General features: G+C 72.9%; 80 protein-coding genes, 4 tRNA genes and 2 riboswitches. Of the genes, 42 read left to right on the top strand and 42 right to left on the bottom strand.

Annotated features, from left to right (window positions below):
* The 5 genes from EUA98_RS08605 to purQ all read left to right on the top strand — a co-directional run.
* Positions 1–399: zinc-binding dehydrogenase (locus EUA98_RS08605; RefSeq protein ID WP_165372763.1), on the top strand; the 399-nt coding region annotated here is incomplete at its 5' end.
* Positions 400–737: 338 nt separating this feature from the next.
* Positions 738–1,103 carry a PadR family transcriptional regulator gene (locus tag EUA98_RS08600; RefSeq protein WP_130102261.1) on the top strand — a complete coding sequence of 122 codons (366 nt, stop codon included), beginning with the start codon at positions 738–740 and terminating at the stop codon, positions 1,101–1,103.
* Complete coding sequence (locus EUA98_RS08595) at positions 1,103–2,251, top strand: hypothetical protein (RefSeq protein WP_130102260.1); 1,149 nt, start codon at positions 1,103–1,105, stop codon at positions 2,249–2,251. Before EUA98_RS08600 ends, EUA98_RS08595 begins: the two co-directional genes overlap by 1 nt.
* 110 nt (positions 2,252–2,361) lie before the next feature.
* Entirely contained in the window at positions 2,362–2,640 is a 279-nt protein-coding gene (purS, locus tag EUA98_RS08590) for a phosphoribosylformylglycinamidine synthase subunit PurS (protein WP_130102259.1), read from the top strand.
* Positions 2,640–3,332 carry a phosphoribosylformylglycinamidine synthase subunit PurQ gene (gene purQ / locus EUA98_RS08585; RefSeq protein ID WP_207219016.1) on the top strand — a complete coding sequence of 231 codons (693 nt, stop codon included), beginning with the start codon at positions 2,640–2,642 and terminating at the stop codon, positions 3,330–3,332. The genes purS and purQ overlap by 1 nt, the downstream gene beginning before the upstream one ends.
* A 27-nt stretch (positions 3,333–3,359) precedes the next feature.
* Here the strand turns inward: purQ and EUA98_RS08580 are convergent, their stop codons facing one another.
* Positions 3,360–3,668, bottom strand: a complete 309-nt coding sequence (locus EUA98_RS08580; protein ID WP_130102257.1) for a hypothetical protein — start codon at positions 3,666–3,668, stop codon at positions 3,360–3,362.
* A gap of 95 nt (positions 3,669–3,763) precedes the next feature.
* On the opposite strand from EUA98_RS08580, the gene EUA98_RS08575 reads away from it, so the two are divergent.
* Positions 3,764–4,999, top strand: a complete 1,236-nt coding sequence (locus tag EUA98_RS08575; protein WP_130102256.1) for a hypothetical protein — start codon at positions 3,764–3,766, stop codon at positions 4,997–4,999.
* A gap of 51 nt (positions 5,000–5,050) precedes the next feature.
* Here EUA98_RS08575 and EUA98_RS08570 read toward each other — a convergent pair whose 3' ends face one another.
* The 3 genes from EUA98_RS08570 to EUA98_RS20645 are packed head-to-tail and all read right to left on the bottom strand — an operon-like array spanning position 5,051 to position 7,085.
* Entirely contained in the window at positions 5,051–6,349 is a 1,299-nt protein-coding gene (locus EUA98_RS08570; protein WP_130102255.1) for an O-succinylhomoserine sulfhydrylase, read from the bottom strand.
* Positions 6,346–6,768 (bottom strand): rhodanese-like domain-containing protein, encoded by a 423-nt coding sequence (locus EUA98_RS08565; protein WP_130102254.1) that lies wholly within the window; start codon positions 6,766–6,768, stop codon positions 6,346–6,348. Before EUA98_RS08565 ends, EUA98_RS08570 begins: the two co-directional genes overlap by 4 nt.
* Complete coding sequence (locus EUA98_RS20645; protein ID WP_130102253.1) at positions 6,765–7,085, bottom strand: DUF1737 domain-containing protein; 321 nt, start codon at positions 7,083–7,085, stop codon at positions 6,765–6,767. The genes EUA98_RS08565 and EUA98_RS20645 overlap by 4 nt, the downstream gene beginning before the upstream one ends.
* Before the next feature lie 4 nt (positions 7,086–7,089).
* A riboswitch (SAM riboswitch) is annotated at positions 7,090–7,189 on the bottom strand.
* 118 nt (positions 7,190–7,307) lie between these two features.
* Positions 7,308–7,421, top strand: a riboswitch (SAM riboswitch).
* Positions 7,422–7,459: 38 nt separating this feature from the next.
* On the opposite strand from EUA98_RS20645, the gene EUA98_RS08555 reads away from it, so the two are divergent.
* Positions 7,460–8,866 (top strand): aminotransferase class V-fold PLP-dependent enzyme, encoded by a 1,407-nt coding sequence (locus tag EUA98_RS08555; protein WP_130102252.1) that lies wholly within the window; start codon positions 7,460–7,462, stop codon positions 8,864–8,866.
* 33 nt (positions 8,867–8,899) lie between these two features.
* Here EUA98_RS08555 and EUA98_RS08550 read toward each other — a convergent pair whose 3' ends face one another.
* From EUA98_RS08550 to EUA98_RS08535, 4 genes are all read right to left on the bottom strand, one after another.
* Positions 8,900–9,517, bottom strand: coding sequence for a pentapeptide repeat-containing protein (locus tag EUA98_RS08550; protein ID WP_242511354.1), 618 nt, complete (start codon positions 9,515–9,517; stop codon positions 8,900–8,902).
* 128 nt (positions 9,518–9,645) lie between these two features.
* Positions 9,646–10,701 (bottom strand): MaoC/PaaZ C-terminal domain-containing protein, encoded by a 1,056-nt coding sequence (locus EUA98_RS08545; protein ID WP_130102250.1) that lies wholly within the window; start codon positions 10,699–10,701, stop codon positions 9,646–9,648.
* Complete coding sequence (locus EUA98_RS08540) at positions 10,698–12,047, bottom strand: 3-oxoacyl-ACP reductase (protein ID WP_130102249.1); 1,350 nt, start codon at positions 12,045–12,047, stop codon at positions 10,698–10,700. The genes EUA98_RS08545 and EUA98_RS08540 overlap by 4 nt, the downstream gene beginning before the upstream one ends.
* Positions 12,044–13,408: an acetyl-CoA C-acetyltransferase gene (locus EUA98_RS08535; protein WP_130102248.1), complete on the bottom strand. Its 1,365-nt coding sequence runs from the start codon at positions 13,406–13,408 to the stop codon at positions 12,044–12,046. Before EUA98_RS08535 ends, EUA98_RS08540 begins: the two co-directional genes overlap by 4 nt.
* Positions 13,409–13,555: 147 nt before the next feature.
* Between EUA98_RS08535 and EUA98_RS08530 the strand changes: the two genes are divergently transcribed.
* A complete protein-coding gene (locus EUA98_RS08530; protein ID WP_242511353.1) occupies positions 13,556–14,410 on the top strand; it encodes a TetR/AcrR family transcriptional regulator in 855 nt (284 codons plus the stop codon).
* Complete coding sequence (locus EUA98_RS08525) at positions 14,407–16,488, top strand: acyl-CoA dehydrogenase family protein (RefSeq protein ID WP_130102247.1); 2,082 nt, start codon at positions 14,407–14,409, stop codon at positions 16,486–16,488. The genes EUA98_RS08530 and EUA98_RS08525 overlap by 4 nt, the downstream gene beginning before the upstream one ends.
* A 36-nt stretch (positions 16,489–16,524) precedes the next feature.
* On the opposite strand, the gene EUA98_RS19715 is transcribed toward EUA98_RS08525, so the two are convergent.
* The 8 genes from EUA98_RS19715 to EUA98_RS08490 all read right to left on the bottom strand — a co-directional run bounded on the left by EUA98_RS19715 (position 16,525) and on the right by EUA98_RS08490 (position 25,376).
* Positions 16,525–16,698, bottom strand: coding sequence for a hypothetical protein (locus EUA98_RS19715; protein ID WP_165372762.1), 174 nt, complete (start codon positions 16,696–16,698; stop codon positions 16,525–16,527).
* 175 nt (positions 16,699–16,873) lie between these two features.
* The gene (locus EUA98_RS08520) at positions 16,874–17,644 is read right to left on the bottom strand and encodes a dihydrofolate reductase family protein (protein WP_130102246.1); all 771 of its coding nucleotides are present in this window, start codon (positions 17,642–17,644) and stop codon (positions 16,874–16,876) included.
* Between the two features lie 72 nt (positions 17,645–17,716).
* Positions 17,717–19,387, bottom strand: a complete 1,671-nt coding sequence (locus tag EUA98_RS08515) for an alpha-amylase family glycosyl hydrolase (RefSeq protein ID WP_130102245.1) — start codon at positions 19,385–19,387, stop codon at positions 17,717–17,719.
* 29 nt (positions 19,388–19,416) lie between these two features.
* Positions 19,417–21,018, bottom strand: a complete 1,602-nt coding sequence (locus tag EUA98_RS08510; RefSeq protein WP_130102244.1) for a glucoamylase family protein — start codon at positions 21,016–21,018, stop codon at positions 19,417–19,419.
* A 59-nt stretch (positions 21,019–21,077) separates the two neighbouring features.
* Positions 21,078–21,974: a carbohydrate ABC transporter permease gene (locus EUA98_RS08505; protein ID WP_130102243.1), complete on the bottom strand. Its 897-nt coding sequence runs from the start codon at positions 21,972–21,974 to the stop codon at positions 21,078–21,080.
* Complete coding sequence (locus EUA98_RS08500; RefSeq protein WP_130102242.1) at positions 21,971–22,996, bottom strand: carbohydrate ABC transporter permease; 1,026 nt, start codon at positions 22,994–22,996, stop codon at positions 21,971–21,973. The genes EUA98_RS08505 and EUA98_RS08500 overlap by 4 nt, the downstream gene beginning before the upstream one ends.
* Positions 22,997–23,034: 38 nt before the next feature.
* Positions 23,035–24,297 carry a sugar ABC transporter substrate-binding protein gene (locus tag EUA98_RS08495; protein ID WP_130102241.1) on the bottom strand — a complete coding sequence of 421 codons (1,263 nt, stop codon included), beginning with the start codon at positions 24,295–24,297 and terminating at the stop codon, positions 23,035–23,037.
* Positions 24,294–25,376 (bottom strand): LacI family DNA-binding transcriptional regulator, encoded by a 1,083-nt coding sequence (locus tag EUA98_RS08490; protein ID WP_130102240.1) that lies wholly within the window; start codon positions 25,374–25,376, stop codon positions 24,294–24,296. The genes EUA98_RS08495 and EUA98_RS08490 overlap by 4 nt, the downstream gene beginning before the upstream one ends.
* A gap of 167 nt (positions 25,377–25,543) precedes the next feature.
* Between EUA98_RS08490 and purL the strand changes: the two genes are divergently transcribed.
* The 7 genes from purL (at position 25,544) to purM (ending at position 34,092) form a co-directional block, all read left to right on the top strand.
* Positions 25,544–27,904, top strand: a complete 2,361-nt coding sequence (purL, locus tag EUA98_RS08485; RefSeq protein ID WP_130102239.1) for a phosphoribosylformylglycinamidine synthase subunit PurL — start codon at positions 25,544–25,546, stop codon at positions 27,902–27,904.
* Positions 27,905–27,964: 60 nt separating this feature from the next.
* Positions 27,965–28,765: a copper homeostasis protein CutC gene (locus tag EUA98_RS08480; RefSeq protein ID WP_350339491.1), complete on the top strand. Its 801-nt coding sequence runs from the start codon at positions 27,965–27,967 to the stop codon at positions 28,763–28,765.
* A 109-nt stretch (positions 28,766–28,874) separates the two neighbouring features.
* Positions 28,875–30,008, top strand: a complete 1,134-nt coding sequence (gene rsgA, locus EUA98_RS08475; protein ID WP_130102238.1) for a ribosome small subunit-dependent GTPase A — start codon at positions 28,875–28,877, stop codon at positions 30,006–30,008.
* A 406-nt stretch (positions 30,009–30,414) separates the two neighbouring features.
* Positions 30,415–30,798, top strand: coding sequence for a sterol carrier family protein (locus tag EUA98_RS08470; protein WP_130102237.1), 384 nt, complete (start codon positions 30,415–30,417; stop codon positions 30,796–30,798).
* A 187-nt stretch (positions 30,799–30,985) separates the two neighbouring features.
* Positions 30,986–31,339, top strand: coding sequence for a hypothetical protein (locus tag EUA98_RS08465; protein WP_130102236.1), 354 nt, complete (start codon positions 30,986–30,988; stop codon positions 31,337–31,339).
* A 66-nt stretch (positions 31,340–31,405) separates the two neighbouring features.
* Entirely contained in the window at positions 31,406–32,953 is a 1,548-nt protein-coding gene (gene purF / locus EUA98_RS08460) for an amidophosphoribosyltransferase (protein WP_130102235.1), read from the top strand.
* Between the two features lie 8 nt (positions 32,954–32,961).
* Positions 32,962–34,092, top strand: coding sequence for a phosphoribosylformylglycinamidine cyclo-ligase (gene purM, locus EUA98_RS08455; protein WP_130102269.1), 1,131 nt, complete (start codon positions 32,962–32,964; stop codon positions 34,090–34,092).
* A gap of 73 nt (positions 34,093–34,165) precedes the next feature.
* Here purM and EUA98_RS08450 read toward each other — a convergent pair whose 3' ends face one another.
* Positions 34,166–34,375 carry a DUF3073 domain-containing protein gene (locus tag EUA98_RS08450; RefSeq protein ID WP_130102234.1) on the bottom strand — a complete coding sequence of 70 codons (210 nt, stop codon included), beginning with the start codon at positions 34,373–34,375 and terminating at the stop codon, positions 34,166–34,168.
* Between the two features lie 595 nt (positions 34,376–34,970).
* Between EUA98_RS08450 and EUA98_RS08445 the strand changes: the two genes are divergently transcribed.
* From EUA98_RS08445 to EUA98_RS08430, 4 genes are all read left to right on the top strand, one after another.
* The gene (locus tag EUA98_RS08445; protein ID WP_130102233.1) at positions 34,971–35,180 is read left to right on the top strand and encodes a BldC family transcriptional regulator; all 210 of its coding nucleotides are present in this window, start codon (positions 34,971–34,973) and stop codon (positions 35,178–35,180) included.
* 174 nt (positions 35,181–35,354) lie between these two features.
* A complete protein-coding gene (locus EUA98_RS08440; protein WP_130102232.1) occupies positions 35,355–36,923 on the top strand; it encodes a DNA-3-methyladenine glycosylase 2 family protein in 1,569 nt (522 codons plus the stop codon).
* A gap of 102 nt (positions 36,924–37,025) precedes the next feature.
* Positions 37,026–37,694, top strand: coding sequence for a methylated-DNA--[protein]-cysteine S-methyltransferase (locus EUA98_RS08435; protein ID WP_130102231.1), 669 nt, complete (start codon positions 37,026–37,028; stop codon positions 37,692–37,694).
* A complete protein-coding gene (locus EUA98_RS08430; RefSeq protein WP_165372761.1) occupies positions 37,691–38,623 on the top strand; it encodes a DMT family transporter in 933 nt (310 codons plus the stop codon). The genes EUA98_RS08435 and EUA98_RS08430 overlap by 4 nt, the downstream gene beginning before the upstream one ends.
* A 32-nt stretch (positions 38,624–38,655) precedes the next feature.
* Here EUA98_RS08430 and EUA98_RS08425 read toward each other — a convergent pair whose 3' ends face one another.
* The 5 genes from EUA98_RS08425 to EUA98_RS08405 form a co-directional block, all read right to left on the bottom strand.
* A complete protein-coding gene (locus EUA98_RS08425) occupies positions 38,656–38,967 on the bottom strand; it encodes a DUF3618 domain-containing protein (protein ID WP_130102229.1) in 312 nt (103 codons plus the stop codon).
* A complete protein-coding gene (locus EUA98_RS08420; protein ID WP_130102228.1) occupies positions 38,964–39,380 on the bottom strand; it encodes a phage holin family protein in 417 nt (138 codons plus the stop codon). The genes EUA98_RS08425 and EUA98_RS08420 overlap by 4 nt, the downstream gene beginning before the upstream one ends.
* 144 nt (positions 39,381–39,524) lie before the next feature.
* Positions 39,525–39,600: transfer RNA gene (locus EUA98_RS08415), tRNA-Phe, on the bottom strand.
* Positions 39,601–39,642: 42 nt separating this feature from the next.
* A tRNA-Asp gene (locus tag EUA98_RS08410) sits at positions 39,643–39,716 on the bottom strand.
* 64 nt (positions 39,717–39,780) lie between these two features.
* Positions 39,781–39,853, bottom strand: a tRNA-Glu gene (locus EUA98_RS08405).
* 111 nt (positions 39,854–39,964) lie between these two features.
* On the opposite strand from EUA98_RS08405, the gene EUA98_RS08400 reads away from it, so the two are divergent.
* Positions 39,965–40,309 (top strand): metallopeptidase family protein, encoded by a 345-nt coding sequence (locus tag EUA98_RS08400; RefSeq protein WP_130102268.1) that lies wholly within the window; start codon positions 39,965–39,967, stop codon positions 40,307–40,309.
* 37 nt (positions 40,310–40,346) lie between these two features.
* Positions 40,347–41,315 (top strand): LLM class flavin-dependent oxidoreductase, encoded by a 969-nt coding sequence (locus tag EUA98_RS08395; RefSeq protein ID WP_130102227.1) that lies wholly within the window; start codon positions 40,347–40,349, stop codon positions 41,313–41,315.
* A gap of 36 nt (positions 41,316–41,351) precedes the next feature.
* On the opposite strand, the gene galE is transcribed toward EUA98_RS08395, so the two are convergent.
* Complete coding sequence (gene galE / locus EUA98_RS08390) at positions 41,352–42,326, bottom strand: UDP-glucose 4-epimerase GalE (protein ID WP_130102226.1); 975 nt, start codon at positions 42,324–42,326, stop codon at positions 41,352–41,354.
* An 89-nt stretch (positions 42,327–42,415) separates the two neighbouring features.
* On the opposite strand from galE, the gene EUA98_RS08385 reads away from it, so the two are divergent.
* From EUA98_RS08385 to EUA98_RS08360, 6 genes are read left to right on the top strand one after another with little or no spacing between them, the layout of a single operon-like run.
* On the top strand, positions 42,416–43,615 hold the full coding sequence (locus EUA98_RS08385) for a polyprenyl synthetase family protein (RefSeq protein WP_130102225.1): 1,200 nt from the start codon (positions 42,416–42,418) through the stop codon (positions 43,613–43,615).
* Positions 43,615–44,535, top strand: a complete 921-nt coding sequence (locus EUA98_RS08380; RefSeq protein ID WP_130102224.1) for a phytoene/squalene synthase family protein — start codon at positions 43,615–43,617, stop codon at positions 44,533–44,535. The genes EUA98_RS08385 and EUA98_RS08380 overlap by 1 nt, the downstream gene beginning before the upstream one ends.
* Positions 44,532–46,268 (top strand): phytoene desaturase family protein, encoded by a 1,737-nt coding sequence (gene crtI, locus EUA98_RS08375; protein WP_130102223.1) that lies wholly within the window; start codon positions 44,532–44,534, stop codon positions 46,266–46,268. The genes EUA98_RS08380 and crtI overlap by 4 nt, the downstream gene beginning before the upstream one ends.
* Positions 46,265–46,603 (top strand): lycopene cyclase domain-containing protein, encoded by a 339-nt coding sequence (locus EUA98_RS08370; RefSeq protein WP_130102222.1) that lies wholly within the window; start codon positions 46,265–46,267, stop codon positions 46,601–46,603. Before crtI ends, EUA98_RS08370 begins: the two co-directional genes overlap by 4 nt.
* On the top strand, positions 46,600–46,929 hold the full coding sequence (locus EUA98_RS08365) for a lycopene cyclase domain-containing protein (RefSeq protein ID WP_130102221.1): 330 nt from the start codon (positions 46,600–46,602) through the stop codon (positions 46,927–46,929). The genes EUA98_RS08370 and EUA98_RS08365 overlap by 4 nt, the downstream gene beginning before the upstream one ends.
* Positions 46,926–47,798 carry a prenyltransferase gene (locus EUA98_RS08360; RefSeq protein ID WP_130102220.1) on the top strand — a complete coding sequence of 291 codons (873 nt, stop codon included), beginning with the start codon at positions 46,926–46,928 and terminating at the stop codon, positions 47,796–47,798. The genes EUA98_RS08365 and EUA98_RS08360 overlap by 4 nt, the downstream gene beginning before the upstream one ends.
* Before the next feature lie 83 nt (positions 47,799–47,881).
* Here the strand turns inward: EUA98_RS08360 and EUA98_RS08355 are convergent, their stop codons facing one another.
* The gene (locus EUA98_RS08355; protein WP_130102219.1) at positions 47,882–48,148 is read right to left on the bottom strand and encodes a GlsB/YeaQ/YmgE family stress response membrane protein; all 267 of its coding nucleotides are present in this window, start codon (positions 48,146–48,148) and stop codon (positions 47,882–47,884) included.
* 236 nt (positions 48,149–48,384) lie between these two features.
* On the opposite strand from EUA98_RS08355, the gene EUA98_RS08350 reads away from it, so the two are divergent.
* Positions 48,385–49,929, top strand: a complete 1,545-nt coding sequence (locus EUA98_RS08350) for a mechanosensitive ion channel family protein (protein ID WP_130102218.1) — start codon at positions 48,385–48,387, stop codon at positions 49,927–49,929.
* 187 nt (positions 49,930–50,116) lie between these two features.
* Complete coding sequence (locus EUA98_RS08345) at positions 50,117–50,398, top strand: iron-sulfur cluster assembly accessory protein (protein WP_130102217.1); 282 nt, start codon at positions 50,117–50,119, stop codon at positions 50,396–50,398.
* Between the two features lie 162 nt (positions 50,399–50,560).
* On the opposite strand, the gene EUA98_RS08340 is transcribed toward EUA98_RS08345, so the two are convergent.
* The 3 genes from EUA98_RS08340 to EUA98_RS08330 form a co-directional block, all read right to left on the bottom strand.
* A tRNA-Lys gene (locus EUA98_RS08340) sits at positions 50,561–50,633 on the bottom strand.
* A gap of 181 nt (positions 50,634–50,814) precedes the next feature.
* Complete coding sequence (locus tag EUA98_RS08335; protein ID WP_130102216.1) at positions 50,815–51,621, bottom strand: hypothetical protein; 807 nt, start codon at positions 51,619–51,621, stop codon at positions 50,815–50,817.
* Entirely contained in the window at positions 51,614–52,231 is a 618-nt protein-coding gene (locus EUA98_RS08330) for a sigma-70 family RNA polymerase sigma factor (protein WP_130102215.1), read from the bottom strand. The genes EUA98_RS08335 and EUA98_RS08330 overlap by 8 nt, the downstream gene beginning before the upstream one ends.
* A gap of 197 nt (positions 52,232–52,428) precedes the next feature.
* Here EUA98_RS08330 and EUA98_RS08325 point away from each other — a divergent pair, with 197 nt between their 5' ends.
* A complete protein-coding gene (locus tag EUA98_RS08325) occupies positions 52,429–52,632 on the top strand; it encodes a hypothetical protein (protein ID WP_165372760.1) in 204 nt (67 codons plus the stop codon).
* A gap of 106 nt (positions 52,633–52,738) precedes the next feature.
* Positions 52,739–53,338 (top strand): dihydrofolate reductase family protein, encoded by a 600-nt coding sequence (locus EUA98_RS08320; RefSeq protein ID WP_130102213.1) that lies wholly within the window; start codon positions 52,739–52,741, stop codon positions 53,336–53,338.
* Positions 53,339–53,357: 19 nt separating this feature from the next.
* Here the strand turns inward: EUA98_RS08320 and EUA98_RS08315 are convergent, their stop codons facing one another.
* Positions 53,358–53,672: a DUF4287 domain-containing protein gene (locus EUA98_RS08315; RefSeq protein ID WP_350339490.1), complete on the bottom strand. Its 315-nt coding sequence runs from the start codon at positions 53,670–53,672 to the stop codon at positions 53,358–53,360.
* A gap of 140 nt (positions 53,673–53,812) precedes the next feature.
* Between EUA98_RS08315 and EUA98_RS08310 the strand changes: the two genes are divergently transcribed.
* Positions 53,813–54,235, top strand: a complete 423-nt coding sequence (locus tag EUA98_RS08310; RefSeq protein ID WP_130102212.1) for a type II toxin-antitoxin system PemK/MazF family toxin — start codon at positions 53,813–53,815, stop codon at positions 54,233–54,235.
* A 54-nt stretch (positions 54,236–54,289) separates the two neighbouring features.
* The gene (locus tag EUA98_RS08305; protein ID WP_130102211.1) at positions 54,290–55,621 is read left to right on the top strand and encodes a hypothetical protein; all 1,332 of its coding nucleotides are present in this window, start codon (positions 54,290–54,292) and stop codon (positions 55,619–55,621) included.
* 3 nt (positions 55,622–55,624) lie between these two features.
* On the opposite strand, the gene trpB is transcribed toward EUA98_RS08305, so the two are convergent.
* The 5 genes from trpB to kaiC all read right to left on the bottom strand — a co-directional run bounded on the left by trpB (position 55,625) and on the right by kaiC (position 62,289).
* Positions 55,625–56,854 (bottom strand): tryptophan synthase subunit beta, encoded by a 1,230-nt coding sequence (gene trpB / locus EUA98_RS08300; RefSeq protein WP_130102210.1) that lies wholly within the window; start codon positions 56,852–56,854, stop codon positions 55,625–55,627.
* Positions 56,855–56,943: 89 nt separating this feature from the next.
* Complete coding sequence (locus tag EUA98_RS08295; protein ID WP_130102209.1) at positions 56,944–59,844, bottom strand: PAS domain S-box protein; 2,901 nt, start codon at positions 59,842–59,844, stop codon at positions 56,944–56,946.
* Positions 59,841–60,161 (bottom strand): circadian clock KaiB family protein, encoded by a 321-nt coding sequence (locus EUA98_RS08290; RefSeq protein WP_130102208.1) that lies wholly within the window; start codon positions 60,159–60,161, stop codon positions 59,841–59,843. The genes EUA98_RS08295 and EUA98_RS08290 overlap by 4 nt, the downstream gene beginning before the upstream one ends.
* On the bottom strand, positions 60,158–60,520 hold the full coding sequence (locus EUA98_RS08285; RefSeq protein ID WP_130102207.1) for a circadian clock KaiB family protein: 363 nt from the start codon (positions 60,518–60,520) through the stop codon (positions 60,158–60,160). Before EUA98_RS08285 ends, EUA98_RS08290 begins: the two co-directional genes overlap by 4 nt.
* Before the next feature lie 2 nt (positions 60,521–60,522).
* Entirely contained in the window at positions 60,523–62,289 is a 1,767-nt protein-coding gene (kaiC, locus tag EUA98_RS08280) for a circadian clock protein KaiC (protein WP_130102206.1), read from the bottom strand.
* Positions 62,290–62,451: 162 nt separating this feature from the next.
* On the opposite strand from kaiC, the gene EUA98_RS08275 reads away from it, so the two are divergent.
* The gene (locus EUA98_RS08275) at positions 62,452–63,858 is read left to right on the top strand and encodes a bifunctional diguanylate cyclase/phosphodiesterase (protein ID WP_130102205.1); all 1,407 of its coding nucleotides are present in this window, start codon (positions 62,452–62,454) and stop codon (positions 63,856–63,858) included.
* Positions 63,859–63,890: 32 nt separating this feature from the next.
* On the opposite strand, the gene EUA98_RS08270 is transcribed toward EUA98_RS08275, so the two are convergent.
* On the bottom strand, positions 63,891–65,000 hold the full coding sequence (locus EUA98_RS08270) for a GGDEF domain-containing protein (protein ID WP_130102204.1): 1,110 nt from the start codon (positions 64,998–65,000) through the stop codon (positions 63,891–63,893).
* A 239-nt stretch (positions 65,001–65,239) separates the two neighbouring features.
* On the opposite strand from EUA98_RS08270, the gene EUA98_RS08265 reads away from it, so the two are divergent.
* The 4 genes from EUA98_RS08265 (at position 65,240) to EUA98_RS08250 (ending at position 70,301) form a co-directional block, all read left to right on the top strand.
* A complete protein-coding gene (locus EUA98_RS08265) occupies positions 65,240–67,072 on the top strand; it encodes a putative bifunctional diguanylate cyclase/phosphodiesterase (protein WP_165372759.1) in 1,833 nt (610 codons plus the stop codon).
* Positions 67,073–67,093: 21 nt separating this feature from the next.
* Positions 67,094–68,257, top strand: a complete 1,164-nt coding sequence (locus EUA98_RS08260) for a cation:proton antiporter (protein WP_130102202.1) — start codon at positions 67,094–67,096, stop codon at positions 68,255–68,257.
* A gap of 106 nt (positions 68,258–68,363) precedes the next feature.
* Positions 68,364–69,404 (top strand): energy-coupling factor ABC transporter permease, encoded by a 1,041-nt coding sequence (locus EUA98_RS08255; RefSeq protein ID WP_130102201.1) that lies wholly within the window; start codon positions 68,364–68,366, stop codon positions 69,402–69,404.
* A 57-nt stretch (positions 69,405–69,461) separates the two neighbouring features.
* Positions 69,462–70,301 carry an MIP/aquaporin family protein gene (locus EUA98_RS08250; RefSeq protein ID WP_130102200.1) on the top strand — a complete coding sequence of 280 codons (840 nt, stop codon included), beginning with the start codon at positions 69,462–69,464 and terminating at the stop codon, positions 70,299–70,301.
* Here the strand turns inward: EUA98_RS08250 and EUA98_RS08245 are convergent.
* Positions 70,270–70,725, bottom strand: coding sequence for a DoxX family protein (locus EUA98_RS08245; protein WP_242511352.1), 456 nt, complete (start codon positions 70,723–70,725; stop codon positions 70,270–70,272). The two genes, EUA98_RS08250 and EUA98_RS08245, sit on opposite strands and share 32 nt — an antisense overlap.
* Before the next feature lie 75 nt (positions 70,726–70,800).
* Positions 70,801–71,604: an arsenite methyltransferase gene (arsM, locus tag EUA98_RS08240; protein ID WP_130102199.1), complete on the bottom strand. Its 804-nt coding sequence runs from the start codon at positions 71,602–71,604 to the stop codon at positions 70,801–70,803.
* A gap of 98 nt (positions 71,605–71,702) precedes the next feature.
* Here arsM and EUA98_RS08235 point away from each other — a divergent pair, with 98 nt between their 5' ends.
* Complete coding sequence (locus EUA98_RS08235) at positions 71,703–72,080, top strand: ArsR/SmtB family transcription factor (RefSeq protein WP_130102265.1); 378 nt, start codon at positions 71,703–71,705, stop codon at positions 72,078–72,080.
* Between the two features lie 5 nt (positions 72,081–72,085).
* Entirely contained in the window at positions 72,086–72,571 is a 486-nt protein-coding gene (locus tag EUA98_RS08230; protein WP_434063487.1) for a GNAT family N-acetyltransferase, read from the top strand.
* Between the two features lie 30 nt (positions 72,572–72,601).
* On the opposite strand, the gene EUA98_RS08225 is transcribed toward EUA98_RS08230, so the two are convergent.
* The 6 genes from EUA98_RS08225 to EUA98_RS08200 form a co-directional block, all read right to left on the bottom strand.
* Complete coding sequence (locus EUA98_RS08225; protein WP_130102198.1) at positions 72,602–73,804, bottom strand: LamG-like jellyroll fold domain-containing protein; 1,203 nt, start codon at positions 73,802–73,804, stop codon at positions 72,602–72,604.
* On the bottom strand, positions 73,785–74,504 hold the full coding sequence (locus EUA98_RS08220; RefSeq protein ID WP_130102197.1) for a signal peptidase I: 720 nt from the start codon (positions 74,502–74,504) through the stop codon (positions 73,785–73,787). Before EUA98_RS08220 ends, EUA98_RS08225 begins: the two co-directional genes overlap by 20 nt.
* A gap of 34 nt (positions 74,505–74,538) precedes the next feature.
* Positions 74,539–75,183, bottom strand: coding sequence for a TasA family protein (locus tag EUA98_RS08215; protein ID WP_165372758.1), 645 nt, complete (start codon positions 75,181–75,183; stop codon positions 74,539–74,541).
* Between the two features lie 20 nt (positions 75,184–75,203).
* Positions 75,204–77,273, bottom strand: coding sequence for a putative bifunctional diguanylate cyclase/phosphodiesterase (locus tag EUA98_RS08210; RefSeq protein WP_242511350.1), 2,070 nt, complete (start codon positions 77,271–77,273; stop codon positions 75,204–75,206).
* Positions 77,274–77,383: 110 nt separating this feature from the next.
* Entirely contained in the window at positions 77,384–78,106 is a 723-nt protein-coding gene (locus EUA98_RS08205) for a M50 family metallopeptidase (RefSeq protein ID WP_242511349.1), read from the bottom strand.
* Positions 78,107–78,111: 5 nt separating this feature from the next.
* Entirely contained in the window at positions 78,112–81,531 is a 3,420-nt protein-coding gene (locus EUA98_RS08200) for an EAL domain-containing protein (protein ID WP_165372757.1), read from the bottom strand.
* A gap of 313 nt (positions 81,532–81,844) precedes the next feature.
* Between EUA98_RS08200 and EUA98_RS08195 the strand changes: the two genes are divergently transcribed.
* On the top strand, positions 81,845–83,139 hold a 1,295-nt coding region (locus EUA98_RS08195; RefSeq protein WP_130102194.1), incomplete at its 3' end, for a DEAD/DEAH box helicase.

Below are 83,139 nucleotides of genomic sequence, written 5' to 3'. Positions count from 1 at the left end.
GGATCGGGATCGCCCGCCGACATCGCCGCCGCCGTGCACGCGGCGACCGGCGGCGGCGCGCACGCCTCGCTCGACGCGCTCGGCAGCCCGGCGACCGCCGTCGCGTCGGTGCTCTCCCTGCGGCGCCGCGGCCGGCACGTGCAGATCGGGCTGCTGCTCGGGGCGCATGCGCGTCCGGCCCTGCCGATGGACCGGGTCGTCGGGTGGGAGCTCGAGCTGTACGGCAGCCACGGGATGGCCGCGCACGAGTACCCCGCGATGCTCGCCCGGATCGCAGCCGGGGACCTGCGCCCGGACCAGCTGGTCGGAGCGGTGATCAGCCTCGACGCCGCTCCCGGCGCGCTGGCCGCGATGGGCGCGGCCCCGACGACGTCCGGCATGACGGTCATCGCGCCCTGACGGGCGAGGCCTCCCGGCGGGCGCGGCCTCGGCGAACCTGACTGGGCGGTGCTGACAGCCGCACGTGGGGCGCCTGTCAGCTCCGGATGCCGGTGGGGCGCACCACGCGCACCGGAGGCCACTCCAGCCCCACGCGCGGCTGTGAGCATCGGGGGACCGGCCCCGGACGGCCCGCAGGGTGGGCGGCCGGACCGGGCGGGGCGCACGCGCGTCCGGCCCTGACGATGGACCGGGTCATCGGGTGGGCGCTCGACACTCAGGCACCGCCAGCCATGCTCCGCGCGGACGGACTGACCGGATGGATGCGCCGATAGGTCGTTGAGTGATATATATCGGTGATGGCATTCCGGATGACCGAGCAGTCGTATCTGGTGCTCCTCGCGCTCGCGCAGCAGCCGCGGCACGGATACGGCGTCGCCCAGGCGGTCAAGGACCTGACCGACGGGGCGGTCCGCCTCGGCGCGGGCACGCTCTACGGGATCCTCGACCGGATCGTGGCCGAGGGGTACGCCGAGGCGTCCGGAGAGCAGGTCGTCGACGGCCGCCTGCGCCGCTACTACCGACTCACCGACGCCGGCGGCGACGCGCTCGCCGCCGAGACCACGCGGCTGCAGGCGCTCGCGCGCCGCGCGCACCAGGTGCTGCGGGCCCGGCCGGCCGGTCAGCTCGGATTCACGGGGCGCACGGTCGCGAGCGCGGTCTGATGCCCGACGACGCATCGACCCCGGCCAACCCCAGGTTCACGCGGTCCGCGGCGCTCTGGCTCCGTGCGTACCCGCGCCGCTGGCGGGCCGCTCGCGCCGCCGAGATGACCGAGGTCCTCGCCGACCTCGCCGAACCCGGCGCCTCCCGGTTGGGCCTGCGCGACGCCGTCGACGTCATCCGCAACGGGTGGGCGACCCGGTGGCGCGAGCACCCGCCGGCCCGGCCCTGGCTCGCGTTCCGGCTCACCGATCGCCGACTGCCCGCCCAGTACGACGCGTGGCTCTGGGATGACCTGACTGGGGGGCTCTACCCCTTTCGGAAGACCTGGCCGGTGCTGTTCTTCGCCGCGGTCGTGGGGATCGACAACGGACCGTACCCGGGCGTGGTGGCGCTGATGGTCTGGGTCCTGCTCGGGTTCGCGGTGCGGGGCGCGACCCGCCGCGCGGCCCTGGCCCGGTACTTCCCGCGCAACCCGGACCCGTCGCTGGCGGCAGTCCTTGGACCGTCGGGCTTCCGGCGCGTCCCCCGGGCACGGATCGCCGCGCGCCCGGTGCTCAGGGCGACCGCGCTGGTCGGCCTGACCGCGGCGGGCGCGATGCTCTCGGCGGGCAGATTCGCCGCCCCTGGCGACCACGGTTCGGCCTACGACGTGCTTGGCCGGACGCTGACGCTGCCGCTCTCTCAGTACGGGTTCCCGACGGCGCTCATGGTGACCCTCAGCGTTGCCGCGCTCATGCTCACCGTCCCCGTCGCCGCCGTCCTCCTGGTCGGGCTTTCCCGCCGAGCGGCCGGGCGGCCGGCCCAGCCGCACCGCACCCTCCTCGGCGGGGGACGCACCGCGCACCAAGTGACCGCAGGGCTCGTCGCCTGGAACCTGCTGGTGGCGCTGCTCATCGCCACGAACACGGCGTTCGACTTCACCGTCGGTGTGCCCGCCGTAGCCCTCGGCGCGCTGCTCGGGCCGGCTGCGTTGGTGGGCTGGCTGGTCGTACGCCGGACCGAGCACGACGGCGGCGCGCCGCTCGCCCTGAGCGACGTCGCGCACCTGGTGGGCCGACGACGCCGTCGGCCGCTCGAGGTCGACCAGCTGGTGGCGGTCTGGACCTGGCCGGACCCGTACGCCCTACCCGCCGCTGGCGCTGACTGAGTCGCCCCGACGCCCGACCAGGGCCGGTGGGTGGCGGGCGGAGCAGCCGGGTCGATCCACTCGGTATCCTGGGCGCGCAACCACCCGCGCACCTTTGGAGTGATCCCCGCATGGGACGTGTCGTCGTCGATGTCATGCCGAAGCCCGAGATCCTCGACCCGCAGGGCAAGGCCGTCGCCGGCGCGCTCCCGCGGCTCGGGTTCGCGCAGTTCACGAGCGTGCGCCAGGGCAAGCGGTTCGAGCTCGAGGTCGACGGCGAGGTGACGCCCGAGGTGCTCGCGGCCGCGCTGGCCGCCGCCGAGACGGTGCTGTCGAACCCGGTGATCGAGGACGTCGTGCGGGTCGCCGTCGCGCCCGAGGTCGTCGGCTCGACCGAACCCACCGCCTGATGCGCATCGGCGTCGTCACCTTCCCCGGCACGCTCGACGACCGGGACGCCGCCCGTGCCGTGCGCCTGGCCGGCGGCGAGCCCATCCCGTTGTGGCACGCGGACGCGGACCTGCGCGCGGTCGACGCCGTCGTCCTGCCGGGCGGGTTCTCCTACGGCGACTACCTGCGCGCCGGGGCCATCTCGCGGTTCGCGCCCGTGATGGGCTCGATCATCGCGGCCGCGAACGGCGGCCTGCCGGTGCTCGGCATCTGCAACGGCTTCCAGATCCTGTGCGAGGCGCACCTGCTGCCCGGCTCGATGATCAAGAACGACCAGCTCACCTTCGTCTGCCGGGAGCAGGTGCTCTCGGTCGAGAACGCCGACACCGCGTGGACCCGCGACTACACCGCCGGCCAGAAGATCACCGTGCCGCTCAAGAACCAGGACGGCCAGTTCGTCGCCGACGAGCACACGCTCGACGAGCTCGAGGGCGAGGGGCGCGTCGTCGTGCGCTACCAGGGCTGGAACCCGAACGGCTCGCGCCGCGACATCGCCGGCATCACCAACGCGGCCGGCAACGTCGTCGGCCTCATGCCGCACCCGGAGCACGCGGTCGAGGTCGGCTACGGCCCCGACGGCGTCCAGGGCCCGCGCACCGGGACCGACGGGCTGAAGTTCTTCACCTCGGTGCTGCACAGCCTCGTCGGCTGAGTCCTCGGCCGAGCTCTCGCCAGATCCTCAGACCGCGACGAGCGGTCGACCGAGCGCGATCTCGCACGCCTCGACCAGACCGCCCGCGAGGTGGTACTTGCCGCGGAAGATCGCGTCGAGCACCTCGAGGTCGAGCCGCACCTGGGGTCGGACCATGCCGCAGCCGAGCAGCGCGCCGAGGGCGGCCCGCTGGTGGCGGGTCATGCCGGTGAGCGGGTGGGTCCCGGTCGGTTGCAGACCGTTGCGTTCGAGCGCGTCGGCGGCGGTCTGCAGGGCCAGGCCGAGCTCGCCGCCCGGGTTCCAGCTCGGGTACGCAAGCGGTTCGGTGGCAGCCATGAGGGGTTGGACGCTAGCACCGCCCGCGGCAGCGCGGCGAGGGGTCGCCGGCGTTGACTTGTGCCTGGTCCGGGGAACGGTGACACTCGACGGTCGTGAGCCCCGTCAGCCGTAAGCGCCAGAAGAAGCACCGCCCGAACCCCTCCTCGAACCGGCCGCAGCCCGCGTCCCGGGCCGAGCCTGCCGGTCGGACCGCCCTCGATGCGGTCTATGGCGACCTCGAGGATGCGTTGCAGGAGACGCTGCGCAGCGAAGACCCGTTCGTGGCCGAGATCCTGCTCACGGATGTCCTCGGCTCGATGCGGGGCATCGAGGCCGACGAGCCCGGCGCGCCGACCGGGACGGTCGACGCCTTCATCGACGGTCTCGCGGTTCGGGCGAATCCGGCGGCGACCGCCGCGCTGGTCGCGCTCGCCCGCCTCGCGCCCGCCGAGTCGTCGCGGATGCGTGCCCGACACCGCCTGCGGGAGCTGCCGGGGATCTTCCGGCCGGCCTGGACAGGCGCGATCGACACCTGGGCCCCCGACCGCGCGATGGTGCTCGCGGACGCGTTCGGCGACACCGCGACGGTGGCGGTGGAGTTCACCGGGACGGGTCGCACGCACGCGCTGCTGGCCCACGTCGACTTCTCCCACCTGGGCGGCTGGTGCCCGGAGGTCTTCGTCATCGAGGACACCGCGGCCGTGCGGGCGGCCATGGGCAGGGACGGCGCGGCCGACCCGGTCCATCACTACGTCGAGCTGGACCTGGCCGCGGCGCGGTTCCTGCTCGAGCGCGCGCTCGCGGCGACCGAGCGGACCGAAGCGCCCGCGACGGCCGAGGCGTTCGACGAGATGCACGCCCTGGCGCTCGCCCGGCTGCGCCTGCTCCCGGCGACGTCGGACCCGACCGCCGCGGCGAGCGTCGAGGTACGCGCGGCGCTCGTCGCGGCGGGCCTGCACGCGCCGTCGGCGCTCGACGATCGCGTGATCGCCGAACCGTCGGCTCGGGAGGCCCTGGTGCGGCAGTTCACGGAGTCCGAGCCCGCCTCGGCGCCGGTCGGGCTGGCACCGGACTCGGTCGCGCTCCTCGCGCGCGAGCTCGTGGACTACGGCTTCGACTACGACGACGGCCGCCCGCTGCGGCTCAGCCCGCTCAAGCTCGCGACCTTCCTCGCTCGCTGGCTGCCGAGCCGGGTCACGCTGACCGCGGCCGACCGAACCACCTTGCCGGCCGTGGTCACCGCGTGGGTCGACTTCGCGCTCGCCGGGTCGCCGTTGCCCGCGGCCGCGGACGCCGACCTGCGCGCCGCGCTCCCCGGTCTCCTCGCCGCAGTCACGGCCGCCGACTGACGGCTGACGACTAAGCCGTCAGCCGCCAGAGGTCATCCGCCAACCGCCAGCTCAGACGGTCGGGACCCCGAGCGCCCGCGCCAGGTCGTCGATCAGGTCGAGCGGGTCCTCGAGCCCGACGGACAGCCGCACGGTCGTCTCCGCGATGCCGACCGCGGCGCGACCGGCCGTACCGAGCTTGCGGTGCGTCGTCGTCGCGGGGTGCGTGACGATCGACTTCGCGTCGCCGAGGTTGTTCGAGATGTCGATGACCTCGAGCGCGTCGAGGAACTCGAACGTCGCCTTCTTGGCGACGTCGGGGACCGTGCCGTCCGGAACGGCGAGGTCGAACGTGACCACTGTCCCGCCGCCCGACATCTGCGCCCGGGCGAGATCGTGCTGCGGGTGCGAGGCGAGGAACGGGTAGCGCACGCGGGCGATCTGCGGCTGCGCCTCGAGCCAGGTCGCGAGCTGGAGCGCGGCCGCCGTCTGCGCCCGCACGCGCAGCGACATCGTCTCGAGCCCCTTGAGCAGCACCCACGCGTTGAACGGGCTCAGCGACGGGCCGGTGTTGCGCAGGAACAGCTGGACCGGGCCGGAGATGAACTCGCGCGACCCGAGGATCGCCCCGCCCAGCACCCGCCCCTGCCCGTCGATGTGCTTGGTGGCCGAGTAGACGACGACGTCGGCCCCTTGCGTGAGGGGCTTCTGCAGCACGGGCGTCGCGAACACGTTGTCCAGGACGACGACGGCGCCGGCCGCGTGCGCGAGGGCGCTCACCGCGGCGACGTCGACGATGTCCTGCATCGGGTTCGACGGCGTCTCGAAGAACACGACGGTCGCGGGGGTCGACAGGGCCTCGACCCACTGCTCGGGCACGTGCGCGTCGACGTAGTCGGTCCGCACGCCCCACTTGGCGAAGATCTCGTCGAAGATCACCAGGCTCGAGCCGAACAGCGCGCGCGCGGCGACGATCCGGTCACCGGCCTTGACCAGCGCGGCCAGCGCCGTGAAGACCGCCGACATGCCGGTGGCCGTCGCGTAGCAGGCCTCGGCGCCCTCGATCAGGCGCAGGCGCTCCTCGAACGTGGACACGGTCGGGTTGCCGTACCGCGAGTACAGGAACCGGTCGGTCGAGCCCGCGAACGCCGCCTCGGCGTCGGCCGCATGGGCGTAGACGTACCCCTGGGTGAGGAACAGGGCCTCGGACGTCTCGGCGAACGGGGTGCGGACGTGCCCGCCGCGCACGGCCAGCGTGTCGGGGCGCAGCCGCTCGAGCGGCAGCGAGCCGTCGTCCCAGGCGCCCGGCCCGGGGACGTGCGCTGCGCCGGGCCCGGCGCCGTGACCGGCGGTCTCGCCGACGTCGCTCACGACTGCCGCCAGGGGAGGCCGGCGGCTCGCCAGCCGGACCGGCCGCGGTGCGCGGCCGGGTCCAGGTCGCCCTCGAAGCCCTCGAGGATGTTGTACGCCGGGCCGAACCCCGCCGCCGTGGCGGCCTTCGCCGCGGCCACCGAGCGCACGCCCGAGCGGCACAGGAACAGGACCGGTCGCCCGTCGCCCACGGCCAGGCCTGCGCCGGTCAGCTGCGGGAGGAAGGTCGGGTTCACCGCCCCGCTGGGGTAGCCGACCCACTCGACCAGCGCGGCCGCCCGGCCCAGCGTGCCGACGTCGGGCACCCCGACGTAGCGCCACTCGGCCTCGGTGCGCACGTCCACGAGGACCGCGCGCTCGTCGCCGGCGAGCAGGTCCCAGGCCTGCGCCGGGGTCAGGTCGCCCGCGTAGCCGCTCACGACTGCGCCTCGGTCACGGCGGACCACGACGGCACGGTGGATTCCGGCGACGAGTCGAGCACGACCGCCTGCGCCGCGATCACCCGCACGCCGTTGAACGTGACGGTCGGGTTCCCGTGCAGCCGGTAGCCGTCCGCGAGGGCGGCGCTGACGCGCTCGCAGAAGGCGCGGTCATCGGGGCCGGTCAGCAGCCGGTACCGCAGCCGCTCCTCGGGGGCGGGGACCGTCTCGTCGGCGAGGACGTCGGCCGCCGCGGGTGCGCCGGTCCCCGTCGGGTCGCCGCTGCCCGACGTCGCGGGGGTGGTCAGGGTGCTCATGTCGCCTCCATCGGTCCTGGCGGTAGCACCCTCGACCACAGGCGAGCTGCGGGGGGTTGCTGCGGCGTCGTCGAGCCAGATCTCTCGGCCGCTCTGGATGGTGTCGGCGAGCGTACGTGCCGGGGGTGGGTCTCACCAAGCCGTGGGACCAATTCGTCCGATTGCTGAGACATTCCGTCTCGGCGTTGACAGCCCGGCGGGTGGGGGCCGATCCTCGATGCAGGTCACGAGTGCCAGCAGATAGCCCCGGCTTGCTGGCCGGCAACCCTCCAACCGCGGTGGGGTGCCCCGGGTGACGACCTGGCCCCGACCACTCGGTCGAGGCAAGCGCGGACTGCCGCCTGGTGGTCCGATGGATCCGCCGGAGGACTCTCATGACCGTCACCACCGAACTCGGGACCGCAACCTGCGGGCCGACGACGCCGACCCCTCGCTCACCCGGTGCAGCGCTGCTGCCCGTGGTCGGAGCATCGACCCAGGTGCCGCTGTTCGACGGCACGACCCGCACCTACGCCAATCTCGACTACGCGGCCAGCGCGCCCGCGCTCGAGTCCGTCGCCGCGCGGGTGACCGAGGTGCTGCCGCTGTACGCGAGCGTGCACCGCGGCGCGGGCTACCTCTCGCAGGTCTCGACGGCGCTGTACGAGGCGTCCCGGCAGACGATCGCGCGGTTCGTGGGGGCGCGCCCGGACGACGTCGCGATCATCACGCGCAACACGACCGATGCGCTCAACCTGCTCACCGGCTGCGTCCCGGCCGGCGGACGGGTGCTCGTGCTCGACGTCGAGCACCACGCCAACCTCCTCCCGTGGCAGCGGCTGGACGCGACGGTGCTCCCGATCGAGGACACCGTCGTCGCGACCCTCGCCGCGCTCGAGCGCGAGCTGGCGGCGTCGTCGTACGCGCTCGTCGCGGTCACGGGTGCCTCCAACGTGACGGGGGAGGCGCTGCCGATTGCGGACGTCGTCCGCCTCGCGCACGACGCCGGCGCGCGGATCGTGGTCGACGGCGCCCAGCTGGTGCCGCACCGGGGGTTCTCGCTCGAGGCGAGCGGGGCGGACTACGTGGCCTTCTCCGGGCACAAGACCTACGCCCCGTTCGGTGCGGGGGCGCTCGTGGGTCGCCGCGACTGGCTCGACGCCGGGGAGGCCTACCTCGCCGGCGGCGGTGCGGTGCGCGAGGTCCGCGCCGGCAAGACGGTCTGGACGACGTCGCCGGCACGCCACGAGGCCGGCTCGCCGAACGTGATCGGCGCGATCGCGCTGGCGCAGGCGTGCGAGGCCCTCGCCGCGCTGCCCGCCGGTGCGCTCGCTGCGCACGAGGGCCGGTTGCGCGCCCGGCTCGTGGCGGGCCTGGAGGCGATCGACGGGGTGCGAGTCTTCCGGGTCTGGGCGGACTCCGCGGATCCGGTCGGCGTGGTGGCGTTCAGCCTCACCGGGCACGACCCGGGCCTGGTCGCGGCCTATCTCGCCGCCGAGCACGGGATCGGCGTGCGCGACGGCCGGTTCTGCGCGCATCCGCTGCTCGCCCGGCTCGGCGCGCCCGAGGGTGCGATCCGCGCGAGCGTCGGGGTCGGCAGCGAGGTCGAGGCGGTGGATCGGCTGGTCGCGGCGGTGCGGACCTACGTCACCGCCGGTCCGGCGGCCCGGTACACGATCGTCGACGGCTGCTGGACGGTGGCCGACGACCCACGTCCCCTGATCCAGATCCACGGCCTGAGCGGGCTGGCCGCCACGGCGGCCGCATGCACCCCCGCCCCGCTCCAGCCGTCAGCCCCCTGACGGTTCCCGCACCCTCCGCCAGAGGAGTAGGCCTCAGTCCTCGACCGTGAGGCCGAGGTGAGCCGCCAGGTGGGGAGCGAGGTCGGTGAGCTGGTCGGGGCTGATCGTGGCGCCGCGCAGGTGCGCCATGCCGCGCAGCGCGCTGAGCTCGGCGCCGCGAAGATCGACGCGGTCGAGCGCGGCGCGGGTCACGTCGAGCTGGCCGACGCGGCAGCCGACGAAGGACACCCGGATGAGCTTGGCGCCGATGAGGTCGAGCTCGCCGATCACGCAGTCCTCGAACACGACGTCGGTGAGCACCCCGTCGCGCAGGTTGAGGTAGTCGAGCTTGCCGCCCGCGATCCGGACCCGCGTCAGGTGGGCGCCGTAGGCCGTCACCGCGCCGAGGCGGCAGCCGGTGAGCGCGACGTCGCGCCACGCCGAGTCGACCGCGCCGAGCGTGTGGGCGCGCACCTCCGTCAGCTCGGTGTCCGCGATCTGCGCGCGGGTGAGGCTGGCATCGTCCAGGGCGCACCCGGCGATCCGGCAGCCGAGGAAGCGGGCGTTCTCGGCGTCCTGACCGCTCAGGTCCAGGTCGCGCAGCTCGAGACCGTCGTAGTCGCCGTCGGGCTCGAGCTCCCCCGTGAACGGGGCCAGGTCATGCAGCTTCACGTCTCCGATGCGCCGTTTCACGCCCCGACCCTGCCATGCCGGACGCCCCGTTGCCCCGGTCCGACGCGCCGGGCGGTCCCGCGCCGGGGCGCCGGTCGTCCCGCCAGCAGCAGACTCGGCCGCCTCGGTCAGGAGCGGGGTACGACGGCGCCCGAGAAGTGCACCCGGCCCGAGCCGGCGTTCCAGCCGGTGTACCCGAAGCCGCCCGTTGCGCCGTCGGTCGCGATCCGGACGGTGACCGTTCCGGGCAGCAGGACGGGACCGGCGAACTCGACCGTCCAGGTGAACGCCTCGGTCCGCGCGGCGCCGACCTCGGCCAGGGCACGGGACGCCGTGTACATCCCGTGCGCGATGGCCCGTGGGAACCCGAGGGCGCGCGCGGTCAGGGCCGACAGGTGAATCGGGTTCCGGTCGCCCGACACCGTCGCGTACCGACGGCCGATGTCTCCGGCGAGCCGCCACTGCGCGGTGGCTGTCGGCGCCACCCAGGGGTCGGACCCCGCGCGACCCGGGGCGCGCCCGGGGTCCGCCGCGTCGCGGGGCAGGAGGTGGGTGCCCTTGGCGAGGTAGGTCGAGGTGCCGCGCCACGCGAGCTCGCTGCCGTGCGGGCCGGTCGCCACGCGCACCTCGGTGACCAGCTCGACCTGGGTCCCCGAGCGGTGCGCCCGCAGGTCGCGCGCGTAGGCCCGCACGTCGAGCACGTCACCGAGGGACACCGGGCGCAGCTGCTCGACCCGGTTGGCGAGGTGCACCATCCCGGCGAGCGGCAGCGGGAAGTCCGGCCGGACCATCAGCGCCGTGGCCACCGGGAACGCGAGCACGTGCACGAACCCGGCGGGCAGCACGTCCGAGGCGCTCTCGCCGAGCAGGTGCTGGTACGCCGTCAGGTGGTCGGCTCCGGCCCGCAGGCCGTGCGCGACGTAGACGACGTCGGGCAGCGTGCTGCTCGCCCGGCCGAGCCGGGATGCGACCGCGTGCCGGGCCGAGGTCCCGACGCCGCGCGCGTAGAGCCCGCCGAGCCCGGGGACGGCCGCGAGCACCACCTCGGTCCGTCCCCGCAGCGTCGGCTGCTCGGGCGTGACCGGCCGGTCCTGCGCCGCGCCGGCAACCAACCCGGCCCCAGCCCCAGGACCGGCCCCAGCCCCAGCCCCGGCCCCCGGGGCCCGGACCGCCGGGGCTCTCATGCGCCGACCAGGTTCTGGCCGCACACCCGCAGCACCCGCCCGACGACGCCGCCGGCCTGCGGCGAGGCGAGGAACGCGACCGCCTCGGCGACGTCGACCGGCTGCCCGCCCTGCTGCAGCGAGCTCGCGCGCCGGGCGATCTCGCGGGACGCGAACGGGATCTTCGCGGTCATGTCGGTCTCGATGAACCCCGGTGCGACCGCGTTCGCCGTGCCGCCGAACGCGGTGAGCAGCGGCGCCGTGGCGCGCACCATGCCGATGACGCCGCTCTTGGACGCCCCGTAGTTCGTCTGGCCGCGGTTGCCCGCGATGCCGCTGGTCGAGGCGAGCGAGACGATCCGCGGGGCGCGGGTGAACTCGCCGGACACCAGCAGCTGCTCGTTGATCCGCAGCTGGGCGGCGATGTTGACCGCGATCACGGCAGCCCACTTCTCGGGCGTCATGTTCACCAGCAGCTTGTCGCGCAGGATGCCGGCGTTGTGCACCACGATGTCGAGGCTGCCGTACCGGCGCAGGGCCAGCTCGAGCAGCCGGTCGCCCGCGTCGGGCGCGGTGACGTCGAGCTGGAGGGCGGTCCCGCGGATCTTGTTGGCGACCTTGGCCAGGGCCTCGCCGGCGGCCGGCACGTCGACCGCGATGACGGTCGCGCCGTCGCGTGCGAGCGTCTCGGCGATGGCCGCCCCGATCCCGCGGGCGGCCCCGGTGACCACCGCGACCCGGCCGGCGAGCGGCCGGTCCCAGTCCTCGGGGAGCGTCCCGGCGGTCGTGTCCACGGTCAGCAGCTGCCCGTCGACGTAGGCGGAGCGGGCCGACAGGAAGAACCGCAGCGCGCCGAGCGCCGAGGGCGCGTCGACGCCCACCCCGTCGGCGAGCTGGACCCCGTTGCCGGTGGCCCCGCCGCGCAGCTCCTTCGCGAGCGAGCGCAGCAGGCCGTCGACCCCGTGGCGCGCGGCCGCGACGGCGGGGGCGTCGTCGGCCGTGGCGACCCGGGAGAGCGTGACGACCCGTGCGCCCCGAGCGAGCGAGCGCAGGGTGGCCCCGGTGGCGAGCACGGGTTCGGCCAGCTCGTCCGGGTGCGCGATCGCGGTGAGCACCAGCACGACGGCGCCGAACGTGTCGCCCGCCGACGCGTGCCGGCGCACGTCCAGGCCCCAGCCGAGCAGCTGCTTGCCGACGGCGTCCGCGTCGGTGCCGCTGCTCGCGGCGGCCAGGACGAGCACCGGGCCGCGCACCAGCGGCTGCCCGGCCTGGAACCGCACGAGCGGCGCGGGTCGCGGCAGCCCGAGCTGCTTGGCCATCTTCTTCGTGAACCCCGAGTTGACGAGGTTCAGGTAGGTGTCGGTCACGCCGCCTCCAGGATCGCGGTGACGCCCAGGCCGCCGGCGGCGCAGACGGAGATCAGGACGCGGACCGGACGGTCGGCGTCGGTGCCGGCGAGCTCAGCCTTGCGCTCGGCCACGAGCTTGGCCGCGGTGGCCACCAGGCGTCCCCCGGTGGCCGCGAACGGGTGCCCGGCCGCCAGCGACGAGCCGGTCACGTTGAGCCGGTCGCGATCGATCGACCCGAGCGCGCCCGGGAGCCCGAGCCGGGTCTTGCAGAACTCGTCGTCCTCCCACGCGGCCAGCGCGCACAGGACCGTGGAGGCGAACGCCTCGTGGATCTCGACGAAGTCGAAGTCGTCGAGCGTGAGGCCGTTCCGGGCGAGCAGCCGCGGCACCGCGAAGACCGGTGCCATCAGCAGACCGTCCTGGCCGTGCGCGAAGTCCACCGCGGCGGTCTCGGCATCGACGACGACGGCGAGCACCGGCAGGTCGTGCGCGGCGGCCCACTCGTCCGAGGCGAGCAGCACGGCCGAGGCGCCGTCGGACAGCGGGGTGGAGTTGCCGGCCGTCATCGTGGCCGGCGTCGGGAGCTTCACGCCGAACGTCGGCGCGAGCGTGCCCAGCTTCTCCAGCGAGCTGTCCGCGCGCAGGTTCTGGTCCCGGGTCTGGCCGCGGAACGGGGTGACGAGGTCGTCGAAGAAGCCGGCGTCGTAGGCCGCGGCCAGCCGGGTGTGGCTGGCGAGCGCGAGGGTGTCCTGCGCCTCGCGGGTGATCCCCCACTGCGCGGTCGTCAGCGCCTGGTGCTCGCCCATCGTCAAGCCGGTGCGCGGCTCGACGATCCGGGGCGGCACCGGGGCGAGGTCCTTCGGCCGGATCGCGGCGACGGCCTTGAGCTTCTGGCCCACGGACCGGGCGCGGGACAGCTTCAGCAGGGCATGACGCAGGTTGTCGCTCACCGCGATCGGCGCGTCGGACGTCGTGTCGACCCCGGCGGCGATGGCCGAGTCGAGCTGGCCGAGGCGGATCTTGTTCGCGAGCCCGACGACGGTCTCGAGCCCGGTGGCGCACGCCTGCTGGACGTCGTACGCCGGGGTCTGCGGCGACAGTGCCGAGCCCAGCACCGACTCGCGGGTGAGGTTGAAGTCCTGCGAGTGCTTGAGCACTGCGCCGGCGGCGACCGAGCCGATCACCTCGCCCTGCAGCCCGAACCGGGCGACCAGCCCGTCCAGCACCGCGGTGAGCATGTCCTGGTTGCTCGCGGCCGCGTAGGGGCCACCCGCGCGGGCGAACGGGAGCCGGTTGCCGCCGACGACGACGGCGCGTCGCTGCGCCGGGCTGGTCGGGGAGCCGGAGGGGTCGGGGGAGTTCGGGGGAGATGCCGCCATGGCAGTTCCTCTCGCGTGGTCACGGATCGGGCCGGGTCGTGGAGGGGGGACTTCCGACCCAGGTCGATCGGAAGTCCCGTGATATGTCCAGAACCGACAGTACCTGATACTGTCCGTTTCGTGAGCCAAATCACACCGAGGCCGTCGATGAGGACGGGCCCCCCGCTGCCGCCGCCAGGTGAGTCCGCCGACGGTCGTTCCACCCGGTGGGTCGACCACCGGGAGGCGCGCCGAGCCGAGCTCGTGCGTATCGCCCGCAAGGTGGTGCACCAGCGCGGCCCGGACGCGTCGATGGATGAGATCGCGGCGGCCGCCAACACCTCCAAGTCGATCGTGTACCGGTACTTCAGCGACAAGCTCGGGCTGCAGATCGCGGTCGCCGAGTCGGTGGTCCTGCAGATCCAGGGCGCGCTCGAGGGTGCCCTGCGGGCGTCGGCCACGCCGCGCGAGGGGTTGCGGGCCATGGTCGGGGTGTACCTCGAGATGATCGAGTCGTCGCCCAACGTGTACTTCTTCGTGACCCGGGAGGGATCGCTCGAGTCGGGGTCCCCGCTAGGCCGGTTCCTCGACGCGGTCACCGATCTCGTCGCGGCCCCGTTCGCTCGCGCGCTGACGGAGGCCGGCTCACCGGCCGGGCCCGCGAGCCAGATCATGGCCGAGACGTGGGCATCGGGTGCGGTCGGGTTCGTACGCGGCGCCGGCGAGCGCTGGCTGCGCCACGGGGCCGACCCGGACGTGCTCACCCGCGAGGAGCTCACCGCCCAGGTGGCTGCCTGGCTGTGGGCGGGACCGGTGGGCTTCCTCGCCCGGGGCCGGTCCGCCGCCGCCCCCGACGACGCCCACGACGACGCCCCCGGCGCGGGCCCGCCCGCGACCGGTCCTTCGACCACCAGCCCGACGGCGCCTCGCCCGACGGCACCTCGCCCGACGGCACCTCGTCCCACCGAACCTCGTCCCACCGCACCCCATCCGACGACCGCACCCGCACAGGAGACCCGATGACCATCTCGAGCGATCACCCCGCCAGGTACCCGGCCAACGGGCCGGCCGTCGTCGTCGACGTCGACCGGCTCGAGCACGTGCTGCTCGGGCGGTTCGGTGCGGTGCGGCGCGAGGCGCGTGCGTTCGCGGCCGATCCGCGATTCGCGCGGATCGAGGGGTTGTCGATGGCGGAGCACCGGGCGCGCGTGCTGACGCAGGTGCAGACCCTCGCCGCGGAGGGTGACGTGCTGCGGGCGTTCCCGGCCGAGTTCGGTGGCGCCGACGACCACGGTGGCAGCATCGCGCGGTTCGAGGAGCTCGTCGTCGCCGACCCGTCGCTGCAGATCAAGGCGGGGGTCCAGTGGGGCCTGTTCGCCTCGGCGATCCTGCACCTGGGCACGGCCGGCCACCACCGCAAGTACCTTCCGGGCGCCATGTCGGTCACCGTGCCGGGTGCCTTCGCCATGACCGAGACGGGGCACGGGTCCGACGTCGCGAGCATCTCCACCACGGCGCACTACGACGTCGCGACCCAGGAGTTCGTGATCCACACCCCGTTCCGTGCGGCGTGGAAGGACTACCTCGGCAACGCGGGGCTGCACGGCACTGCCTCGGTGCTGTTCGCGCAGCTGATCACGGGCGGGGTCAACCACGGGGTGCACGCGTTCTACGTGCCGCTGCGCGACCCAGAGACGATGGAGTTCTTGCCCGGCATCGGCGGCGAGGACGACGGGCTCAAGGGTGGACTGAACGGGATCGACAACGGTCGCCTGCACTTCGACCACGTGCGCGTCCCGCGGGCCAACCTGCTCAACCGGTACGGCGACGTGGCCCCGGACGGCACCTACAGCTCGCCGATCGCGAGCCCCGGGCGGCGGTTCTTCACCATGCTCGGCACGCTCGTGCAGGGTCGCGTCTCGCTCGACGGCGCGGCCGTCAACACGAGCAAGCTCGCGCTCATCATCGCGATCACCTACGGCAACGAGCGCCGGCAGTTCTCCGGCGGGTCGGACACCGAGGAGGTCGTGCTGCTGGACTACGCCGAGCACCAGCGTCGGCTGCTGCCGCTGCTCGCCGAGACCTACGCCGCGCACTTCGCGCACGACACGCTGCTCGACATGTTCGACGCCGTCTTCTCGGGGGCCGCGGACACCGACGAGGACCGCGAGGACCTCGAGACGCTGGCCGCCGCGCTCAAGCCGATGTCGACCTGGCACGCGCTGAACACCCTCCAGACCGCCCGCGAGGCCTGCGGCGGCGCGGGGTTCCTCGCCGAGAACCGCCTCACGTCGCTGCGGGCGGACCTCGACGTGTTCGTCACGTTCGAGGGCGACAACACCGTGCTGCTGCAGCTCGTCGCCAAGCGACTGCTCGCCGACTACGCGCGCGAGTTCAAGGACGTCGACGCCGGCGGGGTCGCCCGCTACGTCGCGAACCGGGCCGCGGACGCCGCCCTGCACCGCACCCCGCTGCTGCGCGCGGTGCAGACCCTGTCCGACGGCGGAAACGTGCGCCGGTCCGCCGGGCAGCTGCGCGACGCCGACACGCAGCGCGAGCTGCTCACGGACCGGGTCGAGACGATGGTCGCCGAGGTGGCGAACGCGCTGCGGCCCGCGACCCGGTCGTCCCGCGAGGACGCCGCCGCACTGTTCAACGCCCATCAGCACGAGCTCATCGAGGCGGCGCGCGCGCACGCCGAGCTGGTGCAGTGGCAGGCGTTCACCGCCGCGCTCGGGCGCATCGAGGACCCGGGCACCCGCCAGGTGCTGACCTGGGTGCGTGACCTGTTCGGGCTGAGCATCATCGAACGGAACCTCGCCTGGTACCTGATCAACGGCCGGCTCTCGGCGGGCCGGGCGCGGACGGTGACGTCGTACATCGCCCGGCTGCTCACGCGGTTGCGGCCGTACGCGCAGGACCTCGTCGACGCGTTCGGCTACGGGCCCGAGCACGTGCGGGCGTCCATCGCGAGCGGGGTCGAGCGCGAACGCCAGGACGAGGCGCGGGCGTACTACCGGGCGGAGCGGGCTTCGGGCGATGCGCCGGTGCCCGAGAAGTCCGTGGCGCGCGCGAAGAAGAGCAAGGCCGCGGTCGCCTGACCCGCGAGGGGTGGTCCGCCGCGTCGCTCGCGACCTCTAGGTCGCTTCCTCGGTCCCCGGGGAGAGGCCGACCTCGAGGTCGCGGGCGTCCCGGATCCCGTCGCGGACCGCGCGCCGGATCACCCAGTACACGATCACGACGACCACTGTGACCGCGACGCCCACGAGCAGCAGCGGGATGAACAGGCTCGCAATCGTCAGCGGCTCCATGAGCCGATGCTAGGCGCGTCCACTGGACAAAGCGGGGCAAACCCCCCCATCGCCCCCCCCACGGTGCCCAGGTCGCCGAGACGAACGCCGAGATAGTCCTTCTGTGCCGAGGTAGTCCATCGAAGCTGACGATCTCGGCACAGAAGGACTACCTCGACGCGCGCGCGGGCGGTAGTCACCGGTCGGGGCGGCGGACCGCGTACCGCAGCCGGAGCCAGCCGCCGGGTTGTTCGCGTGCGGACAGGAGCTCCAGCGCGACGGGCACCTCGTCCGGGCCGAGCGGCGGCGCGTCGAACAGGGCCGGTGTGCCGCGGCCGCCGATCACGGCAGGCAGCAGGTCGACGTCGATCTCGTCGACGAGCCCGGCGCGCAGCAGGGCGCCACCGAGCCGCCCGCCGCCGGTGCAGACGACCGTGCGCACCCCGAGCACGCTCGCGAGCAGCTCCATCGCGGCCACCAGGTCGACCCGGCCGTCGCCGACGACCAGGTAGGGGATTCCGCGCTCGCGCAGCCGGGCGAGATGGGCAGGCGGGGCGGCGTGACTCGTCAGGACGAGCGCGTGCCAGTTGGCCCAGGCGGGGTCGGGCCACTGGGTGAACTGCAGGTCGACCCGACCGCGACCGTCCACGACCGCGAACCAGCGCCGACCGGGCACCGAGGTGACGGCCGCGGGCAGGAAGTGCGGGATCGGTGCACCGGGAGCGGCGTGCGTCGCGCCGACGAGCGGCCCGTCCTCGGCGGGCGCGTCCTCCTCGGCGAGGAACGACCCGCTGCCCTCGAGCAGCACCTCGGGGTCGTGCTGCGCCCGGACCCACTCGTACGGGTCGCCGACCGGGGCGCTGAGCGCGGTCCAGCGCGCGTCACCGGTCAGCAGGCTCACCCCGGGCGCGAGGGTCAGCCGCCCGTCGAGCGAGGCCAGGTTGTAGGTCACGAGGCGAGGTCGCACCCCGCCATCGTTTCACCGCTCGGGCCGCACCGCTCAGGGGGTCACCGCAGATCGGGCGGGGGTCGCGGGGGCTCAGCCCGACGGGACGAGCCAGACGGCGGTGGCGGGTGGGACGAGCGCCGAGACGACCGGCGGGTCCGCCGATCCGAGCGGTCCGGGCAGGGGGCCGGAGGCGGCGATCACCGTCAGCTGCGCGGCGCCGGTGCGCACCAGGCGCGCCAGCGGCCACGTCCGTCGGGACGCGTTGAGCACGACGACGGCGTTCCCGCGGCGGGCGACGAGGGTCCCGGGCGGTGACGGCAGCCACTCGAGCGGGCCGGCGGCGTCGGCGCCGCCCCACACGTCGTGGCGGACCGTCAGCGCGCGGTGCAGCACGCCCCAGGGGGAGTGGGGATCGCGCTCCTGGCGGTCGCGGGCGTGCGTCCCCCACCCGGGCGGGGTCGGCAGCCACGGGGTGCCGGTGGTGAACCCGAACCCCGGCGGGTCGGCGGTCCACGGCAGCGGGATGCGCGCGCCGTCCCGGCTCGGCAGCCGGCCACCGGTGCGCACGGCCTGGGGGTCCTTCCAGGCGGCGCGCGGCACGTCGACCTCGGGCAGGCCGAGCTCGTCCCCCGCGTACAGGTAGAACGCGCCCGGCATCGCGAGCAGGAACAGGTGCAGCGCGAGGGCGGCCGCCGGTCCGCGGCGGGTGGCGACCCGGGCGGAGTCATGGTTGCTCAGCACCCACGCCGGGAGGGCCCCGACGGCGCCGTGCGCGCCGAGCTGAGCGGTGACCTCGCGGCGGATCGCGGTCGCCGACCACGGCACGCCCAGCAGCCCGAACGCGAACGCCTGGCCGAGCTCGTCCGGGCGGGCGAACGCCGCGGTCCGCTCCGGCGGGCCCCAGGCCTCGGCGACGGCGAACAGGTCCGGGCCGGCGTCGTCCAGCACGCTGCGCCACTCCCGGTAGATCTCGTGCACCTCGGGCCGGTCCCAGTGCGGGTGCACGGCGGGCGGGTGCACCGCCGGCGGGTCGCGGCGGGCCGGCACCTCGCCGTAGGCGGGGTCCTTGGCGAGCCCGCCGGCGACGTCGACCCGGAAGCCGTCGACGCCGCGTGCGGCCCAGAACGCGAGGGTCGCGGCGAAGTCGGCCCGGACGGCGTCGTGGGTCCAGTTCAGGTCGGGCTGCTCCGGGGCGAACAGGTGCAGGTACCACTCGCCGTCGGGCAGGCGGGTCCAGGCCGGGCCGCCGAACATCGACGTCCACCCGGTCGGGGGCAGCGCGCCGCCCGGCCCGCGGCCGGGGCGCACGTGGAACCGCCGTCGGGCAGGGGCGCCCGGCGGCGAGGTGACCGCCTCGCGGAACCAGGCGTGCTGGTCGGAGACGTGGTTGGGCACGAGGTCGACGACGACGCCGAGGTCCAGCGCGTGCGCCCGCGCGACCAGGGCGTCGAACGCCGCGAGGTCGCCGAAGAGCGGGTCGACGCCGCGATGGTCGGCGACGTCGTAGCCGTGGTCGGCCTGCGGCGACGGGTAGAACGGCGTGAGCCAGACGGCGTCGGCCCCGAGCCAGGCGACCGCGTCGAGGTGCGCGGTGACGCCCGCGAGGTCGCCGACCCCGTCGCCGGTCGAGTCCGCGAACGAGCGGACGTAGATCTGGTAGACCACCGCGGTGCGCCACCAGCCGGGCGCTCGCGCGAGCCGGGAGGCGCCGACCGCGGGGACGAGAACGGGCGGACTCGCGCCGTGATCACCATTGACCACGTCGCGGGTCCGCCCGGGGTGGGACTCGGTCAGGGGTTCACCTCGCGGCCGTCGGCGTAGCCGGAGCCGAACTCCTCCATCGCGATCAGCGGGCGGACGGTGGCTTCGACCGCGCCCGTGCTGAACGCGGTCTTGAGCATGTCCTTGCCGAGCACGTTGCCGAGCACGCCCATGACGATGCCCTGGTCGAGGGACAGGTACCGCTGCGCCTGCGTGTTGCTGCGGACCGCGACGGAGTCGTAGAACCCGCCGGGGCCGTAGGCCTGCAGCGTGTTCTTGATGCCGGCGAGGTTGTCCATCGCCTCGCGCGGCGCGTACGGCAGCGCGAGGAACCCGGCGTGCGCGGTGACGACCCCGTCGCCGAACGTCGGCTCCGGTGCTCCCGGCAGCGGGTTGGTCGCCTCGCGGCAGCCGTCGTAGCCCTTGTCGACGTTCGTCTTCTCGTTGTCGGAGTAGTAGCCCTCCGGGTTCATGCCGATCTCGTCGACCCCGTACTCGCGGTAGTTGGCGAACGGGTCGCTCGCGGGCGAGAAGCCCCAGTAGCCGTAGCCGGCCTGGTCCATCCCGTGCTCGATCTGCGCGCGGACCGCGAGCGGGTGGTTGACGCCCCAGCTCTTCGGGCCCCAGGTCGCCTCGGGGACGAACAGGTCGGGCATGAGCTCCTCGAACATGGTGCCGCCCCAGGTCGGGACGATGTTCATGCCGCGGTACGGGAAGGCGCCCTCGAACACGTCGATGCCCAGGTAGTTCTGCATCTCCCCGACCGGGCGGGTCTCGAGCCAGGACCAGTCGCAGCTGGCCGGGAACGTCCGGCTGGTGGCGAAGTAGGCCTCGGCCGGGATCTGGCCCCGGGCGATGCCGATGTACGTCACGATGCGCGGCTCGGAGTTGAGGATGTCGTAGTGGTGGCAGGTGAACTGCACCTCGGTGCCGTCCGCCAGGGTCCCCGGGCAGGCGGTGCCGGCCGGCGGGTCGGCCCAGAAGCCGCCGAAGACCATGCCGGGGCGCTCCCCGCCGAACTGGTCGAGGTCGTAGAACGCCCCGAAGTCCATGCCCGCGAGGATCGCCTCGGCATGCGGGGCCAGGGACGGCTCGGAGGCCTTGACCACCATGAGCGCCGCCGCGAACCAGCCGTTGTCGACGCTCGAGAGGAACGGGTCGACGGGGTCGCCGCCGGGGAAGGTGGTGAGCTTCGCGCCGGTCGCCTCGTCGTACCAGTTGTAGTACATGCCGCTCGCCTCGTGCCGCTCCATGCCGGCGACCGTGGTGAGTGTCTGCTTGAGCCGCGTCTTGGCCTCGCGGGAGCTGATCAGGTCGAGCTCCTCGGCGACGACCGTGCTCCACAGGTACGCGCCGATGTTGGTCGGCGAGGTGTACCCGGACCGCGAGGCGGTGTCGAGGTCGCCCTCGATGTTGTCGGCCGGGAGCCCGGTCGTCTTGTCGGTCATCGCGTCGAACGACTTCCAGGTGTCCTTGGCGTACCGCTGCAGCTGGGCGCGATCGGCCCGGGTGAGGCCGGTGCCGCCCGGGCGTGGATCCTCGCCCCGCCCGCCCCCCGCGACGGCGGGCGCGGCAAAGGCGGTCAGCAGGCAGGCGGCGCTCGCGGCCGCGAGCAGGCTTCGGAGTCTCATCGTTGAGTCCTTCGGTTGGTTCTGCGGGCGTGACGGTTCGGGTCGGGTGCCGGCACGGATCACTTGATCCCGGAGGTGGCGATGCCCTGGATGATGTGCTTCTGCAGGATGAGGAAGACGATCAGCACGGGCACGACGACGACGACTGCGCCGGCGAGCATGAGGCCGTACTGGTTCTCGTTCTGGCCCACGCTGTACAGCGCGAGGGCGACCGGGAGCGTGTACTTGTCCTCGCTGCTCGCGACGACCAAGGGCCACAGGAAGTTGTTCCAGGACCCGAGGAACGTGAGGATGCCGAGCGTCGCCAGGGCGGGCTTGCACAGCGGCAGGATGATGCGGGCGAAGATACGGAACTCGCCCGCCCCGTCGATCCGGCCGGCGTCGATGAGCTCGTCGGGCAGCGCACCGATGAACTGCCGCATGAGGAAGACCCCGAACGGACCCGCCAGGAACGGCAGGATCAGGCCGGCGTAGGTGTTGACCAGGCCCATCTTGCTCACCAGGACGAACAGCGGCACGAGCATGACCACGCCGGGGATCATCATGGTGGCGAGGACGATCCGGAACAGCCAGTCGCGGCCCCAGAAGTCGATCTTGGCGAACGCGTAGCCGAGCATCGAGCAGAACACCAGGTTGCCGAGCGTGACGAACACGGCCACGACGGCCGAGTTGGTGAAGAACTGCGGGAAGTCCAGCCGCGTGAACAGCTCGGTGAAGTTCTCGAGCGTGAGGGTCTGCGGCCACCAGGTCGGCGGGCTCTGCCGGATCTCCGCCTCGGGCTTGAGCGAGCTCAGCACCATCCAGAGGAACGGTGTGACCACGACGATGAGGCCGAGGCCGAGGGTCACGTAGAGCCACCACTGGGGTCGGGCCTCGCCGATCGCGATGGCTCGTGTCTTGTTCTGCTTGACGGCCGGCGTCGAGGTCGACTCCGGCGATGTCGTCCTGGTGCTCATCGGGTGCTCCCCTCGGGCGCGGTGGTGGTGCTCGCCTTGCGGGCCTTCTTGCGCGGCCGCGGGTCTCGCTCGCTGAGCAGGCGGAACTGCAGCAGGGTCAGCAGCACGATCGCGAAGAACAGCAGGTAGCTCATCGCGGAGGCGATGCCGTAGTTGCCGAAGCCGAACTGGCGGTAGATGTAGAACGAGACCGACAGCGTGCTGTTCAGCGGACCACCGTTGGTCATCACGAACGGCTCCTCGAAGAACTGCAGGTACCCGATCCCGGTGAGCACGGCGCCGAACAGCAGCGTCGGCCGCATGATCGGGACCGTGATGAGGCGCAGGCGCTGGGCGGCGTTCGCGCCGTCGAGCGCGGCTGCCTCGTGCAGGGACGCGGGAACGCCCTGCAGGCCGGCGAGGAAGATGACGATCAGCGTGCCCATGCTGCGCCACACGGCCATCATGATCATCGCGGGCATGGACCAGTTCGGGTCCCCGAGCCAGTTGGGTCCGTCGATCCCGAACCAGCCGAGCGCGAGGTTGATGATGCCGTTGTCCTCCTTGAGGAGGAACCGCCAGACGACCGCGACCGCGACGATCGACGTCACCACCGGCATGAAGTACCCGACCCGGAAGAAGCCGGACAGGCGCGTGATGCCGGTGTTCAGGGCCATCGCGATCATGAGCGAGACGAACATGACGAGCGGGACCCCGACGACCACGAAGTAGCCGGTGTTGCGTGCGGCCTGCCAGAACAGCGGGTCCGACAGCACGGCGGAGAAGTTGTCGATCCCGACGAAGTTCACGTTGAACGGATCCCGCAGGTCCCGGCTCTTGATGTCGGTCACGCTCATCAGCAGCGACGAGATGACCGGCCACGCCGTGAAGACGAGGAACAGCAGGACGAACGGGGCGGCGAAGCCCCAGGCGGCGAGGCTGCGGCGGCGGCGCAGCGGCGTCGAGCGTCGAATGGCGGGGGTCGCCCCCCGCGCCGGCTGCTGCGCCGGCGCGGGGGACTTCGGGAGGATCGTCGTGGACATGAGCTACACGACCGTCGTCTCGTCTCGGGTGCCGGGGTTCACAGCCCGGTCCCGATGGCCTCCGCCTGCTGCTGGATGGACGTGGCGGCCTCCTGCGGGTCGAGCCCGCTCTTGGTGACCTTTTCGAGCTCGGTGTCGATCACGGTCGCGATCTGCTCCCAGTTCGGGACCGACGGCGGTGCGACGGCGGTCTCGAGCTGCGTGCCGAAGACGGCGAGCTGCGGGTCGGTGGCCAGCGCGCCGGACTCCCAGGCGGCCGGGACGGACGGCAGGTCGCTCGTGGCCTCGTACCAGGCGGCCTGCGTGTCCGGCTGGCTCAACCACTCGATGAACTTCCAGGCACCGTCGCGGTTCTCGGCGTTCTTGAACACCGCGAGGTTGCTCCCGCCGATGAAGGACGCGAGCTGCTTGCCCTTGGGCAGCGGGGACAGGGTGAAGTCCTCGTAGCCGGCCTCGTTGAGGATGCCGACGTGCCACGGGCCGGAGACGAACGACGCGATGTTGCCGGCGACGAAGTCGGACTCCAGCGTGCCGACGGGGACGTCCTTCGGCGCGACGCCGTCGGTGAAGAAGGACTGGTAGTACGCCAGCGCCTCGACGAACTCGGGGGTGTCGAGGGTGAGGTTGCCGTCAGCGTCGAGGATCTCGCCGCCGGCCTGCCAGACGAACGGCATCAGCGTCTGCCACGCGCCCTGCTGCCCGGCCTGCAGGGTGATGCCCGACGCCGCGCCGCCCGTCGCCTGCATGGCGGCGGAGGTGGCCGTCAGCTCCTCCCACGTGGTCGGAGAGGGGGACACTCCGGCCTTCTCGGCCACCGCGGTGTTGACGTACATGACCCGGGTCTCGACGTACCACGGCATGCCGTAGGCGACGTCGTTGACCACGGTCGTGCCCCAGGCGCCGGGGAAGAACGAGTCGGCGGCGATGGTGTCGGGCGTCGGGTCGAGCGCGCCGGTCGACGCGAACTCGCCCATCCAGGTCGTCCCGACCATGGAGACGTCGGGGGTCTGGTCGGCGGCGATCGCCGTCGCGATCTTGTCGTGCGCGGCGTCCCACGGGATCGCGGTCTCCTTGACGGTGGCGTCCGGGTTCTCCTCGCTGAACGCCTCGGCGAAGTCGGAGAGCTTCTCCCCCTCGGTGCCCATCGCCCAGACGGTGATCGTTCCGGTGGCCGCGCCCTCGGCGACCGCGGCGGCCGAGGTGTCCCCTTCGGGTGCGGCGTCGCTGCGTCCGCATCCGGTCAGTGCCAGCATCGAGGTCACCGCGAGCGCGGCGACGCTGACGCGCAGGATCTTGCTCATCGTCTGTCTCCTTGGGGGTGTGAACCACAGCTGGACCGGACCACCAGTTCGGCGGGCAGGATCTCGTGCCGGGGTGTCGTGCGGGTTCGGCTGATGCGCTCGTCGAGCACCTCGGCCGCGTGGGCTCCGAGCAGCCGCATGGGCTGGCGGACGGTGGTGAGGCCGGGGCGGGCATGGCGGGCGGCCATGATGTCGTCCCAGCCGGTGATCGCGATGTCGACGCCGACCGTGAGGCCGGCCTCCTCCGCCGCGACGATGGCGCCGAGCGCGATCTCGTCGTTCGCACACACGAGCGCGTCCGGTCGGTCGGGCCCAGCGAGCACGGCCCGGGCGACCCGGGTGCCCGACTCCTCGTCGAGGTTGCAGGGCGTCAGGTCGAGGCGGGTCGCGGACCGCGCCAGGCCCTGGAAGATCCCGGCCCAGCGCTCGGCGACGTCGTGCGACGAGTCGGGGGACCCGAGGAACCGGACCTGGGCGAAGTGGTGGGTGCCGAGGTGCTCGCCGAGGGCGCGGGCCGCGGTGAGGTTGTCCACCCGCAGGCTGTCCGCGTTGCCGACGGACGGCCGGGCGAGCAGCACGACGGGCACGCCCTGCGCCAGGATCTCCTCGACCAGGGCGTCGGGGACCGTGCGGCCCAGGACGACGAGCCCGTCGACCCTTCCCGCGAGGTCGCGCGCCGCGGCGATCGGGTCGGTCCGGCCGTTCGTCCCCTGGATCAGCACGCTGCGCCCGAGGCGGGAGGCCGCCTCTTCGTGGCCCATCACGACCTCGGCGTAGTAGGGCCCCGACAGGTCCGGGAAGACGATGCCGGCGGCGGCGTGCCGCTTCTCGGCGAGGGATGTGCCGAGGTGGCTCGGTCGGAAGCCCAGCTCGTCGACGACGCGCAGGATCTTGGCGCGCGTCGCGTCGGCGACCGGGGCCGAACCCCGCAGGGCCCGGGAGACGGTGGCGATCCCGACGCCGGCGGCCCGGGCGACGTCGTAGATCGTGACGGTGTGGGGTTCGGCGGCCGCTTCTGCACCCGACGTCGACGACGACGTCGACCCCGGGTCACCCTCATTGGTGGGAAGCGCTTCCATATGATCAGGGTCACACGGAGGACCCGGAATGTCCAAATCGTGGTCGCGCAAGGACCAACAGAGGTTCTGGCAACCATCAAGCCGGTGCATGCCGGACGCCCGATCCGCCCCGCGGTCGGCGCCGGTAACCTGAAGCGGTCTCCGGCAGACCACACGGCAGGGAATCGATGACCACCGCACCCGATCGCCCGTTCCTCGACACAGTCGCGCACGCGACCGCGACCCCCGAGGCGCCACAGCCCTGGGCTGATCTCGGCCTCAAGCCCGACGAGTACCAGCGCATCCGCGACATCCTCGACCGCCGGCCCACCGCAGCCGAGCTCGCGATGTACTCCGTGATGTGGTCCGAGCACTGCTCGTACAAGTCCTCCAAGATCCACCTGGCGCAGTTCGGCGAGAAGACCACCGACGCGATGCGCGAGCACCTGCTCGTCGGCATCGGCGAGAACGCGGGCGTGGTCGACATCGGCGACGGCTGGGCCGTGACGTTCAAGGTCGAGAGCCACAACCACCCAAGCTTCGTCGAGCCGTACCAGGGCGCCGCGACCGGCGTCGGCGGCATCGTGCGCGACATCATGGCGATGGGCGCGCGCCCGATCGCGGTCATGGACCAGCTGCGCTTCGGCGCGATCGACCACCCGGACACCCCGCGCGTGGTGCACGGGATCGTCTCCGGCGTCGGCGGGTACGGCAACAGCCTGGGCCTGCCCAACATCGGCGGGGAGCTCGTGTTCGACCCGTCCTACCAGGGCAACCCGCTGGTCAACGCGCTGTGCGTCGGGTCGATGCGGCACGAGGACATCCACCTCGCCAACGCGTCCGGCGTCGGCAACAAGATCGTCCTGTTCGGTGCACGCACCGGTGGCGACGGCATCGGCGGCGTCTCGGTGCTCGCGTCGGAGACCTTCGACGAGCACGGCAAGTCGGCCGCGAAGCGCCCGAGCGTCCAGGTCGGGGACCCCTTCCAGGAGAAGGTGCTCATCGAGTGCTGCCTGGAGCTGTTCGCGGCCAAGGTCGTCGAGGGGATCCAGGACCTCGGCGGTGCCGGGCTGTCGTGCGCGACGTCGGAGCTGGCCAGCGCGGGCGACGGCGGCATGCACGTCGACCTCGACCTCGTCCCGCTGCGCGATCCCTCGCTGCGCGCCGAGGAGATCCTCATGTCGGAGTCGCAGGAACGCATGATGGCGGTGGTCCGCCCCGACCTGCTGGACGCGTTCCTCGCGATCACCGAGAAGTGGGACGTCGAGACCGCGGTGCTGGGCGAGGTCACCGAGACCGGCCGCCTGGTCATCGACTTCAAGGGTGAGACCGTCGTCGACGTCCCGCCGCGCACGGTCGCGCACGACGGGCCGGTCTACCACCGCCCGTTCGCGCGTCCGGCCTGGCAGGACGCCCTCGTGGCCGACACCGTCGTGGCCGCGGGCCTCGCCCGGCCCGGCACCCCCGCCGAGCTGCGCGCCACCCTGCTCGCGCTGCTCGCCTCGCCGAACCTCGCGTCCAAGGCGTGGGTCACCGACCAGTACGACCGCTACGTGCAGGGCAACACCAAGCTCGCCCAGCCCGACGACGGCGGCGTCGTGCGCGTCGACGAGGTCACCGGCCTGGGGGTCGCGCTGTCGACCGACGCCAACGGCCGCTACACGAAGCTCGACCCGTACACCGGTGCCCAGCTCGCGCTCGCGGAGTCCTACCGCAACGTCGCCACGACGGGTGCGCGGCCGCTCGCGGTCACGGACTGCCTCAACTTCGGCTCGCCCGAGGACCCCGACGCCATGTGGCAGCTCGTCGAGGCCGTGCGCGGCCTCGCGGACGGCTGCCAGGTGCTCGGCATCCCGGTGACCGGCGGCAACGTCTCGCTCTACAACGGCACCGGGGAGGCCGGCAAGATCGACTCGTCGATCCACCCGACGCCCGTCGTCGGCGTCCTCGGCGTGCTGGACGACGTCGCGCGGGCCACGAACTCCGGGTGGACGGCACCCGGGCTGTCGGTCTACCTGCTCGGCGTCACCCGTGCCGAGCTCGACGGGTCGGCCTGGGCCGACGTCGCGCACGCGCACCTCGGCGGGGTGCCGCCGCGCGTCGACCTGGCCGCCGAGCGCACGCTCGCCGAGATTCTCATCAACGCCTCGCGGGACCACCTGATCGACGCCGCGCACGACCTCTCGGAGGGCGGCCTCGCGCAGGCGCTCGTCGAGTCCTCGCTGCGGTACGGCACGGGGGTGCGCGTGAGCGTCGACGCGCTGTGCGCCCGGGACGGCATCACGCCGTTCGAGGCCTTGTTCTCCGAGTCGACGGCGCGCGCGATCGTGGCCGTGCCGCGCTCGGAGGAGGTCCGGTTCGCCGACCTGTGCGGTGCGCGCGGCTTCCCGCTGCTCAAGCTCGGGGTCACCGCCGACGCCCCGCTGTCCGGCGCCGACCACCACGGCGACGCCCCGGCGCCCGCCGTCGAGGTCGCCGACCTGTTCACCGTGCCGCTCGCGGAGGCGCGGGCGGCCTCGGACGCGACCCTGCCGAGGTACTTCGGATGACGCGTCCGGCGCTGGACGCGTGGTCCGGCGCCCGCACCGAGAAGACGGGAGACGCCACCTGTGACCAGTGACGCTGCTTCGACGCCGGACGAGACCGGCGCTGCGGCGCCGCGGCCCGGGGTGACCTGGGTCCTGGTGCCCCAGCCCGCGGTCGAGATCGCCGTGCAGGACGTCGCCGGGGTGTGCATCGCGCAGGCCGCCGGCGCCGACCGGGTCGAGCTGTGCGTGGCGCTCGGGGAGACCGGCGGGCTCACCCCGCCGATCGGCCTGGTCGAGGCGGCCGCGGCGATCGGGATCCCCGTGCACGCACTCATCCGCACGCGCCCCGGGGGATTCACCTACGACGCCGCGGAGCTCGACGTGCTGGTCCGGGACGTGCGAGCGGTCGTGCGCACCGGGGCTGCGGGTGTGGTCGTCGGTGCGCTGACCACCTGCGGCGACGTCGACGTCGACGCCATCGCGGCGTTGGTCGCCGCCGCGGACGGGGCGACCGTGACGTTCCACCGCGCGTTCGACGTGGTGGCAAACCCCCTGGTCGCGCTCGACCAGCTCGCCGAGCTCGGGGTGACCCGGGTGCTGACCTCGGGTGGTGCAGCGCGCGCGATCGACGGCCGCGTCGGCCTCAAGGCGGCCGCCGCGCACGCCGCGGCGACGAGGGGCCGCGTGCAGATCATGGCCGGCGGACGGATCCGGACGCAGCACGTCGGCGCGCTGCTCGTCACGGGGGTCGACGCCGTGCACCTATCCGCCCGGCGCGCGGCCGTCGACCCCGGCCCGGCCGGTCCGGGCGGCGGGACGGGCAACTACGACGTCACCGACGCCGCGATGGTCCGGGCCGCGGTCAAGGCGGCTCGCGCCTGAGCCTGGCGCGCCGCCCTCGCCGCACGTCCGGGTGCCGCGCGGTAGCGGGTGGTCGGCCGGGGCCGAATATTCGATGGCGACCCGCGGCGACCCGACCTAGCGTCGGAGCATGGCTGATTCCTCAGCGTGCGTCGCGCGGGTCGTTCGGGTCGACCGAGGTGCTGTGCTCCTCCTGCCTGCTGGGGCAGACGCGGCGACCGCCGGCGATCCGTCCGGCTCTCCGGCTCCGGCGGCCGGCGGGGCGCCCCTGGCCGGCGCGGTCGCGCGTGCGGCCCCGCTGCCGCCCGACCTCGACTCGACCTCGTCCCCGTCGCCGGTCCGGGTCGCGCTCGACCGGGACGGGCTCGTCCCCGACGCCGACGGCGCGCGCCACGTCCCCACCGTGGGCGACTACGTCCTGACCGGAACGAGGGCGGACGGTGGCACCACCCTCCTGGAGCTCCTGCCGCGCCGCACCGTGCTCGTGCGGGACTCGGCCGGCGGCACGGCGCGCACTCAGGCGCTCGCGGCCAACGTCGACGTCGTCCTCGTCGCCGAGCATCTCGCCCCGGAGCCCGAGCCCGGCCGGATCGAGCGGCTGCTCATGCTCGCCTGGCGGTCGGGCGCCCGGCCCGTGGTCGTCCTGACGAAGGCGGACCTCGTGGCCGACGGCGCGCGATCTGCGGCGCAGGTGGCCGCAGTCGCGCCCGGCGTCGATGTGCATGTGGTCAGTGCGACGGCGGGGACCGGACTCGAGCCCCTGCGCGCGCTGCTGTCGCCCGGGATCACCGTGGTGATCGTCGGCACCTCCGGGGCGGGGAAGTCGACCCTCCTCAACGCCCTCGTGGGCCGCGAGCTGATGGCCACCGGTGCCCTGCGCGCGGATGGGAAGGGGCGCCACACGACCACGCACCGCGAGCTTGTCGTGCTCGACTCCGGCGCGGTGCTGATCGACACCCCGGGGCTGCGTGCGGTCGGGGTCGTCGGTGGCGAGGACGCCGTCGGGGCCGCGTTCGCGGACATCACGGCACTCGCCGAGCGCTGCCGGTTCAACGACTGCGCGCACGACCGAGAGCCGGGGTGTGCGGTGCAGGCCGCGCTCGAGTCCGGCGAGCTCTCCGCGCGCCGGTTCGACAGCTGGCGGCGGGTCGCCCGCGAGGCGGCGTGGCAGGCACGACGAGCGGACCATCGGCTGGCTGCGGCGGAGACCGCGCTCTGGAAGCAGCGGGCCGCGTCGCACCGTCGCCAGATGCGTGCCCGGTGAGCCCCGAGCTCGAGCCCCGATCCCCGACCCCCCGACCCGCGAACTCCGAGCCCTGACCCCCGATCCCCGAGCCCTGACCTCCGAGCTCCGAGCCCAACCCGAGCTCCGACCCCAGACCCGACTTCGACCCCAGACCCGAGCTCCGAGCCCCAACCCCTTGCCCCCCGATCCCCGAGCCCAGACCCCGAGCCCAGACCCCGAGCCCCGTCGCCCGAGCCCAGACCCCCGAGCTCCGAGCCCAACCCGAGCTCCGACCCCAGACCCGACTTCGACCCCAGACCCGAGCTCCGAGCCCCCACCCCTTGCCCCCCGCCCCCCCCCGGAGCCGTGAGGCCTCGTGAGCGCCGGGTGCGCTTGAGCCGGGCCCGTGCCCGCTGCGCGTGTGCGCACGCCTAGCCTTGACGTCATGCCCCCGCGCCGCCGTACCGATCCCGTCGACGGTCGAGCTGCGCTCGCAGCCTGGCGGGCTGATCCCGCGGCCGCACCGCGCACCGTGATCCGGACCGCCGTGCGGTTCACGCTCGAGGAGCTGGCGGAGGTCGCGCCGGGGCACTCCGTCGAGGTACGGGTCCCGCCCGACGGCGCTGTCCAGGCCCTCGGGGGTCCTCGGCACACCCGTGGTACTCCGCCGAACGTCGTCGAGACGGACCCCGCTACGTGGCTCGCCCTGGCCTGCGGCCTGCTGAGCTGGGCGGACGCCGTCGGGCAGGGGCGAGTCTCGGCCTCCGGCGAGCGGGCCGACCTGGCCGCGAACCTCCCCCTCCAGGCGGCCCGTACCCGCGACCGCTGACCTGTCCGGCCGCCACCGATCGCGCGCTTCGTGCGTGCGCGCGGTGCCCACAGCCGCGCGTGTGACGGGCGGTGCGGGTGGGGTGCACGTGACGTCCCATCCTGCACAGCCGCCCCTCCAGCACCAGCTGCGGCTGCTGACACCGGCGGACGGCGCGGACGGACCGCGTCGCGTAGCGTCTGCCAGCGTGAGCAGCCAGCAGCCAACCCCCATGCCCGACGACGATCTCCCGCGCGTCGTGGAGACCGCCGTCGTTCGCCACGCGCCCCGGTTCGGCGCGTTCATCCGAGCCGGCGTGCTGATCGGGGCGATCGTCGGGGTGCTGGCGGCGGCGCTCACGCCCGCGAGCGAGGGCTCACCGCGAGCCGCCGTGATCGCGCTGACGGCCCTCGGGCTCGCCGTGGTCGGCGCGCTGATCGGGGGCGGGCTCGCGGTGGTCGTGGACCGGCGCAGCCAGCGCCGCACCGACCGCCGCACCGACCGCCGCGTCGAGCCCCGTCCCGACGGCGAGCCCCGTCCCGGCGGCGATCCCCGCCCGTGACGGTCCCCTGACCCGCCACCGTGGGCGGGTTCCGGACCGACCAGCGGCCTGTGCAACCATTGACCCGTGGCCCCCCGCGGAGACGGACTTCTTTCACACGACCTCCTACCCGGCGAGAAGGGCCCGCAGGATGCCTGCGGGGTCTTCGGCGTCTGGGCGCCCGGCGAGGAGGTGGCCAAGCTCGCCTACTTCGGCCTGTACGCGCTGCAGCATCGCGGGCAGGAGTCTGCCGGCATCGCCACGTCCAACGGCGAGCAGCTGCTCGTCTACAAGGACATGGGGCTGGTGTCGCAGGTCTTCGACGAGACCGCGCTCAACGCGCTGACCGGATACCTCGCCATTGGGCACACGCGGTACTCCACCACCGGTGCCAGCACCTGGGAGAACGCCCAGCCGACGCTCGGCGCCACGGCGGGCGGCACGATCGCCCTCGCGCACAACGGCAACCTCACCAACACCGGCGAGCTCGTCGATCTCGTCGCGGAGCGCTACGGCGCGCAGCGTCGCGGTGAGCTGGCCCGCGGCAACACGACCGACACGGCCCTGGTGACCGCTCTGCTCGCGGGCGACCCGGACCACACCCTCGAGATGACGGCGCGCGAGGTCCTGCCTCGCCTGCGCGGCGCGTTCTCCCTGGTGTTCATGGACGAGCGCACGCTGTACGCCGCTCGCGACCCGCAGGGCGTGCGGCCGCTCGTGCTCGGCCGCCTCGAGCGCGGCTGGGTGGTCGCGAGCGAGACCTCCGCGCTCGACATCGTCGGGGCGTCGTTCGTGCGCGAGGTCGAACCGGGCGAGCTGATCTGCATCGACGCCGACGGACTGCGCTCGGAGCGGTTCGCCCCGGTGGACCGGGCCGGCTGCGTGTTCGAGTACGTCTACCTGGCTCGGCCGGACACCTCGATCGCCGGCCGGTCGGTGCACTCCTCCCGCGTGGAGATGGGGCGCCAGCTGGCGCGGGAGTTCCCGGTCGAGGCGGACATCGTCATCCCGGTCCCGGAGTCCGGCACCCCGGCCGCGGTCGGGTACGCCGCGGAGTCCGGCATCCGGTTCGCGCAGGGGCTGACCAAGAACGCCTACGTGGGTCGCACCTTCATCCAGCCCTCCCAGACGCTCCGGCAGCTTGGCATCCGGCTCAAGCTCAACCCGCTGCGCGAGGTGATCCGCGGCCAGCGGATCGTCGTGGTCGACGACTCCATCGTGCGGGGCAACACCCAGCGCGCCCTGATCCGGATGCTCCGCGAGGCGGGCGCCGCCGAGGTGCACGTGCGCATCTCCTCCCCGCCGGTGAAGTGGCCGTGCTTCTACGGCATCGACTTCGCCTCCCGCGCCGAACTCATCGCGACGGGCCTCAGCCCCGCCGAGGTCGGCGCATCCCTCGGCGCGGACTCGCTCGGCTACATCTCGCTCGAAGGCATGGTGGCCGCGACCGAGCAGCCGGTCGCGCAGCTGTGCACCGCCTGCTTCACCGGCACCTACCCGATCGAGCTGCCGCCGTCAGCGCGACTCGGCAAGCATCTGATCGAGCAGAACGAGCTGCCCCTGGGCGCACCCGAAGACGGCTTGCACACGCTCGTCGCCACGACCGGTGGCGCGTCCGCGCTCGAGCAGCCGTGAGCGCCGCGATGCCCGACGCCGTCACCCCGCTCGCTTCTGAAGGCCTCACCTACGCCGCCGCAGGCGTGGACACCGCCGCAGGCGACCGCGCCGTCGAGCTGATGAAGGCCGCGGTGGCGCGCACGCACGGTCCGCAGGTGCTCGGCGGAGCCGGTGGCTTCGCGGGGCTCTTCGACGCGAGTGCGCTCAAGTCGTACGACCGGCCGCTGCTGGCGTCGTCCACGGACGGCGTCGGCACCAAGGTCGCGATCGCGCAGGCGCTCGACATCCACGACACGATCGGCTTCGACCTCGTCGGCATGGTCGTCGACGACGTCGTGGTGTGCGGTGCGAAGCCGCTCGTCATGACCGACTACATCGCGTGCGGCCGGGTGGTCCCGGAGCGGATCGCCGACATCGTGCGGGGGATCGCGGCGGCCTGCGAGGTCGCGGGGGTCGCCCTCGTCGGTGGCGAGACCGCGGAGCACCCCGGCCTGCTGGGCCCGGACGAGTACGACGTCGCCGGTGCAGCGGTCGGCGTCGTCGAGGCGGCGGACCTGCTCGGCCCGGCCAAGGTGCACGACGGCGACGTCGTGCTCGCCATCGCCTCGTCCGGGCTGCACTCCAACGGCTTCTCGCTCGTGCGCAAGGTCATCGAGGTCGCCGGCTGGAAGCTCGACCGGGACGTCCCCGAGTTCGGGCGGACGCTCGGCGAGGAGCTCCTGGTGCCGACCCGCGTGTACTCCGCGGACCTGCTCTCGCTCGCGCAGGACGCATCCGCGCAGGTCCACGCCTACAGCCACATCACCGGCGGCGGTCTGGCGGCGAACCTCGCGCGCGTGCTCCCGGTGGGCCTGGCCGCAACGGTGGACCGCTCGACCTGGACCGTGCCGGCGATCTTCGACGTCGTGCGAGGTCTGGGCGGCGTCCCGTGGAGCGACCTCGAGGCAACCCTGAACCTGGGCGTGGGCATGGTCGCCGTGGTCGGGCCCGACGGCGTCGATGCGGCGCTGCGGCACCTGGCGGCGTGCGGGCTGCCCGCCTGGGTGCTGGGGACCATCGGGGCCGACGACGGCGCCGCGGGGCAGGACATCGTGCGTGGCACCAAGGGGGTGCACGGCGGTGCCGTGCGGATGACCGGCGCCTACCGGACCACGTGAGAACGACCCGGCCGCTGTGGCCGGGTCGTCAAGGGCCGTGCACCCGGGTCGCGCGAGGCGACCCGGGAAGGCATCACCGGTCGTCCGTGGCCCATCGGGTGTACGTGTCCGGGTCGACCTCGTCGTTCGAGTCTGCCGGAGGCCTCCGGATACCCGTCGCTAGATCCGTTTGGCCTGGCGACGTGAGCTCCTGCTCGAGAGCTCGGTAGTTGGTGTCGGGACTGTAGTACTTCAGGTCCCGGGCAACCTTCGTCTGCTTTGCCTTCTGACGGCCGCGCCCCATGGCACCGACCCCCTTAACGTAGAAGCGGGGCTGGCTCGTGCGTACACGCGCGGCCCCGGGGTGCTGGATAAATGTCTGTTCCTGGTGAACTTTACATGGTCCTCAGGCATTCCGACCACTCTCCGGACGCGCAGGTCCCGCCGGGCCCGCAGGGGCGCCCGCGTCGGCTGGTCGACGGTGTCGCAGACCACCACGAGGGCTGCGCGGACACCCAGGAGCAGGGCCGGGATCAGCCGACGGGCGCGCCCGGCAACTGATGAGTGGTACCTCGAGTTCGAGGTATCTCGCATGGTGGACAACTTTCAGCCGCCAGCGAACGGCGTTCGGGTGAAGAGAGTTTTGCTCTGTTTGGTGGTCGAACCCCGAACTTCACCCCTTCGCCCCAGTAAGGTACGTTTTATCGGCCCTGTCCAGCAGGCGGACGGATGCCGGGTCTCGGGTCTAGGACCAAAGCCCTCCCGCCTGAGATCGGTTGATTTGGTACACCTGTAGGTATCACTTTTCCTCCGGGCGAAGATCCCGGATCTGCCGGGGCGCCGGTTGACTGCAAGTTTTCTACCCGATCGATTCCGCTCCGCCCATCTGGAGGAACACCATGCCGACCCCTGCCGCCGACTCCGAGTCTCTGCTCACCCCCTCGGAAGTTGCGACCCTCTTCCGCGTCGACCCCAAGACGGTCACGCGCTGGGCCAAGGCCGGCAAGCTCTCCTCGATCCGTACGCTGGGCGGCCACCGCCGCTACCACGAGGTCGAGGTCCGCAACCTTCTCAACGGCATCCCGCAGCAGCGCCCGACCGAGGCCTGACCTGCGGCCGACCGATCCTGCTCAGACTGACCTGCCTGATCTCCCCGATGCACCCGGACGTGTTCGCGTCCGCTGCACCGACGCCAGACATCGAGGTCTGAGAAGGATCGGTCGGACGCCCGCCGTGTCCGAAAGCCGCTAGCCGGAGCACCCGGCCGGCCGCAGACTTGGTGCGTGAACGCGCACCCCCTCCCGGTCGGCTGGCCCGACCCGCACGCCGCCTATCGCGCGATCAGCGGGCGCGACCCGAGGTTCGACGGACGCCTCTTCGTCGGGGTGCTGTCCACGGGGATCTACTGCCGGCCGTCCTGCCCGGCCCGGACACCGCTGCCGGAGAACTGTCGGTTCTACCCCGCGGCCGCCGCGGCCGTGGCCGCCGGCTTCCGCGCCTGCCGCCGCTGCCGGCCCGACTCGTTGCCGGGGTCACGCGACTGGGACAGCCGCGGCGACCTCGCGGCGCGTGCGCTGCGGGCGATCGGCGACGGCGCCGTCGACACCGACGGCGTCGAGGGCCTGGCGACCCGGCTGCACGTGAGCCCGCGGCACCTGCACCGGGTCCTCGTCGCGGAGATCGGCGCCTCTCCCCTCCAGCTCGCACGCACGCGGCGCGCACAGCTCGCCCGGATGCTGCTCGATCAGACGGAGCTGTCGATGGTCGACGTCGCGTTCGCGGCGGGTTTTGCAAGCCTGCGGCAGTTCAACGACGTCATGCGGACGGAGTTCGGGGCGCCGCCGTCGACCTTGCGTCGCGATCCGGCGACCGCCCGCGGGACAGGACGCAGCGCCCGGGGCACGGCGGACCGCACGGCCGTTGCCGGCGCCGTGCTCACGCTGCGCCTGCGTCATCTCGAGCCGTACGACGCGGCGAGCTGGTTCGCGCACACCGCCGGGCGGGCGATCGCCGGGCTGGAGCGGGTGGAGGGCACGACGGCGATCACGAAGCTGCTCGGCGCTCCGGGTGGCCCGGCCCTGGTCACGGTCTCGTTCGAGGGCCCGGGCAAGATCCTGGCGCGGCTCCAGCTGGCGGACCTGACGGACCTCGCGGGGGTCGTGACCCGCCTGCGTCGCTGGCTCGACCTCGACTGCGACCCCCGGCTGGTCGACGACGCGCTCGGTGCCGATCCCGTTCTCGCGCCGCTGGTCGCAGCGCGGCCCGGCCTGCGCATCCCGGGGACGACCGACCCGTTCGAGCTGGCGGTGCGAGCCGTGCTGGGCCAGCAGGTGTCCGTCGCGGGCGCCCGCACGCTCGCCGCGCGGCTGGTCGCGCTGCACGGCGCCAGCTGGCTCGACCCGCACGGAGCCGACCGCGCCGGGCTGTCCCTGTTCCCGACCGCCGCGGTGCTCGCCTCGGCCGGTCCCGACCGGCTGCGGGAGATCGGTCTGACCGGTGCGCGGGCCGTGACCCTGGCCCGGCTCGCGGAGGCCGTCGCCGAGGGGCTGCCGCTGACGCCGGACGCCGACCGCGGGGCCGTCCGGGCGGGGCTCCTGGCCCTGCCCGGCATCGGACCGTGGACCGCCGACTACATCGCGCTGCGGGCGCTGGGGGACCCCGACGTCTTCCCCGCCGGGGACCTGGTGCTGCGCAAGGCCCTCGCCGAGCTGCCGGGCGGGGCCGGGCGACCGGTCGACATCGGGGCGGCGACGGCCAGCGCGGCGCCCTGGCGTCCGTGGCGCGGGTATGCGGCCCAGCATCTCTGGTCCGCCTGGTCCGCCTGGTCCGTCCGCACCAGACCGAGCGGATAGGTCGGCGCTGCGTCCGAAACCCGCGAGCGGGGGCGGCTGGCGGCGGGGGAGGATGTCCCTGAGCGGCCGCCGCACCGCCGTCCCCCTCAACCGGAGCTCCCGATGAACACCACGCCGTTGACCGCCACTGCCGTGCCGACCCCGGCCGGACCCCTCGCCTTCGTCGTCTCCCCCGAGGACGCCGTCGTGCGCGGCGCGGGCTTCGAGTCCGTCGACCGCACGGTCGACCGGCTCCCGGCCGAGCTGCGCGCGCGGGGGGTGCGCACGCTGAGTCTCGCGCAGGCGACCGCCGACCCGGCGATGGCCGACGTCGTCGAGGCCGTGCAGCGCTACGTCGCGGGCGACGTGCACGCTCTGGACACGATCGCCGCCGAGCAGCCGGGCGGGCCGTTCTTCCAGGCGGTCTGGACCGCGATGCGGGCGATCCCGGCCGGGCAGACGGCGTCGTACGCCGAGCTCGCCGCGTCGGCCGGACGGCCCGCGGCCGTGCGTGCGGCGGGCAGTGCGTGCGCGCGCAACCGGCTCGCGCCGTTCGTCCCGTGCCATCGGGTGCTGCGCACCGGCGGGGGCCTCGGCGGGTACCTGTACGGGCTCGGGACCAAGCGGGCGCTGCTGGCCCACGAGGGCGCCGTCGTCGGCCACGAGAGCCCTGCCGCGGCACCTGCGCCGACCCCGGCGCCCGTCGTGTCGGCCACGCCCGCCGCCGTGACCACGCCCGCCGTGAGCACGCCCGTCCTGTCCGCTGCGCCCGTCGCGAGCGGCTCTCGGTGACGGGCAGTCCCCGGGGCTGGCTCGGCCCCTATCTCGTCCTGGCGCTGCTGTGGGGCTGCAGCTTCCTGTTCATCGCGATCGCGCTGCGGTCGTTCGCGCCGACCCAGGTGGCGTTCGGGCGGATCGTGATCGGGTTCGCGCTGCTCGTGGTGATCCTGGTGGCGCGGCGGGAGCGCGCGTCGATCCCGCGCGCCCGGCTCGGTGACCTCGTGATCGTGGGCGCGGTGATGACCGCGGGGCCGTTCGTGCTCTTCGCCCTGGCCGAGCAGCGGGTCAGCTCCGTGCTCGCCGGGCTCGTGAACGCGACGACGCCGCTGTTCACCGCCATGTTCGTGGCGATCCTCGTGCCGCACGAGCGGCCCGACCGGGTCCAGCTCGTCGGCATCGCCGCGGGCTTCGCGGGGATCGCGGTGCTCCTCGGGGTCTGGAACCCGGGGGCGATCGACCTGCTCGGCGGTCTCATGCTCGTCGGCGCGACGCTCTGCTACGGCTTCGGCAACGCGTGGAGCCGACGTCGGCTGACCGGGGTCGGGCTGTCGCCGGTCACGTTGCCCGCCGTGCAGCTCGCGGTCGGCACCGTGCTGCTCGCGCCGTTCGCGCTCACCTCACCTCTGGTGGCCCCGGTCGCCGCCGGACCGGCGCTCGCGCTCGCCGCGCTCGGGCTGGGGGGCACCGGGCTCGCGTTCCTTCTGTACTGGCGCGTGATGGAACTCGCGGGCGCCACCGTGACCGCGAGCGTCACGTACGTCATCCCGCTGGTCTCGACGACTCTCGGTGTCCTGGTGCTGCACGAGGACCTGCACTGGTACGAGCCGGTCGGCGGCGTCGTCGTGCTCGCCGGCGTCGCCCTCACGCAGTGGGGCGCTGCCCGACGGCGACCGCGGCTCGCGCGGCCGGTGACTGCCGCCGCCGCGGACGTCGCCGGCTGATCAGAGCCGGTTCTGATCAGAGCAAGCTCTGATCAGCGGCGGCGGGCGATCGCGGAGACGACCGCGACGAACCCGGCCACGCCGAGGGCGCCGATCCCGAGGAGCTTGCGGGCGTGGTCCCGGGCCGCGGTCGACGTGCTCGGGTCGGTGCCGGCGTCGTGCAGCACCTGCTTCGCGCGCGTGACGGTCTCGGTCGCCCGGACCCGGGGATCGAGCCGCTCGGTCAGCTCGTCGATGGTCGCGGCGAGGTCGGCCCGGTTCTGCTCGAGCCGCGCCTCGATCTGGTCCGGCGTGGAACGGGGAACGGGGCTCGCGGTGGAGTCGGGCGTGGGGCTCGTCGTCATGAGCGCAGTCCTTTCTTGATCGCATCGACGTCCTGCTTGACGTTCTCGGCCGTGCGCCCCGGCGTGGCGGAGGCGCTGTCGAGCGACCGCTTGCCGACCAGCGCGAGGAGCCCCGCGACCAGGAGCAGCACGATCGCGACGATCAGGGCCGCCAGCCAGGCCGGTACCGCGAGGGCGAGCGCGAGGATCGCCGTCGTGATGAGCACGGCCAGGGCGAAGAACCCGAGCACGGCGGCCCCGACGAACAGACCGATCCCGATCCCGCTCGCCTTGGCCTTCTGGGCGAGCTCGGCCTTCGCGAGCTCGATCTCCGCGCGCACCAGGTCGGACGTCTGCGCCGACAGCCGGCTGAACAGCTCGCCCACGGTCGGGCGGCTACCGGAGCTTGGCGTCGTCCACTGCGTGTCGTCCACGAAAGACCACTTCCTCTACTGATCGCGAGATCTCTGCGACCCCAGTCTGTCGGCACACGGCAGCTCGTGCGGCGTGTTCGGTGGGGGTGTCGCGCACCTGACGACGAGATCAGCCCCGCCCGGGGTTCCGGACGGGGCTGCAAGTGGTGGCCACGGGCGGGGTCGAACCGCCGACCTTCCGATTTTCAGTCGGACGCTCTACCAACTGAGCTACATGGCCAAACCGACTGCGCCCGGCCTTGTGGGCCGGGCGCAAATCTAGCGACCCCGACGGGACTCGAACCCGCGACCTCCGCCGTGACAGGGCGGCGCGCTAACCAACTGCGCTACGGGGCCTTGCGTGAACAAGGTACCTGTAAAAATCGAACTGCTGATCAAAAACGAACTGCTGACGTGCACGTACCCCCAACGGGATTCGAACCCGTGCTACCGCCGTGAAAGGGCGGGGTCCTAGGCCGCTAGACGATGGGGGCTAGAACAACGCCCTGACGTCTACAGGCGTCGTAAGACCTCGCAAATCATAGGTCAGATTCCCGAGAGATCCAAAGCGGGGTCCGGCAGGGCAGGATGGGCACGTGGTGACGATGACGCGCGGTGACTTCGAGGACGCGGTCCGCGACGCGCTGGACGAGATCCCGGACGAGCTGGCGGCGCAGATGGACAACGTCGTCGTGCTCGTGGAGGACGACCCCCCGGCCGACGACCCGGACCTGCTCGGCGTCTACGACGGCGTGCCGCTGACCGAGCGGGACGACTCCTGGGCGATGGGTGCGCTGCCCGACCGGATCACGATCTTCCGCCGACCGACGCTCGCGATGTGCGAGACCCGCGCGGAGGTGGTCGAGGAGGTGCTGGTCACGGTCGTCCACGAGATCGCCCATCACTTCGGCATCGACGACGAACGCCTGCACGCCCTCGGCTGGGGCTAGCCGGCTAGCCGAACCCGAAGGTGGGTAGTTTTGCCGGATGACTGATGGCGGAGTTCGGTTCGGGATCGTGCTGCTGCCCCAGGAGCGGTGGTCCGGCGCGCGAGAGAAGTGGCTGCGCGCCGAGGAGTACGGGTTCGACCACGCCTGGACCTACGACCACCTCGCGTGGCGCACGCTCGCGGACGAGCCCTGGTTCGCCACGGTGCCGCTGCTCGCCGCCGCCGCCGCGGTCACGACGCGGATCAAGCTCGGCACCTGGGTCGCGAGCCCCAACTTCCGCCACCCGGTGCCGTTCGCGAAGGACGTGATGGGGCTCGACGACATCAGCGACGGTCGGCTGCTGCTCGGGATCGGGGCCGGGGGAACCGGCGTCGACGCGGAGGTCATGGGCCCGGCGCCGACGGCGCGCGTGCGCACGCAGCGGTTCGCGGAGTTCACCGCGCTGCTCGACCGGCTCCTGACGGATCCGGTCACCGAGCACGTCGGCGAGTTCTACGAGGCGCACGGGGCGCGGATGTACCCGGGCTGCGTGCAGAGCCCGCGCGTGCCGTTCGTGGTGGCCGCGAACGGGCCGCGAGCGATGGCGCTCGCCGCCCGGTACGGCGAGGGGTGGACGACGTTCGGGCCGACCCTCGCCGGCGAGGACCTCGAGGAGCTCAGCCCCGGTCAGGCGCAGGAGCGCTGGTGGGCCGGGCTGGCGCGGATGGTCGAGCAGTTCGAGGAGGCCGCGCGTGACGAGGGTCGCGACCCGCGCACGATCGACCGCTACCTCAACCTCGACGGGGCGCCGGTGTACTCCCTGGACTCCTATCCGACGCTGGCGGAAGGGGCCGAGCGAGCGGCCGCGCTCGGCTTCACGGACGTCGTCGTGCACTGGCCGCGGGCCGACGGGATCTACGCGGGCTCCGAGGCGGTCCTGGACGAGGTGGCCGCCCGCCTGCCCGAGCTGCGCGCGCTGCGTCCGCACCTGGCGGAGGTGGCGGTGTCCGAGGTGGCGCAGGCCTGAGCCTGCGCCACCTCGGTCACGGTGCCTGGCCGAAGGTCAGGCCGGGGTCGGCGAGGTGGCCTGGCGGGCTTCCCAGGCGCTGGCGACCATGTCGCGCAGGGTGTGCCGCATGCGCCAGTCGAGGTCGCGGGCGGCGAGCGCGCCGGAGGCCACGATGCGAGCCGGGTCGCCCGGGCGGCGCGCGGCGATCTCCGGGGTGAACTCGATCCCGGTCACCTCGGCCATCGCCGTCATGATCTCCCGGACCGAGACGCCGTCGCCGCTGCCGAGGTTGTAGACGGGCTCGCGCGGCCGGCCCGCGGCGAGCGCCTGGGCGGCCGCGACGTGGGAGAGCGCGAGGTCGGCGACGTGGACGTAGTCGCGCACGCACGTGCCGTCGGGAGTCTCGTAGTCGACGCCGTTGATCCGCGGCGTGCGGCCCGCGACGAGCGCGTCGAGCACCAGCGGGAAGAGGTTGTGCGGGCTCGTGTCCGGGAGCTCGGGCGTGCCCGAGCCGACCACGTTGAAGTACCGCAGCGACGTGTGACGCAGGCCGACGGCCACCTCCTGATCGCGCAGCAGCCACTCGCCGATGAGCTTGCTCTCGCCGTAGGGCGACTGCGGATCGGTCTGGGTCGTCTCCGTCACCAGGTCGGTGTGGGGCGTGCCGTAGGTCGCCGCGCTGGACGAGAAGACGATCGCGTCGACGCCCTCGGCCGCCATCGCCTCGAGCACCGACACCGTGCCGGTGACGTTCTGCTGATAGGTGTGCAGCGGGCGCTGGACGCTCACGCCGGCGTACTTGAAGCCGGCCACGTGCACCACGCCCGTCACCTGGTGCTCGGCGATGGTCTGGCGGACCAGTGCGGTGTCGAGGATCGAGCCCGTGACGAGGGGCACGTCGCGCGGCACGAAGCCCGCGAAACCGCTCGAAAGATCGTCCAGGACGACGGTCTGCAGACCGACCTCCGCGAACGCGCGCACCACGTGCGCTCCGATGTAACCCGCTCCGCCCGTCACCAGCCATGTCATGGTGCAGAGCCTACCGATGCGGGGACCGGCCCCCGGTATCCGGCGAATACTCAGTATGCTGAGCATCCGCTGACCGACGGGGGACGACTATGGCCGACGTGGGACGTTCGGGGAGTTCGGGCAGTGCCCGGGCCGGCGTCGTCGAGCGCGCGGACACCAGCGCCGACACCAGCGCGGGCGCGCGTGCCGGTCGGCTCGATGGCCTGACGCCGGCCGGATCGGTTCGCGACCGGCTCGCGACCGAGGTCGAGCTCGGCGTGCAGGCGTCGGTGCGCGCCCTGAACGATCACCTGCGGGCCGGCAGGGCGGCCGCCGAGGCGATGGCCCCTGCCTACGGCGCGCTGTGGGCGACGCTGGCGGACCAGGTCGGCGGCGGCAAGCTGCTGCGCCCGCGCCTCATGCTGGCGGCCTACCTCGGACTGGGCGGGACCGACATCGACGGCGTCGCACCCATCGCCGCCGCGCAGGAGCTGCTGCACACGGCGATGGTGGTGCACGACGACGTGCTGGACCACGACGAGATGCGCCGCGGCCGCCCCAACCTGGCGGGCGCTCGACGTGCGGAGCTCGCGGCGGTCGGCGTGGTCGGCAAGGCGGCCGAGGACCAGGTCCTGGCCGCGGCGCTGCTCGGCGGAGACCTCGCGCTCACGGGCGCCTTCGACCTCGTGGCGCGCGCCCCGATCGCCCCCGAGCTGCGGCTGGGCGCCGTCGGGCTGCTCGTGCGCAGCGTGACGACGACGGTCGGCGGCGAGCTGCTGGACATCGCGGCCGAGCTGACCGGCCCCACGCGGGTGGACGCCATCCTCATCGCCGAGCTCAAGACCGCCGCGTACACGTGCAGCGGTCCGCTGGTGATCGGTGGTCTGCTGGCCGGGGCCGACGACGCGACGCGCGCGCAGCTCGAACGGCTCGGGACCGCGCTCGGCGTGGCCTTCCAGCTGGTCGACGACGAGCTCGGTGTCTTCGGCGACCCGGAGCAGACCGGCAAGTCGGTGCTCTCCGACATCCGTGAGGGCAAACGCACCGAGCTGCTGCGGCTGTCGTACCTGCTGGCCGACGCCGCCGGTCGCGCGGTGCTCGACCGGCACGTCGGCGACCCGGACCTGGACGAGGACGACGCCGCGCGCGTGCGGGCGGTGATGGCCGACAGCGGGGCGCTCGACCGCACGCGCGGGATCGCCGCAGGAGCGGCGCGCACCGCTCGTCAGACGGCCCGGCTGCACCTGCCCGCCCCGCTCGCGGACTACCTGTGCGCCCTGGTCGACGAGCTCGCCGGCCGGGACGCCTGATGGGCGCCGACACGGGCCAGGCGCTCTACGACGAGACCGCCGCCCGCGCGAGCAGCGTGGTGCTGTCCCGGTACTCGACCTCGTTCGGCCTGGGCACCAAGCTGCTCGGCGCGCGTGCCCGGCACGGGATCGAGGCCGTGTACGCGCTCGTCCGGATCGCGGACGAGATCGTCGACACGCGTCGCGGCACGGACGCCGGACCGCTGCTGGACGAGTTCGAGGCGCAGACCGCGCGCGCCCTGGAGTCGGGGTACTCGACCAACCTGGTGATCCACGCGTTCGCCCGGACCGCGCACCAGGTGGGCATCGGCCACGCGGAGATCGACCCGTTCTTCGCCTCGATGCGGATGGATCTCACCGTGCTCGTGCACGACCGGGCGAGCTACGAGCGGTACGTCTACGGCTCGGCGGAGGTGATCGGGCTGATGTGCCTCGCGGTGTTCCTCGACGCGGCCCGCGGCCCGGGCGACCGGGTTGCGGAACGCGGCCCGCTCGACGCTGTTGCGGCGCCCGACGCGGGTCTGCGTGCGGGCGCCCAGGCGCTCGGTGCCGCGTTCCAGAAGATCAACTTCCTGCGCGACCTCGGGGCCGACTACGGCGAGCTGGGCCGCAGCTACTTCCCCGGCGTGACGCCGGACACGCTCGACCAGGCGGCCCTCGACGAGATCCTGGCCGAGATCGCCGCGGACATCGCGACCGCACGTGCCTCGCTGCCGGGGCTGCCTCGCCGTGCCCGGTGGGCCGTCGCCTCGACCCTCGGGCTGTACGACCGGCTCACGACCGAGCTCGCTGCGACCCCGCCCGCCGAGCTGCTCGCGCGGCGCGTGCGGGTGCCCGGACCCACCAAACTTGCCATCGTCGCCCGGTCGATCGGGCACGAGATCGCCATCGAGGCGCGAACAACGAGGGGTGTGCGATGACCGACCACCTGACCAGCACGGCGACGGCTGCCGCGCCGAGCGCGCCGGCGCGCACCGCTTCGGGTGGCGACGGTCGGCGCGTCGTCGTGATCGGGGGCGGCATCGGCGGTCTGGCCACCGCGGCGCTGCTCGCGCGCGGCGGGGCCGAGGTCACGCTGCTCGAACGGCACGACCGGCTCGGCGGCCGGTTCGGGACCCTGCAGATCGACGGCTTCCGGTTCGACACCGGCCCGTCCTGGTACTTCATGCCCGAGGTGTTCGCGCACTTCTTCGCGCTGTTCGGCGAGGACATCGACGACCACCTCGACCTCGAGCGGCTCGACCCGGCCTACCGCGTGTTCTTCGAGTCGGCACCGGGCCAGGTCGCCGAGACCCTCGACGTCGGGATCGACGCGGAAGCCAACTGGGCCCGCTTCGACGCGCTCGAGCCGGGTGCCGGGGAGCGGATGCGCGCGTACGCCGCGAACTCGACCGAGGCCTACCGCATGGCCGTCGACCACTTCCTGTACACGACCTTCGCGCGCCCGGACAAGGTGCTCGGCGCCGACATCGTGGCGCGCACCCCGACGCTGCTGCGGCTGCTGTCCGAGACGCTGGCCGACCGGGTCGCGCGCACCGTCCAGGACCCGCGCCTGCGGCAGGTGCTCAGCTACCACGCCGTGTTCCTCGGGTCCTCGCCGTACCGCGTGCCCGGCCTGTACACGCTCATGAGCCACCTCGACCTGGTCGACGGCGTGCGGTTTCCCCGCGGTGGGATGTACACGATCATCCAGGCGATCGAGCGCCTCGCGGTGGCGGCCGGCGTCCAGATCCGGACGGGGTGCGACGTCACGTCGATCGAGGTCGAGCCGGCCGGGCGGACCGCGCGCGCCCCGCGCCGGACCGGCGTCGCTCGCGGGGTGCGCCTCGCCGACGGCGAGCTGGTCCCGGCCGACATCGTGGTCTCGGGCGCGGACCTGCACCACACCGAGACCGTCCTGCTGGCCCCCGAGCACTGCCACCTTCCGGAGCAGTCCTGGCGGCGGCGCGGGCCGGGGATCTCCTCGCTCCTGATCATGCTCGGGGTGCGCGGCGAGCTGCCCGAGCTCCCCCACCACTCGCTGTTCTTCACCCGCGACTGGCCGGGCAACTTCGAGGCCCTGCTCGGCCACGGCACGACGAGCCCCGTCGAGGATCTGCGGGTGCCGCAGGAGGGGTCCATCTACGTCTCGCGCACCTCGGCCACCGACTCGGACGCCGCCCCGCCCGGGCACGAGAACCTGTTCATCCTGGTCCCGTTCCCGGCCGACCCGACGCTGGGCGCAGGTCCGGCAGGGCGCGCTGCGCTCGAGGCCCACGCGGACCGGTTCATCGACCAGGTGGGCACCTGGTCGGGCGTGCCCGACCTGCGCGACCGCGTGGTCACCCGGCGCGTGTACGGCCCGTCCGACTTCGTCGCCGACTTCTCCGCGTGGCGCGGCACGGCCCTCGGGATGGAGCACACCCTGCTCCAGAGCGCGCTGTTCCGCCCGCCGAACGTCTCACCCCGGGTCCCGAACCTGCTGTACGTGGGCGGCGGCACGATCCCGGGCGTGGGTCTGCCGATGTGCCTGATCAGCGCCGAGCTCGTGGCCAAGCGGCTGCTCGGTGAGACGTCGTCGCGCGCGCTGCCGACCCCGCTGCGGCCCGGCTTCCTCGACTCCTCACGTGCGCCGGACGCCTGGCCCGCCGCCGCGCGGGGTCTCGCGCCGTGATCGGACTCGCGTACCTCGGTGCCCTGCTGGTGTCGCTCGGGGGCCTGGCCGTGCTCGACCGGCGCTTCCGGCTCGCGTTCTGGGCCGACTGGCGCCGGACCGCGCTGTGCCTCGGCGTCGGGGTGGTGGTGTTCCTGGCGTGGGACGTCGCCGGGCTCGCCCTGGGCATCTTCGCCCGCGGTGAGAACCCGTACATGACGGGCCTGCTGCTCGCGCCGGAGCTTCCGATCGAGGAGGCGTTCTTCCTCGCGCTGCTCTGCTACAACTCGCTGCTCGTCTGGCTCGCGCTGGACCGGCGGGCCTCCCGCAAGGCTGCCGGGGGTGGCCCGCGATGACGAACGCCGTGCTCAACGGGCTCGTGCTGGTGCTGCTCGTCGTCGTGCTCGCACCGCGGCTGCGTGGGCTGCGCCGGGGGCCGCTGCTGTGGACCGCGGTGGTGATGGTCGTGCTCACCGCGGTGTTCGACAACGTGATGATCCTGTCGAGCCTCGTCGACTACGCGCCCGACAAGATCCTCGGCGTGCTGCTGTGGCGCGCGCCGATCGAGGACTTCGCCTACTCGCTCGCCGCGGTGGTGCTGATGCCCGCCTGCTGGGTGACGCTGCGCGCCCGCTCGCGGCGCACCGATCCGGCGCCCGCCACCGACGAGGCGGACTCGTGAGGGAGATCCTCGCCGCATCCCGGCCGTTCTCCTGGATCAACACCGCCTACCCGTTCGCCGCGGGGTACCTCCTGGCCACCGGCGGCCGGATCGACACCGCGCTCGTGGTGGGCACGATCTACTTCCTGTTCCCGTACAACCTGCTGATGTACGGCGTCAACGACGTCTTCGACTACGCATCCGACCTGCTCAACCCGCGCAAGGGTGGGATCGAGGGTGCGCTCGCGGACCCCACGACGGCGCGCGCGGTCCACCGCCGCATCCTGCGGGCGTGCGCGGTGACGAACGTGCCGTTGCTCGTGTGGCTGCTCACCCTCGGCGACGCGGCCTCGGCGGCCACGCTCGTCGTCGTCGTCTTCCTGGTCATCGCCTACTCCGCGCCGAGGCTGCGGTTCAAGGAGCGGCCCGTCGTCGACTCCGCGACGTCGGCCATGCACTTCGTCGGGCCCCTGCTGTACGCGCTCGTCCTGACCGGCACCGACCTCTCGGCCCGCACGGCCTGGCCGGTGCTGCTCGCGTTCTTCGCGTGGGGGATGGGGTCGCACGCGTTCGGGGCGGTGCAGGACGTGCGGGCGGACCGCGAGGGCAACATCGCCTCGGTCGCCACCGTGCTGGGGGCGCACCCGACCGTGGTCGCCTCGACGGTCGCGTACCTGCTGGCCGCTGCCCTGCTGCTGCTCGTGCCGTGGCCGGGCTGGCTCGCGGCGGTGCTGCCGCTGCCCTACGCGGCCAACGCGGCCGCCTTCTGGTCGGTGCGCGACGACGACTGCGAGCGCGCCAACACCGGGTGGCGACGGTTCCTGTGGCTCAACCTCGTGACCGGCTTCCTCGTGACCCTGCTGCTGATCGCGGTCGCGCTCACCTCGTAGCGGCCCGTGAGCAGCGTCACGAAAGCCCGGCGGCCGTCGACGGCCGCCGGGCTCTCGTGGATCAGGACTCGATCAGATCGCGATCACGCGCGCTTGCCGGTCAGTCGCGCCGCCAGCGTCACGCCGACGACGGCAAGCACGATCTGAAAGAGGAGCTCGATCCAGTCGATCCCGGACGTGTCGGCCGACGAGACCGCGTTGGCGAGCGCCGTGCCGAGCAGGGCCGCGACGATGCCGACGATGATCGTGACCAGGAGGGAGATGTTCTGCCTTCCGGGCGCGAACAGGCGTCCGAGCGCGCCGATGATGGCGCCGATGACGATGGCGGTGATGAACCCGGTGACGGTCATGTCGAGTGCCTCTCATTCCGCTTCAAGGAGTCGGGTACGACCCCAGGGTGAGAGAAGGTAGCCGAACCCTGGTCGATGCGCACATCGGGCAGAACCGCCGATTGTGGGGTATAGCGTCGCGGTATGCGCAGCGATGCCAGCACCGTCGGACTTCCGCGCGCGGTGGTCGGCCCCGCGCGCGGGGTGAGCACCTGCGCGGCTGTCGGACCCCAGCCCTGGACGCCTACCCTGACCGCATGTTCCTCGATGTGAACTCCGCCGTGGATGTGACCGCGACCGAGACGGCCGACGTCGTCGGACCGATCGGCGCAGTCGTCGGTGCCGTCGTGGCCGCCCTCGTGCTGGCGACCATCATCTCGGCCGTGGTCCGCACGGCCGCCCGGCGCTCGAACCTCGCGATGGACCTGCTGGCCAAGGTCCGGCGCCCCCTGCGGGCGGTCCTCGTGATCATCGCCGTGTGGATCGCCCTGCGGTTGTCGACCGAGACCTCGCACTGGACGCTCATCGCCGAACACCTGCTCCTGATCCTGCTGATCGCCGCGGCGGCCTGGCTGATCGGCGCGCTCGCGTTCGTGGTCGAGGACGCCGCGCTGTCGCGCTTCCGGATGGACGTACCCGACAACGCCCGCGCCCGCCGCGTCCGCACCCAGATCACCGTGCTGCGCCGGCTCACGGTCGCCATCCTCGCGATCTGCGCGATCGCCGGGATCCTGATGACCTTCCCCGATGCGCGCGCGGCCGGCACGAGCCTGTTCGCCTCGGCCGGGGTGCTCACGATCGTGGCCGGGCTCGCGGCGCAGAGCTCGCTCGCCAACGTCTTCGCCGGCCTGCAGCTCGCGTTCACGGACGCGATCCGGGTCGACGACGTCGTCATCGTCGAGCAGGAGTGGGGCCGGATCGAGGAGATCACGATGACGTACGTCGTGGTGCACCTGTGGGACGACCGGCGGCTGATCGTCCCGTCCACGCACTTCACGACCACCCCGTTCCAGAACTGGACCCGGCGCGACGCGAACCTGCTCGGGACGGTCGAGCTCGACCTCGACTGGGAGGTCCCGGTCGAGGCGATGCGGGCCGAGCTGACCCGGCTGCTCGCGGTGAGCGACCTGTGGGACAACCGGGTCGGCGTGCTGCAGGTGACCGAGGCGACCGGCGGCTTCGTCCAGGTGCGTGCCCTCGCGAGCGCCGTCGACGCCCCGACGCTGTTCGACCTGCGCTGCTACGTGCGCGAGGGGCTCGTTGAGTGGGTGCAGCGGACGGCGCCGCAGTCGCTGCCCCGCACCCGGATCGAGGGTTCCTCGCCCGTCGTCTCGGCCGCCTCGCCCGCCGCGCAGCCCGCCCTGCCCGACGGCGACCTCGCGCGCGCCGTCGGGCAGGCGCCGGCGACGGTCGCCGTGCCGCGCGAGCCGACGCCGCCCGTCGAGCCGGAGCCACCGGTCCGGACCCGCCGACTGGCTCCGGCGGACCCGTCCCTGCAGCGGGAGCCGTCGGAGGGCTCGAACCAGCCGGACCAGCCGCGCCCACCGGCGGCGAGCCCGGCGGCCGCGAGCGCCGAACCGCCCACGCGCCGCACGACCCGACGGACCCCCGGGCCGGACGACACCGTCCAGTTCACGATGCGGACCGACTCCCGGCTGTTCACCGGGAGCCTCGACGCGGTCGAGCGCGCCCAGGCGTTCGCCGGCCCGGGCCCGGAGGTGCTGGCCGAGCGCGAGCACACCGCCGAGCGTGCCCTCGCCGAGCCGGAGCCGACGGACACGACCGAGACTCCGCGCCACTGACCTTGGCGCCGCTGGCGCCTGGTGTCCCTGACCCCCGGTGTCCACCCAGTGGACGGATGGGGCCCGGAGGCTTGCATTCGGGCGCGGGGCTTGTGACGGTGGAGGGGACCGCAGGCGCTCGCGGGCCGGCCGTCCTTCCAGGGCGACGGTCCCGGGCGCCGCACCCCGGCAACCGGAGGAGCCTGTTTTGCTCACCCTGACCGAGAACGCTCGCACCACCGTCCAGGAGCTCACCGACAGCGCAGGACTCCCCGAGACAGGGGGGTTGCGCATCGCGGCCTCCACGTCCGAGCAGGGCGGGTTCGACCTTGTGCTCGTCGCCGAGCCTGCACCCGGCGACGCCGTCGTCGAACTCGGCACCGCCAAGGTCTTCCTCGAGCCCACCGCGGCCGAGGTCCTCGCCGATCAGCAGCTCGATGCCGATCCGGCCAACGCGACCACCAGCTTCCGGGTGGTTCCGCAAACCTGAGCGCCGCTCCACGTCCGGGGCCGTCCGCAGCACATGCTGCGGGCGGCCCTGCGGCGTGCGGGAGTGCTGCGGGCGGGATCGCTGCGGGCGGCGATGCTGCGCGCCCGGACTCCGTGGCGCGGGACAGTGATCCGGGTCATCGCGACCGTGGGCTGCGAAGGGTGGGCCCCGTCGGGCTCGAACCGACGACCAACGGATTAAAAGTCCGATGCTCTACCAACTGAGCTAGAGGCCCGGGGGATACGGAAGACGATCGGGACAACCCTCCGGAGAACCTTCGGGACAACCCGGGGTGCTTCCGCCCCGCCGGGACAGCCTACTGGAGGGTGCGGGGGATGCGGCGTCGGTGCGTCACGGCAGCGATCGAAGCGCGGCAGAGGAGGCGCGATGGGTGTGCGCACCCGCGACGTCTTCGGTCAGTCGAGCGGGCAGATTTCCCCCGCAGCGATCTGGACGATGCCATCCGTTTCGGCGCCGCCGTCGGTCAGGACCTGGAGCGACCCCTGGTACCAGATCCACAAGTACGGCACCCATGAGGGCTGGCCGGGCATTGCGGGATAGGTCGCACGCAGGCTCGCCACGGAGTCCCCGACCGCGAGGCCTTCGTCGGTCCGCAGGTCGAAGGCGGCGTCGGTCAGGTTCCACCCCGCGACGTAAGGGGGCGCGGGCGCGTAGGTCGGGGGGCCCGGATCGCCTGGCGACGTCATCACCTCGGTCTGGATCTTCACGAAAAGCGTGTCGTCCCACGACAGGAGCCGGCCGGGGGTCGCGCTTATCCTGCAGGCCATGGTGGGGTCGCTCACCGTGTGTGACCCGAGCTGGGCGTCGAGATAGGCGACGACGTCGGCCTCGGGCGCGTTGAGCGGGAAGTCGGCGATCGAGCCGTCGGCACCGAGGGTGAACCCGGGGCCAGGCGGGGTCGCGGTCGCGGGGGGAGTCTCGACCGGCGCCGTCGGGGTGGGCGTCGGGCTCGGGGCTGGCGCGGGGGTCTTGGTCGGGCTCGAACTCGCGACCGGCGCGACCGGCGCGCTCTGCCGGTGCTCCAGGACGGTGATCCCGCCGAGCACGAGCGCGCTCGCCGCGCCTGCACCGGCCAGACCGAAGGCGAGGGTGCGCACGAATCGCCGCCGGTGCACACGGGTCAGAATCGTGTCGATCGGGAGTGTGTTGCCCGTCGAGTCGTCACCGAGAGCATGCAGGTCGCGCCGGAAGTCGTCAGACATGGTCAGCTCCTCGTCGGGTCGTCGGGTTCGTCCGGTTCGACGAGGTCGCCGTACTCGTCGTGGCGGTGCGGCCGACCACGATGACGTCGCCGACGGCGTCGGGCAGGTGCAACGAGGGTGTCGGCCCCAGGCGAGCCTCCAGCTTGTGCACCGCATTGCTCAGGTACCGCTTCACGGTTCCCGGCGCGAGCTGCAGCTGAGCCGCGATCTCGGGGACCGTCAGGTCCTCGTAGTACCGCAGCACGACACAAGCGCGCTCCTGTGGCGCCAGGACTCCGAGGGCCGCTCGCAGGTCCAGGCGCACCGCCACCGCGGCGTCCGGACCGTCTCGGCGGTCGTCGCGCACGAGCAGGTGCCGCACGGCCGCCCACCGCTGCCGGCGCCGAAACCCGTCGACGTACAGCGTGAGGATCGCCCGGCGCACGTAGGCCTCGGCCACCTCCGGGGTGAACCCGGACCGGGTCCGCACGAAGACCTTCACGAGCGCGTCCTGGACGAGATCCTCCGCCGCCGCCGCTTCTCCCGTGAGCAGGTACGCGTAACCCGTCAGGGCCCCGCCGCGCTCACGCGCGAGCTCGCCCAGCAGTCGGTCGCTGGCACTCTCAGGCATTCTCGGTTCCCCCCCGCCTAATCATCGTCGGCCCGGTTGTTGGCCGGTGCGAATCAGCGCTCACCCTATTGACGACTGCGTGGTGTGAAACGTTGTAGGGGACTCCCGGGCAAACCTACTGAAGGTCGCTGCGCGCGCCGCTTTCCGAACCTCGCGTTCTCCGTCCCATGCGTGCCGGATATCCGCACCCGCGCCCGGTGCGGGCGATCGGTTCTCGAAGAGGCGCTCGCACAGGCAGAACGGCCGCACTCGGCGTGTTCGCTTGGGGGCTGTCGGCCGAGGAGAGACTGGAGGTCGATGCCGGTCTCGTCGAGCTGGTTGTCGCGCACGTCGAAGAAGAAGACGATCTCCTGCGCCGCGTGCTCGCGAACCTGGACGACCTGGCCGACGCGCAGGCCTGACGACGGCGGGCTCGACCCGCCGACGGGCGACCTACGGCTCGTCACGTGGGACAAATCCATCCGAACCGGGTGGTTCGCGTACCTCCTCGCACCTACCCTGGCAGTCATGAGTCTCGTCACCGCCGACATCTCGGTCTCGCTCGACCTCGTCGCGGCCGGTCACGACCAGTCGCTGGAGCACCCGTTCGGACCGGTCGTGGGAGACCGGCTGCACCCCTGGATGTTCGAGCACGGCGACGACAGCCCGGACGAGATCGCCGGGATCCTCCGCGCGCGCGCCTACGTCATGGGGCGGCACATGTTCGGGCCGGACCGGGGTGCGTGGGACCTGCGGTGGCAGGGCTGGTGGGGGTCGGAGCCGCCATACCACGCGCCGGCCTTCGTACTCTGCTCGCGGCCCCGGGAGGCGCTGACCATGGCGGGCGGCACCACGTTCCACTTCGTGACCGAGGGGATCGAGACTGCTCTCGAGCGGGCGCGCGACGCGGCCGGTGAGGGCGACGTCGCGATCGCCGGTGGCCCGAGCACCCTGAACGCCTACCTGGGTGCCGGTCTGGTCGACGAGCTGCGGCTCCACGTCGTGCCGTTCACCGTCGGCGACGGGCTGCGGGTCTTCGACGGCGTGGAGGATCTGGCGATGGTGCCGGCCTCGAGCCGGACGACGCCGCATGTGACCCACCTCGTCTACCGGCGCACCTCACCCTGAGAACCCCGAGAGTCGGGCGCTAGCGGGCGGCTATGCCGTCCAGTCGGAGCTCGAGGGTCTCGTCCCGGTGACTGCCGGCTGATCCGACGTGTTTCTCCGGCACGGTGGGGCCGTTCTTGAGCACCCCGTACAGAGCCATCGCGTGGCCACGTCCGACGTCGTACTCGTCCTTGAGCCAGGTGACGAACTCGGTCGCGTTGGTGCCCGGGCCGTAGCCGCGGCTCGCGGCCTCGTCGAGGAGCTGTTGCGGCGTGCGACCGGTCTTCTGCTCGATCGCGTCGAGGTAGGCCTGGTAGGACATGGGGAGCCTCTCGTCCTGGGCGTTCGCGTCCATCGACATCGTCCGCGCTCCGGGGCCACCGTTCAACCGGGGTCGTCGAACCGACGGTCTGAGCGCATGCGCCCGCCTGCGCCCGGCCCGCCGTAGTCTCGGCACGGTCACGCACGTCGCCGAGGGGGAGTTGGCCGGATCCGATGGACCAGATCGATCTGGGTGCCCTGCTCGCGGACGTGGCGCACGACCCGCGGTCGCTTCCGATCGCGCTCGCGACGGCCGTCGTCGTCCTTGTTGGGCTGCTCCGGCGCCGCGGGGCGCGGCCGCGCACGGGGGAGATCTGGTTCGCCGACGTGCCGTTCGAGGAGGGGAGCGGCAGCAAGGATCGCCCCGTCCTGGTGCTCGCGGTCGACGGCCGTACCTGCACGGTCGCCCGGTTCACCTCGCAGGACAAGGGTGCGCGTCGGGATCACCTGCGCGTGCCCGCGGGCATCCCCGGTCTGAACCGGACCAGCTGGGTGAGCGTCCGGCCGATGCGGTTGCGACGCTCGGCGATGCGGCGGCGGACGGGCAGTCCGGGAGCGCCGCTGGTCAGCTGGTACGACCGCGCGACCGGTCGCTGATCGCCGCCCTGCACCCCTCCACTTTCCGGCTGACCAGCGATGAGGATCCCCGCTATGAACCGACACATGCGCGTGTGCGCGACGGCGGTCGCCGCTGCCCTTCTGCTGCTCGGGACGGCCGCGTGCGGGCCGATCGATGCCGGCACGGCGCTGTCCGCCGACTTCAAGGCGTGGATGGTCGACACGGAGAACGTCGAGAGCATCGACGGGTTCAGCAACAACGCGTTGCCGTTCTCCGGGTCGGCCGACCTGAACGTGGCGCTGGCGCCCGACCTCACGGTGGCGGAGATGGCGGTGGTGCTTCGCCGGGTGGAGGCGTTCCGCACCCACCAGGACCTGTCGGTCACGGCGACCTATGCCTCGACCGGCTTCACCGCGACGTTCCCCGTGGACGGGGACGACTCCGCCCGGAACACCGCGACGGTCGAGCTCGTCGTCGACGTGGACACGAACACCGAGGCGCAGACGCTCGCCGTGACCGGCCCGAGCGCCAGCTCGGTGGCCGTCGCCGGGCCGGAGGACTTCCTGGCCGCGTTCGACGCGCTGGTCGGCATCGCCGCGGCCCACCGCCCGCTGACGTTCGAGACGGTTCGGGCCGAGACCGCCGACGGGGCCTTCTCGGTGCAGGCCACGAGCCCCGGCGCCGAGCGCGATGCGCGCACCGCCTTCGCCGCGGTCGCCGCTGCGTACCCCGTCCTCGCGGCCCACCTCGACGACGACGTCCTGGAGGTCCGGGTGGACGCGGCCGAGTCGGTGGCCGTCGCCAAGCTCGTGTCGTTCACCGCGCCGGGGGTCACCGCCACGATCCAGTTCGGCAACGTCACCAAGGGGGTGCCGGGCAACTATGACGACGTCGACGCCCTGGTCGTCGCGGCGAAGGCCGCCGGGACCCCGACCTCGATCGACGCCGGACCGGGGTCGATGTCCTTGTCGTACCCGACGGTGAGCGAGGCGATCGCCGCCGAGGCTGCGCTGGGTGCCCTGCCGGCGCGCGCGCGGGTCGACGTCGGGTACCGGACCGACGACGAGCGCTTCCTCATCGTCGATGGCGCCCTCGCCGCAGACGGGTTCGCCGCCGCGCTCACCGTGCTCTCGAGCTCCCCGCTGAACGAGACCGTCGGCCGGGTCAGCACCGGCACCGGCTCCCTCGACATCAGCACCGCCGGCTACGACGAACCGCAGGCGATGGCCCTCGGTCAGGCGCTCGCGGCCACCGTCCCGTCCGGCACCGCGATGACGGTCCGGATGGGCGACGTCGTCTCCCTGCGGTTCACGTCCTCGGCGGTGCTGCGGGACGCGGCCGTCGATCCGTTCAACGAGTTCGGCGACGACGCCCCGCAGGTGACCGGTGCGTTCCTCACGGGCTGGAACTCACACCGGCCGTAGCGGTCAGACCGGACCGCCGGTGCCCCAGTTCTTGATCACGTAGTCCATGTCCTTGTCGCCTCGGCCACTGAGGTTCACGAGGATCGTGCCGGTCTTCATCTCGCGTGCCTTCACCAGCGCGTGCGCGACGGCGTGGGCGCTCTCGAGCGCGGGGATGATGCCCTCCTTGCGGCTGAGCAGGAAGAACGCGTCGCGGCACTCGTCGTCGGAGGCCGCCACGTACTGCACGCGGCCGGCGTCCTTGAGGTAGCTGTGCTCCGGACCGACACCGGGGTAGTCGAGGCCGGAGGCGCACGAGTAGACCGGTGAGGGTTCGCCAGCCTCGTCCTGGAGCAGGTAGCACTTGAAGCCGTGGATGATCCCCTCATGGCCGTAGGTCATCGTCGCGGCGTGGTCGCCGACGGCGGTCCCGCGGCCGAGCGGCTCCACGCCGATCAGCTCCACCGGGTCGTTGAGGAACGCGGAGAAGATGCCGATCGCGTTCGACCCGCCGCCGACGCAGGCCTCCACCACATCGGGGAGGTTGCCGGTCATCTCGTGGAACTGCTCGCGCGCCTCGATGCCCACCACGCGCTGGAAGTCGCGCACCATCAGCGGGAACGGGTGCGGACCGACGACCGAGCCGATGCAGTAGATCGAGTTCTCGTAGTCGGCCATGTACGCCTCGAAGGCCGAGTCGACGGCCTCCTTGAGCGTCTGCAGGCCGCGAGTCACCGGGACGACCGTCGCTCCGAGCAGCTGCATCCGGCTGACGTTGGGAGCCTGCTTCTCGATGTCGACGGCACCCATGTGGATCTCGCACTCGAGCCCGAAGTGAGCCGCGGCAGTGGCCAGGGCGACTCCGTGCTGGCCGGCACCGGTCTCGGCGATGACCTTCTTCTTGCCCATGTACTTCGCCAGCAGGGCCTCGCCCATGCAGTGGTTCAGCTTGTGCGCGCCGGTGTGGTTGAGGTCCTCGCGCTTGAGGTAGATCTGCGCCCCACCGTTCAGCAGCGACAGCGTGCGGGCGTGGTAGACGGGAGTCGGGCGGCCCTGGAAGTGCTTGCGCAGGTACCGCAGCTCGGCGATGAACGACGCGTCGTTCTCGATCTCGTGGTACGCCTTGGTGATCTCGGCGAACGGGCCCTCGAGCTGAGGCGGCAAGAACTGCCCGCCGAACGCACCGAAGAACCCGCTCTCATCGGGAACGGTCTGCCGCTGGGGCAGCTGCCACGTGTCGGTCTGCTCGGCCATTGAGTCACCTCGTGCGCTGTGGGTTGACGTGCGACAGCGGCAACTCTAGCCAGTGCGGTCGGGTTCGTCGGGTGGTTCTCACGGCGACGTCAGGCGGGTCGCGGCAGCTTCGCGACGACGCGGTCGCCGCCCGCCTGCTTCGCCTCGTACATCGCCTCGTCGGCGCGCGCGATCATGTCGTCGACGCTCTCCCCAGGAACGGCCAGGGTCACCCCGATGCTCAGCGTGACGGTGACGGTCACGCCGTCGATCGCGATGGGATGGGCGACGGCCCGGCGGATGTTGTCGGCGATGTCCACGGCATTGGCGAGCTCGTGGACGCCGTCGAGCAGCACGAGGAGCTCGTCGCCGCCGATCCGTGCGGCGATGTCCCCGCTGCGCAGGCAGGAGGCGACGCGGATGGCGACCGTGTGCAGCACCTCGTCCCCGGCCGAGTGGCCGTAGTCGTCGTTGATCGCCTTGAACCCGTCGATGTCGCCGAAGAGCACCGCCGCCTCCTCGCCGGTGCGGCGCGGATGACTGGTCATGACCGCCACGCGCTCGAGCACCTCGCGGCGGTTCATCAGGCCCGTCAGCTCGTCGGACCGGGCCCGCGCCTCCAGGTCCTCCTCGGCGGCGACCTCGGGATCGATGATCCGGAAGGAGGCGACGACCCCGTCCTGGACGCCGTCCCGGTCGTAGAACGGCTTGGCGTGGACCTGGATCCAGTGGCTGCGGCCGTCCTTGGCGTGGATCCGCAGGCGGAACAGGTCGGACCCCCCGGCGGCGAGGGCGTCCCGGTGCTCGTCGACAGCTCCCAGGTCGTCCGGGTGGATGAACTCGGCGATCGGATGATCGAGCCAGTCCTGCGCAGTCCAGCCGAGCGAGCCGGTCAACGAGGGAGACACCCAGGCGATCGTCCCGGCCCGCAGATGCACCACGACGTCGGACAGGTTCTCCGTCAGGAGCCGATGGATCTCCTCCGAGGCCGCGAGCGCGGCGCGCGCGGCGTACTGGTCGGTGACATCGCGCCAGGTGTAGGACAGGCCGTCATCGAGCTTCGCGGTCTGGACGTCGTAGCGCCGCACCTCGCCGCCCTTGAGCTCGTTCTCGTACGCGAAGCCGTCGATCTTCAGTGGCTCACCGGTGGCGACGACCGCCCGATACACCTCAAAGATCTCCGAGTCGATGTGCCCCGGCATCAGGTCGAGAAGCCGACGCCCCAGGAGCTGCGCGCGGGGCAGTCCGTTGTACTCGCAGGCCGCCCGGTTGGCCTCGGTGTAGACGAAGTCGGCGATCTGGCCGGTCTCGTCGCGGACCGCGGTCAGCACCACGTGCGGGTCGAACTCGGTGTCCAAGGTGGCCTGCAGCCGAGCCTGGGTCCTCACCAGCTCGTCGATGTCCTGCAGGCCGGCCACGATCCGGATGAGGCGCCCGTCGGCGTCGACCACCGTACGAGCGCGCGCCGCCACCCACCGGTACGTGCCCTCCTTCGTGCGCATCCGCAGGGCGTGGGTCCGGGCGAACGCGTCGGTGGCGCCATAGATCTCGTCGCTCAGCGGCTCGATCCGATCCTTGTCGTCCGGATGGAGCAGGTTGGACATCGCCGTGCCGACGAGCTCGTCGGGCGCCCAGCCCAGCAGCGCCGTGATCGACGGCGACATCCACGTGACGAGGCGGTCGGGTCCGGCCTCGTACATCGCCTCCGCCGCTCCCGCGACCAGGGATCGATAGTGCCGCTCGGACTCCTCGAGCGCGCGCTCCTGCCGGACCAGCTCCTCGACGTCCCGCACGACGGCCACGAAGCCCTCGGGGTTGCCCGGGTCCCCGACCGGGGTCACGCGTGCGGAGATCCATCGATACGTCCCGTCCCTGCGGCGCAGCCGAGTGCGCGGTGGGAACCACCCGGTCGACGGCCCCGGGGCGACAGCCTGCGCCAGGTCGTCCGGGTGCACGAACTCGGCTGCCGGGAGCCCGAGGATCTCCTGGGGGTCCCAACCGAGAATGCGGGTGACGGCGGGCGACACGTAGTCGATCCGACCCTCGGGCGACGTTCGCACCAGGATGTCGGCCGAGCTGTCAGCGATCGCCCGGAGCTCTGCCTCGCGGCGGACGAGCTCGCGCTCGGCCCGCACCGCGTCGGTCACGTCCATGACCTGGGCGATGAAGTACCGCACCGACCCGTCGTCGTTGCGCACGCACGATTCCGTGAGGTCTCCCCAGACCACCGAGCCGTCCGGCCGCAGGTAGCGCTTGCGCGTGCGGAACGACGGGACCCGCCCGGCCGTGAGCTCACCCATCAGGCTCCGGCCCTCGTCGAGGTCGTCCGGGTGGGTCACCTCGGTCCAGGTCGTCGCCCTCATCCGCTCGGCGTCGCGGCCGAGGATCTGGCACAGCGCGGGATTGACCAGGAGGAACCGCCCCCCGGGAGAGACCAGGGCCATCCCGATCGTGGCGCTGTCCATCGTGATCCGGAACCGCTCCTCGGCCTCCACCCGGGCGGTCAGGTCGCTGACGACCAGACAGCGGACGACGACGCCGTCGAGGTCCAGGCCGGTGACGGAGGCGAGCACCGGGATGGTCGAGCCGTCCGGCCGGACGAGATCCACCTCGGCGTGGCGCGTCGTCGCGGGGGCGGTCCTCGTCAGCCTCGCCAGGACGTCGCCCTGCGTCGGGCGCACGAAGGTGGTGAGGTCGCGCCCGAGGAGCGCACTTCGCTCGCGGCGCACCAGCTCGGCGAATCGGTTGTTCGCGTAGAGGATGATCCCGCGCTCCGAGATCGTGGCGGCGCCGTCGCCCATCTCCTCGACGAACACGCGGTAGGGGCGGTCGGCGCTGGTCAGCGTGTAGAGGCTGTCGCCGTCGGGCCCCGGGACCATCACCGCGTCGACGCCGCCGGTGCGGATGGCGTCGAGCGCGGCGGTCAGGTCGCCGATCTCGCGCAGCAGCGCGCTCTCCCGGTCCGTGAGCGACGTCGCGCCGCTCGAGCGCGCTCGCGGGACGTGGTTCATGATCCCTCCTGATCGGTGCGGACCGGCGGCTCGGGCCGCAGATCGAGCGCCAGCCGGACCCGGCCCGTGTCCGAGAGGTCACCGACGAGCTTGCGCAGCGGCGGCGGCAGCCGTTTGACGAGCGTCGGGACCGCAAGGATGTCGTCCCGCACGACGAGCGCCGGCTCGTCGCGCACGTCCACGACCTCCAGCTCGACCTGCCCGGCGAGGTCCTCGTCCGCCAGCCGGCGCACGGCTTCCAGGGCGGCTGCCGAGCGCGGCGACGCTCCGCTCACATACAGCGTGAGATACCAGCGGACCGGGACGTCGGCGGTCATGATGCGTCGCGCCCGTCCTTCCTGTCGCGCCCGTCGGGACGCAGCTGAAGCCCCACGAGGACCTGCTCGGTGTCCGACAGGTCGCCGATGATCTTGCGGATCGGCTGCGGCAGCCGGCGGACCAGGGTGGGGACCGCGATGATCTCGTCGCCGCGCGCGAGCCTCGGGTGCTCCAGCAGATCGATCAGCTCGATGGTGAACCGCCCGGGCAGGTACGTCTCGCACACCTGCCGCAGGTTCTCGATGGCACGCACCGACCGCGGGCTCTGGCCGGCGACGTACAGACGCAACTCGAAGACCTCCTCCGGGTCGCCGTTCTCGCCCGCCGCGCCCGACGGGTCCTTCTTTCGGGTGGTCATCCTCAGACCTCTTCCTCCGGTCCCGGAGTCGGGTGCTCCGGTGCGGTGTCCCCGCTGGCGGTGCTGTCCCCTCGCGCCGCGCCCAGCACGCTCCGGGCGCTGCGGCGGGCCTCGTCCCGGTGCGTCTCCTGAGCGGCGAGCCGGTCGACCTCGGCCCCCTCGGCGGCGAGCTTCGCCTGCAGGACGGCGATCTGGGCCGCCACCTCCGCCGCCCGCTGCGCCAGGGCGGCACGGCGCTGGTCGAGGTCCTCGCGGCGGGTGACGGCCCCGATGTGCTCCTCGGCGAGCAGCGCCGCGCGGGCCGACCCGGTCGCGACGCCCCGGGGCCCGACGACGACCTCGAGCAGCTCGGCGCCGTGGTCCGTCAGGACGAACTCGCGCACCTGGTTGGAGTGCGCCGTGCCCCGGCTCTTGATCACGAACAGCAGCCGGTTGCGCTCGCCGTCCGTCTCCACGTTGCGCAGGAGCAGCCAGGTGTCGATCAGCGACGACACCGACAGGGCGCTCGCCGCGGAGTCCGACTCGTGCGTGAGCGTGGTGAGCACCCCCGTGATCCCGCGCGCCTTGACCAGATCCAGCTCGCGGGTCACCGCCGAGGTCACCTCGCTCGGGGAGCCGACGTGGCCGAGGCTGGCGATCCCGTCGAGCGCGACGACCTGCGGGGCCTGCTCCTCCAACATGCGTTCCAGGCGGCCGAGGTGCGACTCCAGCCCGAACGCGGTGGCCCGCTCGGACCACATCCGCAGCACCCCGGCATCGACCCATCGACCCAGGTCGATGCCGACCGAGCGCATGTCGCGGACGAGCTGATCGGGGGACTCCTCGAACGAGACGAACAGCGCCTGCTCCCCGCGCGCGCATGCCGCGTCGACGACCTGCGCGGCAAGGGTCGTCTTGCCGGTCCCGGCACTGCCGCTGACCATCACGATCGACCCGCGGTACACGCCGCCGCCGAGCAGGTGGTCGAGCTGGGCCAGGCCGGTCGAGACCCGTTCGGTCGGGGCGCCGTACCGGAGCCCCGCGGCCGTGATCGGCAGCACCGTGACGCCGCGGTCCGTGATCAGGAAGGGGTACTCGTTGGTGCCGTGTGCCGATCCGCGGTACTTCGCCACCTGCAGGCGCCGGGTCGAGACGTCGTCGAGCACGCGGTGGTCGAGGACGATCACGCAGTCGGAGACGTACTCCTCGATTCCGAACCGGGTCAGCTGTCCGGCCCGTCCCCGCTCCCCCGTGACGACCGCCGTCAGCCCCCGGCTCTTCAACCAGCGGAACAGCCGAGCGAGCTCGCCGCGCACGATCCCCTCGTTGCCCAGCGCGCCGAACAGCACCTCGATCGTGTCCAGCACGACCCGCTTCGCGCCGACCTCTTCCACGGCGCCGGCCAGCCGGATGAACAGTCCGTCGAGGTTGAACGCGCCCGTCGCGACGACCTCCGCCGGGTCGACGTGGATCGCGTCGATCACGAGCATCCCGTCACGCTCCAGCTGGGTCAGGTCGAACCCGAGCGAGGCCACGTTCTCGATGAGGTCGTCGGCCGACTCCTCGAACGTGAGCAGCACCCCGGGCTCGCCGTAGTCGCGCGCACCGCGCACCAGGAACTCGACGGCGAACATCGTCTTTCCCGAGCCTGACGCCCCGGTCACCAGGGTCGGGCGGCCCCGGGGCAGCCCGCCGTCGGTGACCTGGTCGAACCCGCGGATGCCCGACGGCGCCTTCGCCAGTCGCGCCTCCGTCCGCGGTGGGTGGCGCTCTCCGGCTGACACGGTCATGGCACCTCCCTCGGCGAGCCACTCCTCCTTGCCGTACAGCACCAACGTGCTCGTTGGGGTCTGCGCGGGTCAAGGGTCATTAGCCCCGCCGGTTGACACGGTTCGGCCACCTCCTAGGCTGGTTCGCAAGCCCAGGTCTTCGACCAGACGGGACGAGAGCCGATGGCGACCTACCTCAACCGGCTAGCGCTGGGAGCTCGCAGCGTCCCGCCGCGCCGTCTCACCGGGCGGATCCGAGTCGGTCGACCCGCCTCCGACGCCGATCTCTCACTCGACCGTCTCACTGGTCTGGGCGACCACTGGGCGTTCCAGGAGGCGCTGCGGCAGGAGGTCGCGCTCGCCCGCCGCTTCCGCGAGCCGTTCGTCCTCGTGCTTCTCGACGTCGACGACTTCACGTTCGTCAACGACAACCTCGGCCGGGGCGAGGGCGACAAGGTCCTGGTCGCCCTCGCGGGGGCCTTGCGGGCCGGCCGCTCGGTCGACCGTGCCTTCCGCCTCGGGGGCGACGACTTCGCCCTGATCATGACGCACACCGGGTTGGAGAACGCCCTGCGGCCGGTCGAGCGGTTCCGCCGGGCCGCGCTGTCGCGGATGGCCGGGATCACGCTCAGCCTCGGGCTCGCCGAGTTCGACCCCACCCACGTCGACATCGACCCCAGCATCGACGCCGCGGCGATGCGTGCACGGGCCGCACGGGCCCTGGCCGAGGCCAAGCGACGCGGACGCAACCAGGTCGCGACCTACACCGAGATGGCGGAGTCTGCCCCGTGGCACACCTCCGCGGCGACGATCGCCGCCGTGCGCCGGCTGCTCGTCGGGCGGCACATGGGGGCCGCGTTCCAGCCGATCTGGAACCTCACCACCCACCGGATCCTCGGTTTCGAGGCGCTCGCGCGGCCCTCGGCCGAGTACGGGCTCGCGGGTCCGCGCGACGCGTTCGAGGGAGCGGCCCGGCTCGGCAGCGTCGGCGAGCTCGATGCCCTGTGCCGGGAGTCGGCGCTCGCTCAGGTCCGTGACCTGCCCGACGACCTCCTGCTCTTCCTCAACATCGCCCCCGAGGTCTTCGACCACGACGGTGAGACCAGCCGACAGATCCTGCGGGAGGTCCAGGCCGCCGGCCGACGGCCCGACCAGGTCGTCATCGAGCTGCCCGAGAACGTCCACGAGCGGATCGCCCTGGTCGACGGACCCGTCCAGGACCTGCGAGACCGCGGCTTCCAGCTGGCCCTCGACGGCTTCGGCTCCGGCGACGGCGCGCTCGGGCTGCTGACTCGGGTCCGCCCCGAGTACGTCAAGATCGACCGTGACGTCGTGAGCAGCGCGCGCACGGGCGGCTCGGGGCGGGCCGTGCTCGCGGCGATCGTCGCCTACGCGGCCGAGAGCGGCGCCGTCGTGATCGCCGAGGGGATCGAGACGAAGGAGATCCTCCAGCACCTCGTCAGTGCGGCGAAGTCGGTCAGCGGTGCGGCCCGGTTCGTCGGCGGTCAGGGCTTCCTGCTCGGCCGGCCCGATCCGGAGCCGCTGTGGCGCCGATCGGCGATGACCTGGCCGCTCCCCGGCCGGAACTGACCGGCTGCCCCCGGCCTACCGGCGGGTGATCGTCAGGACTGACCCCCGGTACGTCGCCGCTGCCGCTCCTTGAGTAGGGCGGCGTCCGCGCGGGCGACGAGCTGGTCGACCGGCTCCCCGGGCTGCAGCTCTGCGAGCCCGATCGTCACCGAGCCGGGCTCGTCGGCGTTCGCCAGCGTCGTGTTGACGATCGAGAGCCGCGCCGCGGCGGCGAGGAGGTCCATTCCCGACAGGACGCAGATGAACTCGTCCCCGCCGTAACGGATGACCAGGTCGTACGGGCGCAGCGAGGCGCGCAGCGTCTCGGCGACCTCGCGCAGCATCCGGTCACCGGCCGGGTGGCCGCGCGAGTCGTTGAGCGCCTTCAGGTGGTCGACGTCGATGAACGCGAGCGCGAGCGGTTGGTTCGTCCGCCGGGCCCGCACGTGCTCGTGCTCGAGCTCGATCATCCCCACGCCGCGGAGCAGGGCTCCGGTCAGGCCGTCGACCGAGGCGAACTCGCGCTCCCGGGCGGACGCACCGCGATCAGCCATGGCCGCGTCGCGGTCTCGTTCGGCGTTGCTGCGCTCACCGGCAGACGCACCGCGATCCGCCAGGGCTGCGTCGCGGTCCAGCTCCGCTGCCGTGCGCTCGGTCCAGCCCGAGCTGCGATCGTGCAGCGCCCGCGTGCGGGCCGCGGTGGTGTCCTGGATCTGGTCCAGGTCGGGGACCGAACCCGGAGAGAGGCCGGCGGTCTCCGACGCCTCGACCGCCCGCAACCTAAGCCGCTCGCGCTGGTCGGCGTCACGGTCGCGCTCTGCGGCGTCCTGGTCGCGCAGGTCGGCGCCGTCGTCGCGATGGTCGGCCGCCTCGTCGCGATGGTCGGCCGCGTAGTCCCGGTGCTCGGCTTCCTGATCTCGTTGCCGGGCGGCCAGGTCCCGCTGCTCCGCCGCCAGGTCTCGCTCGTCAGCCGAGGTCGACGGCGCGGTGAAGCCCCGCGACGTGCCGACCCCGCCGATGGCCGTCGCGATCCCCAGGGCGAGCAGGAAGGTGACCAGGCGCGCCGGAAAGGAGTCGAGCAGGCTCCCCATCACGGCACCTGCCAGGAGCACCGCCACGATGGCCAGAAACCGCGCGCGATGGGCGGAAATCCACGGAATCATCGAGGTCCCCTTCTTGCTATCGACCCTAGCGAGGCGATCGGCGCGCGCAACCCCCGCCTGACAGGGGGCCTGACAGGGGGATGGGCAGCGCGGGGGATCGACAAAGCGGGGGAACGGAGCGCGGGGGATCGACGGAGCGGGCGTGCAGGCCGCCGGGGCGCTCGATACCGTGGAGGCGTCGCACCGTCGCTCTGCCCGCCCGAACCACCGCGGGACCTGGTCGGCGCCGGGGAGGGATCGTGGTCCACAAGGACAGCCTGTCGCTGGTGCTCAGCGAGTTTGCCCGGACGCTGCTCACCGACTTCCCGGTCCAGGAGATCCTGCAGCACCTCGTGGAGCGGATCGTGGAGGTCCTGCCGGTCACCGGAGCAGGCGTCACGCTGGTCGGCCCCGGGCTCACGCAGCGCTACATCGCCGCCTCGAACCAGGCGGCGCCCGAGGTCGAGCAGCTCCAGTCGGACCTGGGCGAGGGACCGTGCCTGACGGTGTTCCGTACGGGAGAACCCGTGGCGGTCCCGTTCGTCGCCGCCGACGACCGGTACCCGGCCTTCGGCCCGGCGGCGATCACCGCCGGGGTGCGGGCCGTGTTCGCCTTCCCGCTCCGCCACGACGGCGGCAGCCTGGGCGCGCTCGCGCTGTATCGGGACGCCGAGGGCCCGCTCACCTCGGACACCGGTGACGCGGCGGAGGCGGCGGAGGCGGCGCAGACGCTTGCCGACGTGGCGGCCGCCTACCTGCTGAACGCGCAGGCACGCGAGCGCGCGCAGCACGCGGCGGACTGGTACCGCGACCGGGCCCTGCACGACGCGCTCACCGGGCTGCCCAACCGGGTGCTCCTCCAAGAACGGATCGACCAGGCGGCCCGCCGCGCTCGGCGTTCGCAGAGCCTGGCGGCGGTGCTGTTCATCGACCTGGACAACTTCAAGCGGGTCAACGACGCCTACGGGCACCATGTCGGGGACGAGTTGCTGGTCGCCGTCGCGAACCGGCTGTCCTTGCTGGTGCGGACCGGGGACACCCTCGCGCGCGTGTCCGGCGACGAGTTCGTGTTCCTGTGCGAGGACCTCGCGGACCCGGCCGACGTCGACGTCCTCGTGCAGCGGATCGACGCGGCATTCGAGCTCCCGTTCGCGGTGAGCTCCGGTGAGCTGGTGGCGTCCGCCGGCATCGGGATCGCGTTCTCGGGACCGGGCCGGACCGTGTCGGACCACCTGGTGCTCGACGCGGACATGGCGAAGTACCAGGCCAAGCGGCAGGGCGGTGGCGCCCACCAGACGATCGACCTGCGGGCGGCCGAGGAGGACCACCAGCGCAACGCGCTCGAGCAGGAGCTGCGCGCGGCGGGGTCCCGCGGGCAGCTGAGCCTGGTGTACCAACCGATCGTGCGCATGGTGGACGGCTCCGTCGTGGGCGCCGAGGCGTTGCTGCGCTGGACGCACCCCGACCAGGGAGCGGTGCCGGCCGCGACGGCGATCGCCGTCGCGGAACGGAGCGGGCAGATCACCCAGGTCGGGGAGTGGGTGCTCGCCCGGGCGTGCCGGGACTGGGTCGCCTGGCACCGCCGGCACCCGGGCCGGCGGCTGGACCTGTCGGTGAACGTCTCGGCCCGGCAGCTGATGGCGCCGCAGCTCCCCGCCGCCGTCGCGCGCGTGCTCGCCACGGCCGGCATGGATCCCGCCGCCCTGGTGCTCGAGGTCACCGAGGGGGTGATCCTCGAGGACAACGGGCGCGGCATGCGTGTGCTGCACGACCTCAAGACCCTCGGGGTCAGGCTCGCCCTGGACGACTTCGGCACGGGGTACTGCTCGCTGAGCTATCTCCAGCGGTTTCCGGTCGACATCGTGAAGATCGACCAGACGTTCGTCGTCGGGATGGGGCAGGACGCGGTCACGTCGACGATCGTCTCGGCCGTGACGCGGCTGGCCCACGAGCTCGGCATGACGGTCACGGCCGAGGGCGTCGAGACCGAGGCGCAGTGCCACGAGATGCGCGAGGTCGGGTGCGACCTCGCGCAGGGCTACCTGTTCGCGCACCCCATGTCCGCCCGCGACCTGGTGGTCCGGTTGGCCTGACGCACGGCGAGAGGCGCGCCCATGACCTTCGGAACCTTGGCTGTGGTTGCGCTGATCGGCGTCCTCGGTCCCGCGCTCGCGTGGCCGCAGCGCTGGCACGTGCCGGTCGTGGTCGGCGAGCTGTTCGCCGGCATCCTGGTGGGCCCGATGGTGCTCGACTGGTTGGACGCGGGCGACGTCACCCTCACCTTCCTGGCGGACATCGGGTTCGCCCTGGTCATGTTCGTGGCCGGTTCCCATGTGCCCGTGCACGACCCGCAGCTGCGGGCCGGGCTCCGGATCGGGACGGTCCGTGCGGTGGCGGTCGGGGTCATCGCCGCCGTGCTCGGGGTCGTGATCGCGAACATCTTCGACACCGGACACGCGGCCCTGTACGCGGTCCTCATGGCGTCGTCCTCGGCTGCGCTCATCCTGCCGATCGTGAGCTCCCTGCGGCTCGGTGGGGTCCCCGTGCTCCAGATGCTCCCCCAGGTCGCGCTCGCCGACACGGCGTGCATCGTGGTGCTCCCGCTCGTGATCGACCCGGAGCACGCCCTGCGCGCCGCCCTCGGCACGGTCGCCGTGCTCGGCGCGACGGGTGCCCTCTTCCTGCTCCTGCGCTGGCTCGAGCGCACCGGGATCCGCAAGCATGCGCACCAGGTCTCCGACGAGCGCAAGTTCGCCCTCGAGCTCCGGATGAACCTGGCGGTGCTGTTCGGTCTGGCGGCGCTCGCGGTCTGGGCCGAGGTGTCGATCATGCTCGCCGGGTTCGCCTTCGGGGTGGCGGTGGCGCTCGTCGGCGAGCCCCGGCGGCTCGCCCGGCAGCTCTTCGCCGTGACCGAGGGGTTCCTGGGGCCGCTGTTCTTCGTCTGGCTCGGGGCCACGCTCGACCTCGGCGAGCTGGTGCGCAACCCGGCGTTCGCGGCACTGGGGCTCGCCCTCGGGATCGGGGCGGTCCTCGCACACGTCGCGATGCGCCTGCTCGCCCAGCCGCTGTCGATGGGAGCGATGGCCTCGGCCCAGCTCGGCGTGCCGATCGCGGCAGCGACGGTGGGTGCCGACCTGCACGTGCTCGCACCCGGCGAGCCGGCCGCGCTGATCCTCGGTGCGCTCGTGACGATCGCGGTCACCGCGGTGGCCGGCTCCCTGGCGGCCCGCGGGGGACTGGTCGCCGAAGCCGGTCGCGCGCACCGCGAGGGCTCGTGACGCGCCGCCGTCGAGGTCCAGGCCGGCGCGCCGTCCGCGCGGGCGAGGTCGGGGGCGCCGTCCTACCCTGAGATCCAGGGGGACCGAGCACGAGGGAGCCTGAGCCATGCACACCCCGGAGCACTTCGTCAGTCAGCCCACCTCGGTCGCGACCGCTGCCCTCGCCGCCGGGGCCCTCCTGGTCGCCGTGCGGCGGGCGCGCGGCGAGCTGCTCTCCCCGAACCCGGACGGGCAGCGCGTCGACGTGCGCACGCGGGTCGCGATGACCGCGTCGGTGACCGCGCTGATCTTCGCGACCCAGATGCTGAACTTCCCGGTGGCGGCCGGGACGTCCGGGCACCTGCTCGGGGGTGCGCTCGCGGCCGTGCTGCTCGGGCCGTGGCTCGGCCTGCTCTCGATCACCCTCGTGCTCACCGTCCAAGCCGTGGTGTTCGCCGACGGCGGCCTGCAGTCGCTCGGGGTGAACGTCGCGCTGATCGGGGTCGTCGGCGTCGGGGCGGCGTGGCTGGTCCTGCGCGCGCTGCTGCGGCGCCATGACGGCCAGGGCAACCGCGGTCAGCGCGACGACGGTCGAAACGCGGTGGCACGTGCAGCCGCCGTCGGCGGGCTCGTCTCGGTCGTCGCGGCCGCGGCCGGGCTCGTCGCGCTGTACGCCGTCGGCGGCATGGCCCAGGTCCCGCTCGGGTCGCTCGCCGGCCAGATGGTGGGCTGGCACCTGCTGATCGGGTTGGGCGAGGCGCTGCTCACGGGACTCCTCGTGGCTGCGGTGATGGCCGTCAACCCGAACCTGGTGTTCGCCGCCCGGTGGACCGGTTCCCCCACGCCGGCCCGCGCGTCGGCCCGGGTCGGCGTCGTCGCCGTGGCGACCACCGCCGGGATCGTGGCGGTCGCGCTGGCGCGGTTCGCCTCGCCGAGCCCGGACGGGCTGGCGTTCGTCTCGCAGCACCTCGGCCTGGAGGTCGCTGCCGGTGCCGAGGTGATGTCGGGTGCCTGGCTGGCCGGCTACGGCGCCGCGAGCGGGATCGACGTCGGGCTGGCCGGGCTGGTGGGCGTGGTGCTGGTGGCCGCCGCCGGCGGCGGGCTCGCCGCCCTGATCGCGCGCACCTCATCCGCGTCAGGGGAGGGTGCCGCGGTCTCGCCGTCCTAGCGTCGAGGAGGGCGACCGTCCGGGTGCGGCCGACGAGACGAGACTGGGGGCGAGGTCATGGCGGAGACGACCGATACGCGGGGGGCTCATCGGGGGCCTTCGGGCCGACACCTCCTCGAGTCCGAGGTCGACCAGCTGGTCCAGACGATCCAGGACTTCGCCGACCCCAGCCAGGAGTGGCGCCGGCTGTTCTCCGAGCTGCTCGGCACGTTCTTCCTGGTCCTCGTCGCAGCGGGTGGCGGCATGATGGGTCAGGCCTTCCCGGACACGATCAGCCGCAGCGCCGCGGTGGTGGCGCCGGGCCTCATGGTCCTGGCCATCATCTTGTTCATGGGCAGGGTGTCCGGGGCCCATCTCAACCCGGCGGTCAGCGTCGCCTTCGCGCTGCGTGGCGACTTCCCGTGGCGGCGCGTACCCGCGTACGTCGTCGTCCAGCTGGCGGGCGCCGCCCTGGCCGCCTGGTTCCTGCAGGCCGTGATCGGGGTCTCGGCCACGTTCGGCTCGAACTACCCGGCGGCCGGCTACTCGGCGTGGGCGGCCTTCTGGATGGAGGTCGTGCTCACCCTCGGCCTGGTGAGCGTGATCCTGGGGACCGCGTCGGGCGCCCAGAACCTGGGGATCGTCGGCGCGTTCGGGGTGGGCGCCTACATCGCGCTCGCCGGGCTGTGGGGCAGCCCGATCTCGGGCACGTCGATGAACCCGGCCCGCACGTTCGGGCCCGACCTCCTCGGCCGAGACTTCAGCGAGTACTGGGTGTACGTCGCCGGTCCGCTCGTCGGTGCCGCGCTCGCGGTGGGGTTCGCGTTCGTGCTCCGCGGCGCGGGCGGCGGCCGCGCGGGTTCGGGCGCCGCCCAGGGCGCGCTGTTCACGGCGCCGCAGCGTCCCGAGAAGGCCTGACGCTCCGCCGGGAGACGGCCAGGGCCCAGCCGATCAGCGGGACCTGCACGGGCAGGCGCGCCCACGTGATCGCGGTGCGCGTCCGGTCGGCGCCGGCCCGGGAGTCGAGGGCCATCTGGACGTTGCCGGGGAACACCGCGACGAACAGCGCGGCGCTCGCGAGCGCTCCGATGCGTCGGGTGCGCGGGACCGCGACCGCCGCTGCGCAGGCGAGCTCCGCGACCCCGCTGACCAGCACCCAGACCCGCGGGTTGCCCAGCGCGCGCGGGATCAGCGGCTCGTACAGGCGCGGTCGGGCGATGTGGGTGGCACCAGCGAGCCCCAGCAGCGCGGCGAGGCCGAGAGCGCGGGGACGGCCGGCGAGCGCCGCGGGGGTGCGACCGGACCGGGCTGAGAGGCGAGGCGTGCTGGCGTCGTCGGGCATGGGGCCCACCGTAGGCAGTCCGGCACCGCACGGGTGAGACCCGGCGCGGGGCGCGCCGGGTCTGACTCCGCGTGGTCAGGAGAGCGGTTTGGTCGCGCGGATGATTGCGCCGTGCAGGCCCGAGTGGCGTCCGTCCGCCGAGGTCACCGGATGGGTGAAGGTGACCGACGCGTCCGCGAAGCCGGCCGCCGCGAGGCCCTCGAGGTACTCCGTGCGACCGAGGGCGCCGGCGATGCACTCCACGTACCCGCCCGCCTCGGCGCGCTCGGCCGGGGTGAGCCGGTCCTCGGCGACCACGTCGGAGATCCCGAGCCGTCCGCCCGCCACGAGTACCCGGAAGGCCTCCGCGAGGACAGCCGGCTTGTCGACGGACAGGTTCACCACGCAGTTCGAGATGACGACGTCGACGACCCCGGCCGGGAGCGGGACCGCCTCGATCCGGCCCGCGAGGAACTCGACGTTCGTCGCGCCGGCCTCGACAGCGTTGGCCCGGGCGAGTTCGAGCATCTCGGGGGTGAAGTCGACCCCGTAGACGAACCCGGTCGGGCCCACGCGTCGCGCGGAGAGCAGGACGTCGATCCCGCCGCCCGACCCCAGGTCGAGCACGCGCTCGCCCGGGCGCAGGTCTGCGACCGCCGTCGGGTTGCCGCAGCCGAGGCTCGCCAGGAGGGCGGAGTCGGGGAGGGTGGCGGTGTCGGCCGGGGAGTAGAGCGCACGGCCGAAGGTGACCGCTGTCGGCTCGGCGGGTGCGCAGCAGCTCGTCGTGCCCTCGACCGGCCCGCCACAGCACGCGGTCGCGGCGCCGGCCACCGGCGTCAGCACCGCGCGGGCGGCGGAGGCGTAGTGGGCACGGACGGCGTCGGACAGGTTCTCGGACATGGCGGCTCCTCGCAGACATTGATCGATCTCGATGTCTTGATCCTGGATCAGACATCGACAGGTGTCAATATGTTGGGCATACTCGTGCTGTGACCACCGTGCCGACCGCCCCCACCCTGCTCCCGGTGCTCGACGCCGCCTCGTGCTGCGAGCCGATCGCGCGCGCACCGCTCGCTGCGGACCAGGCTGACCAGCTGGCCCGCCTGCTCAAGGCGATCGCCGATCCGGCGCGGCTGCGTCTGCTCTCGCTGGTGGCGACCCAGGACGACGGCGAGGTCTGCACGTGCGACGCGACGGACGTGCTCGGCCTCGCTCAGCCGACGGTCTCGCACCACTTCAAGGTGCTGGTCGACGCCGGCCTCCTCACCCGCGAGAAGCGTGGCGTCTGGGCGTACTACGCCCTGGTCCCTGGCGCGCTCGACGCGCTCGCGGGGCTCCTGACGACCACGACCGCGACCACGACCGGGCCCCGGTGAGCGCCGTGCGGATCCGACCCATGGTCGACGACGACGCCGCGGCCGTCCTGGCCGTCTACGCGGAGGGCATCGCGGCCGGCACCGCGACCTTCGAGACCGCCGCGCCGACCTGGCAGGCCTGGGACGGGGGGCACCTGGATTCCCATCGCCTGGTTGCCCTCGCCGACGACGGCGGCGTCGTGGGCTGGGTCGCGGCCTCACCCGTGAGCGGGCGGTGCGTGTACGCGGGGGTCGTCGAGCTCAGCGTCTACGTGGCGGCCGCCGGCCGGGGCCGGGGGGTCGGTGGTGCGCTGCTGGCGGCGATGATCGACAGCTCCGAGGCGGCCGGGGTCTGGACCCTCGAAGCCGGGGTGTTCACCGACAACGCGGCGAGCCTGGCGCTGCTCGGGAGGCACGGGTTCCGCCGGGTCGGGGTGCGTGAGCGCCTCGGGCAGCGCGGCGGGGTGTGGCAGGACCTGGTGCTGCTCGAGCGGCGCAGCGCGCTCGTCTGACCGGCTGCGGCGTCGAATGGCGCCGGAGAGCTACCAGCGGTCGGCTGCGACCAGCTGGGTGAGCCAGGTCGAGTCGGCCGCGCTGGTCAGCAGCGTCACCTCGTCGATCACGGCGATCGCGCTGGTCAAGCCGGTGCGGGCGCCGAGAGTGAGCGAGAGGTTGCCGGGGTACGGGGCCGTGCTCGCTCGTGCCGACGCGGTGCCGTCGATGCTGAGCCGGGCGCCGGTGTCGTTGACCGTGACGGCCACGAGGTGGCTGCCGTTGGCGGGCAGGACCGCAGTCACCGGCTCGCCGCTGGGCGGCGTGAGCATCACGGTGGACGACCCTGCCCCCGGGGTGAGGCTGACGACGAACCCGCTGTCGGCGCTCATCAGGGAGACGAGCTCGCCGGTGGCCGACTCGCTCGCCGAGACCCACAGCAGGAGCGTGAACGTCGATCCGAGCGCCAGGTCGTTCGACCGCAGGCCGCTCGAGGTGCCGCCGGGCAGGCTGAGCGACGCGGCCGGCGGACCCGTGGGCGGCGCGTTCGTCGACGCCGCGGTGAACTGGGCGGGGTCGCACACGAGCAGGCCGCCGGGGGTGACCGCGGGTGCTGGGACGGCCTCGGGTGCCGGGGCGGGTGCCGGCTCCGCGGCAGGGACCGGCTCCGCGGCAGGGACCGGCTCGGTGGTGGCGGCCGGTACCGCTGCGGAGACCAGGACCGCCGCGGCGACCGGCTCCGTCATGCTCGTTGGTGCGGCAGCGGCGGGGGCTGCGGTCCGGTCCGTCGACCTCTGACGTGAGCGGGAGCGGCGCGGAGCGACGGTCTCCTGCGGGGCGGCCTCGTCCGTCGGCGCGACCACCACGGCGTCCGGCAGTGCTGCCGCCGGCTCCTGCGGCGCCGGCGCTGACGCCTCCGGACCTGCCATCGCCTCCAGCGGGGCGATCACCGGCTCCGCCGCCGACACCGCCACGACTGCCGGGGTCGGGGTGAAGTCCTGCGGAAGGCCGTCGGTGAAGCTCAGGCGCAGCACGGGGTCGGCGGCGGTGATCATCGTGGAGGTGTACTGCGCCGCGTCGGCGACGCACGCCGCCCGGGTCGTCATCGCCGAGGTGAGCACGGACGAGTCGCTCAGCGTCGCCTCGGTCGTGTCGAGCCCGGTCGTGAACCCGGCCAGGACGAGCGCCCCGACCGCCACCAGGGCGAGGCGGGGTGCCGCGTGCCGGAGGGGCTCAGATGAAGAGGATGTCATCGACGACCGCCCTTGTCGGGGCCGCGACGGGCGTGGCGGACCGGGCCCGTCGCATCTGGATGACTGCGGTGAGCTCCATGGCGGCGAGGATCGCGAGCGGCGGCGTGAGCAGGGCGAAGCGGCCGTCCGGAGAGTTGGCCCAGTCGAGGATCGCGCCCCAGTGCGGGTGGACCTCGAGGACCACGCCGCGCACCCGGGTGAGCGGGGTCGCGTCCGCGTCGGCCGTCGCGTTGGCGTCGCCCTTGGTGAGGATGTACGGCCGCACGAGCGGTTCGCCGGTCGCGGCGTCGAGCCGGGGGACCATCTTGCCGGTGGCCTCGTCCTGCACCATCAGCGGGAGCATCGTCAGCTTGGTGATGCGGTGGGTCACGAGCGTTTCGGAGCCCGACGGCCAGAACGAGGCGACCTGCCCGACGCGCAGCTGCGACGGGTCGGTGATCTGTCGCATGACGACCGCATCACCGGCGTCGAAGTAGGGCGACATCGAGCCCGACGTGACGATCAGCAGCCGCTGGTGGTTGAGCTGGAACCACAGCGGGACGACCAGCGAGCCGCTGTACGCGATGAGGCAGAGCCCGACGACGGACCACAGGAGACCGAATCCGATCCGGCCTCGCACGGACGTCGGCCGCCGCCGACCGGACCGCGCCACTGGCGGCGCGGCGCGACGGTCCGGCTGGTCGGTCAAGGGGGTGTGCATGGCGCGGTGGTTGCCCTACGTCGTGGTGTCGGAACTAGTTGTTGGCCGTCTGCTCTGCGACGACCTGGACCGACACCGTGCTCGTCGAGGACTGGTACTCGTTCCCGACCGAGATCGGCAGGGTGATCTGGAAGCAGAGCAGCTCGCCGGCTCCGGCGAGGATGGGGCGATCGCCCGCATGTGCGCCGGTGGCGGGATCCCCGATCAGCGTCGCGCCGTCGGCGCTGATCGCACCGAGCGGTCGGATCTGGGCCGCGGGCACAGCGGAGGCGGCGTCGCACGTGCCCCCCGTGGGGAGCACAAAGGTGGCGATCTGCAGCACTGCCGAGAGGGGGTACCCGGCGTTCGAGTCGGTCCACGCCTTGGTGACCGCGTACCGGTACCCCAGCGAGCCGGGGTTGTTCACGGTGATCGAGCGGAACTCCGTGTCTCCGGGGGCCATGTTGCCGATCTTGAGGAAGTCCGCGGCCGGCGTGAGCGTCACGTTGACCGAGCCGGTGGTGAACCCGCCGCCAACCGCCGACTCGTTGTCGGTGAACAGTGCCGACGTCGTCAGCGAGGTCAGCCCGATCACCGCCAGTCCGACGGTCGCTGCGCTCATCACCAGGCGTCGGCGCCTGGCGCGGTCGTGGCCCGTCGGCCCAGCAGGCTGGATCATCTCCTGAAGCAGATCATCCATCGGCGCACTTCCTTCAGGGCTCATGGGGTCCTGATCGGCAGGTCGGCCGGGGGACTTGAGGGATTCGGCCGATCGGATATCGCATGGCGTGGGTCGAGCTCCTCGGGGCTCTGCCGCTGGGTCGGGACCAGGGCCGCGCGGGCGGCGGCGATCTCGGCGGGTGGCACGGCCTTGGAGTACAGGAAACCCTGGGCCTGGTCGACGTCGAGCGCGGCGAGCCGGCTCGCGGTGCGCGCGTCCTCGACGCCCTCCGCGATCACGACCAGGCCGAACGAGTGCGCGAGGTCGACCATCGCCTTGACCACGATCTCGGAGCCGCACACGTCCGGGTTGGACTCGAGGTCGGAGATGAAGAGGCGGTCGATCTTCAGCTGGGTCACCGGCAGGTCGCGCAGCTGGGAGATCGAGGTGGTGCCGGTGCCGAAGTCGTCGATCGACACCCGGATCCCCATGCCGTCGAGCCTGGTGAGGACCGGCAGGATGCGCGACGGGTCGGCCACGAGGGCCGTCTCGGTGATCTCGACCTCGAGCAGGTCCGGCGACACCTGGTGCTTGTCGAGGAGCTCGACGATCGTGTCCACGACCGTGAACGAGGTGAGGTTGTGCGCCGAGAGGTTGACCGCCACCGCCAGCGAGTAGCCGTCCGCCTGCCAGGCCGCGATCTGCTCGATCGCCTTCTCGAGCGCGAACCTCGTCAGGTCGTTGATCAGCCCGGTCTGCTCGGCGAGCGGCACGAAGAGGCCCGGCGGGAGCATGCCCCGCGTCGGGTGCTCCCACCGCATGAGCGCCTCGACGCCGATGGTCGCCCCGGTGCGCAGATCGATCTTCGGCTGGTAGTGCAGCACCAGCTCGTCGGGCTGGGTCAGGGCGCGGTGCAGGTCACCGAGCAGCACGAGCCGGGCCGGTGAGGAGTCGTCCTCGTGCGGGGAGTACACCGCGACGCCCAACCGGTGCACCTTGGCGGTGTACATCGCGACGTCGGCCTTGCGCATGAGGGACGAGCCGTCCGTGGCGTGCTCGGGGATGCAGGCCACGCCGATCGAGGTCTCGACGTGCAGCTCCATCTCGCCGAGCTGGAACGGCTCGGTGAACACGGTGCGGACCCGCTCGGCAAGCCCTTCGGCATCCTTGGCCGAGCGGATCGCCGGAACCAGGACGGCGAACTCGTCCCCGCCGAGGCGGGCGACGAGGTCGTCGTCGCGCAGGGCGGCCTGCAGGCGAAGGGCGACCTGCGCGAGCAGCTCGTCGCCCATGTCGTGGCCGAGGGAGTCGTTGATGTCCTTGAACCGGTCGATGTCGAGCATGACCAGTCCGACGCCGGTGCCGACCTCGGCTGCCGTCTCGACGGCCCTGGCGAGCCGGTCCAGGAGCATCCGCCGGTTCGGCAGGCCGGTGAGCGAGTCGAGCAGGGCGAGCCGCGCGTTGTCCAGCGCCGTGGACTGCAGTCGCGACGAGAACTTCCGCACGGTGCGATACAGCAGGAGCCAGACCAGCAGCAGCCCGACGGCGACGACGCCGGTGATGGTGCGGTTGCCCTTGGTGAGCGTGGCCGCTGTGCCGCTGTAGTCGAGGACGACCTCGGCAGCGCCGACCACCACGGTCCCGTAGTCGATCGGGACGTAGACGTCGAGGACCTCACGCTCGGTCCCCGTGCTGCTGAGCAGGTTCAGGTCGCCCTGCACGTCGGTGACTACGCGCGCGTTCGGCGTGTTGGAGCGGACGGCCATGTCCAGCCGTTGCCCGTCCGGGAACCCGGACGGGTCGGCGGCGGCCGAGTCGAAGAGCATCTCGCCGTCGGCCGCCCACAGGCGCAGGGCGACGAGCCGGGTCGAGAACCCGTCGACCGAGGCGACGACCGCTGCGCGCTGCTCCGGGCTGAGCGTGCCCAGGGTGTGGGCGTCGAGGGGCACGGGCGCCTGCGCGTAGGCCTGCACGGTCTGTGCCGTCTCGATGCCCTCTTCGATCGCGCGGTCGCGGCTGAGCTGGGACGTCGTGGCCACGAGCGCGACCCCGAGAGTGAGCATGGAGACGACGCTGACGACCGAGAAGTACCTGGTCAGCGGCGTTCGTTTGCGTGCGGTGGGGGTCACGGCGGATCGCATCTCGAGTGTCTCCGGCAAGGGCGCGCACCCGAGGGTGTACGCAAGACAATACGGGAATAGTGCTGGTCAGAACGGGCGAAACGGAAACGTCCCAAATGTCACCTCACGTGATCGGCCAGGAGCAGGGAACCGCCGAGCACGGCGGCGCCGACCGTTCCAGCGCCGAACACGAGCACCCAGCCGAGCGCCGGGAGGTGCGTCAGCCGGGCGAGGACGTCGGCGTCGGACCCCGGTCCACGGTGGGCGAGCAGCTCGAGGACCGGCCGGGTGGCTCCGAGCAGCAGGAACCAGGTGATCGTGTACGCGGTCGCCGACTGCCAGACCTCAGGTGCCCACCACGTGACCGCCACCAGCGCGGACCCGGTGACGAGCACGGACCAGAGTCCGAACCAGTTGCGGATCTGGATCAGCACGCCGACGAGCATCAGCAGCAGCACCCACAGGACGGCGACCGCATGCCCGCGGGACGTGAGCCAAGCGGCGCCGAGCCCGAGGACGCCGGGACCGAGGTACCCGGCGGCGGCCGTGGCGACCATCCCCGGTCCACGTGGCCGCCCGACCGAGACGGTCAGCCCAGACGTGTCCGAGTGCAGCCGGATCCCGGCGAGCCGCCGACCGGTGAGCACGGCGACGGTGGCGTGCGACCCCTCGTGCACGAGCGTGATCGCGTGCCGCACGAACGGCCAGACCCTCGGGGTGAGCACGAGGAGCGCGGCGAGGCCGGCCGTGGCGAGGATCACGGTGGGCGAGGGGGCAGGCTGCGTGGACGTGATCCGGTCCCAGACCTCACGTGCGAACGCAGCGATCTGGAGTCCACCCACGGCGCCTACGGTACGGGCTGCGGCTCGCCGCTCCGGGTGCTCTCCGATCCCAGGTCTCGGCCCAGCAGGCGGGGGGCGTGCGTACCCACGACCGCCGGCATGAACAGGAAGCCCTGACCGGTGACGCACCCGATCCCCTTGAGGAAGGCCAGCTGCTCGGCAGTCTCGATGCCCTCGGCCACGACGGCCAGCCCGAGGGCGTTGCCCATGGCGACGATCGCGCTGACCAGGTTGGCGGTCCGCTCACCGGGTTCGAGGGCGCGGATGAACGAGCGGTCGATCTTGAACGCGTCGACCGGGAACCGGTGCAGCATCTCCAGGGAGGAGTAGCCCGTCCCGAAGTCGTCGATGTGCAGGTGCAGGCCGGCGTCGTGCAGGTTGCCCATCAGGGTGAGGGCCAGCTCGGGTTGCCGCATGATCACGCCCTCGGTGATCTCCAGGGTGAGGCGGTCCGCGGTGATGCCGTGGCGCGTCAGGCTCCGGAGGACGTGGGACAGCAGATCCTTGTGCCAGAACTCGCGGTCCGAGACGTTGACGGCGACGTTGGCGACCGCGGGGCCCCAGGCCGCCAGCTGACGGCAGACCTCGTCGACGATCAGGTGCCCGAGCCGGACGATCAGCCCGACCTCCGCCATCAGCGGCAAGAACTCGTCCGGCGGGACCAGCCCGCGCTCGGGGTGCCGCCAGCGCACCAGGGCCTCGAACCGGTCCGTCCGACCCGTGCCCAGGTCGACGATCGGCTGGTAGTGGACTTCGAACTCCTCGGCGTCGAGGGCATGGCGCAGCTCGGTGTGCAGGAGCAGCTGCCGGACCGCCTTGGCGTGCATCTCGGCGTCGAAGAACGCCACGGAGCCCCGTTCGACCGCCTTCGCGTGATACATCGCGGTGTCGGCGTCGCGCAGGACGTCCTCGGCGCACGTGTAGTCGATCGCGCTGGTCGCCACCCCCAGGCTCGCCCGGACCGAGACCTGGTGACCGTCGAGGTCGATCACCTCGACGAGCGCCGCCTGCACCCGCTGCGCGATCACCAGGACGTCGCCGGGTGCGACGTCGTGCAGCAGGACGGCGAACTCGTCGCCGCCGAACCGCGCCCCGGTGTCGACGTCACGCAGCGACCGCTCGATGCGCGCGCCGATCGTGCGCAGGACCCGGTCGCCCATCTGGTGGCCGAGCGAGTCGTTGATGACCTTGAAACCGTCGAGGTCCAGGAAGAGCACGGCGAACGGCGTGTTCGAGCGGTGCGCCCGGGTGAGGGCGTGCGTCAGTCGATCGAGGAAGAGCCGACGGTTCGGCAGCCCTGTGAGCACGTCGTACATCGCGAACTCCCGCAGGCGGTCCTCGAGGCAGCGCCGCTCGTGGATGTCCGCGAGGGCGCCGACCACCCGTTCGACCGGGCCGTGCGCGGACTTCACCCCCAGGGCGCGCGACTGCACCCACCGGTAGTCGCCGTCGGCGGTCCGGACCCGGTACTCGGTGTCGGTCGCCTCCTGCCGGCCGGTCGCGACCGAGTGCATCCCGCGTTGCATCTGCGCCAGGTCGTCCGGGTGGACGACGTCGGTCCACCGGGCCAGGAGGCCGCCGGCCGGGCCGGGTGCAAGGCCGAGCAGGGCGGCGCACCGGTCCGACAGGTACATCGAGCCGGTACGCGCGTCCCACTCCCACAGCCCGTCGTTGGTCGCCCGCGCCACGAGCGCGTACCGCTCCTCGCTCGCGCGGACCGAGTCCTGGAGCCCCTCCTCCTCGAACGCCGCACAGAGCAGCGTGGCCCAGTGGTGGTACGTCTCCCGGGCGGAGTAGGTGTCGATGTCGCCGACGACGGCGAGCAGCCCCCAGTCGCGCTCCTTGGTGCGCACCGGCACGACGATGGCGACGCGGCGCTCGGCCGGCTGGCCGGCGTCGATCAACGGTTCCGGCGGGAACTGCTGCGCGGTCGTGGCGAGGCCGACGAGGTCAGGCAGCAGGCCGGCCGGGTCGTACGTGCCTGCGATCCGCAGCCGACCGGCCGACGGGTCGCCGACCCACATCGCCAGGACCCCTGCGCGCACATGCGTTCCGGCGAGCCAGCCCAGGGCCCGCGGGTCGGAGTGACCGGCGTCGTGCAGGCCGGCGTCGACGGCGTACTGCTCCTCGAGCGCGCTCTCGCTGCACTCTGCCTGCCACAGGAACGCGCCCGCCTGCAGCTGCCACAGGGCGGTGGTCAGCCGGTCGGTCCCGGCGCCGGCACCACGGCTCGCGTGCTGGAGATGCTCGGTCACCGCGCCCGTGATCCGACGCAGCACGTCGGGACGACGGGACAGGCTGCGCAGCGACGCCTCCAGGGACCGGATCTCGACCGTCGTCGCGGAGTCGCCCAGCTGCCGCAGGTGCTCCGCCTGGAGCACCATGGCGAGGGTCGCGGCCCGGCGGGGTGCGTCGAGAGAGGGGTTCCCGGTGAGGACCGCCCCGCCGAGCACCTCGAGGAGCTCGGCTCGGCGCCGATCGCCGGACGCGTCGGGCGACCGGTCGTCTGCGGAATCGGGGTGCGTGTTGTCGGCGGCTGCGCCGTTCGGTTCGGCCGGGTGCGCGCCCGACTCGGCCGTGCAGCCGCACGAGCCCCGCATCGCGACGACGCCCGCCTGCGAGGTGTGCGCGCCGACCGGCACCGCCTCGCCGCGCATCTGGGCGAGCAGCAGCCGGGTCGCCAGTGCGCCGACCTCGTCGAACCGCTGGTTGACGCTCGACAGGGTGGGGGAGCTGAAGGCGGCGGCATCGATGTTGTCGAACGAGACCACGGCGATGTCCTCGGGTACGCGCAGACCCGCGAAGGTCAGCTCGCGCATGAGGCCGATCGCGTTCCGGTCGCAGGCGACCATCAGGGCTGTGGGGCGTTCCGCCGCCGCGATCACGTCGCGTGCGGCCTGCTCACCGCCGCCTTCGGCGTTGTCCGGAGCCTCGAACAGCCGCCCCGGCTCGAGGTGGTAGGCCGCGAGCGTCCGGTCGAAGGAGTCATGCCGGTCGACGATGTCGGAGTTGCCGAGGAACCCGACGAACCCGATCCGGGTGTGTCCGTGGCTGATCAGGTGCTCCACGCCCGCGGCGGTCCCCCCGCGGTTGTCCGGGAGGGCCGCCGGGGCGTGGAAGTCCGCCAGCCGGGTGCTCGCGAGCACGACCGGGATGCCGGCGTCCCGCACGCGTTGCAGGTAGGCGCCGCGAACGGCCGTGGTGATCGACACGACGCCGTCCACCTGGGACCACGCGACCGGGATCGAGAACTCGTTGAGCTCGCCGACGTCGTCGTTGCGCGCTCCGGGATCGAGCGTCTGGACCAGGACCAGCCGCGCGCCTGCGGCAGCGGCTTCCCGGGTGATGCCGGCGAGGACGCCGCCGTAGTAGTACCCGCCCGTGCTCGGGGTCAGGACGAGGATCGTCGTCGTCCGGTGAATCATGGTCCGCCTTCCGCGGGCACACGGCACCGCGCCGCCCCCTTGCTCCGCTGCCGTCCATATCGACGAGGCGCGCGCGAAGATGAGCGCCCCCAGCGGGTGAAAGAGCGCCGCTGACGTGCGGGTTTCGCTGGTCGCTTCCCGGTGCCGCCCGGCGCTCGAGGGTGGGGCGAACCGGGCGAAAACGAGGCTCATCGGTCGGCCAGGTACACTTGCGCACCGTGGGCCGCTTTTCTGCGAGCCCCGACGTCGTGGAGCACCTGCGAGTTCACGCGGCGAGCCCCGACTCATCCAACGCCGGAAAGGCGACCTTTACATGCCTACGTTCTCTGATCTCGGTGTGCCCGAGACCCTGGTCCGCTCCCTCACGGAGAGCGGGATCACCTCGCCGTTCCCCATCCAGGCAGCGACGCTGCCGGACACCCTGCAGGGCCGCGACGTCCTCGGCCGGGGGCGCACCGGCTCGGGCAAGACGCTCGCGTTCGCCCTGCCGATGGTCGCGCGGCTCGCCGCCTCGACCGGCCAGCGCCGCCCCGCCCGTCCGCGCGCACTCGTGCTGGCCCCGACCCGCGAGCTCGCGAACCAGATCGCCGAGGTGATCGAGCCGCTCGCCCGCACGCAGCGCCTGTCCGTCACAACCGTGTTCGGTGGGGTCTCCCAGGGTCGGCAGGTGAGCGCCCTCAACGGCGGCATCGACATCCTGGTGGCCTGCCCCGGCCGCCTCGAGGACCTCATCAAGCAGCGGCTCGTGTCCCTCGCGGGCGTCGAGGTCACCGTGCTCGACGAGGCCGACCACATGGCCGACCTCGGCTTCCTGCCCGGCGTCAAGCGCCTCATGGACCAGACCCCGAAGGTCGGCCAGCGCCTGCTCTTCTCGGCCACCCTGGACAACGGCGTCGACCAGATCGTCAAGCGGTACCTCACGAACCCGCTGCACCACTCGGTCGACACGGCCGACTCGCCGGTCGCGAAGATGACGCACCACGTCCTGGCGGTGCACGACGCCGAGTCCAAGCGGCTCGTCGTCAACGAGCTCGCGTCCGGCACCGGCCGCCGGCTGCTGTTCACGCGCACCAAGCACCAGGCGAAGAAGCTTGCGAAGCAGCTCACGGCCGCCGGCATCCCCGCGGTCGACCTGCACGGGAACCTGAGCCAGCCGGCGCGCGAGCGCAACCTCGCCGCGTTCGCGTCCGGCGAGGTCCGGGTGCTGTGCGCGACCGACATCGCCGCCCGCGGGATCCACGTGGACGACATCGAGCTCGTCGTGCACGTCGACCCGCCGGCCGAGCACAAGGCGTACCTGCACCGCTCGGGCCGCACGGCGCGTGCCGGCCACGAGGGCGTCGTCGTCACCGTCATGCTCCCCGAGCAGGCCGGCGACGTGAAGACGCTCACGCGCCAGGCCAAGATCAACGTCACCCCGGTGCGCGTGGGTCCCGGTTCGCCGGTCATCGCCGGGCTCGTCGGCGAGGTCGCCGACATCGTCATGCCGACCGCCCCGCCCGTCTCCGTGCCGCACCAGGGTTCGCGCGGCGGTGACGTGGCCGGTCAGGGCCGCGCGCGGCGCGGAGCCGGCGGCCGCGGCGCCCGGCGTGGTGGCGGCGCCAGCGG

Source organism: Pengzhenrongella frigida (assembly GCF_004168625.1).
GTDB lineage: Bacteria > Actinomycetota > Actinomycetes > Actinomycetales > Cellulomonadaceae > Pengzhenrongella > Pengzhenrongella frigida.
Note: the sequence above shows the minus strand (reverse complement) of the source record. Positions and strands in the feature narration are given on the sequence as shown.

Coding starts and splice junctions, on each gene's coding strand:
- EUA98_RS08490 (WP_130102240.1), bottom strand. CDS start 25,376: ATGGAAGCGCTTCCCACCAATGAGGGTGACCCGGGGTCGACGTCGTCG.
- crtI (WP_130102223.1), top strand. CDS start 44,532: ATGACCGACCACCTGACCAGCACGGCGACGGCTGCCGCGCCGAGCGCG.
- EUA98_RS08365 (WP_130102221.1), top strand. CDS start 46,600: ATGACGAACGCCGTGCTCAACGGGCTCGTGCTGGTGCTGCTCGTCGTC.
- purL (WP_130102239.1), top strand. CDS start 25,544: ATGACCACCGCACCCGATCGCCCGTTCCTCGACACAGTCGCGCACGCG.
- purQ (WP_207219016.1), top strand. CDS start 2,640: ATGCGCATCGGCGTCGTCACCTTCCCCGGCACGCTCGACGACCGGGAC.
- EUA98_RS08380 (WP_130102224.1), top strand. CDS start 43,615: ATGGGCGCCGACACGGGCCAGGCGCTCTACGACGAGACCGCCGCCCGC.
- EUA98_RS08555 (WP_130102252.1), top strand. CDS start 7,460: ATGACCGTCACCACCGAACTCGGGACCGCAACCTGCGGGCCGACGACG.
- EUA98_RS08600 (WP_130102261.1), top strand. CDS start 738: ATGGCATTCCGGATGACCGAGCAGTCGTATCTGGTGCTCCTCGCGCTC.
- EUA98_RS08535 (WP_130102248.1), bottom strand. CDS start 13,408: ATGGCGGCATCTCCCCCGAACTCCCCCGACCCCTCCGGCTCCCCGACC.
- EUA98_RS08250 (WP_130102200.1), top strand. CDS start 69,462: ATGGCGGAGACGACCGATACGCGGGGGGCTCATCGGGGGCCTTCGGGC.
- trpB (WP_130102210.1), bottom strand. CDS start 56,854: ATGGCCGAGCAGACCGACACGTGGCAGCTGCCCCAGCGGCAGACCGTT.
- EUA98_RS08400 (WP_130102268.1), top strand. CDS start 39,965: ATGACGCGCGGTGACTTCGAGGACGCGGTCCGCGACGCGCTGGACGAG.
- EUA98_RS08255 (WP_130102201.1), top strand. CDS start 68,364: ATGCACACCCCGGAGCACTTCGTCAGTCAGCCCACCTCGGTCGCGACC.
- EUA98_RS08530 (WP_242511353.1), top strand. CDS start 13,556: ATGAGGACGGGCCCCCCGCTGCCGCCGCCAGGTGAGTCCGCCGACGGT.
- purM (WP_130102269.1), top strand. CDS start 32,962: ATGCCCGACGCCGTCACCCCGCTCGCTTCTGAAGGCCTCACCTACGCC.
- rsgA (WP_130102238.1), top strand. CDS start 28,875: ATGGCTGATTCCTCAGCGTGCGTCGCGCGGGTCGTTCGGGTCGACCGA.
- galE (WP_130102226.1), bottom strand. CDS start 42,326: ATGACATGGCTGGTGACGGGCGGAGCGGGTTACATCGGAGCGCACGTG.
- EUA98_RS08320 (WP_130102213.1), top strand. CDS start 52,739: ATGAGTCTCGTCACCGCCGACATCTCGGTCTCGCTCGACCTCGTCGCG.
- EUA98_RS08355 (WP_130102219.1), bottom strand. CDS start 48,148: ATGACCGTCACCGGGTTCATCACCGCCATCGTCATCGGCGCCATCATC.
- EUA98_RS08330 (WP_130102215.1), bottom strand. CDS start 52,231: ATGCCTGAGAGTGCCAGCGACCGACTGCTGGGCGAGCTCGCGCGTGAG.
- EUA98_RS08220 (WP_130102197.1), bottom strand. CDS start 74,504: ATGCACACCCCCTTGACCGACCAGCCGGACCGTCGCGCCGCGCCGCCA.
- EUA98_RS08275 (WP_130102205.1), top strand. CDS start 62,452: ATGGCGACCTACCTCAACCGGCTAGCGCTGGGAGCTCGCAGCGTCCCG.
- EUA98_RS08270 (WP_130102204.1), bottom strand. CDS start 65,000: ATGATTCCGTGGATTTCCGCCCATCGCGCGCGGTTTCTGGCCATCGTG.
- EUA98_RS08315 (WP_350339490.1), bottom strand. CDS start 53,672: ATGGACGCGAACGCCCAGGACGAGAGGCTCCCCATGTCCTACCAGGCC.
- EUA98_RS19715 (WP_165372762.1), bottom strand. CDS start 16,698: ATGGAGCCGCTGACGATTGCGAGCCTGTTCATCCCGCTGCTGCTCGTG.
- EUA98_RS08295 (WP_130102209.1), bottom strand. CDS start 59,844: ATGAACCACGTCCCGCGAGCGCGCTCGAGCGGCGCGACGTCGCTCACG.
- EUA98_RS08495 (WP_130102241.1), bottom strand. CDS start 24,297: ATGAGCAAGATCCTGCGCGTCAGCGTCGCCGCGCTCGCGGTGACCTCG.
- EUA98_RS08290 (WP_130102208.1), bottom strand. CDS start 60,161: ATGACCGCCGACGTCCCGGTCCGCTGGTATCTCACGCTGTATGTGAGC.
- EUA98_RS08245 (WP_242511352.1), bottom strand. CDS start 70,725: ATGCCCGACGACGCCAGCACGCCTCGCCTCTCAGCCCGGTCCGGTCGC.
- EUA98_RS08450 (WP_130102234.1), bottom strand. CDS start 34,375: ATGGGGCGCGGCCGTCAGAAGGCAAAGCAGACGAAGGTTGCCCGGGAC.
- EUA98_RS08425 (WP_130102229.1), bottom strand. CDS start 38,967: ATGACGACGAGCCCCACGCCCGACTCCACCGCGAGCCCCGTTCCCCGT.
- purS (WP_130102259.1), top strand. CDS start 2,362: ATGGGACGTGTCGTCGTCGATGTCATGCCGAAGCCCGAGATCCTCGAC.
- EUA98_RS08595 (WP_130102260.1), top strand. CDS start 1,103: ATGCCCGACGACGCATCGACCCCGGCCAACCCCAGGTTCACGCGGTCC.
- EUA98_RS08225 (WP_130102198.1), bottom strand. CDS start 73,804: ATGACATCCTCTTCATCTGAGCCCCTCCGGCACGCGGCACCCCGCCTC.
- EUA98_RS08525 (WP_130102247.1), top strand. CDS start 14,407: ATGACCATCTCGAGCGATCACCCCGCCAGGTACCCGGCCAACGGGCCG.
- EUA98_RS08500 (WP_130102242.1), bottom strand. CDS start 22,996: ATGTCCACGACGATCCTCCCGAAGTCCCCCGCGCCGGCGCAGCAGCCG.
- EUA98_RS08260 (WP_130102202.1), top strand. CDS start 67,094: ATGACCTTCGGAACCTTGGCTGTGGTTGCGCTGATCGGCGTCCTCGGT.
- EUA98_RS20645 (WP_130102253.1), bottom strand. CDS start 7,085: ATGAGCACCCTGACCACCCCCGCGACGTCGGGCAGCGGCGACCCGACG.
- EUA98_RS08470 (WP_130102237.1), top strand. CDS start 30,415: ATGCCCCCGCGCCGCCGTACCGATCCCGTCGACGGTCGAGCTGCGCTC.
- EUA98_RS08305 (WP_130102211.1), top strand. CDS start 54,290: ATGAACCGACACATGCGCGTGTGCGCGACGGCGGTCGCCGCTGCCCTT.
- EUA98_RS08395 (WP_130102227.1), top strand. CDS start 40,347: ATGACTGATGGCGGAGTTCGGTTCGGGATCGTGCTGCTGCCCCAGGAG.
- EUA98_RS08200 (WP_165372757.1), bottom strand. CDS start 81,531: ATGATTCACCGGACGACGACGATCCTCGTCCTGACCCCGAGCACGGGC.
- EUA98_RS08505 (WP_130102243.1), bottom strand. CDS start 21,974: ATGAGCACCAGGACGACATCGCCGGAGTCGACCTCGACGCCGGCCGTC.
- EUA98_RS08510 (WP_130102244.1), bottom strand. CDS start 21,018: ATGAGACTCCGAAGCCTGCTCGCGGCCGCGAGCGCCGCCTGCCTGCTG.
- EUA98_RS08385 (WP_130102225.1), top strand. CDS start 42,416: ATGGCCGACGTGGGACGTTCGGGGAGTTCGGGCAGTGCCCGGGCCGGC.
- EUA98_RS08285 (WP_130102207.1), bottom strand. CDS start 60,520: ATGACCACCCGAAAGAAGGACCCGTCGGGCGCGGCGGGCGAGAACGGC.
- EUA98_RS08435 (WP_130102231.1), top strand. CDS start 37,026: ATGAACACCACGCCGTTGACCGCCACTGCCGTGCCGACCCCGGCCGGA.
- EUA98_RS08215 (WP_165372758.1), bottom strand. CDS start 75,183: ATGGATGATCTGCTTCAGGAGATGATCCAGCCTGCTGGGCCGACGGGC.
- EUA98_RS08310 (WP_130102212.1), top strand. CDS start 53,813: ATGGACCAGATCGATCTGGGTGCCCTGCTCGCGGACGTGGCGCACGAC.
- kaiC (WP_130102206.1), bottom strand. CDS start 62,289: ATGACCGTGTCAGCCGGAGAGCGCCACCCACCGCGGACGGAGGCGCGA.
- EUA98_RS08445 (WP_130102233.1), top strand. CDS start 34,971: ATGCCGACCCCTGCCGCCGACTCCGAGTCTCTGCTCACCCCCTCGGAA.
- EUA98_RS08580 (WP_130102257.1), bottom strand. CDS start 3,668: ATGGCTGCCACCGAACCGCTTGCGTACCCGAGCTGGAACCCGGGCGGC.
- EUA98_RS08350 (WP_130102218.1), top strand. CDS start 48,385: ATGTTCCTCGATGTGAACTCCGCCGTGGATGTGACCGCGACCGAGACG.
- arsM (WP_130102199.1), bottom strand. CDS start 71,604: ATGTCCGAGAACCTGTCCGACGCCGTCCGTGCCCACTACGCCTCCGCC.
- EUA98_RS08335 (WP_130102216.1), bottom strand. CDS start 51,621: ATGTCTGACGACTTCCGGCGCGACCTGCATGCTCTCGGTGACGACTCG.
- EUA98_RS08545 (WP_130102250.1), bottom strand. CDS start 10,701: ATGAGAGCCCCGGCGGTCCGGGCCCCGGGGGCCGGGGCTGGGGCTGGG.